96 protein-coding genes (1 of these 96 only partly in view) are annotated in these 112,950 nt (G+C 71.7%); 40 read left to right on the top strand and 56 right to left on the bottom strand.

The features are described from left to right. The 7 genes from ACZ6ZP_RS35405 to ACZ6ZP_RS35375 form a co-directional block, all read right to left on the bottom strand. On the bottom strand, positions 1-311 hold the 5' end (the start) of the coding sequence (locus tag ACZ6ZP_RS35405; RefSeq protein WP_351162756.1) for an APC family permease. 1,249 nt of this gene lie to the left of the window's left edge; the window shows 311 of its 1,560 coding nt (coding positions 1-311); its start codon is at positions 309-311; its stop codon lies beyond the left edge, outside the window. A 281-nt stretch (positions 312-592) separates the two neighbouring features. Continuing rightward, the gene (locus tag ACZ6ZP_RS35400; protein WP_351162754.1) at positions 593-2,071 is read right to left on the bottom strand and encodes an aldehyde dehydrogenase family protein; all 1,479 of its coding nucleotides are present in this window, start codon (positions 2,069-2,071) and stop codon (positions 593-595) included. Further along, positions 2,068-3,807, bottom strand: a complete 1,740-nt coding sequence (locus tag ACZ6ZP_RS35395) for an N-acyl-D-amino-acid deacylase family protein (protein WP_351162752.1) — start codon at positions 3,805-3,807, stop codon at positions 2,068-2,070. Before ACZ6ZP_RS35395 ends, ACZ6ZP_RS35400 begins: the two co-directional genes overlap by 4 nt. 172 nt (positions 3,808-3,979) lie before the next feature. After that, positions 3,980-5,107, bottom strand: coding sequence for an LLM class flavin-dependent oxidoreductase (locus tag ACZ6ZP_RS35390; protein ID WP_351162750.1), 1,128 nt, complete (start codon positions 5,105-5,107; stop codon positions 3,980-3,982). 127 nt (positions 5,108-5,234) lie between these two features. Beyond that, positions 5,235-6,020, bottom strand: coding sequence for an SDR family NAD(P)-dependent oxidoreductase (locus ACZ6ZP_RS35385; RefSeq protein ID WP_383819181.1), 786 nt, complete (start codon positions 6,018-6,020; stop codon positions 5,235-5,237). 29 nt (positions 6,021-6,049) lie between these two features. Beyond that, on the bottom strand, positions 6,050-7,009 hold the full coding sequence (locus ACZ6ZP_RS35380) for an LLM class F420-dependent oxidoreductase (protein ID WP_351162746.1): 960 nt from the start codon (positions 7,007-7,009) through the stop codon (positions 6,050-6,052). Between the two features lie 181 nt (positions 7,010-7,190). Next, positions 7,191-8,417: an amidohydrolase family protein gene (locus ACZ6ZP_RS35375; protein WP_351163253.1), complete on the bottom strand. Its 1,227-nt coding sequence runs from the start codon at positions 8,415-8,417 to the stop codon at positions 7,191-7,193. 319 nt (positions 8,418-8,736) lie between these two features. On the opposite strand from ACZ6ZP_RS35375, the gene afsR reads away from it, so the two are divergent. The 4 genes from afsR (at position 8,737) to ACZ6ZP_RS35355 (ending at position 13,569) form a co-directional block, all read left to right on the top strand. Further along, positions 8,737-11,685: an SARP-family global regulator AfsR gene (afsR, locus tag ACZ6ZP_RS35370; protein ID WP_366462318.1), complete on the top strand. Its 2,949-nt coding sequence runs from the start codon at positions 8,737-8,739 to the stop codon at positions 11,683-11,685. 206 nt (positions 11,686-11,891) lie between these two features. Further along, a complete protein-coding gene (locus ACZ6ZP_RS35365; protein ID WP_351162742.1) occupies positions 11,892-12,071 on the top strand; it encodes a sigma-like protein in 180 nt (59 codons plus the stop codon). Positions 12,072-12,265: 194 nt separating this feature from the next. Then, positions 12,266-12,886, top strand: coding sequence for a DJ-1/PfpI family protein (locus ACZ6ZP_RS35360; protein WP_361466192.1), 621 nt, complete (start codon positions 12,266-12,268; stop codon positions 12,884-12,886). A 53-nt stretch (positions 12,887-12,939) separates the two neighbouring features. Beyond that, positions 12,940-13,569: a hypothetical protein gene (locus tag ACZ6ZP_RS35355; protein WP_361466189.1), complete on the top strand. Its 630-nt coding sequence runs from the start codon at positions 12,940-12,942 to the stop codon at positions 13,567-13,569. A gap of 2 nt (positions 13,570-13,571) precedes the next feature. Here the strand turns inward: ACZ6ZP_RS35355 and ACZ6ZP_RS35350 are convergent, their stop codons facing one another. After that, entirely contained in the window at positions 13,572-14,555 is a 984-nt protein-coding gene (locus ACZ6ZP_RS35350; protein WP_366462316.1) for an alpha/beta fold hydrolase, read from the bottom strand. A 156-nt stretch (positions 14,556-14,711) separates the two neighbouring features. Here ACZ6ZP_RS35350 and ACZ6ZP_RS35345 point away from each other — a divergent pair, with 156 nt between their 5' ends. Then, positions 14,712-15,089: a VOC family protein gene (locus ACZ6ZP_RS35345; RefSeq protein WP_351162734.1), complete on the top strand. Its 378-nt coding sequence runs from the start codon at positions 14,712-14,714 to the stop codon at positions 15,087-15,089. On the opposite strand, the gene ACZ6ZP_RS35340 is transcribed toward ACZ6ZP_RS35345, so the two are convergent. Further along, positions 15,086-16,699 carry a FadD3 family acyl-CoA ligase gene (locus ACZ6ZP_RS35340; protein WP_351163251.1) on the bottom strand — a complete coding sequence of 538 codons (1,614 nt, stop codon included), beginning with the start codon at positions 16,697-16,699 and terminating at the stop codon, positions 15,086-15,088. The two genes, ACZ6ZP_RS35345 and ACZ6ZP_RS35340, sit on opposite strands and share 4 nt — an antisense overlap. 126 nt (positions 16,700-16,825) lie before the next feature. Here ACZ6ZP_RS35340 and ACZ6ZP_RS35335 point away from each other — a divergent pair, with 126 nt between their 5' ends. The 3 genes from ACZ6ZP_RS35335 to ACZ6ZP_RS35325 all read left to right on the top strand — a co-directional run bounded on the left by ACZ6ZP_RS35335 (position 16,826) and on the right by ACZ6ZP_RS35325 (position 19,276). Beyond that, positions 16,826-17,977 carry a lipid-transfer protein gene (locus ACZ6ZP_RS35335; protein WP_351162732.1) on the top strand — a complete coding sequence of 384 codons (1,152 nt, stop codon included), beginning with the start codon at positions 16,826-16,828 and terminating at the stop codon, positions 17,975-17,977. 82 nt (positions 17,978-18,059) lie between these two features. Further along, a complete protein-coding gene (locus ACZ6ZP_RS35330; protein ID WP_351162730.1) occupies positions 18,060-18,509 on the top strand; it encodes a Zn-ribbon domain-containing OB-fold protein in 450 nt (149 codons plus the stop codon). Further along, positions 18,506-19,276 (top strand): enoyl-CoA hydratase/isomerase family protein, encoded by a 771-nt coding sequence (locus tag ACZ6ZP_RS35325; protein ID WP_351162728.1) that lies wholly within the window; start codon positions 18,506-18,508, stop codon positions 19,274-19,276. The genes ACZ6ZP_RS35330 and ACZ6ZP_RS35325 overlap by 4 nt, the downstream gene beginning before the upstream one ends. 151 nt (positions 19,277-19,427) lie before the next feature. On the opposite strand, the gene afsK is transcribed toward ACZ6ZP_RS35325, so the two are convergent. Then, a complete protein-coding gene (gene afsK, locus ACZ6ZP_RS35320) occupies positions 19,428-21,788 on the bottom strand; it encodes a protein serine/threonine kinase AfsK (RefSeq protein WP_351162726.1) in 2,361 nt (786 codons plus the stop codon). Between the two features lie 338 nt (positions 21,789-22,126). On the opposite strand from afsK, the gene ACZ6ZP_RS35315 reads away from it, so the two are divergent. Further along, the gene (locus ACZ6ZP_RS35315; RefSeq protein ID WP_351162724.1) at positions 22,127-22,774 is read left to right on the top strand and encodes a TetR family transcriptional regulator; all 648 of its coding nucleotides are present in this window, start codon (positions 22,127-22,129) and stop codon (positions 22,772-22,774) included. Between the two features lie 144 nt (positions 22,775-22,918). On the opposite strand, the gene ACZ6ZP_RS35310 is transcribed toward ACZ6ZP_RS35315, so the two are convergent. After that, complete coding sequence (locus tag ACZ6ZP_RS35310) at positions 22,919-23,395, bottom strand: nitroreductase family deazaflavin-dependent oxidoreductase (RefSeq protein ID WP_469409876.1); 477 nt, start codon at positions 23,393-23,395, stop codon at positions 22,919-22,921. Continuing rightward, positions 23,395-24,597 (bottom strand): acyl-CoA dehydrogenase family protein, encoded by a 1,203-nt coding sequence (locus ACZ6ZP_RS35305; RefSeq protein ID WP_361466177.1) that lies wholly within the window; start codon positions 24,595-24,597, stop codon positions 23,395-23,397. The genes ACZ6ZP_RS35310 and ACZ6ZP_RS35305 overlap by 1 nt, the downstream gene beginning before the upstream one ends. 148 nt (positions 24,598-24,745) lie before the next feature. Here ACZ6ZP_RS35305 and ACZ6ZP_RS35300 point away from each other — a divergent pair, with 148 nt between their 5' ends. Further along, complete coding sequence (locus ACZ6ZP_RS35300; RefSeq protein WP_351162718.1) at positions 24,746-25,975, top strand: thiolase C-terminal domain-containing protein; 1,230 nt, start codon at positions 24,746-24,748, stop codon at positions 25,973-25,975. An 82-nt stretch (positions 25,976-26,057) separates the two neighbouring features. Then, a complete protein-coding gene (locus ACZ6ZP_RS35295; protein WP_361466174.1) occupies positions 26,058-26,741 on the top strand; it encodes a pyridoxine/pyridoxamine 5'-phosphate oxidase in 684 nt (227 codons plus the stop codon). Between the two features lie 31 nt (positions 26,742-26,772). Here the strand turns inward: ACZ6ZP_RS35295 and ACZ6ZP_RS35290 are convergent, their stop codons facing one another. Together ACZ6ZP_RS35290 and ACZ6ZP_RS35285 are read right to left on the bottom strand one after the other, a co-directional pair. Then, the gene (locus tag ACZ6ZP_RS35290) at positions 26,773-27,651 is read right to left on the bottom strand and encodes a GNAT family N-acetyltransferase (protein WP_469409873.1); all 879 of its coding nucleotides are present in this window, start codon (positions 27,649-27,651) and stop codon (positions 26,773-26,775) included. Between the two features lie 67 nt (positions 27,652-27,718). After that, complete coding sequence (locus ACZ6ZP_RS35285; protein ID WP_383819163.1) at positions 27,719-28,147, bottom strand: Zn-ribbon domain-containing OB-fold protein; 429 nt, start codon at positions 28,145-28,147, stop codon at positions 27,719-27,721. Between the two features lie 227 nt (positions 28,148-28,374). Here ACZ6ZP_RS35285 and ACZ6ZP_RS35280 point away from each other — a divergent pair, with 227 nt between their 5' ends. The 4 genes from ACZ6ZP_RS35280 to ACZ6ZP_RS35265 all read left to right on the top strand — a co-directional run bounded on the left by ACZ6ZP_RS35280 (position 28,375) and on the right by ACZ6ZP_RS35265 (position 33,714). Then, a complete protein-coding gene (locus tag ACZ6ZP_RS35280) occupies positions 28,375-29,550 on the top strand; it encodes a flavin-containing monooxygenase (protein ID WP_469409869.1) in 1,176 nt (391 codons plus the stop codon). 283 nt (positions 29,551-29,833) lie between these two features. Then, positions 29,834-32,059, top strand: coding sequence for an acetate--CoA ligase family protein (locus ACZ6ZP_RS35275; RefSeq protein WP_366462309.1), 2,226 nt, complete (start codon positions 29,834-29,836; stop codon positions 32,057-32,059). Between the two features lie 85 nt (positions 32,060-32,144). Then, the gene (locus ACZ6ZP_RS35270) at positions 32,145-32,999 is read left to right on the top strand and encodes an enoyl-CoA hydratase/isomerase family protein (protein ID WP_399981273.1); all 855 of its coding nucleotides are present in this window, start codon (positions 32,145-32,147) and stop codon (positions 32,997-32,999) included. 97 nt (positions 33,000-33,096) lie between these two features. Further along, positions 33,097-33,714, top strand: a complete 618-nt coding sequence (locus ACZ6ZP_RS35265; protein ID WP_351163248.1) for a flavin reductase family protein — start codon at positions 33,097-33,099, stop codon at positions 33,712-33,714. Here the strand turns inward: ACZ6ZP_RS35265 and ACZ6ZP_RS35260 are convergent. Next, positions 33,707-35,092, bottom strand: coding sequence for an MFS transporter (locus ACZ6ZP_RS35260; RefSeq protein ID WP_383819154.1), 1,386 nt, complete (start codon positions 35,090-35,092; stop codon positions 33,707-33,709). The genes ACZ6ZP_RS35265 and ACZ6ZP_RS35260 overlap by 8 nt on opposite strands. 16 nt (positions 35,093-35,108) lie before the next feature. Here ACZ6ZP_RS35260 and ACZ6ZP_RS35255 point away from each other — a divergent pair, with 16 nt between their 5' ends. Next, a complete protein-coding gene (locus ACZ6ZP_RS35255; protein ID WP_361466156.1) occupies positions 35,109-36,125 on the top strand; it encodes a GlxA family transcriptional regulator in 1,017 nt (338 codons plus the stop codon). A gap of 521 nt (positions 36,126-36,646) precedes the next feature. Here ACZ6ZP_RS35255 and ACZ6ZP_RS35250 read toward each other — a convergent pair. Genes ACZ6ZP_RS35250 through ACZ6ZP_RS35240 form a run of 3 tightly spaced genes read right to left on the bottom strand, consistent with a single transcriptional unit; the run spans position 36,647 to position 39,869 of the window. Beyond that, a complete protein-coding gene (locus ACZ6ZP_RS35250) occupies positions 36,647-37,717 on the bottom strand; it encodes a Zn-dependent alcohol dehydrogenase (protein ID WP_469409865.1) in 1,071 nt (356 codons plus the stop codon). After that, positions 37,714-38,949 (bottom strand): acyl-CoA dehydrogenase family protein, encoded by a 1,236-nt coding sequence (locus tag ACZ6ZP_RS35245; RefSeq protein WP_469409862.1) that lies wholly within the window; start codon positions 38,947-38,949, stop codon positions 37,714-37,716. Before ACZ6ZP_RS35245 ends, ACZ6ZP_RS35250 begins: the two co-directional genes overlap by 4 nt. A gap of 8 nt (positions 38,950-38,957) precedes the next feature. Then, complete coding sequence (locus tag ACZ6ZP_RS35240; protein WP_351162697.1) at positions 38,958-39,869, bottom strand: SDR family oxidoreductase; 912 nt, start codon at positions 39,867-39,869, stop codon at positions 38,958-38,960. A gap of 84 nt (positions 39,870-39,953) precedes the next feature. Here ACZ6ZP_RS35240 and ACZ6ZP_RS35235 point away from each other — a divergent pair, with 84 nt between their 5' ends. Then, positions 39,954-40,880, top strand: a complete 927-nt coding sequence (locus ACZ6ZP_RS35235; RefSeq protein ID WP_351162695.1) for a cyclase family protein — start codon at positions 39,954-39,956, stop codon at positions 40,878-40,880. Between the two features lie 327 nt (positions 40,881-41,207). Here the strand turns inward: ACZ6ZP_RS35235 and ACZ6ZP_RS35230 are convergent, their stop codons facing one another. The 3 genes from ACZ6ZP_RS35230 to ACZ6ZP_RS35220 form a co-directional block, all read right to left on the bottom strand. Further along, entirely contained in the window at positions 41,208-41,708 is a 501-nt protein-coding gene (locus tag ACZ6ZP_RS35230) for an ATP-binding protein (RefSeq protein WP_351162693.1), read from the bottom strand. A gap of 462 nt (positions 41,709-42,170) precedes the next feature. Beyond that, complete coding sequence (locus tag ACZ6ZP_RS35225) at positions 42,171-43,055, bottom strand: acyl-CoA dehydrogenase family protein (protein ID WP_383819149.1); 885 nt, start codon at positions 43,053-43,055, stop codon at positions 42,171-42,173. A gap of 9 nt (positions 43,056-43,064) precedes the next feature. After that, entirely contained in the window at positions 43,065-44,231 is a 1,167-nt protein-coding gene (locus ACZ6ZP_RS35220; RefSeq protein WP_469409858.1) for an acyl-CoA dehydrogenase family protein, read from the bottom strand. A gap of 176 nt (positions 44,232-44,407) precedes the next feature. Here ACZ6ZP_RS35220 and ACZ6ZP_RS35215 point away from each other — a divergent pair, with 176 nt between their 5' ends. Next, a complete protein-coding gene (locus tag ACZ6ZP_RS35215) occupies positions 44,408-45,982 on the top strand; it encodes an AMP-binding protein (protein ID WP_351162687.1) in 1,575 nt (524 codons plus the stop codon). A 25-nt stretch (positions 45,983-46,007) separates the two neighbouring features. Here the strand turns inward: ACZ6ZP_RS35215 and ACZ6ZP_RS35210 are convergent, their stop codons facing one another. Together ACZ6ZP_RS35210 and ACZ6ZP_RS35205 are read right to left on the bottom strand one after the other, a co-directional pair. After that, on the bottom strand, positions 46,008-46,520 hold the full coding sequence (locus ACZ6ZP_RS35210; protein ID WP_351162685.1) for an EF-hand domain-containing protein: 513 nt from the start codon (positions 46,518-46,520) through the stop codon (positions 46,008-46,010). A 214-nt stretch (positions 46,521-46,734) separates the two neighbouring features. Next, positions 46,735-47,109, bottom strand: a complete 375-nt coding sequence (locus ACZ6ZP_RS35205) for an STAS domain-containing protein (protein ID WP_249589292.1) — start codon at positions 47,107-47,109, stop codon at positions 46,735-46,737. Positions 47,110-47,391: 282 nt separating this feature from the next. Here ACZ6ZP_RS35205 and ACZ6ZP_RS35200 point away from each other — a divergent pair, with 282 nt between their 5' ends. Both ACZ6ZP_RS35200 and ACZ6ZP_RS35195 read left to right on the top strand, forming a co-directional pair. Beyond that, positions 47,392-47,991 (top strand): sigma-70 family RNA polymerase sigma factor, encoded by a 600-nt coding sequence (locus ACZ6ZP_RS35200; RefSeq protein ID WP_351162683.1) that lies wholly within the window; start codon positions 47,392-47,394, stop codon positions 47,989-47,991. After that, positions 47,988-49,358, top strand: coding sequence for a maleylpyruvate isomerase mycothiol-dependent enzyme family protein (locus tag ACZ6ZP_RS35195; protein ID WP_361466134.1), 1,371 nt, complete (start codon positions 47,988-47,990; stop codon positions 49,356-49,358). The genes ACZ6ZP_RS35200 and ACZ6ZP_RS35195 overlap by 4 nt, the downstream gene beginning before the upstream one ends. Positions 49,359-49,395: 37 nt before the next feature. Here ACZ6ZP_RS35195 and purU read toward each other — a convergent pair whose 3' ends face one another. Continuing rightward, positions 49,396-50,280 carry a formyltetrahydrofolate deformylase gene (gene purU, locus ACZ6ZP_RS35190; protein ID WP_351162679.1) on the bottom strand — a complete coding sequence of 295 codons (885 nt, stop codon included), beginning with the start codon at positions 50,278-50,280 and terminating at the stop codon, positions 49,396-49,398. 75 nt (positions 50,281-50,355) lie between these two features. After that, the gene (locus ACZ6ZP_RS35185) at positions 50,356-50,853 is read right to left on the bottom strand and encodes an SCO4402 family protein (protein ID WP_351162677.1); all 498 of its coding nucleotides are present in this window, start codon (positions 50,851-50,853) and stop codon (positions 50,356-50,358) included. Positions 50,854-50,970: 117 nt separating this feature from the next. On the opposite strand from ACZ6ZP_RS35185, the gene ACZ6ZP_RS35180 reads away from it, so the two are divergent. Next, the gene (locus tag ACZ6ZP_RS35180; protein WP_383819140.1) at positions 50,971-52,254 is read left to right on the top strand and encodes an ABC transporter substrate-binding protein; all 1,284 of its coding nucleotides are present in this window, start codon (positions 50,971-50,973) and stop codon (positions 52,252-52,254) included. Positions 52,255-52,278: 24 nt separating this feature from the next. Here ACZ6ZP_RS35180 and ACZ6ZP_RS35175 read toward each other — a convergent pair whose 3' ends face one another. Both ACZ6ZP_RS35175 and ACZ6ZP_RS35170 read right to left on the bottom strand, forming a co-directional pair. Beyond that, positions 52,279-54,198: a DNA polymerase III subunit gamma/tau domain-containing protein gene (locus tag ACZ6ZP_RS35175; protein ID WP_469409852.1), complete on the bottom strand. Its 1,920-nt coding sequence runs from the start codon at positions 54,196-54,198 to the stop codon at positions 52,279-52,281. 267 nt (positions 54,199-54,465) lie between these two features. Next, positions 54,466-55,854, bottom strand: coding sequence for a transcriptional regulator (locus ACZ6ZP_RS35170; RefSeq protein ID WP_351162673.1), 1,389 nt, complete (start codon positions 55,852-55,854; stop codon positions 54,466-54,468). Positions 55,855-56,152: 298 nt separating this feature from the next. Between ACZ6ZP_RS35170 and ACZ6ZP_RS35165 the strand changes: the two genes are divergently transcribed. From ACZ6ZP_RS35165 to ACZ6ZP_RS35155, 3 genes are all read left to right on the top strand, one after another. Then, entirely contained in the window at positions 56,153-56,800 is a 648-nt protein-coding gene (locus ACZ6ZP_RS35165) for a bifunctional DNA primase/polymerase (protein WP_351162671.1), read from the top strand. A 105-nt stretch (positions 56,801-56,905) separates the two neighbouring features. Then, positions 56,906-57,700: an ABC transporter ATP-binding protein gene (locus ACZ6ZP_RS35160; RefSeq protein ID WP_351162669.1), complete on the top strand. Its 795-nt coding sequence runs from the start codon at positions 56,906-56,908 to the stop codon at positions 57,698-57,700. Next, a complete protein-coding gene (locus ACZ6ZP_RS35155; protein WP_351162667.1) occupies positions 57,697-59,310 on the top strand; it encodes a transporter in 1,614 nt (537 codons plus the stop codon). The genes ACZ6ZP_RS35160 and ACZ6ZP_RS35155 overlap by 4 nt, the downstream gene beginning before the upstream one ends. A 300-nt stretch (positions 59,311-59,610) precedes the next feature. Here the strand turns inward: ACZ6ZP_RS35155 and ACZ6ZP_RS35150 are convergent, their stop codons facing one another. Together ACZ6ZP_RS35150 and ACZ6ZP_RS35145 are read right to left on the bottom strand one after the other, a co-directional pair. Further along, positions 59,611-60,132 carry a hypothetical protein gene (locus tag ACZ6ZP_RS35150; protein WP_469409846.1) on the bottom strand — a complete coding sequence of 174 codons (522 nt, stop codon included), beginning with the start codon at positions 60,130-60,132 and terminating at the stop codon, positions 59,611-59,613. Continuing rightward, a complete protein-coding gene (locus tag ACZ6ZP_RS35145; protein WP_469409844.1) occupies positions 60,129-60,449 on the bottom strand; it encodes an HNH endonuclease in 321 nt (106 codons plus the stop codon). The genes ACZ6ZP_RS35150 and ACZ6ZP_RS35145 overlap by 4 nt, the downstream gene beginning before the upstream one ends. Before the next feature lie 387 nt (positions 60,450-60,836). Between ACZ6ZP_RS35145 and ACZ6ZP_RS35140 the strand changes: the two genes are divergently transcribed. After that, entirely contained in the window at positions 60,837-62,210 is a 1,374-nt protein-coding gene (locus ACZ6ZP_RS35140; RefSeq protein WP_366462298.1) for a PAS domain-containing protein, read from the top strand. A gap of 723 nt (positions 62,211-62,933) precedes the next feature. Here ACZ6ZP_RS35140 and ACZ6ZP_RS35135 read toward each other — a convergent pair. From ACZ6ZP_RS35135 to ACZ6ZP_RS35120, 4 genes are read right to left on the bottom strand one after another with little or no spacing between them, the layout of a single operon-like run. Continuing rightward, positions 62,934-64,151 (bottom strand): ABC transporter permease, encoded by a 1,218-nt coding sequence (locus ACZ6ZP_RS35135; RefSeq protein ID WP_351162661.1) that lies wholly within the window; start codon positions 64,149-64,151, stop codon positions 62,934-62,936. Next, on the bottom strand, positions 64,148-64,879 hold the full coding sequence (locus ACZ6ZP_RS35130) for an ABC transporter ATP-binding protein (RefSeq protein ID WP_399981305.1): 732 nt from the start codon (positions 64,877-64,879) through the stop codon (positions 64,148-64,150). Before ACZ6ZP_RS35130 ends, ACZ6ZP_RS35135 begins: the two co-directional genes overlap by 4 nt. Further along, on the bottom strand, positions 64,876-65,943 hold the full coding sequence (locus tag ACZ6ZP_RS35125; RefSeq protein WP_469409841.1) for a peptidoglycan-binding protein: 1,068 nt from the start codon (positions 65,941-65,943) through the stop codon (positions 64,876-64,878). Before ACZ6ZP_RS35125 ends, ACZ6ZP_RS35130 begins: the two co-directional genes overlap by 4 nt. Further along, the gene (locus ACZ6ZP_RS35120; RefSeq protein ID WP_361466106.1) at positions 65,940-66,425 is read right to left on the bottom strand and encodes a hypothetical protein; all 486 of its coding nucleotides are present in this window, start codon (positions 66,423-66,425) and stop codon (positions 65,940-65,942) included. Before ACZ6ZP_RS35120 ends, ACZ6ZP_RS35125 begins: the two co-directional genes overlap by 4 nt. Before the next feature lie 140 nt (positions 66,426-66,565). On the opposite strand from ACZ6ZP_RS35120, the gene ACZ6ZP_RS35115 reads away from it, so the two are divergent. Continuing rightward, positions 66,566-67,234: a response regulator transcription factor gene (locus tag ACZ6ZP_RS35115; RefSeq protein WP_351162653.1), complete on the top strand. Its 669-nt coding sequence runs from the start codon at positions 66,566-66,568 to the stop codon at positions 67,232-67,234. A gap of 182 nt (positions 67,235-67,416) precedes the next feature. After that, complete coding sequence (locus tag ACZ6ZP_RS35110) at positions 67,417-68,586, top strand: sensor histidine kinase (protein ID WP_366462335.1); 1,170 nt, start codon at positions 67,417-67,419, stop codon at positions 68,584-68,586. A 50-nt stretch (positions 68,587-68,636) separates the two neighbouring features. Here the strand turns inward: ACZ6ZP_RS35110 and ACZ6ZP_RS35105 are convergent, their stop codons facing one another. Further along, a complete protein-coding gene (locus ACZ6ZP_RS35105; RefSeq protein WP_351162651.1) occupies positions 68,637-69,401 on the bottom strand; it encodes an SIS domain-containing protein in 765 nt (254 codons plus the stop codon). Positions 69,402-69,629: 228 nt separating this feature from the next. Between ACZ6ZP_RS35105 and ACZ6ZP_RS35100 the strand changes: the two genes are divergently transcribed. Both ACZ6ZP_RS35100 and ACZ6ZP_RS35095 read left to right on the top strand, forming a co-directional pair. Further along, the gene (locus ACZ6ZP_RS35100; protein WP_351162649.1) at positions 69,630-70,322 is read left to right on the top strand and encodes a metal-dependent transcriptional regulator; all 693 of its coding nucleotides are present in this window, start codon (positions 69,630-69,632) and stop codon (positions 70,320-70,322) included. A 611-nt stretch (positions 70,323-70,933) separates the two neighbouring features. After that, positions 70,934-71,797, top strand: a complete 864-nt coding sequence (locus ACZ6ZP_RS35095; protein WP_351162647.1) for an alpha/beta fold hydrolase — start codon at positions 70,934-70,936, stop codon at positions 71,795-71,797. 16 nt (positions 71,798-71,813) lie between these two features. Here ACZ6ZP_RS35095 and pdxH read toward each other — a convergent pair whose 3' ends face one another. Further along, a complete protein-coding gene (pdxH, locus tag ACZ6ZP_RS35090) occupies positions 71,814-72,470 on the bottom strand; it encodes a pyridoxamine 5'-phosphate oxidase (RefSeq protein ID WP_351162645.1) in 657 nt (218 codons plus the stop codon). A 378-nt stretch (positions 72,471-72,848) separates the two neighbouring features. On the opposite strand from pdxH, the gene ACZ6ZP_RS35085 reads away from it, so the two are divergent. Continuing rightward, positions 72,849-73,949, top strand: coding sequence for a citrate synthase 2 (locus ACZ6ZP_RS35085; RefSeq protein WP_351162643.1), 1,101 nt, complete (start codon positions 72,849-72,851; stop codon positions 73,947-73,949). A gap of 178 nt (positions 73,950-74,127) precedes the next feature. On the opposite strand, the gene ACZ6ZP_RS35080 is transcribed toward ACZ6ZP_RS35085, so the two are convergent. The 9 genes from ACZ6ZP_RS35080 to ACZ6ZP_RS35040 all read right to left on the bottom strand — a co-directional run bounded on the left by ACZ6ZP_RS35080 (position 74,128) and on the right by ACZ6ZP_RS35040 (position 88,380). Continuing rightward, entirely contained in the window at positions 74,128-74,736 is a 609-nt protein-coding gene (locus tag ACZ6ZP_RS35080) for a TetR/AcrR family transcriptional regulator (RefSeq protein ID WP_351162641.1), read from the bottom strand. Further along, entirely contained in the window at positions 74,724-75,458 is a 735-nt protein-coding gene (locus ACZ6ZP_RS35075; RefSeq protein ID WP_469409835.1) for an enoyl-CoA hydratase family protein, read from the bottom strand. The genes ACZ6ZP_RS35080 and ACZ6ZP_RS35075 overlap by 13 nt, the downstream gene beginning before the upstream one ends. A 27-nt stretch (positions 75,459-75,485) precedes the next feature. Beyond that, positions 75,486-76,652: an acyl-CoA dehydrogenase family protein gene (locus tag ACZ6ZP_RS35070; RefSeq protein ID WP_351162637.1), complete on the bottom strand. Its 1,167-nt coding sequence runs from the start codon at positions 76,650-76,652 to the stop codon at positions 75,486-75,488. Next, a complete protein-coding gene (locus ACZ6ZP_RS35065; protein ID WP_469409831.1) occupies positions 76,649-78,628 on the bottom strand; it encodes an acetyl/propionyl/methylcrotonyl-CoA carboxylase subunit alpha in 1,980 nt (659 codons plus the stop codon). Before ACZ6ZP_RS35065 ends, ACZ6ZP_RS35070 begins: the two co-directional genes overlap by 4 nt. A 7-nt stretch (positions 78,629-78,635) precedes the next feature. Continuing rightward, the gene (locus tag ACZ6ZP_RS35060; protein ID WP_469409829.1) at positions 78,636-80,237 is read right to left on the bottom strand and encodes an acyl-CoA carboxylase subunit beta; all 1,602 of its coding nucleotides are present in this window, start codon (positions 80,235-80,237) and stop codon (positions 78,636-78,638) included. Then, positions 80,234-82,033, bottom strand: a complete 1,800-nt coding sequence (locus ACZ6ZP_RS35055) for an acyclic terpene utilization AtuA family protein (protein ID WP_469409827.1) — start codon at positions 82,031-82,033, stop codon at positions 80,234-80,236. The genes ACZ6ZP_RS35060 and ACZ6ZP_RS35055 overlap by 4 nt, the downstream gene beginning before the upstream one ends. Beyond that, positions 82,030-82,824 carry a TIGR03084 family metal-binding protein gene (locus ACZ6ZP_RS35050; RefSeq protein ID WP_469409825.1) on the bottom strand — a complete coding sequence of 265 codons (795 nt, stop codon included), beginning with the start codon at positions 82,822-82,824 and terminating at the stop codon, positions 82,030-82,032. Before ACZ6ZP_RS35050 ends, ACZ6ZP_RS35055 begins: the two co-directional genes overlap by 4 nt. Positions 82,825-82,900: 76 nt before the next feature. Beyond that, the gene (locus ACZ6ZP_RS35045) at positions 82,901-83,926 is read right to left on the bottom strand and encodes an EamA family transporter (RefSeq protein ID WP_469409823.1); all 1,026 of its coding nucleotides are present in this window, start codon (positions 83,924-83,926) and stop codon (positions 82,901-82,903) included. Between the two features lie 1,622 nt (positions 83,927-85,548). Next, a complete protein-coding gene (locus tag ACZ6ZP_RS35040; RefSeq protein ID WP_469409821.1) occupies positions 85,549-88,380 on the bottom strand; it encodes an FAD-binding and (Fe-S)-binding domain-containing protein in 2,832 nt (943 codons plus the stop codon). A 215-nt stretch (positions 88,381-88,595) separates the two neighbouring features. Between ACZ6ZP_RS35040 and serC the strand changes: the two genes are divergently transcribed. Next, entirely contained in the window at positions 88,596-89,714 is a 1,119-nt protein-coding gene (serC, locus tag ACZ6ZP_RS35035; RefSeq protein ID WP_361466080.1) for a phosphoserine transaminase, read from the top strand. Between the two features lie 78 nt (positions 89,715-89,792). Here the strand turns inward: serC and ACZ6ZP_RS35030 are convergent, their stop codons facing one another. Both ACZ6ZP_RS35030 and ACZ6ZP_RS35025 read right to left on the bottom strand, forming a co-directional pair. Continuing rightward, complete coding sequence (locus ACZ6ZP_RS35030; protein WP_469409819.1) at positions 89,793-90,704, bottom strand: ABC transporter permease; 912 nt, start codon at positions 90,702-90,704, stop codon at positions 89,793-89,795. Further along, positions 90,701-91,717 (bottom strand): ATP-binding cassette domain-containing protein, encoded by a 1,017-nt coding sequence (locus ACZ6ZP_RS35025; protein WP_469409816.1) that lies wholly within the window; start codon positions 91,715-91,717, stop codon positions 90,701-90,703. The genes ACZ6ZP_RS35030 and ACZ6ZP_RS35025 overlap by 4 nt, the downstream gene beginning before the upstream one ends. A gap of 111 nt (positions 91,718-91,828) precedes the next feature. On the opposite strand from ACZ6ZP_RS35025, the gene ACZ6ZP_RS35020 reads away from it, so the two are divergent. After that, the gene (locus ACZ6ZP_RS35020; protein ID WP_366462511.1) at positions 91,829-92,614 is read left to right on the top strand and encodes a TetR/AcrR family transcriptional regulator; all 786 of its coding nucleotides are present in this window, start codon (positions 91,829-91,831) and stop codon (positions 92,612-92,614) included. Positions 92,615-92,877: 263 nt separating this feature from the next. Here the strand turns inward: ACZ6ZP_RS35020 and ACZ6ZP_RS35015 are convergent, their stop codons facing one another. Beyond that, positions 92,878-93,885: a TolB-like translocation protein gene (locus tag ACZ6ZP_RS35015; RefSeq protein ID WP_399974668.1), complete on the bottom strand. Its 1,008-nt coding sequence runs from the start codon at positions 93,883-93,885 to the stop codon at positions 92,878-92,880. 96 nt (positions 93,886-93,981) lie between these two features. Between ACZ6ZP_RS35015 and ACZ6ZP_RS35010 the strand changes: the two genes are divergently transcribed. After that, positions 93,982-94,701, top strand: coding sequence for an SGNH/GDSL hydrolase family protein (locus ACZ6ZP_RS35010; RefSeq protein WP_361467053.1), 720 nt, complete (start codon positions 93,982-93,984; stop codon positions 94,699-94,701). A 158-nt stretch (positions 94,702-94,859) separates the two neighbouring features. After that, entirely contained in the window at positions 94,860-96,134 is a 1,275-nt protein-coding gene (locus tag ACZ6ZP_RS35005; protein WP_469409813.1) for a DUF418 domain-containing protein, read from the top strand. On the opposite strand, the gene ACZ6ZP_RS35000 is transcribed toward ACZ6ZP_RS35005, so the two are convergent. The 3 genes from ACZ6ZP_RS35000 to ACZ6ZP_RS34990 form a co-directional block, all read right to left on the bottom strand. Then, positions 96,118-97,038: a triphosphoribosyl-dephospho-CoA synthase gene (locus tag ACZ6ZP_RS35000; RefSeq protein WP_469409810.1), complete on the bottom strand. Its 921-nt coding sequence runs from the start codon at positions 97,036-97,038 to the stop codon at positions 96,118-96,120. The genes ACZ6ZP_RS35005 and ACZ6ZP_RS35000 overlap by 17 nt on opposite strands. Before the next feature lie 13 nt (positions 97,039-97,051). Next, the gene (locus tag ACZ6ZP_RS34995) at positions 97,052-97,234 is read right to left on the bottom strand and encodes a hypothetical protein (RefSeq protein WP_351162600.1); all 183 of its coding nucleotides are present in this window, start codon (positions 97,232-97,234) and stop codon (positions 97,052-97,054) included. 86 nt (positions 97,235-97,320) lie between these two features. Then, a complete protein-coding gene (locus tag ACZ6ZP_RS34990; protein WP_351162598.1) occupies positions 97,321-97,827 on the bottom strand; it encodes a carboxymuconolactone decarboxylase family protein in 507 nt (168 codons plus the stop codon). A gap of 15 nt (positions 97,828-97,842) precedes the next feature. On the opposite strand from ACZ6ZP_RS34990, the gene ACZ6ZP_RS34985 reads away from it, so the two are divergent. Together ACZ6ZP_RS34985 and ACZ6ZP_RS34980 are read left to right on the top strand one after the other, a co-directional pair. Next, on the top strand, positions 97,843-98,397 hold the full coding sequence (locus ACZ6ZP_RS34985) for a MarR family winged helix-turn-helix transcriptional regulator (RefSeq protein WP_469409808.1): 555 nt from the start codon (positions 97,843-97,845) through the stop codon (positions 98,395-98,397). Between the two features lie 97 nt (positions 98,398-98,494). Next, on the top strand, positions 98,495-99,487 hold the full coding sequence (locus tag ACZ6ZP_RS34980) for an aldo/keto reductase (protein ID WP_351162594.1): 993 nt from the start codon (positions 98,495-98,497) through the stop codon (positions 99,485-99,487). A gap of 166 nt (positions 99,488-99,653) precedes the next feature. Here the strand turns inward: ACZ6ZP_RS34980 and thpR are convergent, their stop codons facing one another. Further along, the gene (gene thpR / locus ACZ6ZP_RS34975) at positions 99,654-100,223 is read right to left on the bottom strand and encodes an RNA 2',3'-cyclic phosphodiesterase (RefSeq protein ID WP_469409804.1); all 570 of its coding nucleotides are present in this window, start codon (positions 100,221-100,223) and stop codon (positions 99,654-99,656) included. Positions 100,224-100,420: 197 nt separating this feature from the next. On the opposite strand from thpR, the gene ACZ6ZP_RS34970 reads away from it, so the two are divergent. Then, the gene (locus ACZ6ZP_RS34970) at positions 100,421-100,927 is read left to right on the top strand and encodes a GNAT family N-acetyltransferase (RefSeq protein WP_351162590.1); all 507 of its coding nucleotides are present in this window, start codon (positions 100,421-100,423) and stop codon (positions 100,925-100,927) included. 13 nt (positions 100,928-100,940) lie between these two features. Here the strand turns inward: ACZ6ZP_RS34970 and ACZ6ZP_RS34965 are convergent, their stop codons facing one another. Both ACZ6ZP_RS34965 and ACZ6ZP_RS34960 read right to left on the bottom strand, forming a co-directional pair. After that, positions 100,941-102,281, bottom strand: coding sequence for an MFS transporter (locus ACZ6ZP_RS34965; protein WP_351162588.1), 1,341 nt, complete (start codon positions 102,279-102,281; stop codon positions 100,941-100,943). A gap of 68 nt (positions 102,282-102,349) precedes the next feature. Then, complete coding sequence (locus tag ACZ6ZP_RS34960; protein ID WP_249589249.1) at positions 102,350-102,787, bottom strand: MarR family winged helix-turn-helix transcriptional regulator; 438 nt, start codon at positions 102,785-102,787, stop codon at positions 102,350-102,352. A 143-nt stretch (positions 102,788-102,930) separates the two neighbouring features. Here ACZ6ZP_RS34960 and ACZ6ZP_RS34955 point away from each other — a divergent pair, with 143 nt between their 5' ends. Further along, positions 102,931-103,113 (top strand): ribbon-helix-helix protein, CopG family, encoded by a 183-nt coding sequence (locus ACZ6ZP_RS34955; RefSeq protein WP_351162586.1) that lies wholly within the window; start codon positions 102,931-102,933, stop codon positions 103,111-103,113. Positions 103,114-103,149: 36 nt separating this feature from the next. Here the strand turns inward: ACZ6ZP_RS34955 and ACZ6ZP_RS34950 are convergent, their stop codons facing one another. Continuing rightward, the gene (locus tag ACZ6ZP_RS34950; protein ID WP_361467067.1) at positions 103,150-104,592 is read right to left on the bottom strand and encodes an NCS2 family permease; all 1,443 of its coding nucleotides are present in this window, start codon (positions 104,590-104,592) and stop codon (positions 103,150-103,152) included. Between the two features lie 224 nt (positions 104,593-104,816). On the opposite strand from ACZ6ZP_RS34950, the gene ACZ6ZP_RS34945 reads away from it, so the two are divergent. Beyond that, positions 104,817-105,086 (top strand): DUF2530 domain-containing protein, encoded by a 270-nt coding sequence (locus tag ACZ6ZP_RS34945; RefSeq protein ID WP_351162582.1) that lies wholly within the window; start codon positions 104,817-104,819, stop codon positions 105,084-105,086. Positions 105,087-105,222: 136 nt separating this feature from the next. Further along, positions 105,223-107,625: an HAD-IC family P-type ATPase gene (locus ACZ6ZP_RS34940; RefSeq protein ID WP_351162580.1), complete on the top strand. Its 2,403-nt coding sequence runs from the start codon at positions 105,223-105,225 to the stop codon at positions 107,623-107,625. Positions 107,626-107,631: 6 nt separating this feature from the next. On the opposite strand, the gene ACZ6ZP_RS34935 is transcribed toward ACZ6ZP_RS34940, so the two are convergent. Both ACZ6ZP_RS34935 and ACZ6ZP_RS34930 read right to left on the bottom strand, forming a co-directional pair. Beyond that, entirely contained in the window at positions 107,632-108,450 is an 819-nt protein-coding gene (locus ACZ6ZP_RS34935; protein ID WP_351162578.1) for a calcium-binding protein, read from the bottom strand. Positions 108,451-108,706: 256 nt separating this feature from the next. Next, positions 108,707-111,844: a sacsin N-terminal ATP-binding-like domain-containing protein gene (locus ACZ6ZP_RS34930; protein ID WP_469409798.1), complete on the bottom strand. Its 3,138-nt coding sequence runs from the start codon at positions 111,842-111,844 to the stop codon at positions 108,707-108,709. Positions 111,845-112,950 lie beyond the last annotated feature (1,106 nt).

Here is a 112,950-nt window from a genome sequence, read left to right as displayed (position 1 = left end):
GCCTTGACCGTCCAGGTGAACGATGTGCCGCAGTCCGGCATGGCCTTGTTGAGCTCGCGGTAGGCGAAGGCCACCAGGAGCATCGGCAGGAAGCCCGCGAGGAAGACCGCGGGCATGGCCAGGCCGACCTCGCCGGCCGTGGAGCCGAGGGTCGACGTCAGGCAGTAGACGGGGGCGACGGTGGAGATGCCGATGACCGCGCTGCCCATGAGGCCGACGGAGTTCCCGCCGAGGCCTTTGGCGCGCACGCCCCCGTCGGGGGAGCCGCTTACCGTGTCTCCGGCCTGGGGCCGTACGTCCAACTGGGTCATGAACAGGACGTTAAGGGCTGCGGTTTCCACATGCGGAGGATGAACATCCGGATCGTTCGGCTTTCAATCTATGGGTCCAGTGGCACGACTGCCATTGATTGACTGGGCAATGCCGGGATATTGGTTTCCGTTGCCAGGCAAAAGCCAGACCGTCCGGTATGCGGGAACCGCAGCACTGTCCGTTTTGCCCTGGTTCTAAATTTTCCCGAGCCATATCCCGCAGCTCACATAGCGGACACTCGCGGCCCCCATCACCCCGGTCACCCAGGTCACCCCCGTCATCAACCCGGCCACACGATTGACTGCAGCTCGCTGTACGCGTGCAGCGCGTACGACCCCACGTCCCGGCCGACACCGCTCCTCTTGAACCCCCCGAAGGGCGCCTCCATGTTCCGGGCGATCGTGTTCACGCCGACCCCGCCCGCCCGCAGCCGCCGCGCGACCCGGAAGGCGCGGGCCACGTCGCCCGACCAGACGTAGTCCAGGAGGCCGTAGTCGCTGTCGTTGGCCAGCGCGATGCCCTCCTCCTCGTCGTCGAAGGGGACCACCACCACGACCGGGCCGAAGATCTCCTCCCGGACCACCCTCATGTCGTTCGTGCACTCCGCCAGCAGCGTCGGGGCGACATAGAAGCCGCGGTCCAGGCCGGGGCCCGCCGGGCGCTCGCCGCCCGCGACGACCCGTGCGCCTTCCTTCCGCCCCAGCTCCACGTACGACTCGATGCGGTCCCGGTGCGCCGCCGAGATCACCGGGCCGACGACCGTTCCCTTCTCGCGCGGGTCGCCGACCTTCATGAAACCGATGTAACCCGTCAGCTTCTCGATCAGGGCGTCGTGGACCGCGCGGTGCGCGATCACCCGTGTCGGTGCCGTGCAGATCTGCCCGCTGTAGAAGGAGTACGTCGTCCCTATCCCCGCCACCGCCGAGTCCAGGTCCGCGTCCTCGAAGACGAGCGCCGCGCCCTTGCCGCCCAGCTCCATCAGCTGCCGCTTCATGTCCCGGCCGCACACCTCGGCGATCCGCTGCCCCACCGACGTCGAGCCGGTGAAGCTCACCATGTCGACGTCCCGGGAGTCCACGGCCGCCTCGCCCACCTCCGGGCGCGCGCCGCTCACCACGTTCACCACGCCCGCCGGCGCCCCGGCCTCCTCGAGGGCCGCCGCCATCCGGTAGACCGACAGCGGGTCCTGCGGCGCGGGCTTGACCACGACCGTGTTGCCCATGGCCAGGGCGGGTGCCACCTTGCCCGCCGGGTTGGCCCAGGGGTTGTTGTACGAGGTGATGCAGGTGACCACGCCCACCGGCTGGCGGACGGTGAGCGCCCCCACTACGCCCGCCCTGCCCATCGGGCCCGCCTCGTTGATCTGCGGCACAAGCGCCGCCTCGACCGGTTCCAGGGCGCCCTTCGCGTACCGCTTGAAGCGCGCCACCGACACCGCGACCTGCATCCCGCGCGCCGTTCCGGTCGTCGCGCCGCTCTCGGCCTGGGCGAGTTCGGCGTACGACGCGAGATCGCGCTGCATGATCGTCGCGGCGCGGTCCAGGACAGCGGCCCGCTCCTCCGGACTCGTGCGCGACCAGGTGGCGAACGCCTCGCGGGCGGCCCCCGCCGCCGCGTGCACCTGCGCGCGGCTCGCCTCGGGGGCCAGGCCCACGACTCCTTCGGTCGCCGGGTTGATCACCTCGTAGTGCCCGCCGTCGGGTTCGATCCACTCGCCGCCGATGAACAGCCGCTGGGTGTCCGGGAGTTGACCGCTCACTTGGTGCTCACCGTCCTGGTGTCCCGGCCCGAACGCAGCACCGTCCCGGGCGTCGCCCCCGTCACCTGGTCCTCGCGGATCGCCTCGACCCCGTTGACCCAGACGGCGTTGACGCCGATCGCCTTGGAGTCGAGGCGCGGGCTGTCGCCGGGCAGGTCGTGCACCAGCGTGGCCTTGCCCGCGTCGATGCGCTCGGGGTCGAAGAGGACGAGGTCGGCGTGGAAGCCCTCCTCGATCCGGCCCCGCTCGCGCAGCCCGAAGAGCTGCGCGGGGTCGTCGGTGAGCATCTTGACCGCCTGTTCCAGGCCGACCAGTTTGCGGCCCCGCAGGCAGTCCCCGATGAACCGCGTCGTGTACGGGGCGCCGCACATGCGGTCCAGGTGCGCGCCCGCGTCGGAGCCGCCCAGCATGACGTCCTCGTGCTGCCAGGTCTCCTGGCGCAGGGCCCACGAGTCGGGGTCGTTGTCGGAGGGCATGGGCCACAGGACCGTACGCAGGTCGTCGTTGGCGCAGATCTCGACGAGGCACTGGAAGGCCTCCTGGCCGCGTTCGGCGGCGATGTCGCCGACGACGCGGCCGGTGAGGCCTTCGTTCTCCTTGGAGTACGTGTCCCCGATGACGTACCGGTCGAAGTTCGAGAGCCGCCGGAAGACCCCGGCCTCCTTGCTGGCGGCGTGGCGCAGCATCTCGCCCCTGACGTCCGGGTCGCGCAGCTTGGCGATCCGCTCGGGGACGGGCAGGCCGAGGACGTCTCCCCAGCCGGGGATCAGGTTCAGGGCGCAGAAGGTGCCGAGCGACATGTTCATGGGGGTGAGGATCGGCATGGTCAGGGCCACGATCCGGCCGCCGGACTTACGGGCGCGCTCGCTGGCGATCAGCTGGCGCGGGACGCGCTCGGGCACGGCGGCGTCGATGGTGAGGACGTTCCAGTTGAGCGGCCGTCCCGCGGCGGCGCTCATCTCGACGAAGAGATCGATCTCGTCGTCGCTGAACTGGTCCAGGCAGCCCGCGACGATGGCTTCGAGCTGTGTGCCCTCGTGCTCGGCGACGGCCCGGCTGAGCGCGAGCAGTTCGTCGGGCTTCGCGTGCCGGGATGCCACCGGCTGTCCGTCGCCGTCCGAGTGGGTGGACGACTGGGTGGTGGACAGGCCCCAGGCGCCGGCGTCCATCGCGTCGTGGAAGAGCCGCAGCATCTCCTCCAGCTGCTCGGGGGTCGGCTGCCCGCCCACGGCGTCCGCGCCCATGACGTACCGCCGCAGGGCACAGTGCCCCACCATGAAACCGGCGTTGACGGCGACGCGCCCCTCCAGGGCGTCCAGATATTCGCCGAACGAGCTCCACGTCCAGGGGGCGCCCTCTTCGAGCGCCACCAGCGACATGCCCTCGACCTTGGACATCATCCGCCGCGTGTAGTCGGCGTCCTCGGGCCGCGCGGGGTTCAACGGGGCGAGTGTGAAGCCGCAGTTGCCGCCCGCGACGGTGGTGACGCCGTGGTTGAGGGAGGGGGTCGCGTAGGGGTCCCAGAAGAGCTGGGCGTCGTAGTGCGTGTGCGGGTCGACGAATCCGGGGGCGAGGATGCGCCCGTGGGCGTCCTCGCTGGTCGTGGCGGTCTCGGTGACGGTGCCGGGCTCGGCGACGACGGCGATGCGCCCGTCCCGGATGCCGACGTCGGCGGTGTACGCGGGGGCGCCGGTTCCGTCGACTACGGTCGCGCCCTTGATCAGGTGGTCGAGCATGGCGAGGTCGTCCCCCTTGAAGGTTTTTTGTGGGTGCGGATTCAGCCCGTCCAGAACGGGTGGGTGGGCGGGAGAAGGCCCGTCCGGCACTTGAGGACAAGCCCGAAGGGCAAAAGGGGTTGCCCCGACCTCCGTCCGGGAGGGGAAGCCGGGGCAGCACAAAGGGGGCGGCTCAACCGCCGGAGGCACCCCGCATGCGCGTGGTGCGGTGAACGGGGTCCGTGTCGATCTTCGGAATCACGTGCTCACCGATCAGCTTGATCGTGTTCTTCGTGTCCTCGGGCGAGATCCCGATCGGCAGGCCGAAGCTGAGCTGATCGGCCCCCGCCTGCTCCCACCGCTTGCACTGCGTGAGCACCTCGTCCGGGTCGCCGCAGATCATCAGCTCCTCGGCGATGAGCAGCTCGATGATCTCCTCGGTGTACTCGGGGAGCAGCTCGGGCCACTCGGGGATGCCCTCGGGGCGCGGGAAGGTGTCGTGGTAGCGGAAGAGCAGCGACTGGAGGTAGTTGAGGCCGCCGCTGACGGCGATCTCCACGGCCTTCTTGTGCGTCTCCGCGCAGATCGCGGTCGAGGTCACCATGACGTTGTCGTTGACGAAGTCGCCGATGGCCTCGGCCTCCTTGACGGCCGTCTTGTACGACTCGACGACCCACTCCATGTCGGAGACCTTCTGCACGCTGAAGCCGAGGACGCCGAGCCCCTTCTTTCCGGCCATCGCGTACGAGGAGGGGGACCCGGCGGCGTACCACATGGCCGGGTGCGACTTCCCGTACGGCTTGGGCAGGATCTTGCGGGGCGGCAGCGACCAGTGTTTGCCCTGGAAGCCGACGTACTCGTCCTGGAGCCACATCTTGGGGAACTCGGCGATGGTCTCTTCCCAGAGTTCCTTGGTGTGGTTCATGTCGGTGATGCCCGGCATGAAGCCCAGTATCTCGTGCGACCCGGCGCCGCGCCCCGTCCCGAACTCGAAGCGTCCTTCGGAGAGATGGTCGAGCATGGCGACCTTCTCGGCGACCTTGACCGGGTGGTTCACCGGGGCGAGCGGGTTGAAGATGCCGGAGCCCAGGTGGATGCGGTCGGTGGCGTGGGCGAGATAGCCGAGGAAGACGTCATTGGCGGAGAGGTGCGAGTACTCCTCCAGGAAGTGGTGCTCGGAGGCCCAGGCGTATTTGAAGCCGGACTTGTCCGCCTGGATGACGTACTCGGTCTCCTCGATGAGCGCCTTGTGCTCGGCTTCGGGGTCGACCTTGGCCCGCTTGGCGGGCACGTATCCCTGTACAAAGAGACCGAATTCCAAGGAGGTTCACCATCCTCGTGAGGTTCTGACGAACGAGTTTCTGACGAACCGTCAGATTGCGATGCGACGACTGTTCCACCGGCGACAGGGACCGTCAATACCCGCGACCCGCCCTACTGACGTTCCGTCAGACAATGCTGACGCCCGCAAGCCACCCCCCGTCGATGACGAACGGCTGCCCGGTGATGTACGCCGAGTCGTCCCCGGTCAGGAAGAGCGCGAGGGCGGCCACTTCCTCCGGCTTCCCGATCCGGCCCAGCGGCACGAGCTTCTTGTAGAGCTCGGCGACGGCCTCCCGCGCCTCATCGGGGTCGGCGGTCGGGTCCAGCTGCGCGGGGTTGGTCATCGGGGTGTCGACGGCCCCCGGGCAGACGGCGTTGACGCGGATGTTCCTGGCCGCCAGCTCCATCGCGGCGACGCGCGTGAGCCCGAGGATGGCGTGCTTGGTCGCGGCGTACGCGCCGACGTACGCCATGCCCGTCATCGCCGTGTACGAGGCGGTGTTCACGATGGTCCCGCCGCCGGCGGCCTCGATCTCGGGCGCGACGGTGCGGATACCGAGGAAGCAGCCGATCTGGTTGACCTGGATGACCTGCTGGAACTCTTCGAGCGGGGTGCTGACGAGTTCGTTGAACCGCAGGATTCCGGCGTTGTTGACCAGGCCGTCCACCTTCCCGAAGGCGTCCTTGGCCGCGACCACGGCGGCCTGCCAGTCGTCCTCCAGGCCGACGTCGAGGTGCACGTACTTGGCCACGTCCCCGCCGAGCTCCTTGGCGAGGGTCTCGCCCTGGTCGTCGAGCACGTCGCCGATGACGACCTTCGCCCCCTCGGCGGCGAAGAGCCGCACCTCCTGCTCGCCCTGCCCGCGCGCCCCGCCGGTGACGATGACGACGCGGCCGTCCAGCTTGCCCATACGAGTCTCCTTGCGTGAGGTCAGGGCTCTCAGTTGAGGTGCGGAGCGACTTCGGCGGCGAACGCCGCCATCTGGTCGGTGAGTTCGGTGCGGCCACGGCTGCGGAACCGCACCTGGATCTGCTGCACGCCCATCGCCCCGTACGCGCGCAGCGACTCGGCGAGGGCGTCCGGCTTCCCGCTGAGCGTCCGCCGCCCCACGGACCAGCCGGGCTCCCCCACGTACAGGGGCTCGGCGATCGCCCCCACGACGATCGGCTCCGCCACCCCCGCCTCCTCGCGAAGGCGCTTGAGCCTGGCGATCTGCGCGGGCAGCTTGTCGCGCGGGTCGCCCTGCGGCAGCCATCCGTCGCCGCGCACGGCGGCCCTGCGGACGGCGGCGGGCGACGAGCCGCCCACCCAGACGGGCACGCGTTCCTGCGCGGGGCGCGGCTGCTGGCCGAGCCCGCTGAAGTCGTAGTGCTCGCCGTGGTGTTCGGGGTACTCCTCGGGCCCGAGGCAGGCCTTGAGAGCGTCGACGGTCTCGTCGAGCACGGACCCGCGCCGCGCGAAGTCGGCGCCCACGGCGTCGAACTCCTCCTGCACGTGCCCGGCGCCCACCCCGAGGATCAGCCGCCCGCCGCTGAGCCGGTCCAGGGTGGCGTACTGCTTGGCGCCGACGAGCGGATGCCGGAGCCCGACGACGGCGACGTGGCTCATCAGCCGTACGTTCTCGGTGATCCCGGCGAGGAAGGAGAGGGTGGCCACCGGGTCGTACCAGACGGTGCTCATGGTGTCGGCGAGCCGGCGCGGAATGGCCACGTGGTCGCAGCTCGCGATGTACGCGAAGCCGCCCCGGTCGGCGGTGCGGGCGATCTCGGCGAGGTCCTCGGTGGTGGCGTCCGCCTCCCACGCCTCCGCGTACATGACGCTCTGGGACTGGATCGGGAGCTGCATCCCGTAGACCAGTCGCCCCTGCGGGAAGATGTGCGCCAGCGCGTTGGCAGCCATGGGAACCCGACCCCTCACCTTGATCTGACGATGTGTCATATACGGCGACGGACTCATCGTCGTAGCTGACGCACCGTCAGGCAAGGGGTCGGAGGCGACTGCCGCGAGCGGCCCCGCGCCGGGCTCCCCCGTCCCGCAGGCCTACGCCCCGTCCCGCAGGCCTACGCCCCGTCCCGCACCCCTACGCCCCGGGCCCCGCCCACAGCCCGTCGCGCGTGAGCCCCAGCAGGTCGATGGCGTTGCCCCGCACGATCCGGTCGATCACGTCCGGCGCCAGGTGCCCCATCTGGGACTCGCCGACCTCCCTGGACTTGGGCCAGGTGGAGTCGGAGTGCGGGTAGTCCGTCTCGTACAGGACGTTCCCGACGCCGATCGCGTCGAGGTTCTTCAGGCCGAAGGCGTCGTCGAAGAAGCATCCGTAGACGTGCTCGGCGAAGAGCTCGGACGGTGGCCGGTGCACCTTGTCGGCGACCCCGCCCCACCCGCGGTTCTCCTCCCAGACCACGTCGGCGCGCTCCAGGATGTACGGAATCCACCCGATCTGCCCCTCGGCGTACATGATCTTCAGGTTCGGGAAGCGCTCGAACTTGCCGCTCATCAGCCAGTCGACCATCGAGAAGCAGCAGTTGGCGAAGGTGATGGTGGACCCGACGGCGGGCGGCGCGTCGGCGGAGGTCGAGGGCATCTTGCTGCTCGACCCGATGTGCATCGCGATGACGGTGCCGGTCTCGTCGCAGGCCCGCAGGAAGGGGTCCCACTCGTCCGTGTGGATGGAGGGCAGGCCCAGGTGGGGCGGTATCTCGGAGAAGGCGACGGCGCGCACGCCGCGGGCGGCGTTGCGGCGGACCTCGGCGGCGGCCAGTTCGGCGTCCCAGAGCGGGATGAGGGTGAGGGGGATGAGACGGCCGTGCGCCTCGGGCCCGCACCACTCGTCCACCATCCAGTCGTTGTACGCCTGCACGCCGAGCAGGCCGAGTTCGCGGTCCTTGGCCTCGGTGAACGTCTGCCCGCAGAAGCGGGGGAAGGTCGGGAAGCAGAGGGCGGACTGGACGTGGTTGACGTCCATGTCGGCGAGGCGGTCGGGCACGCTGAAGGAACCCGGGCGCATCTGCTCGTACGTGATGACCTCGAGCTTGATCTCGTCCCTGTCGTACCCGACGGAGGTGTCGAGGCGGGTCAGGGGCCGGTGCAGGTCCTCGTAGATCCACCAGTCCCCTATGGGGCCGTCGTCCCCCTTCGCCCCCATCACGGGGGCGAACTTCCCGCCCAGGAAGCTCATCGACTTCAGGGGCGCCCGGACGACGCGGGGCCCGCTGTCCCGGTACTTCGACGGGAGCCTGTCCTGCCAGACATGGGCGGGCTCGACGGTGTGGTCGTCCACCGAGATGATCCTCGGGAACGTCGGCAAGGTCTCAGTGGTCTCCATGTGCTCCACGGTAGCGCTGATCTGACGACCCGTCAGCTAGTCGTCGGCGATCCGTCGGCCGCGCACCGGGCGTCCACCGCCCGTTCGCGGGCCGCCCCTTACCGGCCACCGAGTGCGTGGACCCTGTGAGAGCCGTCTCGCACAGCTGACGCATCTGCCATGAACAAGGCAAACTGGCGGGGAGCAAGAACCTGGTAAAGATCTGACCCAGGTGAAGCACGGCAATCGTGGGTAGGGCAGACCCGCGGCGCACGACCAGGCACGGTGACGGACCGGGCACGGCAGGGCAGCAGGGGGAGCGATGGACGGTGTACCGCGAGTACCGGACCAGCGGCGTCCGGCCCCGGGGAACGCCCCCGAGGAACTGAGACCGCACTTCAGCGTGCTCGGCCCCGTACGCGCGTGGCACGGCGCCGAGCACCTCTCCATGGGCTCTCCGCAACAGCGCGCGCTGCTCGCGGCGCTCCTGCTGCGTGACGGCCGCACGGCGACGGCCCACGAACTCATCGACGCCCTCTGGGGCGACGAACCGCCCTCGCAGGCACTGGCCGCGGTCCGCACGTACGCGTCGCGGCTGCGCAAGGTGCTGCCCGCCGGGGTCCTGGTCAGCGAGTCGGGCGGCTACGCGATCGCGGTGGCCGACGGCGCCCTGGACCTCGGGCTCGCGGAGGACCTGTGGGCGGAGGCGGAGAAGGCGCGCGGTGTGGGCGACCTCTGCCAGGCCCGCTCGCTGGTGAACAAGGCGCTGAGCCTCTGGGACGGCGAGCCCCTGGCCAACGTCCCCGGCCCGTACGCGGAGACGGAGCGCACGCGCCTGGAGGAGTGGCGCCTGCAGCTCCTGGAGTCCCGCCTGGACATGGACCTGGAGGTGGGGTGCCACGCGGAGGCGGTGTCGGAGCTGACGGCGCTGACGGCGGCGCACCCCCTGCGGGAGCGGCTGCGCGAACTTCTGATGCTGGCGCTGTACCGCAGCGGGCGCCAGGCGGAGGCCCTCGCGGTCTACGCGGACACGCGCCGCCTGCTCGCCGACGAGCTGGGGGTGGACCCGCGTCCGGGCCTGAAGGAACTCCAGCAGCGGATTCTCCAGGCGGACCCTGCCCTCGCGGAGCCCTCGGCCGCGGCCCCGGAACCAGCGGCGGCGGCCGTCCGCCCGGCCCAGCTCCCGGCGACGGTCCCGGACTTCACGGGCAGGGCGTCCTTCGTGACGGAACTGAGCGAGATCCTGTCGGCGGCGGAGGGCCGGGTGATGGCGGTCTCGGCGCTCGCGGGCATCGGGGGCGTGGGCAAGACGACGCTCGCGGTCCACGTGGCGCACGTGGCGCGGACGTACTTCCCCGACGGGCAGTTGTACGTGGACCTGCAGGGCGCGGGAGCGCGGGCGGCGGAGCCTGAAACGGTCCTCGGCGCCTTCCTGCGCGCCCTGGGCACGGCGGACTCCGCTATCCCGGACTCCCTGGAGGAGCGGGCGGCGCTGTACCGCTCCGTCCTTGACGGGCGTCGGGTCCTGGTGGTCCTGGACAACGCGCGGGACGCGGCTCAAGTCCGCCCCCTGCTCCCCGGCATGGAGGGCTGCGCGGCGCTCGTGACGAGCCGCATCCGGATGGTGGACCTCGCCGGGGCCCACCTGGTGGACCTGGACGTGATGTCTCCCGAGGAGGCGCTCCTCCTCTTCACGCGGATCGTCGGCGAGGAGCGGGTCCAGTCGGAGCGGAAGGCGGCGCTGGACGTGGTCGCGGCGTGCGGCTTCCTGCCGCTGGCGATCCGCATCGCGGCGTCCCGCCTGGCGGCCCGCCGCACCTGGACGGTCTCGACCCTGGCCGCGAAGCTGGCGGACGAGCGGCGGCGCCTGGACGAGCTCCAGGCGGGCGACCTGGCGGTGAAGGCGACGTTCGAGCTGGGCTACGGCCAGCTGGAGCCGGCACAGGCGCGCGCGTTCCGCCTGCTGGGCCTTGCGGACGGCCCGGACCTGTCACTGGCCGCGGCGGCGGCGGTCCTCGACCTCCCGGCCGAGGAGACGGAGGACCTGCTGGAAATGCTGGTCGACACGTCCCTGGTGGAGTCGGCGGCTCCCGGCCGCTACCGCTACCACGACCTTGTACGGCTCTACGCGCGTGCGTGCGCGGAACGGGACGAACCGCCGTCGAGCGGGCGGGACGCGATGTCGCGGCTGCTGGACTTCTACCTGGCCTCGGCGGCCCGGGTGTACGCGATAGAACGGCCGGGCGACCGGACGGTGGACCATCTGGAGGTCACCGAGCACGTGGGCCAGGACTTCAGCGACGACGCGAAGGCACTGGACTGGCTGCACTCGGAGGCGGCCTGCATCCTGGCCTGCGTACAGCAGTCGCTGGGACCCAGGACGCTGCGACGGGCCGTCGATCTGCTGCTGGCCTCCAAGGACTTGGCGGAGTCGGGGGCGAGTGCGCTCCGCTACGAACTGGCCACGTCGGCGGCGCGGGACGCCGCGGCGGCGGTCGGGGACGCCTATGCGGAGGGACGGGCACGGGTCACGCTGGCGCAGGTCCTGAGCAAGGTGGGGCACTTCGACACGGCTTCGGCGGAGTTGGAGCGGGCGTCGGAGCTCGGCGAGAAGTCCGGGGACCCCTGGACCTGCGGGAACGCCCCGAACGAGTTGGGCATCACCGCGTACTGCGTGAACCAGCATGCGGCCAGCGAGGCCTACCTGCTCAAGGCCATCGAGGAGTTCCGTTCCGATGCCAACCGGGCCGGTGAGGCCAGCGCTCTGTGCAACCTGTCTCGCGTACTCGTCTCGATGGGGCGCACGTCCACGGCGATCGACCTCGCCCGACAAGGGATGGCGATCTACGACGATCTCGGCCTCACCTTCCGTCTCGCCAACGCCAAGTGCGCCCTTGCGATCGCTCTGAACCATGTGGGCCGTCACGCAGAAGCTCTGGACCAGCTCACTGACGCCCTGCAGATGTTCGTGGAGAACCGCCAGCGCCTGTGGGAAGGGACAACTCATTTCCGCATTGCCCAGGTTCACCTCTCGGCTCGCCTCTCGGCTCAGGCTGCGCAGCACGCGGAGCAGGCGCTCAGCATCGGCTGCGTCGGTGGCGACTGGATGCGCGCCAACGTCCTGACCCTCCTCGGAAGGTCGCTCAACAGCCTCGGACAGCTCGACCGTGCGCGCGCCTGCTGGCAGGAAGCGCTGGCGATTCACGAAGCCTCAGGAGCCCCGGAAGCCGACGAGGTGCGGGGGCTTCTGGCCCCGATCGCAGCAGCCTGACGACTACGTCCGAGGCGTTCATCGAACGTTTATGGGCTGCTGCCACTCTCTAGGCAATCGATCCGTCGCGTCGGGGGGCAGACGGGTCGCATGGGGCCCCACCGCTAGAGTGATCGGCCCTGAAGCGCCCGTTCGGCAACCCTCGGGGGAGTTTCCGAACGGGCGTTTCGCCCCAGCGCACCGTCAATCCATAGGAGTTCTCAACTATGAGCGACGCCAAGAAGAACGAAGACATCATCACGATGGGCGACGGGCACATCCCCGCCCCGCCGAAGGACGGCCAGATCACCACGCTGGGCGACGGGCACATCCCCGCCCCGCCGAAGGACGGCACAGCCACCACCCAGGGGGACGGGCACATCCCCGCCCCGCCGGCGAAGGACTGAAGACTTACATCCTGACGGGGGGTCGACCGCGGTGGCGCGGAGGGGGAGCCACCGCGGTCGACGCATGTCCGGACGCCTTCCCGCAGCGGCGGGAGCCGGTGGCAGCAAAGGAGGGGTACTCGTCATTGCGGCCGTCGGGCCCCGGCTGAAGACTTGAGCCACGGCACGACACCGCACCCGGGAAAGGGACTCCCATGCAGATCGCGATCCTCCTCTACGACAACTTCACCGTCCTCGACGCGGTAGGCCCCTTCCAGACCCTCGCCGCCCTTCCCGACGCCGAGGTCGTCTTCGTCGCGGAGAACGCGGGCCCGGTCCTGGACGACACCCGCAGCCTCTCCCTCGTGGCGACGAAGTCCCTCGCCGAGGTCGCCAGCCCGGACATCGTCGTCGTACCGGGAAGCCCGGACCCAGCGCTCGACAACCAGGCGATCCTCGAATGGCTGCGCCGCGTCGACGCCACCACCACCTGGACGACCTCCGTCTGCACCGGTTCGCTCATCCTGGCCGCCGCCGGTCTCCTCAAGGGCCGCCGCGCCACGTCCCACTGGCTGGCGCTGGAGCAGATCAAGCAGTTCGGGGTCGAGTCCACGGGAGAGCGCGTCGTCTTCGACGGGAAGTACGTCACCGGCGCGGGCGTCTCCGCCGGCATCGACATGGGCCTCACCCTCGCCGGAAAGATCGCGGGCGACGAGCACGCGCAGACGGTGCAACTGCTCATCGAGTACGACCCCCAGCCCCCGTACGACGCGGGCTCCCCGGACAAGGCCCCGCCCGCCCTGGTGGAGAAGTTCCGGGCACAGGCCACCGCCTAGCCATATCCCCGAGCGGGCCGTGCGCATCGAACAGACGTGGCAGAGTCACCCGCATGGTCCGCATGGTCACCTCAACGCAGCGGCGGCGTCTCGGCGCGGTGTCCGCTCTTCTTGCGGGCGCCGCCCTGCTGTCCGCCTGCGGCGAGAAGCCGCACGACACAGCCGGCGCCCCCGCACCGAGCCAGAGCCCCAGTCCGGCCCCCAGCCCTGCCCCCACCAACTCCCCCTCGCCCGGCGCCTCCCCCTACGTGGAGCCCGGCGTCGTCGACGGCGCGCCTCACAACGGTGAGAACAACGCCTACCGCCGCCCCAGCGACATGTCCCCCGCGAGCGAGGAAGCCGCCGAGGCCGAGGCCGCCCGCATGGAGCCCGTACTCAAGCGGCTCCACGCCAGGAAGAAGTGGGACCCGGACAGCGTGCGGGCCGCGCTCACCGGCGAGCTCGGGTACAAGATCGAGAAGTACGACGGCAAGGGCAAGGTCCTCGGTGGCAGCCTCACGGTCCGCGACATGCGTGAGCGTTACGAGAACGGCGAGTACGTCACCCCCGAGGGCACCATGATCGGCCTCCGCGTACGCGACGACGCCTGCGTCACCGCCTTCGTGCAGCCGACCAATTACGAGGCGAAGGCCAACGGCCCCTTCATGGAGACCGGATGCGTCGAACCGCCCATCGGGCACTGATGTCAGGCCGAGTGCACCCCCCGCACCCACTCCACCAGGAGCCTGTTCACCTCGTACGCCCGCTCCTGCTGCACCCAGTGCCCGCACCCCTCCAGGATGTGCGAGGACACCAGGCCGGGGAGGGTGCGCGGGTATGCCTCGATCGCGTCGGCCAGCCAGGTCGTCGACGCGTCCTGGTCGCCGCCGATGAACAGTGACGGCTGGGTGATCGGGGCTCCGTCCCAGGGGGCCAGGTCCTCCCAGTCGCGGTCGACGTTGCGGTAGCGGTTGAGCGCGCCGGTCAGGCCCGTGCGCTCGAACTCGGCCGCGTAGAAGTCGAGATCGGCCTCCGTCAGCCATGAGGGCAGGCCCGCGGCCGGGGTGAAGCGGTCGGACATGCGGCCGCCCCGGGGCACGAAGTGCGGGCTCGGGGTCTGCGGCGGCGGCATCGTGTCGGCCGACAGGACCGCGTAGAAGCCCGCGAGCCACCCCCGCACATCGGGCTCGATCTCCGCCTCCGCCCTCCCCCGCTCCTGGAAGTAGCTGACGTAGAACTCCTCGCCATCGCCGCCGATCATGGAGAACGCGTCCGTGGGGCGAGGGCCGCCCCGGGGCGCGTACGGAACGCTCAGCAGGCCCACCGCCGTGAAGACGTCCGGCTCCAGCAGCGCCGAGTTCGCCGCGATGCCCGAGCCCCAGTCGTGGCCCACGACCGTCGCGGTCCCGGCCCCCAGCGCGCGTACGACTGCGACGTTGTCGGCGACGTGCGCCAGCATCCGGTACGCGTCCACCTCGCTCGGCTTCGACGAGCGGCCGTATCCGCGTACGTCGATCGCCACCGCCCGGAAGCCCGCCTCGGCGAGGACAGGGAGCTGGTGGCGCCACGAGTACCAGGACTCCGGGAAGCCGTGGACGAGGAGGACGAGCGGGCCCGTGCCCTGCTCCACCAGGTGGATCCGGCCGCCCGGGACGTCCACCAGTCGATGGTGCTGAGTGTGATGCGGCATGTCTTCTCCCGGATCGGTGGATACGCGGTATGTCCTCATGATCCTGGGCTCCCCCCTCCCCCGCCCGCGAGGAACTTTGCCGACTCGGCAAATGGCTCAGGTCGCCGCCCGAAAGTCGTTGGACAGCCGTCGCGGCGCTCGCCGATAGTGCGGCGCATGACCTCTCTTGTGCGCCACCTCACGTTCGACTGTTCCGACGCCTATCGCCAGGGCCTCTTCTGGGCCGAAGTGCTCGGCGGGAAGGTCTCCGACGAGGACGTTCCCGGGGACCCGGAGGCTCTCGTCGAGGCCGATGGCATCACCCTGCTCTTCGTGACCGTGCCCGAAGGCAAGACCGTCAAGAATCGCGTGCACGTCGACCTGCAGCCGCAGGACCGCACCCGTGACGAGGAGGTCGAGCGGCTCATCGCACTGGGGGCCACGCTCGTGGGCGATCATCGGGTGCCCGACGGGCGCGGCTGGGTCACGCTCGGCGACCTGGAGGGCAATGAGTTCTGCGTCGAGCGCAGTGCCGCCGAGCGGGCGGCCAACTAGGCCCTGCGGCCGCGCAGTTCGCGCAGTTCGCGCTTGAGGACCTTGCCGCTCGCGTTCCTCGGCAGCTCCGTCACGAACTCGATCTCCCTGGGGACCTTGTAGTTCGCCATCTCGCGGCGCGACCAGGCGATCAGGTCGTCGGAGGTGAGGACCGCTCCTGGCCGCCGCACCACGTACGCCTTGCCCACCTCGCCGAGCCGCGGATCGGGGACGCCGATCACCGCCACGTCCGCCACCTGCGGATGCACGCCGATGAGCTGCTCTATCTCCGCGGGGTAGGCGTTGAATCCGCCGACGATGAACATGTCCTTGATGCGGTCCGTGATGCGGAGGTTGCCCACCTCGTCGAGGACACCGACGTCGCCCGTCCGCAGCCAGCCGTCGGGCGTGACCGCCTTCTTGGTCTCCGCCGGGTCCTCGAAGTAGCCCTGCATGACGTTGTGTCCGCGGACGAGGATCTCGCCGGGGTGGCCCGGTGAGAGCGCCTCGCCGCCGGGGCTCACCACCCGCACCTCCGTGCCCGGAATCGCCTGGCCCGAGGTCGAGGCGATGACCCGGGCCGCGTCTCCCTGGCGGCACATCGTGACGATGCCGCTCGCCTCCGAGAGGCCGTACGCCGTCAGGACCGTGGCGATGTGCAGCTCGGCGCGCAGGCGCTCGACCAGTTGCAGGGGGACCACCGCCGCGCCCGTCACCACCAGGCGCAGGGCGGACAGGTCGTGCTGGTCGCGGGCCGGGTGGTCGAGGAGGGACTGGTGGAGCGTCGGCGGGCCCGGCAGGACCGAGATCCGCTCCGCCGCCACGTTCGCGAGGACCGTGTCCACGTTGAAGACCGGCTGCGGGATCATCGTCGCGCCGCGCATCAGGCAGGCGATGATCCCCGCCTTGTAGCCGAAGGTGTGGAAGAAGGGGTTGACGATCAGATAGCGGTCGCCTTCCCGCAGGCCCGCGAGCTCGCTCCATATGCCGTAGCAGCGCAGGGTCTGGGCGTGGGTGATGACCGCGCCCTTGGGGCGGCCCGTCGTGCCCGAGGTGTAGATGATGTCGGAGGGCGCCGCTCCGTCGACGCCGTCCGCGCGGCCCCGTACGTCCCGACCGCTCACCCCGTCGCCGCTGGCCAGGAAGTCCTTCCAGGCGCGGAAGTCCTCCGGGGCGTCGTCGGAGAGGACCACCACCTGCTCCAGGTGCGGGAGGCCCGGCAGCGGCCCTTCGCCCTTCCCCTCCGTGGCCGCGCGCCGCAGCGACGCGACGTACGACGTGCCGAGGAAGGTGCCCGTCACGAAGAGCAGTTTGGCGCGGCTGCGTTGCAGCACGTAGGCCGCCTCGGCGCCCTTGAAGCGGGTGTTCAGGGGCACGAGGACCGCGCCCGCCGTCACCGCGCCGAGCGCCGAGACGATCCAGTCCAGGGTGTTGGGGGCCCAGACGGCCACCCGGTCACCGGAGTTGACGCCGTTGGCCATGCACGCGGCGGCGGCCCGCTCCACGCGCCGGCCGAGCTCCCCGTACGAGATACGGGTGCGGCCGTCGACGACCGCCTCCCGGTCGCCGTACCGCTCGGCCGCCGCCCGGACCAGTCCCGGGATGCTGCCCCACTCCAGGTCGCCGCGCATCGCAAGCCCCTCCGCCGCAGTAGCTGACACTCCGTCAGATTAGCTGTAACCTGACGCGCTGTCAGCAGTCGGGACGACGTATGGCGAAGCCCTGGAGCCTCGCCACTCGCGGAGGTGTCGTTGCCCATGGCTTCACTCAAAGACGCTACAGCGATAGTCGGGATCGGGCAGACCGCCTTCGCGAAACAACTGCCCGAGGACGAGAAGACGTTGGCCTGCCGGGCGATCGTCGCCGCGCTCGACGACGCGGGCATCGCCCCGTCCGAGGTCGACGCGTTCGCCTCGTACACGATGGAGGAGACGGACGAGGTCGAGATCGCCAAGGCGATCGGCGCGGGCGACGTGACCTTCTTCAGCAAAGTGGGCTACGGGGGCGGCGGTTCCTGCGCGACCATCGCGCACCTCGCCGCCGCCGTCGCCACCGGCCAGGCGAGCGTCGGCATCGCCTGGCGCTCACGCAAGCGGGGCAGCGGGCCGCGCCCCTGGAAGAACACGGCCGTCCAACTCCCCACCCCCGCCCAGTGGACGCGCCCCTTCGGGCTGCTGCGCCCGGCGGACGAGATCGGGATGCTGGCGCGCCGCTACATGCACGAGTACGGGGCGACCCGCGACCACCTGTTCAACGTGGCCCTCGCGTGCAGGAACCGGGCCAACCAGAACCCGGCCGCGATGATGTACGAACGCCCGCTGACCCGCGAGATGTACATGTCCTCGCGCTGGATCAGCGAGCCGCTCTGCCTCTTCGACAACTGCCTGGAGACGGACGGCGCGTTGGCGTGCGTGATCGTCTCCGCCGAGCGGGCCCGGGACTGCCGCCGGAAGCCGGTGTACGTCCACTCCGTCGCCCAGGGCCTGCCCGCGCAGCACCACGGGATGGTCAACTACTGGAACGACGACCCGCTGACGGGCCCGGCGTGGACGGCGGCCCGCCAGCTCTGGAAGCAGGCGGACTTCGCCCCCGAGGACGTGGACGTGGCGCAGATCTACGACGCGTTCACCCCGCTGATCCCGCTGTCCCTGGAGGGCTACGGCTTCTGCGGCCGGGGCGAGGGCGGCGCGTTCACGGAGGGCGGCGCGCTGGAGAGCGGGGGCCGGCTGCCGATCAACACCGGGGGCGGCGGCCTGAGCGAGGCGTATGTGCACGGCTTCAACCTCATCAACGAGGGCGTGAAGCAGCTGAGGGGGACGAGCACGGCTCAAGTCCCCGATGCGGCCACGTGTTTGGTGACGGCGGGCGAGGGTGTCCCGACATCCGCGGTACTCCTGCGGGCCCCGTAAGGGGCGCGGGGCTGTGACATTTGCGGCTCCGCCGCGTGAGCGCGAGCAACCACGACGGCCCGTACCCGGAAGAGGCGAGAACATGGCAGACGCGAGCACCGAGCCCCTGCTGTCCCCCACCATTGATACAGACGGCGCCCCCTTCTGGGAGTACGCGGCCCAGGGCGAACTCCGCATACAAGCCTGCACCGCCTGCGACGAGCTGAGGTTCCCGCCCAGACCCTGCTGCCCCCACTGCCAGTCCTTCGACAGCGAGTGGCGCCGCATGAGCGGAAGGGGCCGCATCTGGTCCTACGTCCGCCCGCACCCGCCCCTGCTCCCCGCCTACGCGGCTCACGCCCCGTACAACGCGATCATCGTCGAGCTGGCCGACGCCCCCCGCATCCGCCTGGTCGGCAACCTCGTCGCCGCCCCGGACGCCCCGCTGGACTCCGTCGACCCCGACCGCCTCCGCATCGGCGCGAAGGTGCAGGTCGCGTTCACCGAGGTGGGCGGGATCGCGATGCCCCGCTGGCTCCTGGAGCGGCCATGAGCCTGCGGACGGCCTTCGACAAGGAGGCGGGCGTCGCGGTCGTCACCCTCGACCGCCCCGCCCGCCACAACGCCATCGACCTCGATACGGCTGCTCAACTCGCCGCCACGTGGCGCGAGTTCCGGTTCGACGACACCGTGCGGGCGATCGTCCTCACCGGAGCCGGGGAGAAAGCGTTCTGCACGGGGATCGACCGCGACACGGACGTGCCGCAGCCCGGCTCCCCCTACTCGATGGACGATCCGCTCCTCTCCGTCGGCCCCAAGGCCAACGACCTGTGGAAACCGGTGATCGCGGCGGTCAACGGGATGGCGTGCGGCGGCGCCTTCTACCTCCTGGGCGAGGCGGAGTTCGTGATCGCCGCCGAGCACGCCACGTTCTTCGACCCGCACACCACCTACGGGATGGTCAGCGCGTACGAGGCGATCCTCATGGCGCAGCGCATGCCGCTGGGCGAGGTCGCGAGGATGTCGCTGATGGGGACGGCCGAGCGGGTCTCCGCGCGCCGGGCGTACGAGACGGGCCTGGTCTCGGAACTCACGTCGGCCGGGGATCTGCTGACGGCGGCCACCCGCGCGGCCGAGGTCATCGCCTCCTGCCCGACCGAGCCGGTCCAGGGCACGGTACGCGCGCTCTGGTCGGCGAAGGAGGCGGCCCGCACCCAGGCCCTGGCCCAGGCGCCCCATCTCATCGCCCTCGGCAACCTGCCGCCGGAGCGCCAGGCGGGACTGTTCACGGGGCGCGGGACCGGCTTCCGGACCAGGTAGGAGGCTTCCGTACCAGGTGAGCGGCTCAGGCCGTCGCCTGGCAGGGTTCACGCACTCGGCGTAACGTCACGAGTGGACGGCCGCCGTCCGGAGCCCCTTCCAACGCTGGTGCGACGGCCGTCACGACGCGCGGCCCTCGCCCCGGCGGCACCTAGGAGCGAGCGGTGCCGGTCCCCCGCTCCGCGTCCAGCGCGTACACGCAGCGGTCCTTGCTGCACGCGTACACCACGCCGTCCCGCACCACCGGCGCCCCGGTGATCTCGCCGCCCGTGGCCAGCTTCCAGCGCAGCCGGCCGTCGTCCGCCTTCAGCGTGTACAGCAGGTGGTCCGTCGATCCGAAGTGGATGCGCCGGTCGGCGACGACGGGCGTGCCGACGACCTCGCCGCCGGCCTGGAAGCGCCACTTCGGCGTCCCCGTCACCGCGTCCAGCGTGTAGAGCCCCTTGCCGCTGCCCACGTGGACGTGGCCGTCGGCGACCAGGACCGGCTCGATCGACGCCCGGGACTCCGTGGCGATGCGCCAGCGGTCACGGCCGTCCGTGGCGTCCAGGGCGTACACGGTGCCCAGGTAGTCCGCCAGGTACACGCCACCGCCGGTGACGGCGGGCCCCGGCGCGAACGCGGGCGGACACAGGAACGCGGCGGGGGCCTCGAAGTGCCACCTGACGTGGCCCGCGGCCACGTCGATGGCAAGGACCCGGCTGCCCGCGGACACGTACACGTACCCGTCCTGCGCGGGCGCGAGCCGCACCGGCACGCCGCCGCAGGAGGCCGCGTCGCCGATGGGGTACGACCAGCGCTCGTCGCCCGTGCGGGCCTCCAGGGCGCGCAGCCGTGCGTCCTTCCAGACGTAGACCGTGCCGTCGTGGACGACGGGGCCCGCCTCGGGGGTCTCGAAGTCGGTCTGGGCCCCGGTGATCTCCCAGAGCTTCGCGCCGTTCGCGGCCTCCCAGGCCTGTACGCCGCCGCCGCGCGTCCCGGTGACGACGGTGCCGCGGTCGGCCTGCAGGGAGTACACCCAGGCGTCGGTGTTCAGGCGCCACAGGTCGGTGCCGTCGGCGCCGTCCAGGGCGTAGAGCGTGGGGCCGTCCGACGCGTGGATACGTCCGTCGGCGACCGCCATGGACCAGGCGACGTCCCGCGTCTTGAAGCTGCGGCGGCCCGTGCCGACGTCCAGGGCGTGGACCTCGAAGGACGTGACGTACACGAGGTTCCCCGCGACGGCGGGTGTACCCCACACGTCGTTCGACATCCGGAACCGCCACGGCCGCCACGCGGCGCCCGCCTCCGGCGCGACGGTGGGCGCGGGCACCACGGGGTCCACGCCGTTCGCCGCGGCCTTGGCCCGCGACCACGAGGCGGCGAGCCCGCCGTCGGTGGGCGGCAGGCTCACGGCAGCGGCGCGCGCGTCGGCCACCCGCGGGCCGGGACCGATCGGCACCTTCGCCCCGGCGAGGTGCACGGGACCGGCGTCCGGCACGCCACCGAAGGGCGGCGGCTGCGTCGGCGGCACCGGCGGCGCGTGCTGCGGAGGCGGCGGGGCCACGGCGGGGGCGCCGCCGCGGCCGCCGCTCCTGCCCGACCCCGCGAGCGCGGCCCGCGCGGGCGGACGGCCGCCGCGGCGGGCCTCGATCAGCGCGACGGCGCGCTCCGGCAGCCACGCGGACGCCGTGCCGCTGTCGCCGTCCTCGCTCTCGGAGGCGAAGAGGTGCGGGGCGAGCTGCGCCTGGAGGTCGGCGGGGCTCGGCCGCAGCGGCGCCTCCATCTGCATGCAGGTCTCGATGAGCGGACGCAGCTCGTCCGGGAGTCCCTCCAGGTCAGGACCCTCGCGCAGGAGCATGAAGACGGTCTCGACGGGGTTCGCGCCGTGGAAGGGCGCGTGCCCGGTGGCGGCGAAGACGAGCATCGAGCCGAGCGAGAAGACGTCACTCGCGCCGGTGACGCTGCGCGAGTCCTTGGCCTGCTCGGGCGACATGTACGCGGGCGTGCCCACGGCGACGTTCGTCATGGTCAGCCGGGTGTTGGAGACGCCGGACGCGATGCCGAAGTCGATCACGCGGGGCCCGTCCTCCACCACGAGGACGTTCGACGGCTTGAGGTCACGGTGGACGAGGCCCGCGCCGTGGATGGACTCCAGGGCCTCGGCGACGCCGGCCGCCAGCCAGCGCACGGCCTGGGTGGGCAGCGGCCCGTGTTCATTCACTATTTCTTCGAGCGAGGGGGCCGGTACGTACGCGGTGGCCAGCCACGGCACCGCCGCGCGCGGGTCGGCGTCCACGACAGCGGCCGTATAGAAACCGGACACGGCCCGTGCCGCCTCGACCTCGCGCGTGAAGCGGACGCGGAACAGCTGGTCCTCGGCGAGCTCGGTCCGCACCGTCTTGATCGCCACGCGCCGCCCTGACGCGGAGCGCGCGAGGTAGACAAGGCCCATGCCACCGGCTCCGAGCCGGCCGAGCACCTCGAACGGGCCGATCCGCCTCGGATCGTGCTGCGTCAGCTGATCCACCACTTGCCCTGCCACCTCCCCGTACGCGGGCGCCGTATGAGCGGCCCCGAGCAGCGTCTCACCACCGAGCCGCTCCGGCGGCACGCACCCTGATTCTTCCTGTACGGGGCGGTCGTTGCGAACCCGGGGCGGGATCGGGGTGTTGTGGGACAAAGGAGACGCGAGAAGGGGGAGATATGTGAGCGAAAGTCGATTCGAACACATGAACCATTCGCCGGTGGCCCCGGAGCGAGGGGCGGAATCGAGCGGAATACGTCCTTCAAGGCGGCCCCAGGAGGGCGGCGAACCCCATTTGCACTCGGCCGAATCGCGCTCCGATCACCCCTCGGTAAGCTGACGGCATGACAGGACAGGTACGTACCGTCGACGGCCGCGTGGCCGGTCGGCGCGGTCAGGCGACGCGTCAGAAGCTGCTCGACTGCCTCAGCGAGATGCTCAGCTCCTCGCCCTACCGGGACGTCAAAGTCATCGACGTCGCCCGGAAGGCGGGGACTTCACCCGCGACCTTCTATCAGTACTTCCCGGACGTCGAGGGCGCCGTCCTGGAGATCGCCGAGCAAATGGCGGCCGAGGGAGCCGAGTTGACCCAGCTCCTCGACGGCCGCTCCTGGGTCGGCAAGGCGGGTTGGCAGACCGCACAGGAGCTGGTCGAGGGCTTTCTCGACTTCTGGCGCAAGAACGACGCGATCCTCCGGGTCGTCGATCTGGGCGCCGCGGAAGGTGACAAACGCTTCTACAAGATCCGCATGAAGATCCTGAACTCGGTCAACAACTCCCTTACGGACACGGTCAAGGAGCTCCAGGCCAAGGGCAAGGTCGACAAGGACGTGAGCCCGGCGGCGATGGCCGGCTCCCTGGTGGCGATGCTCGCCGCGGTCGCCTCGCACCAGCGCGGTTTCCAGACGTGGGGCGTCAAGCAGGCCGAACTCAAGCCAAATCTGGCACTGTTGGTGCATTTGGGCGTAACAGGTAAGAAGCCGACGAAGTAGGGCATCCCACACGTCTCTCGGACGTGTCTTCTGACGCTTTCTCAAGTCCTGTCACCGCAGCGGCGGATCACGGTGTTCCAGTGATCCGCCGCTGTTCTGCCCAGGTGGTCACTCGTGCAGTCACTTGTGCGGCCACCCGTGCGGTCACTCCGCCCGCCGCTCCAGGCGGAACAGGCGGATCTCCCGCTCCACGCGGGACTGGTACGTCGCGTACGGCGGCCAGAACTTGAGCGCCGCCTGCCACGCCTGCGCCCGCTCGTCCCCCGTCAACAGCCGCGCCCTGACCGGAATGTCCGCGCCCTGCCAGTTGACGTCGGCATCCGGATGGGCGATGAGGTTGCCGGTCCAGGCGGGGTGTCCCGGGCGCCCGAAGTTGGAGCCGACCAGAATCCAACTCCCCTTCACCTCCGGCATACAGGCCAAGGGAGTGCGCCGCGCGATGCCGCTCTTGGCGCCGCGCACCGTGAGGATCACCCCCGGCAGCATCGTCGCGCTGAGCAGCACCTTGCCGCGCGTGAGGCGGTGCACCGCGCGGTCCATCGCGGGGATGAAGTGCGGGGCGATCTTCGCGAAGGCCCGGGTGGACGACACCTTCTGCATCAGGCGCACACCGGGCGGCATCAGACGGCCACCGTCGGCTCGGCCCCGGTGGGGGTGAACAGCTCGGCCCGTTCCGCCGCGCGCGCCCGCAGCCGGTGCACGGGGCCGAACAGCAGCTCGTCGCTCGACGCCCGCTTGAAGTACAGGTGCGCCTCGTGCTCCCAGGTGAAGCCGATGCCGCCGTGCAGTTGCACGGCCTCCGACGCGGCGGTCCGCAGCGCGTCCAGGGCCTGCGCCAGGGCCAGCCCTCCCACCTGCTCGGATTCCGCCCCGGCCGCCCACGCCGCGTAGTACGCCGCGGAGCGCGCGGCCTGCACCTGTACGTACACGTCAGCGAGCCGGTGCTTCACCGCCTGGAAGGACCCGATCGCCCGCCCGAACTGCTCGCGCTGCTTCACGTACTCGACCGTCCGCTCAAGGGCCCGGTCCGCCGCGCCCACGGCTTCCGCGGCGAGCACGGCGGCGGCGGTGTCGCCGACCGCGGCGAGCGCGCCCGGCACATCGGCGTCGTCGGCGGCGCCGAGCAACTCCGCCTCCACGTCGCGCAGTTCGACGCGGGCCTGCGGACGCGTCTCGTCGAGGGAGGTCTGCCGGGTCCGCACGAGTCCCGCGACGCCCTCCCGGACGAGATAGAGGAGCGTACGGGAACGGGCGAAGCCCCCCGTGTGCGCGGCCACGACGAGCAGCCCCGCGCTGTGCCCGTCGAGGACCTGCTCGGCCTGGCCGTAGAGCCGCCAGACGCCGTCCGAGAGCTTGGCCTGCACGCCGCCCGCACGGCCGCCGCCCGACCAGTCGCCGAGGTTGTCGCCGACGAGGCCGAGCGCGGTGGCGAGCCCGGTGCCGGGCACGGCGAGCGCGGCGGTCAGGCCGCCCTCCGCGATGCGGGGCAGCAGCGCCGCCCGCTGCTCCTCGGTGCCCAGGCGCTCGACGAGCGGGGCGGCGAGCGCGGCGGTGGCGAAGAGGGGCGACGGGGCGAGGGCGCGGCCCAGCTCCTCGCCGCTGAGGGCGAGCTCCGCCGAGCCGCACCCCACGCCGCCGTACCTCTCGGGCAGGGCGATGCCGGGCAGGCCGAGCTGTTCGGCGAGGGCGGACCAGAGGGCGGCGTCGTATCCGGCGGGGGTGCGGACCGCGGTCTTCACCTCGTCCGGGCCGCAGCGTTTGGTGACGAGCTCACGAAGGGTGCGGCGGATTTCTTCCTGCTCCGCGGTGAAGGCGGCGTCCATCGGCGGGCTCCTCCCCCGGGTCGCGGCGGTGTCCGCCGACCCAGATCTGACGGGCCGTCATGCTAAATCGGCACCCGCCAGATGCACAGGGCCGCGACGAGAAGTAACACCTCTCTGGCCGGGCGTGATCTGATGTACCGTCAGATTCATGCCAACTCCCCTTCCCCTCAGCCCCCGTGAGGCGTCGGCCGGTGCGGGCGCGGCGTCGGCGTCCCGCCCCCGCAAGGTGGCCGTCGTCGGCATATCCCTCTCCGACTGCGGCCGCGTCGACGAGGCCACTCCCTACGCCCTGCACGCCCAGGCGGCCCGCCGCGCCCTGGCCGACTCGGGCCTCGGCCGCGAGGTCGTCGACGGGATCGCGTCCGCGGGCCTGGGCACGCTCGCCCCGGTCGAGGTCGCCGAGTACCTCGGCCTGAAGCCGCGCTGGGTCGACTCCACCTCCGTCGGCGGCGCCACGTGGGAGGTCATGGCGGCGCACGCGGCGGACGCGATCGCGACGGGCCGGGCCAACGCCGTACTCCTTGTCTACGGCTCGACGGCGAGGGCGGACATCAAGGCGAGACGCCGCACGTCGAACCTCTCCTTTGGCGCGCGCGGCCCCCTCCAGTTCGAGGTCCCCTACGGCCACTCCCTGATCTCCAAGTACGCGATGGCCGCGCGCCGCCACATGCACGAGTACGGCACGACGCTCGAACAGCTCGCCTCCGTGGCGGTACAGGCGCGGGCGAACGCGGCGACCAACCCCGACGCGATGTACCGCGACCCGATCACGGTCGACGAGGTCCTGGGCGGCCCGATGATCGCGGACCCGTTCACCAAACTGCACTGCTGCATTCGTTCCGACGGCGGATGCGCGGTGCTCCTCGCGGCGGAGGAGTACGTGGCCGACTGCGCGTCGACCCCGGTCTGGGTGCTCGGCACCGGCGAGCACGTCTCGCACACGACGATGTCGGAGTGGGAGGACTTCACGGTCTCCCCGGCGGCGGTGAGCGGTCGCCTCGCGTTCGAACGGGCGGGGGTACGCCCCGAGGACGTGGACGTGGCGCAGATCTACGACGCCTTCACCTACATGACCCTGGTGACACTCGAGGACCTCGGATTCTGCGCGAAGGGCGAGGGCGGCGCGTTCGTGGAGAAGGGCCGCCTGCTGCGGGACGGCGAACTCCCGACGAACACGGACGGCGGCGGCCTGTCGGCCCAACACCCGGGAATGCGCGGCCTGTTCCTGCTGGTGGAGGCGGTACGACAGCTGCGCGGCGAGGCAGGCGAAGGCCGCCAGGTCCGGAGACCGGGCAACCGCCTGCCGGAGGTGGCGGTGGCATCGGGAACGGGCGGCTGGTTCTGCTCGTCGGGGACGGTGGTGCTCGGCAGGGGGTGAGGGGCCTTCGCGGGGCGGACGGGCGGACGGGCGGTGGGGCGGGGTGAGCCGGCCTCGGTGGCCGCTCCCGTAGATTCGCCGGATGGACGACACCGACAGGCCCGATGACATCACCCACGGCCGCGCCCTCCTGCGCTCCCTGCGCGTCTGGGACACCGAGCTGCCCGTCTTCGACCCGGCGACGGCCCCCGCCGCCCCGCTGCCCCTCTTCTGGCAGTGGTTCGTGGACGTGGCCGAGGCGGGGCAGGTGGAGCCGCACACGATGACGCTGGCCACGGCGGACGCGTCGGGGCGCCCCGACGTACGGACGTTGATGCTGCACGACGCCGACGACGCCGGCTGGCACTTCGGCTCGCACGCGGGCAGCGCGAAGGGCCGCCAGCTCGCGGCGCGACCGGACGCCGCGCTCGGGTTCTACTGGCCCGTGCAGGGGCGTCAGGTCCGGGTGCGGGGCCGGGTCACGGCGGCGGGCGCCGCCGAGAGCCGCGCCGATCTCGCACGCCGTTCGCCCGGGGCGCTGGCTTCGGCGCTGGTCGGCAGGCAGAGCGAAGTACTGCCTGCGTACGGGGATCTGGTGGCAGCGAGCCAGGCCGCCTGGGAGCACGCGCAGGCGGAGCCGGACGCCCCGGCACCGAGCTGGACGCTGTACGTACTCGAACCGGCGGAGGTCGAGTTCTTCCAGGGCGACGCCCGGCGCCGTCACGTGCGGCTGCGCTACCGCAGGGAGACGGACGGCGACTGGGTCAAGGAGCTGCTGTGGCCGTGAGGACCAGGGCCTGAAAATCATCGCGTGAACGTCACCGGGTGAAGCCGTACTGCGCGAAGTCCCGCACCGGGCGGAAGCCGAGCCGCTGGTAGAGCCCGGTGCTCGTGGCGTTGCCGAGGTCGGCCAAGAGCAGCACGTCGTCCGCGCCGTCGGCGAGCGCGGCGCGGCTGACCTCGGCGGTCGCGGCTCCCGCGTAGCCACGGCCGCGCAGTGCCTCGGGGGTGTACACGGGGGCCACCCGGGCCTGGCCCGCGACGCGGCGCGTGCGGCCCGCCATGGCGGCGGGGGTGCCGTCGGGGGTCTCCCAGAGAGTGATGCCTCCGTAGGCGATGCGGGTGTCGGCCCACGTGCCGGACTCCATCGCCCGGCTCTCCCCCAGGGCCTCACCGAACTCCCGGTGCCAGCGCATCAGCAGCTCCCTGTCGCCCTCGGCGGCGACGCGCGCGCCGCCCTCCGGGAGGGACGCGGGCGGGGTGAGCGTGCCCAGGCGGTAGAGCCGGTCGCGGTAGGCGACGTCGGCGGTGGCTCCCGTGTGCCGCTGCCAGGCCCGCGCGAACGCCTCGGCGGTGTCCCGCGGACCGCCGACGCCGGACAGCTTCTCGCCCGCGTCGGAGAGCAGCGCGGCGAGATCGTCGGTGGCCGCCTCGTCCACGAGCGGGCTCAGCGCGAGCCGGTGCGGCGGGGTCCACATGAAGACGCCCTCCACGGCGCCGCCGACTCCGGCGCGGATGCCGAAGCGGGGTGCGTCGTCCCCGTACACATGCGGCCCGCGCCTGCGCAACGTGTCGCATGTGGTGAGGAAAATGGTGTGCGTGGCCGGGTCGGAGTGCAGGAAATGCTCGGCCCCGGCGAGGAAATGGTCGAGGTCGGAGGTCAACTGCCAGGAGCCGTGGGGGTTCGAGGAGTCCATGGGCCATGATCCCTCGCGGCCCACCACGAACAGAAGCGGATTACGGCCCCGCTCGTCGCCCGGCTCGTCACCGCTCCGGCCGGAACACCGGCACCGTCACGCTTCCCCCCTCGCCCGCCGCACGGAACGCCACTTCCAGCGCCATCCCGATCCGCAGCTCGCCCTCCTCGCAGTCGACGATCTCCGTCATCATGCGCGGGCCCTCGGCGAGGTCGACGACCGCGGCGACGTACGGGACGCGGGAGCCGAACGGCGGCAGGTCGTTCCGGTGCACCACGGACCAGGTGTAGAGCGTGGCCCGGCCGCTCGCCCGTTCCCAGCCGGCCTCCTCGCTCCAGCAGTGCGGGCAGAACTCGCGGGGGTAATGGTGCGCCTTGCCGCAGGCGCCGCAGCGGCGGATCAGGAGACCGCCGTCGGCCGCCGCGTCCCAGTAGGGGCGGGTGAAGGCGTCGGGCTCGGGGAGGTCGTAGCGCGGGCTCGCGGTGCTCACGTCCATGCGGCAGTCTCTCCAGACCCGGATACGTTTCTGATGGTACGTCAGTTCAACGCATCCCCGACGCGCGCGCAAGAGGCGTACGCAAGAGGGCGTACGAGGCGTGGCCCGTCGGCCGGTCGCGGAACCCCACCGGCGGAGGACCTCTCGCACACACCCGTGATCAATTCGCAACCGGTTTGGGGCTTGACCGTCCCCCATCAAGTGACCACGTGATTACTCTCAGATTCATGGCCGACACCACTCCCCCACAAACGCCACACCAAGACCGCCCCGTATACGTCGTCGGCGGCGGACCCGGCGGGCTCTCCGTGGCGGCCGCCCTGCGTGCGCGCGGCGTCCGCGCGGTCGTGCTCGAGAAGTCCGACCGGGTCGGCGCCTCCTGGCGCACGCACTACGACCGCCTGCGCCTGCACACGACGCGACGCCTCTCCGCACTGCCGGGGCTCGCGATACCCCGCGGCTTCGGACGGTGGGTGTCACGTGACAACGTCCTGCGCTACCTGGAGAAGTACGCCGAGTTCCACCAGCTGGAGATCGTCACCGGCGTCGAGGTCTCCCGCCTTCAGCGCACGGCCGACGGCACCGGCTGGCTGCTGCACGCCACCGGCGGCCGCGAGCTGACCGGCAGCGCGGTGGTGATCGCCACCGGGTACAACCACACCCCCCACCTGCCGGACTGGCCGGGCCGCGACACGTACACGGGTGAGCTCCTGCACGCGAGCGCCTACCGCGAGCCCCGCCCCTACGCGGGCAAGGACGTCCTGGTCGTCGGCGTCGGCAACACCGGCGCCGAGATCGCCGTGGACCTCGCCGCCGGGGGCGCCGCCCGCGTCCGCATCGCGGTGCGCACCGCGCCGCACATCGTCCGCCGTTCCACGGCGGGGTGGCCCGCGCAGCGCACGGGCATCCTCTGCCGCCGACTGCCGGTCTCGCTCGTGGACCGGCTCGCGGGCCCGATCGCCAAGGTGAGCGTCCCCGACCTGTCCGCGAAGGGACTGCCCCGCCCCACAACCGGCCTGTACTCCCGGGTCAAGGAGGGTGCGATCCCGGTGCAGGACGTGGGCCTGATCGACGCGGTGCGCAAGGGCCGGGTCGAACCGGTCGCGGCCGTCGAGTCCTTCGAGGACGGCAAGGTCGTCCTGGCCGACGGCAGCGTGATCGCCCCCGACACGGTCGTCGCCGCCACGGGCTACCGCCGCGCCCTGGAGCCGATCCTCGGCGAACTCGGCGTACTCGACGAGAAGGGCACCCCGCTCGTCCGCGGCGCCCGCACCCCGAAGTCGGCCCCCGGCCTCTACTTCACCGGCTTCACGAACCCCATCAGCGGAATGCTGCGCGAGATGGCGATGGACGCGGAGAAGATCGCGAAGGCGGTGGCGAGAACGCGGGGCGGGGGCCGCTGACAGGGCCCGGAGGGGGCGCCCCAAAGGGGCGCGGGGAACTGCGCGACCAGCCACAACGACGCCGCAGTCGACCGACGACCCCCTCACGGCACCCCCCGATGGCCGGTACTACCCCCTCCCGGCGGCGCAGCCACCGAGAGGGGAGTAGCCCCCCAGGGCACCTGGGTACTGCTAGAAGGGCCGCCCCAATCCGCCGGTGCAGCACTGTTCCTGACACAGCGTCAGTTCAGTAATCTGACTATGCGTCAGTTGAGTTGCTGTCACACAGGAGCGGGGCGGACCGATGCTTGGATCGACATACGGCACCTTCACCACCGACCCCCGCCGCGCGCGTGTTGTGGCCTGCGGCGAGACCCCGGCACCGGCCGTCCACGGCCATGCCCCCACGGCGGACGATCTGGACGTCAGCGGCCGCCCGCTGCACGCCGACGTACCGGACCTGGACCGGTTCTTCCGCCCCGAGGCCGTCGCCGTCATCGGCGCGTCGGACGCCGAGGGGCGGCCGAACACCGGCATCACGCGTCAGCTCATGGACTGGGCCGAGCGGTGCGGCGCCCGGCTGCACCCCGTGCACCCCACCCGGCAAACCGTCTTCGGCACACCCTGCTTCCCCTCCGTCGCCGACCTGCCGGAACCGGTCGATCTGGCCGTACTCCTCGTCAGTGACCCCCTTCCCGTGATCGAGGAACTCGCCGAGTCCAAGGTGAAGTTCGCCGTCGCCTTCGCCTCCGGGTTCGCCGAGACCGGCGAGGAGGGCGCGCTCGCGCAGGCCCGCCTCACCGCCGCCGTCGAGCGCTCGGGGCTGCGGCTGCTCGGGCCCAACACCAACCTCAACGCCTTCGAGAAGTTCCGCGACGACCTCGAAGGACCGGCGATCGCCCTGATCACCCAGTCCGGCCACCAGGGGCGCCCCGTCTTCACGATGCAGGAGATCGGCGTACGCCTCTCGCACTGGGCGCCCACCGGCAACGAAGCCGACCTGGAGACCTCCGACTTCATCTCCTACTTCGCCGAGCGCCCCGAGGTCGGCGCCATCGCCTGCTACGTCGAGGGCCTCAAGGACGGCCGCGCCTTCCTGCTCGCCGCCGACCGCGCCGCCCAGCGCGGCGTGCCCGTCGTCGCGGTCAAGGTCGGCCGCACCGAGACCGGCGCCCGCACGGCCGCCTCACACACCGGCAAACTCACCGGCGCCGACACGGTCGTCGACGCGGCGATGCGGCAGTTCGGCGTGATCCGCGTGGACGGGCTCGACGAACTCCAGGACACCTCCGCCCTGTTGGCGCGGGCGCGGCCCCCGAAGGCCGAGGGCGTCGTCGTGTATTCGATCTCGGGCGGCACGGGCGCGCACTTCTCGGACCTGGCGACCGAGGCGGGGCTGCGGCTTCCCGCCCTCTCCGACGCCAAGCAGGCGGAGCTGCACCAGTGGATACCGGACTATCTCAACGTCGCCAACCCCGTCGACAACGGCGGGCACCCGGTGGGCGACTGGCGCGGCCGGAAGATCATCGACGCGATCCTGGACGATCCGGAGGTGGGGGTACTGATCTGTCCCATCACCGGCCCCTTTCCGCCCATGAGCGACAAGCTGGCCCAGGACCTGGCGGACGCGGCGGAGCAGACGGACAAGCTGGTGTGCGTGGTGTGGGGCTCGCCCGTCGGCACCGAGGAGGCCTACCGCACGACGCTGCTCGGCTCGTCGCGCGTCGCCACCTTCCGCACCTTCGCCAACTGCATCACGGCGGTGCGCTCCTATCTGGACCACCACCGGTTCACCACCCGCTACCGCTCCCCCTTCGCCGACGCGCCGCGCACGGCATCGCCCTCCTTCCGCAAGGCCCAGGCCCTGATGCGGTCCGGTCAGCAGCTGAGCGAGCACGCGGCGAAGCAGCTGCTGCGCGCGTACGGGATTCGCGTACCGCGCGAGCAGTTGGTGACCAGTGCGGCGGCGGCCGTGCGGGCGGCGGGGCTCGTCGGCTACCCGGTGGTGATGAAGGCGTCCGGTGCGCGGCTCGCCCACAAGAGCGACCTTGGCCTGGTGAAGGTCGGCCTGACCTCGGCCAGCCAGGTGCGCGACGCCTATCGGGAGCTGACCGACATCGCCCGGTACGAAGGGATCGCGCTGGACGGCGTGCTGGTCTGCCAGATGGTGGAGCGGGGCGTCGAGATGGTCGTGGGCGTGACCCAGGACGAGCTGTTCGGGCCGACGGTGACGGTCGGGCTCGGGGGCGTCCTTGTCGAGGTCCTGCGGGACGTGGCCGTCCGGGTGCCGCCCTTCGGTGAGGACCAGGCGCTCGCGATGCTCTCGGAGCTGCGGGGTCGTCCCCTGCTGGACGGGGTGCGCGGGGCGCCGCCCGCCGACATCGACGCGCTCGTCGAAGTCGTGCTGCGGGTGCAGAGGATGGCGCTCGAACTGGGCGACGAGCTGGCCGAGCTGGACATCAACCCCCTGATGGTGCTGCCCCGGGGGCAGGGGGCTGTCGCGCTCGATGCTCTTGCCGTCTGTCGGTGAGCGGGTTTCCAGGCCGCCGCTGCGCGGCGAGTGTCTCCCGCCCACCCACCCGAATACCCCGCAGCGAAATGGAGCACGCAACCCCATGACACCCTCCCCCGAAGCCGGAACTGATCCCCTCGACTCATTGGTACTCCACGCCACTGACAACGCCGTCTCGTGGATCACCCTCAACCGGCCCGAAGCCATGAACGCCGTCACCTGGGACCAGCGCGAACGCGTCATCTCACTGCTCGCCGACGCCTCCGCCGACCCCGCCGTCCGCGCCGTCGTGATCACCGCGACCGGCAAGGGATTCTGCGCGGGCGCCGATCTGCGCGGTGCGCCCGGTGGGGGTGCGCCTGGCGGCAGTGCGCCCGGCGGCGGTGCCGAGAGCGTGCCCGGCGACGTGGCCCGCACCATCAAGCAGGGCGCCCAGCGCCTCATCGCCGCCGTCCTGGACTGCGAGAAGCCGGTGATCGCCGCGGTGAACGGGACCGCGGCCGGGATCGGCGCGCACCTCGCGTTCGCCTGCGACCTGGTCATCGCCGCCGAACAGGCCAAGTTCATCGAGGTGTTCGTGCGCCGCGGCCTGGTGCCGGACGGCGGCGGCGCCTATCTGCTGCCCCGCCTCATCGGGCCGCAGCGGGCCAAGGAGCTGATGTTCTTCGGGGACTCCGTGCCGGCCGCGGACGCCGAACGGCTGGGGCTCGTCAACCGCGTCGTACCGGCCGACGAACTGGAGAAGACGGCCCGCGCCTGGGCGGAGCGGCTGGCGACGGGCCCGACCCGCGCCATCGCCCTGACCAAGCAACTGGTCAACGCGGCCCTGGAATCGGACCGCGCGACGGCCTTCGCGGCGGAGGCGGCGGCGCAGGAGATCAACATGACGACGGCGGACGCGAACGAGGGCGTGGCCAGCTTCGTGGAGCGCCGTTCGCCTTCGTACGAAGGCCGTTGACGACCGCCGGAGGGCGCGTACGGCACCTGGTGCCTCCCCGCCCTTCCCATCTGACGACCCGTCAGCTTCAATGGTTCACGTGATGGGACATGCAGGGATGGCGGCCACTGCCGTCCGATACCTCAGGTCGGTCGGCGCACCGACCACCACCGGCCCGGTCGAAGCCCTTCCGCGCCCGCAGCTGCGGGCGGTCGGCGACGACGAGCGGGCGCCGCTCGACGCGGGCGAGTTCCGGCGCGTGCTGGGGAACTTCGCGACCGGCGTGACCGTTGTCACGGCACCGGCATCCGAAGGCGATCCGGGCCCCGCCGGGTTCGCCTGTCAGTCCTTCTCCTCGCTCTCCCTCGACCCGCCCCTGGTCTCGTTCATGGTCGCGCGTACGTCGACGACGTGGCCGCGCATCGCCCGCGCGGGCGTCTTCTGCGTGAACGTCCTGGGCGCCGACCAGGGCGCCCTCTGCCGCGGCTTCGCGGTGAGCGGCGCCGACAAGTTCGCCGGCGTCGTGTACGACTCCGCGCCCGTCACCGGCTCGCCCCGCCTGACCGGCGTACCGGCCTGGATCGACTGCACGATCCAGGCGGTGCACACCGGCGGCGACCACCTGATCGTGATCGGCCGGGTGGAGGCGCTCGGCGCCACCGACGACGGCGAACCGCTCCTGTTCCACCGGGGCAAGTTCGGCAAGTTCGGCAGATTCGACGCGCCCGCTACGTGAGCGCGCCCTCCACCACCTTCTCGTCGCCCGGCTTCTCCGCACCGACGCGCCGGATGACCAGCGCCATCAGTGCCGCCGCCGCGCACAGCGCCCCGGAGGCGATCCACATCACGTCGTACGACCCGAAGGTGTCCCGCACGACTCCGCCGATGACGGCCACGAGCGCGGCTCCCACCTGGTGCGACGCGAGCACCCAGCCGAAGACGATGGCACTGTCCTCGCCGTACTGCTCGCGGCAGAGGGCCAGGGTCGGCGGCACGGTCGCCACCCAGTCGAGGCCGTAGAAGACGATGAAGAAGATCATCGGCGGGTTCACGGTCGCGTCGAGGAGCAGCGGCAGGAAGAGCAGCGAGATGCCGCGCAGCGCGTAGTAGACGGCGAGCAGCCGCCGGGCGTCGAAGCGGTCCGTGAACCAGCCGGACGCGATCGTGCCCACGACGTCGAAGATCCCGATGACGGCGAGGAGCGAGGCGGCCGCCGTGATCGGCATGCCGTGGTCGTGCGCGGCGGGCACGAAGTGCGTCTGGATCAGGCCGTTCGTCGAGGCACCGCAGATGGCGAAGGTGCCGGCGAGCAGCCAGAACGGCCCGGTGCGGGCCGCCTTGAAGAGGACCGTGACCGCACGCCGCGCGGCCCCCGTGGCGGGCGGGGGCTTCTCCACGAACTCCTCGGAGCCGTACGGCTTCAGGCCCACGTCCGCCGGATGGTCGCGCAGCAGCAGCCACACGAACGGGACGACGACGAGCGCCGCCAGAGCAACAGTCACCGCGGCGGGCCGCCACTTGTACGTCTCCACCATCCAGGAGAGCACCGGCAGGAAGATCAACTGTCCCGAGGCGGAGGCGGCGGTCAGGATGCCGGTGACGAGGCCGCGCCGCGTGGTGAACCACCGGTTGGTGACGGTGGCGGCGAAGGCCAGCGCCATGGACCCCGAGCCGAGCCCGACGAGCAGCCCCCAGCACAGCAGGAGCTGCCAGGCGGACTCCATCCACACGGTCAGCCCGGAGCCGAGCGCGATCACGACGAGCGCGACCGCGACCACCCTCCGGATGCCGAAGCGGTCCATCAGCGCGGCGGCGAAGGGTGCGGTGAGCCCGTACAGCGCGAGATTGATCGAGACCGCGAGGCCGATCGTGCCGCGCGACCAGTCGAACTCCTCGTGCAGCGGATCGATGAGCAGGCCCGGCAGGGACCGGAACGCCGCGGCACCGATGATCGTCACGAAGGTCACGGCGGCGACGAACCACGCGCGGTGGATGCGGGGCCGCCGCCCCGGCGCCCGCGGGAGCGCCTCGACCGGCTGATTCACGTCTGTCTGGGTCACGACAACAGCATCTGGGCCCTTAGCTGCCCGAACGAGTGGCCCAAAGGACAGCATTAGCTAGAATCGGGCCATGGCTTCAGCGAGCGGACATCCGACCGGCGCACGTCACCGAGTGGTGGTCCTGGCCATGGACGGCGTCATCCCGTTCGAGTTCGGCATCCCGCAGCGGATCTTCGGCCGCGCGAGGAACGCCGACGGCGAGCATCTGTACGAGGTCGTGACCGCCTCCGTCCGCCCGCCGGGCCCGGTGCGCACGGACGCCGACTTCTCGATCCTCGTGGAGAACGGGCCGGAGTGCCTGGCCGGCGCGGACACCGTGGTGATCCCGGCTTCGTACGAGCTGGGTCCGGTCTACGAGGAGGGCCGCCTGACCGAGGAACTGTCCGCGGCCCTCGCCCACATCGAGCCGGGCACGCGCCTGATCTCCATCTGCACGGGCGGCTACGTCCTCGCCGCCGCGGGCTACCTCGACGGCCGCACCGCCACGACGCACTGGTCGTCGGCGGAGCACTTCCAGCGGCTCTTCCCCCGGATCACGGTGGACGCGGAGGTGCTGTTCATCGACGACGGGGACGTCCTCACGTCGGCGGGTGTGGCGGCGGGGCTCGACCTCTGCCTCCATGTCGTACGCAGCGACCACGGATCGGCGGTCGCCAACGACGTCGCGCGCCGTACGGTGGTGCCTCCGCACCGGGACGGCGGGCAGGCCCAGTACATCCAACGCCCCGTTCCGGAGCCGCAGTTCGCGACGACGACTTCCGCTCGGGCGTGGGCGCTCGCCCGCCTCCACGAGCCGATCCAGCTCCGCGACATGGCGGATCAGGAGTCCATGTCCGTACGCACCTTCACGCGCCGTTTCCGCGAGGAGGTGGGGATCAGCCCCGGCCAGTGGCTTGCGCAGCAGCGGGTCGAGCGGGCCCGCCACCTCCTGGAGTCCAGCGACCTCTCCGTCGACCAGGTCGCCCGGGACGCGGGCTTCGGCACGCCCCAGTCCATGCGGCAGCACCTGCAGGCTGCGCTGGGCGTCACGCCGACGGCCTACCGCCGCACGTTCCGCGAAGGCGTACCCGCCGGGCCCCCGCGGTAACCCCGGCCCCCCGCACCCGCCTCCCACCGAACAAGCCTCTCCCACCCACCCGCCCGATCACCCCGCACCCAACCCCTGAACGAACAAGCCTTCCCGCACGATTGCCCCGCGGCGCCAAGGGGTGAATGGGCGGGTGGGTGGGCGGTCCGCGTGACGGGGGTGGGCGGGGAACGTACGGGCCGGGGCGGGTAGTGGGATTGGCCGCGGCATCCGCAGGCGGCAGCGCGCGGGAGGGGACGTGCCGGTATGTCCGCCCGGAGCACGGCTCGCGGCGCTCCGGTGCCGAAGCACCCTCGCGGCCACCGGACGATAGCGAGGACGGACATACCGGCGCGGCACCGCACCCACAGCCGGACCAGACCCGCAACACCACCCGCAGACGCCCCACCCACGGACCAGACCCGCAACACCCACCCACAGACACCCCACCCACGAACCAGACCCGCAACACCCACCCACAGACACCCCACCCACGAACCAGACCCGCAACACCCACCCACAGACACACCCGCAAATGCCCCCTAGAAAGTCAGCACCCCCCGCGCCACCCTCCCCGCCTCCGCGTCCCCCACCGCTTTGGCGAAGTCCTCCACCGGGTACGTCTCCGTCACCAACTCGTCCAGCAGCAGTCGGCCCTCCCGGTACAGCTCCGCGTACAGCGCGAAGTCCCGTTGCGGGCGTGCCGAGCCGTAGCGGCAGCCCAGGATCGACTTGTCCAGGAACAGGGACGACACCACGAACGACGCCTCGGCCGTGGCCGGCGGCACCCCCAGCAGGATCGCCTGACCGTGCCGGTCCAGGAGATCGATCGCCTGCCGGATCAGCTCGACCCGCCCCACGCACTCGAAGACGTGGTCGGCCCCCGTCGGCAGCAGCTCCCTCACCCCCTCCGCCTCCGCCGACCCGAAGAAGTGCGTCGCGCCGAACTGCCGCGCCACCCCCTCCTTCTCGGGGTTCGCGTCCACCGCCACGATCCGCGTCGCCCCGGCGATCCTCGCCCCCTGGAGCACGTTGAGACCGATGCCCCCGGTCCCGATCACCACCACGCTGTCCCCGCGGTCCACCTTCGCGCGGTTCAGGACGGCGCCGACCCCCGTCACCACCCCGCATCCGATCAACGCCGCCGACGTCAGCGGAATGTCCTCCGGGATCTTCACGGCCTGCACGGCCTTCACCACCGTGCGTTCCGCGAACGCGGAGTTCGCCGCGAACTGATGGATCGGCTTCCCGCCACGCGAGAACGGCTGCTCCGGCATCCCGATGGCCCGCCGGCACATCGTCGGCCGCCCCCGGTTGCACTCCCCGCAGGCCCCGCAGCTGGCGATGGTCGAGAGGGCAACGTGATCGCCCGCCCCGACATGCGTCACCCCCGCACCGACGGCCTCCACCACCCCCGCCCCTTCATGCCCGAGCACCACCGGCGAAGGAAAGGGAATGGTCCCGTCGATCACCGACAGGTCGCTGTGGCACAGCCCCGCGGCCTTGATCGCGACCAGCACCTCCCCCGGCCCCGGCTCCCGTATCTCCAGGTCGTCGACGACCTCGACCCTGCTCCCCTCGGCCCTGCTCCTGTCGAAAACGACACCCCTCATCGCGCCTTCGCCTCCCTCGGCAGGCCGAGCACGCGCTCGGCGATGATGTTCCGCTGAATCTCGTCCGAGCCGCCGTAGATGGTGTCGGCCCGCGTGAAGAGGAAGAGCCGCTGCAGGGCGTCGAGTTCGTACGGAGCGCTCTCGCTCCAGTCCCCGGGGCCGACGGCAGCCCCGGCCCCCCGCACCTCCATGGCCAGCTCCCCCAGCCGCTGATGCCACCCGCCCCACAGCAGCTTGGCCACACTGGGCGCCCCCGCGTCCCCACCCGAGCCACCAACCCTGCCCACACTCCCCGAACTCCCCGAACTCCCCAACGTACGCAGCGCGTTCCACCGCATGACCCGCAGCTCCGCCCACTGCCGCACAAGCCGGTCCCGCAGCACGGGATCATCGACGGCCCCGCTGTCGACCGCCTCCCTGACCACGCCCCCGAGCTCCTCCGCGAACCCGATCTGCTGCACGAGCGTGGACACCCCCCGCTCGAACCCGAGCAGGCCCATGGCGACGCGCCACCCGTCACCCGCACCGCCCACCACGTGCGAGGCACGCGCCACCGCCCCGTCGAAGAAGACCTCGTTGAACTCGCTCGTCCCCGTCAGCTGCCGGATGGGCCGCACCTCGATACGCCCTGGCTGGTCCATCGGCACCAGCAGGAACGAGATCCCCCGGTGCCCACGGGACCCCGCCTCCGTCCGTGCGAGGACGAAGCACCAGTCCGCCTCGTGCGCGAGTGACGTCCAGATCTTCTGCCCGGTGATGCGGTACGCGTCACCGTCCCGCACCGCCACCGTCCGCAGCCCCGCCAGGTCCGATCCGGCCCCGGGTTCGCTGTACCCCTGGCACCACAGCGCCTCGCCGCGCGCGATGGGCGGCAGGAACTCGTCCCGCTGCTCCTGGCTGCCGTAGGCCAGGAGCGTCGGCGCCAGCAGGTTCTCGCCGATGTGCCCGTGGCGTCCGGGCGCCCGTGCCCGCGCGTACTCCTCGGCCCACACGACCTGCTGGGTCAGCGTGGCCTGCCGGTTCCCGTACGCTCCCGAGCCCCACCCGAGACCGATCCAGCCGCCCCGGCCCAACTCCCGCTCCCAGGCCCGGCGTTCCTCCGTCCCCTCGTGCTCGCTGCCGGGACCGCCCCGGCCCACCGCCCCGGCGAACACCCCTGTCAGATGCTCGCCGAGCCACGCCCGCGCCTGTGCGCGGAACTCCTCGTCCGCCGCGTCGAACCCGAACTCCACCGCCCCGCCTACGCGTTCGGCCGGTCTTTGGCGGCGGCGGCCTTCGCCATCGCCTCCAGCTGCGCCAGCATCGGCATCGGGTCGACCCCCACCGTCCCCGGCAGGAAGTCGGCGATCTTCTCGGGCGTCCAGCCGCCCTCCACGTATCCCGCCCGCAGCTCACGCGGCTGCGCCCATACGGCGATCTTCGGCCCCGCGACCGTGTAGACCTGCCCGGTGATCTTCTCCTCCCGGGCGCGGTCGCTCAGCAGATACGTGACGAGCGCGGCCACGTCCTCCGGCTCCCCGATCTCCTTCAGCTCCATGGGCACGTTGGCCGACATCCGCGTCCGCGCGACGGGCGCCACCGCGTTCGCCGTCACCCCGTACTTGTTCAGGCCCAGCGCCGCGCTCCGCACCAGCGAGATGATCCCGCCCTTGGCCGCGCTGTAGTTGGCCTGCGCGACCGACCCCTGGTGGTTGCCGCTGGTGAAGCCGATCAGCGTGCCCGTGCCCTGCTTGCGCATGACCGCCGACGCGGCCCTGAAGACGGTGAACGTGCCCTTCAGGTGGGTGGCGACCACCGGGTCCCACTCCTGCTCGGACATGTTGAAGAGCATCCGCTCGCGCAGGATGCCGGCGACGCACACCACTCCGTCGATGCGCCCGAACTCGGCGAGCGCGACGTCCACGATCCGCTGCCCGCCCGCCATGGTCGAGATGTCGTCGGCGACGGCGACGGCCTCACCGCCCGCCGCCTGGATCTCCTTGACCACGCCGTCGGCTATCTCACTGGTCGGCTCGGCACCCTCCATGGAGACGCCGTAGTCGTTCACGACGACCTTCGCGCCCTCGGCTGCGGCGGCGAGCGCGACGGCCTTGCCGATGCCGCGCCCGGCACCGGTCACGGCCACCACCTTGCCTGCCAAGAAGTTCCCCACGTCCGGCCCCTTCCCGCGGTTTCTGACGGTCCGTTAGATTCTATGACCCGTCAGATACCCGAAGACAAGCCCCAGGGAGGACTCATGTCGCTGCCACCCGAGTTCCACGACATCGCCAAACGTGTGAACAACTGGGGCCGTTGGGGCTCCGACGACGAGATCGGCACACTCAACCTGATCACCGACGAGGTCGTCCGCGAGGCCGCCGCCACCGTCCGCACCGGCCGTCGCATCCCGCTCGCACTGGCCCTCAAGGAGGACGGCGTCCAGACCGGCCTGATACCCGGCCGGATCAATCCCCTCCACACGATGGTGCAGATCAACCAGGAGCTCTTCGGCCCCGGCACCATCGCCACCAGCGACGACGCCGTCACGATGGGCCTGCAGGCGGCCACCCACTGGGACGCCCTGACCCACGCCTCACACTCGGGAAAGATCTACAACGGCCGCCCCGCGGACACCATCACCGCCCACACCGGCGCCCGGTTCAGCGGCATCGACAAGGTGGCGCACGTGGTCTCGCGCGGGGTCCTGCTCGACGTGGCCCGCGCCAAGGGCGTCGACCGGCTGCCCGGCGACCACGCGGTGACGCCCGAAGACCTCGCGGAGGCGGAGGAGTTCGCGGGGCTCACCGTCCGCGCCGGCGACATCGTCCTCGTGCGCACCGGACAGATCCAGACCTACCTGGCGGGCGACAAGCACGCGTACGGCTATCCGTCCCCCGGCCTGTCGGTCCGCACCCCGGAGTGGTTCCACGCGCGCGATGTCGCGGCTGTCGCCAACGACACCCTGACCTTCGAGATCTTCCCGCCCGAGATCGAGAACCTCTGGCTGCCCGTACACGCGCTCGACCTGGTGGAGATGGGGATGCTGCAGGGCCAGAACTGGAATCTCGAAAAGTTGTCCACAGCCTGTGCAGAACTTTCCCGCTACGGCTTCCTGCTCTCCGCGATGCCCGAGCCGTTCACCGGCGGCACGGGAACGCCGGTGGCCCCGGTCGCGGTGCTGTGAGTTCGGATGGCGGCGCCCCGGCTCCCGCCCCGAGCGCGCTGCCGCACGCGCCGCCATCCGGCTCCGGCGCACAAGTCCTGCCCTTTCGGCCACGAAGGGACCGACGCCGTCGGCGACCCACATCTCGCCGAGGACCGGACCCACAGGCCACCGTCCCTCGACGTCCCCTCGCGGCGAATCGCTGCACACAAGCGTGATCAATCGGACACGGTACGTCAACACCCGTCCGGTGATTAATGAATTATGCCGCTTTTGTTCGGACCGCGCACGGCCGCGCACCGTGGCACGTGACGGCGCATACGGGCGCCCGGTGCCGGCGTGCGGGGTTCAGACCGCCTCGTACGCGACGTCTTCGTACGTCGTCCCGTCGAACGCGACCGCCTCGACCCCCGGCTCGCACCGGTCCACCTCGCACCAGATGCTCTTGCCCGTACCTTCGGCCTGCCAGCCCCAGCGGTCGGCGAGGCCGTCGACGAGTTCGAGGCCGCGGCCGTTGGTGTCGTCGCCCTCCGCGTGCCGCGGCCTCGGCGGCCGCGCACTGGTGTCGGCGACTTCGACGCGGACCGTGCCGGGACCCGCTCCCGCGGCACCGGCCTCCTCCTCGGCGGCGTCCAGGACGTCCGGCAGCCGCATGCGCAGCACGGCCGGACAGCCGGTGTGCACCACCGCGTTGGTGACCAGTTCCGAGATCAGCAGGATCAGCGTCTCGGCCAGTGGCTCATCGACCTCTATGCCGGAGCAGGCGAGCCGTGAACGCGCCCACCTCCGGGCCCGCCCCACCTCTGCGGGGTCGGGCCTGACCTCCAGCTGAACTTGAAGCACCTGCACCGCTCACACCATCCGAACCGGCGGACACATCGCCTCGCGACTCCACAGGGTCACGGAACGTGATCCCCTTGAGAGACAGCATGGTTGACGTTCAGTCACCCCAACAAGCGCTTCAGGCATATTCCAGCGCGAAGGAGTACGCGTGCGGCATACTGTGCGACGCGCGCTGCGGGGGGTCGAACAGGCGGGCATACAGCCCCTTCCTGCACTGCGAACGGTACGCATCGCCGGGCCCGGCGCCGCCTCAGGGGCAACACCGGCATGGCTCGACCTCAGAACCACTCGCATCTCACACAAGGTACCGGAGCGGAAGCCCGACTCCGTGCCGTGACGAGTCACGCCTAGGACACAACCCGGTATCGACGCTCAGTAGCCTCCCCCCACTTCGGGAACCCGGCAAGTCGATCACTCTCCGCACATCCGCCCCAGGGCGGTTCCGCCGCACCAAGGACCCCACGGGCCTCACAGGGCCGCCGCCAGCTCCTCCTCCGCACGCGGCGCCGACTGCCCGAGCACCGCCCGCACCCAGGCCCGCTTCAGGTGCAGGTGCACGTCGGCCTCCCAGGTGAACCCCATCCCGCCGTGCACCTGAAGGCAGTCCCGCGCGCCCCGCACCGCCGCGTCGTCGGCGAGCAGCTTGGCCCCCGCGATCTCCTGTGCGTCACCGGTGACGGACGCGGCGTACACGGCGGCGCGGGCGACCTCGGTGCGGACGAGCATCTGCGCGCAGAGGTGCTTGACGGCCTGGAAGGCTCCGATGGCCTGCCCGAATTGCGTACGTTCACGGGCATACCGGACGGCCATGTCGCAGGTCCTGCCGGCGCTGCCGAGCTGCTCGGCGGCGTACAGCAGGTCCGCCTCCGCTGCCGCCCCGCCGCCCTCGCCACCCTCACCGCCGTCGCCGGACACCCGGTGCAGTGGCGTCAGCGGGTCGACGGACCGCAGGGCAACGGCCCCGGAGACATCCCCCCGGACCACGTCCGCCTCCTCCAGCCAGGGGACGAGCCCTCCGGAGACGGCCGTCACCACGGTCGCCCCCTGGGCCGCGCCCTCGACGTCGCGCGCCGCGAGGAACGTGGCCACCAGCGGCCCGGGAAGCAGCGCCCGCCCCGCCTCCTCGAAGACCAACACGGCCTCCTCAAGCCCGAGTCCGACCCCGCCCTCCGCCTCCGGCACCCCCAGCGAGAAGAACCCGACGTCCCCCAGCTCCCGCCACAGGGCCCGGTCGAGGGCGGGGGCCTTGGAGTCCGCCGCCCCCCGCAGCGCGGCCGCGTCGAACCGCCCCTCCAGGAGCTCCCGCACCCCGCCCCTCAACGCCCGCTGATCCTCCGTGAGTTGGAAGTCCATTGCGACCCCTCACCGCCCCTTCGGGAGGCCGAGTATCCGCTCGGCCACGATGTTCTGCTGGATCTGCGAGGTCCCGGCGGCGATCGTGTACGAGAGGGAGGAGAGCCGGTCCAGGGTCCACTCGTGGCCCAGGTCGAGGGCGCCCGCGCCGAGAACCTCGCCCGCCGCCTCGTAGAGCTCCTGGCGGGCGTGCGAGTACCGCAGCTTGAAGACGGACCCGCCGACCCCCGGCACCCCGCCCCCCGCCCGCTGCGACTCGCTCACGTTCCACTGCGTGAGGCGCCACAGCGCCCCGAACTCCGCGCTCAGCCTGCCGAGCCTGCGCCGCAGCACCGCGTCGTCCCAGCGCCCGTTCTTGCGGGCCTCGCGGGCCAGCTCGCCCAGGACCCGGCGGCAGGCGACGACCTCCCCCACGAAGGCCGTCCCGCGCTCGTAGGACAGCGTCACCATCGTCACGCGCCAGCCGTCGTCCTCCGCGCCCACGCGGTTGGCGACCGGCACCCGCACCTCGTCGAGGAACACCTCGGCGAACTCGGTCGATCCGGCGAGCGTGCGCAGCGGGCGGACGGTGACCCCGGGGGCGTCCATGGGCATCGCGAGCCAGGTGATGCCGCGGTGCTTGGGCACGTCCTGGCTCACGGGCGTCGTCCGCACGAGGAGTTCGCACCAGTCGGCGACCTCCGCGTGCGAGGTCCAGATCTTGGACCCGCTCACCACGTAGTCGTCGCCGTCCCGCCACGCGCGCGTGCGCAGCGACGCGAGGTCGGAGCCCGCGTCCGGCTCACTGAACCCCTGGCACCACACCTCGTCGCCGCGCAGCACCGGCGGCAGCCACCGGGCGCGCTGCCCGGCCGTCCCCTCGGAGGCGATGGTGGGGCCCGCGTGCAGCAGCCCGACGAAGTTCGCCCCCACGTAGGGCGCGCCCGCCTTCTCCGTCTCCTCCAGGAAGATGAGGTGCTGGGTGGGGGTCGCCCCCCGTCCGCCCGCGTCGACGGGCCAGTGCAGGCCCGCGTACCCGGCGTCGTACAGCCTGCGCTGCCACCCCATGTCGTAGGCGCGGCGCCCCGGCCAGTCCAACGGGTCGGGGCGGGGCGGGAGTTGGGGCAGTGTCCGGGCCAGCCACGTGCGCAGCCCGGCCCGGAAGGACTCCTCCTCCTCCGTGTACGTGAGGTCCACGTCAGGCCCTTCCCTCCGGTCGTCTCTCCAACTCCTCCGGGTCAGCTGATGGTCCGTCAGATGGCCCGCCGGTTGGCAGGCTAGCCCCGCACCCCTGGACCGACAAGCCGGTGAGCCTTACGCTCTCGGCACGATCTGACTGCCCGTCAGTTCAGGGCCGGCCATGAGGGGATCGCATGAGGACCTCGGAGCACGAGACCGCCTACGACCTGGGAGCGTCCCGCACCCTCTGGGAGCTCGTCGAGCGCCGCGCCGCGCTCACGCCCGACGCCCCCGTCCTCCTCCAGGCCGCGGCCGATCCGGCCGACGACCGGGCGCTGACCTTCGGTGAACTGCGCGACCGCTGCGAGCGCGTGGCCGCCGGGCTGTACGAGATGGGCGTGCGCCCCGGCACCGTCGTGGCCTGGCAGCTGCCGACCCGCGTCGAGACCGCCCTGCTCTCCTTCGCGCTCGCCCGCATCGGCGCGGTCCAGTCGCCGGTCATCCCCTTCTACCGCGACCGCGAAGTCGGCTTCGCCCTGCGGGAGTCGAAGGCCGAGTACTTCTTCGTGCCGGGGGTGTGGCGCGGCTTCGACCACACCGAGATGGCGCGACGGCTCGGCGCACGGGGCGTCTTCCAGGCGTACGCGTACGAGGACCTGCCGGACGCCGATCCGTCCGTGCTGCCCGCGCCGCCCTCCGACGGCACGTCCGTGCGCTGGATCTACTGGACCTCGGGCACGACGTCCGATCCCAAGGGCGTGCTCCACACGGACCGTTCACTGATCGCGGGCGGCTCGTGCCTCGCGCACGCGCTGCACCTCTCGGCGGACGACGTCGGCTCGATGGCGTTCCCCTTCGCGCACATCGCGGGCCCCGACTACACGGTGATGCTGCTCCTGTACGGCTTCCCCGCGGTCATGTTCGAGCACTTCGCGCTGCCGGACGCGCTGGCGGGCTACCGGCGGCACGGCGTGACGGTGGCGGGCGGGTCGACCGCGTTCTACTCGATGTTCCTGGCCGAGCAGCGCAAGCTGCCGCCGGGCGAGAAGCTCATCCCGACCCTGCGTCTCCTGGCGGGCGGCGGGGCGCCGAAGCCGCCGGAGATCTATCACGCGGTCGTACGCGAGATGGGCTGCCGTCTCACCCACGGGTACGGCATGACCGAGGTGCCGATGATCACCATGGGCGCGCCGGACGACACCGCCGAGAACCTGGCGACGACGGAAGGGATGCCGCCGCCGGGGATGGAGATCCGGATCACGGACGCCGAGGGCAAGGAGGTGCCCGCCGGGGTCGACGGCGAGGTGCGGCTGCGCGGGGAGGCCGTCTGCCAGGGGTACTTGGACCCCGTGCAGAGCGCCGGGGTCTTCGACGCGGACGGCTTCCTGATCACGGGCGACCTGGGGCACGTGCGCGCGTCCGGCCACCTGGTCCTGACCGGCCGGGCCAAGGACATCATCATCCGCAAGGGCGAGAACATCTCCGCCAAGGAGATCGAGGACCTGCTCCACCGGCACCCGGCCGTGGGGGACGCGGCGGTGATCGGCCTCCCGGACCCCGAACGGGGCGAGCGGGTCTGCGCGGTGATCGAGCAGCGGCCCGGGGCGGGGCACCTGACGCTGGAGTCGGTGACCGCGTATCTGCGCGGGGAAGGACTCTCCACGTACAAGCTGCCGGAGCAACTGGAGGTGGTGGAGGCCCTTCCCCGCAACGAGACACTGCGCAAGGTGCTCAAGTACAAGCTGCGGGAGCGGTTCACGCGGGGCTAGTTCACCCGGCCGCTCCCGCGAGTCGTCACTCGGGAACGGTGAAGTACGCCGCGAACGCCGCGACGATCTCCGCCTCCGTCACCCGCCCGTCCCCGTCGGTGTCGAGCGAACCGCCCGCGGCGCTCGCGATGTCCTCGGGGACACCGAGGGCCTTCAGGACGCGCCCGACCTCCTCGGGGCTGACCGAACCGTCGCCGTCGCCGTCCGCCACGGCGATCACGGCGTCCAGGAACGGCCGCGCGATCTCGGCGAACCGGTCCGTGTTGTCCCGCAGGCGCTTCACCGCGCCGCCCACGAACTCCGGCTTGGTGATCCGCTGGTCGCCGTCACGGTCGGCGATCCCCGCCATGCCCTGCCAGAAGGCCTCGGCCCCGATGTAGAGGGCCTGTCCCTTCTCGGAGCGTGCCGTGGCGCCGAACTCGGTGAGCAGGGCGGCGGCCGCCGTGCTGAAGTCCTCACGGGAGATGTAGCCGTTGCCGTCCTGGTCGAAGGTGGCGAAACGGGCCGCGATCTTACGCTCGTACTCGGCACTGTCCATGGTGTTCGGGCCGCCTCACTTCTGCGGTTGGGTGCGTGTGCACAGGGGGTTCCCTGGTGTCTCTGCCAGCGAGCGTACGTGTTCGGCGACCGCCCGGAGGCGGGAAGCCGACGCTTGTGCCAAGACCGGAACAAGAGAGGTTGTACCAGGAGTCCGCCCTTGGTGATCTTCCGGGTCTCCAGAGTGCCGGGCGTCATGCGTCACGCTTCGTGCCTCACGCCGAGAGCGGCACGGCTTCGTCGTCCACCGCCGCCGCCACGTCCGGGAAGACCTCGAAGAGCCTGCGTACGCCGAGGGCCGCGAGGACGCGGTTCACGTGGGAGCCGTCCTCGGCGCCCTTGGCGGGCAGTATCAGGCGCAACCGGCCCTGACAGGAACGGAACAGACGGCGTGTGGCGATCAGCACGCCGACGCCGCTGGAGTCGCAGAAGAGGACGTCGGAGAGGTCGAGGACGAGGCTGTGGCGGCCGTCGGCCACCGCGTCGTGCACGCGCTGGCGCACGACGGGCGAGGTCACGAGGTCCATTTCGCCGGACACCCGCAGCACGGCCCAGCCGTCCTGCTCGTCCACGGCCACCTGCAGCGTCACTCGCACGCCTCTCGCTCGCTGAAACCGCTCGCTCGTAGCTCGCCCCGCCTATGCGGAAGCCTTCCTTACGCTTCCTGCGTACATCGCGGCTGCCCCACCTCCTGTCCATGAAACACCAGGAACGCAGTTCCCTATCACCCGAGGCCGGACGGAGGCGCACTTTGCCTCAAAGGCAATGCATTGTCGGTGGTGGCGACTACATTCGATGGAGGGTTCCGATCGGGGGCGGGCTTCGCCCGGCGATCGGGACGGGCAAGGAACGGCACGCGCAGAGGGGGCCGCATGGCGAAGGAAGCGCCGCGCCGCTGGGACCGCCGCATGCAGCAGCGACTGGCGCACGGGGAGGCGGCCGCGCTCGGGGAGCTGTACGACCGCTTCGCCTCGCTCGTGCACGGCCTCGCCCACCGCGTGCTCGGCGACGAGGACGCCGCCGACCGGATCACCCGCGAGGTCTTCGCCCACATCTGGGAGAACCCCGACGCGTACGACCCCAAGCAGGGCCCCCTGCGCTCCTGGGTCGCCACGCTCACCCACCAGCGGGCCGTCCGGCGCCTTCGCCAGACCGAGTCCGCCGCCCTGGCCCGCGGCGGCGAGGGCACCACGGAGGACCTGGAGCGCAAGGTGCGCCGCGCGTCGGCCGCCGCCCGCGCGGACTACATCGTCACGGCCATGCCCGCTCCCCTGCGCGCCGCCCTCGAACTCGCCTACTTCCAGCGGCGTGACTACCGCCAGACGGCCGCCGACCTCGGCGTGACGGAGGACGAGGCGCGCCGCCGCCTCCGCCTGGGCCTCCAGCTGCTCTCCACCGCGAACGACGCGGCGGGCCCCGTCGAGCCGCACCCCTCGTCGGGCCCGCCCCGTGGTTACGGGAGAGTGCTGTGACGGGGCCCGACCGGCACGAACCGTTCGAGGAACCGGACCGCCCGGAGAACGGCGACGGTCCGGGGCCCGGCGACGGCGCCCAGGGCCGGGGCGAGCGGGATGCCCGGGACGGTCGAGACGACCGTGATGCCCGGGGCGAGCAGCAGCATGCCCGGCGGCCGCCTCGCATACCGCTGCCCCGCACCTCCATAGAGGACACCGGCAACCCCTTGCCCGACCCTCCCCTCGCCCTCGACCACCGCGTCCTGAAGTCCCTCCTAGGGGCCTGGGCGCTCGCCGCCTGCTCGGTCGAGGAGGCCATCGCCGTCGAGGAGCACCTGGGCCACTGCGGCCCCTGCGCGGAAGAGGCCCTGCGGCTGCGCGACGCGGTGGGCCTGCTGCACCAGGAGGAGAGCCTCGACCTCGACCCGGGCCTGCGCAACCGCGTCATCGAGAACTGCCTCGGGCGACGCCCGCCGCGTATCCCCGTGCCCGAGTGGGCCGTTCCGTACGACGCGGAGACCGCACGGCTCGACGCGCTCCTGCGGGACATCGGCGAATCGGAGTGGCACGCCCCGGTGCGCCTGCGGTGGTTCGACGAGGACAGCCCCGTCAGCCGCAAGACGACGGTGGCCGGCGTGATCGCCCATCTCCTCGCCGTGGACGGCCTGGTCGCGATCGCCCTCGGCCTCGACGACCCGCTGGGCAGGGAGGCACCGCCGCAGTCCGACCCGGGCCGCCGCACCGAGGCGTACTGGCGCGCTTCGTACTTCCCGCCCACGCGCGCGGTGCGCGGCCCCTGGCGCGAGCAGACCCACGAGCTGATCCGCACGGTGTCCTTCACCGCGGGCGGCGCGCACGGCTCCGGCTCCGGCGGCCTCACCGTCCCGTACGGCGCCCCGGACGAGCAGGGCCGCCGCGTCGAACTGCCGCTGCGGGACTCGATGCTCGACCGCGCCTTCGAGTGCTGGATCCACGCGGGCGACATCGCGGAGGCGGTGGACTATCCGTACGAGCCGCCGTCCCCGCGCCATCTGCACCGCATGATCGACCTCGCCGCCCGGCTGCTGCCCGGCACGCTCGCCGAGCGCCGCCGCTCGGGGCTCGCGGCGCCGTCGCGCGGCCTGGTGGCGGCGGGCGCTCCGGGCCGGAGCCTGCGCCTCGAGGTCGAGGGCATGGGCGGCGGCGAATGGTTCATCCCGCTCGACTCCCCCGGCGCCAGCGCGTCGGCGGACCGTGAGGTGGCCCATGTCGCGCTGGACGGCGTCGAGTTCTGCCGCCTGGCCGCTGGCCACGTTTCGCCGGAGGAGGCGGCGGCGGGGCAGAAGGGAGACCGCGAGGCGATCAGGGACGTGCTGTTCGCGGCGGCGTCACTGAGCCGGATGTAGCCCCGGCCCGGTCAGCGATCCGGGTCCGGGCCCTCGGTCAGGCGAAGACGACCGTCCGGCGCCCGTTCAGCAGAATCCTGCGCTCCGCGTGCCACTTCACGGCCCGTGCGAGCGCCTGGCATTCCACGTCGCGGCCGATCGCGACCAGTTGGTTCGGCGTGACGTCGTGGGCGACTCGCTCGACCTCCTGCTCGATGATCGGGCCCTCGTCGAGGTCCGCCGTCACATAGTGCGCGGTCGCGCCGATCAGCTTCACACCGCGCGCGTGCGCCTGGTGGTACGGCTTCGCGCCCTTGAAGCTCGGCAGGAAGGAGTGGTGGATGTTGATGATCCGGCCGCTGAGCTGCTTGCAGAGGTCGTCCGAGAGCACCTGCATGTAGCGGGCGAGGACGACGAGCTCCACGTTCTCCGCGCGCACGAGCTCCAGGAACTGCGCCTCGGCCTGCGCCTTGTTGTCCTTGGTCACCGGGATGTGGTGGAAGGGCACGTCGTACGAGGCGACCAGCTCGGCGAAGTCCGTGTGGTTGGAGACGACCGCCGCGATCTCGACCGGCAGCGCGCCGATCCGCGAGCGGAACAGCAGGTCGTTCAGGCAGTGCCCGAACTTCGACACGAGCAGGACGACCCGCATCTTGTCGTCGGCGCGGTTCAGCTGCCAGTCCATGTGGAAGGAGTCGCCGATCGCCGCGAAGCTCGCCCGCAGCTTCTCCACCGTCACCGGCGGCTCCGCCGAGAAGTGGACGCGCATGAAGAAGAGTCCGGTGTCGTGGTCGCCGAACTGCTGGCTGTCCTCGATGTTGCACCCGGTCATGAAGAGATAACTCGACACGGCGTGCACGATGCCCTGCTTGTCCGGGCACGAGAGGGTGAGGACGTACTGCTCAGCGGGGTCGGCGGACGCGGCGACGGACGGCTCGTTCATGCACACAAGGTTCCCACAACCGGCACCCGCCGCGGTCCGCCGTTCCGCAGGGCGGACCGGCCGGCGCGAGGGGCGCTAGGCCCGCGTCATGATCCGCAGCACCTCGAGCGTCCGCGGCTGCACGTCGGGCTCCTCGCCGTCGCTGACGGAGAGCCGCACATGCGCTTCCCGCGCCGCGAGGACCGCCTCCGGCCACCCGGGGTGGTCGAGATAGGCGGACACCAGAGCGTCCGGCCCCACCTCGTGCATGATCCGCAGGACCCGCAGCACGGCAGCGTCGACCAGGGCCGCCTCCTCCGCATCGCGGAAGATCGTCCCCACGTACTTCTCGGCGGACCAGTTGTCGAGCCACGTGTCCTCGACCAGTCGGTAGACGGCGTCGGTCACGTCCCCGTACTCGTCGCGCCCGGAGAGCCAGCACTCACGCTGGAACCCCGGGTCGGAGAGCATGTGCAGCGCCGAGCGCACATTGCTGCGCCAGCGCCACCACGGCATGTCGTTCGTCGGCATGCCGCCCATGGTGCTTGAGCGACGACCACGACGGGAAGAGTTCTCCGAACCTTGCACGGTCATCGATCGTACGTTCCCCCTTCAGGCGGCTGAATCGGCCCCTGCCATTCACCTTCTTGTCACCATGCGTTGAGAACGCGTCACTCCTTGGTTGGCACTGCGCCGGAATCGTGCATGACCATGCCCGTCTCGCGACGCACCTTGCTTCCCCGCCTCCCCCGCCCCTCCAAGACCGCAACGCTCGGCGCGGCCGCCCTGGTGGCGGTGTGTGCGTCCCTGGCCACCGCGTGCGGGGTCGTCCCTGGATCCACGGGGGGATCCAGGGAGGACCCCGTGACCGTCATGACCTGGGCCCCCGAGAAGACCAAGGCGACCAACAAGCCCGGCATCCCCGCGATGGCGCAGGCCTACGCGCGCTGGGTCAACGCGAACGGCGGGCTCGACGGCCGCAAGCTCAAGGTCGTCACCTGCAACGACCACAACGACCCGGTGGGCGCCGCCGACTGCGCCCGCAAGGCGGTCGACCTGGAGGTCGCGGCCGTCGTCGGCTCCTACAGCCAGCACGGCCAGTCCTTCCTCTCCCCGCTCCAGGTCGCCGGCATCCCCTACATAGGCGGCTACGGCGTCACCGACGAGGAGTTCAGCAGCCCCCTGTCGTACCCCGTCAACGGCGGCGAGCCCTCGCTGATGGCGGGCATCGGCCGCCAGCTCGCCGCCCGCTGCGAGCGCGTCTCCCTCGTACGCCCCGACACCATCGCCGGCGACGACCTCCCCAAGCTCCTGGACGCGGGCCTCGCCGAGGGCCACAGCAAGCCCTCCTCCGACATCCGGGCGCCCGAGGACGGCACCGACTTCACCAGGCAGGCCGAGCAGGCGCTGGAACGCGCGGGCACCGGCGGCTGTGTGACGGCGGCGCTCGGCGAGCGCACGGACACGTTCTACGACTCCTACCGGCGGACCGAGGACGCGTACCCGACCGCGAAGATCTCCTCGGTGCTCGGCAGCGTCGACCAGTCCCTCATCGACCGCACGGGCGGCGGCAACGGACCGTACGAAGGCGCCTACGTCACCGGCTGGTACCCGGCGGCCAGCGACGCCCGCTGGCGCGAGATGCGCGAGGCCATCCGCCAGCAGGCCTTCGGCGACAACCGGGTCGACCCCACGGACGCGGGCGTGCAGACGACGTGGATCGCCTACACCGTCCTGAAGCAGGCCGTCGAGTCGCTCGACGGCGGCGAGGTCTCCGCGCGGACGCTGCGGCGGGCCCTCGACGACGGGCTCGAGGTCGAGACGGGCGGGCTCACGCCCACCCTGAGCTGGCGCTTCAAGGACATGCTCGCGGCGAGCGACTTCCCGCGCCTGGTCAACGCCGACGTCACGTTCCAGGAGGTGCGGGACGGCCGCCTGGTACCGGCGCGCAAGGGGTTCGTGAACGTCTCCAGGACCCTGGAGCGGGTGAGATGACCCCGCTCCAGGCGCGCTCCCGTCCTACAGCTGCGACTTGTCGCGGGTGGTGAGCCCGTACCGGGTGGCGATGGTGTTCCACAGCCCGGCCGCTTCCTGCTTGGCCGTGGTCGCCTCGCCGCTCGCCTTGTTCGCGGCGACCGCGTGCGACGTCGTGCGGGCGTGGCCCTTCTTGCAGCCCTTCTTGCCCGCTACCTGGCCGGCCCACGCGGCGTAGTGGTTGTCGGCCGATGCCGACGCCTTCCAGGCCTTGGTGAGCGACGCGGTCAGCTCGGCGTTGGCCGGGAGCTTGTCCACGGAGAGGGTCGAGAGGCGCGTGACCAGGCCGTTGCGCTGCTTGGCCGCGTTGCGCAGATCGGTGGCCGACTTACCGAGGTCGGCGCACTTTCCTACGTTGCGTACGGCGACGATCACCGAGGCACGGCTGTTGTTGCTGTCCGCGAGGAGCTTGTCCAGGGCGACGGCCTGCTCCTTGGCGGGGTCGACGGAGGGCGAGGGTTTCTCGTCGGACGGCGCGGAGTCGGAGACGGTCTTGGGACTGTCCTTCTCCTCGTCACCGCCGCCGCCGAGCAGGGCACCCGCGCCGACGCCGATCAGCGCGATGGCGACACCGACGGCCGCGAAGAGCGGCACCTTCGACCCGGTGCGGCCGCCCCCGCCACGCTGCGGAGCGGCGGCCGCGGCGCGGCGCGCGGCCCGGCCCCCGCCGTCGCCCTGGCCGTGCCCCGCGGGCTGCGGCGGCTCGAAGCGGGGCATCTGCTGCGTCGATGCGGGGCCTTCGGGCTCCGACTGCTCGGTACGGAAGAGGCTGTCGAACTCGGCGGGCGGCTGCCGGTCGCCGGGGGCGCCGGGCCGAATCCCGAAGGGTGCCTTGCCGGGCTCGGCGGGCACGGGGGCGATGAACTGCGTGGGCTCGTTGTCGGAACCGGCCTCGGGGGGCATGGGCGCGCCCGGCATGGGCGTGCGCCCCAGGAACTGCGTGGACTCCCCCGCGGGCGCCTCGGGCGGCAGGGCGCCGGGGGCCACGGGAGGTATGTACTGCGTGGCGCCTTCGTCGACGCCTGCTCCGGCGCCGGGCGTCGCGGGTATGTACTGCGTCGCGTCCGCGTCACCCGCGGCGGCGGGCGGCAGCGGCGCCAGACCCCCCGCGACGGGCGGCAGCGGCGCGGCGGCACCGGAGCCGCCGGGGGGAAGCTGGCCGGCCTGGGCGGCGGGCGGAAGCTGCCCGGCACCCCCGGCCTGACCGGCCTGACCGGTCTGCGGGAGCGGCTGCCCCTGCTGAGCCGGATACCCGGAGTCGGCGGGCTGCCCCGCGTGGGCGCCGCCCGCCTGCTGTCTCGCGTGCGCGCCACCAGAGGGCTGGCCCGCATGGGCGCCGCCCGGTCCCGCGTAGGGCCCGTCGGCGGCGGGCTGCCCCGCGTGCTGGCCGCCCTGCGCGTGGCCCGCGTACGGCCCGCCCTGGGGCTGTCCCGCGTACGGCGCACCCGCGCCCTGCGTGCCGTAGAAGGGGTCCTGCGCCGCCTGGCCGCCGTACGCGGCGCCGGGAGCCTGCTGGCCGTACGGGGCGCCCGATGGCTGCCCGCCGTACGAGGCGTCCGAAGGCTGTGCCCCATAGGAGGCGCCGTACGAAGCACCGTACGAGGGGTCCTGCGCATAGCCCTGCTGCGGTGCGCCCTCGGCGGGCAGCGGGGTGCCAGCGCCGTGCGCCTGCTGCTGTCCCGCCGCGGGGTCCCACGGCTGGCCGGAGCCGGGCGGCGGCTCCGTCGGGGCCGGGCCCCACGGCTGGCCCCAGGGGCTGCCGCCCGCGGGGGCCACCTGGTCGCCGGTGGTGCCGGGCATCAAGGGCTCGCTTCCGTCGGCAGGCAGCACGATGCCTTCGTGCGCGTGCCGGTCCGCGGGATGCGGATCGGAGGAAGCGGGGCCCTGCCCGCTCTGCTGCGTCACCGGGACTCCTACGAATGGGGGACCTACGGAACCGTCGGCTCACGCTACCGGGTCGCCACAGTCGTCTGCCACGCAGCTCAAACCTCCGACACCGCTTCAATCGCGGAAGTAACAAAAGCTCTCCGCGAAACGCTGTTTACGTCACCGGGAAGGACCGGACGCGTACGGGAGTTGGCCGTTCACGGTGCGGACAGGGCCGGGACGGGCCACGTTCACCGGTGCGCGACACACATCACAAACCCTTCACGCACCCGATCCCGCGCCCCTTCACGCCGCCTGGACGTCCATCCGCGCCCCGAACTCCCTTACCACCGGCTCCTCGCGGTACGGCTCGAGGCGCTGCTGGAAGTCCTCCAGATACTCGGCTCCGCGGTTCGAGCGCAGCGTTCCGAGCAGTTCGACCGCCTTCAGACCCGTGTGGCACGCCTGCTCGACGTCCCGCCGCTGCACCTGCGCCGTGGCGAGCAGGACCAGGCCGATCGCCCGGCGCCGCGCCCGCGTCTCCGGGTGCCCCGCGAGGGACTCCTGCGCGCTGCGCGCCGCCGCGTCGGCCTGCCCCAAGTCACGGTGACAATGAGCCAGTTCATCGGCCAGATACGCATGGTCGAAGTGCCGGATCCACACCGGATCGTCGCCGGAACCCGCTTCCCCGGACGCCCGGTCCATCGCCTCGACCGCACGGCCCGCCACGACCTGCGTCGAACGGCCGTCCCCGAGCAGCGCGTGCCCCCTCGCCTCGGCGGCGTAGAACATGGCCTCCGCGCGCGGGGTGACCCGCCCGCGCGTCCCCTCCTGGGCCGCCCGCGCCAACTGCGCGATCTCCCGCGGATTTCCCAGCTGGGCCGCGAGGTGGCTCATGGACGCGGCCAGGACATAGCCGCCGTACCCCCGGTCGCCCGCCGCCTGCGCGAGCCGCAGCGCCTGGATGTAGTAGCGCTGGGCCAGGCCCGGCTGGCCCGTGTCCACCGCCATGTACCCGGCGAGCTCCGTCAACCGCGCGACGGCGGCGAACAGTTCGCGCCCCACCGCCTCGCGGTACGACCCGGCGAGCAGCCCCGACACCACGCTGTTCAGGTAGTGCACGACGACCGGCCGCACGTGCCCGCTGCCGTACTGGTGGTCCAGCTGCGTCAGCGCCTCCGTCATGGCCCGCACCGCCGCCACGTCGGAGAGCCCCACCCGCGGCCCGGCCATCCGGCCGACCTGCGCGTCCGGGGACGAGATCAGCCAGTCGCGGCTCGGCTCGACGAGCGCCGACGAGGCGACGGACGAGCCGGAGAGGAAGTCCCGCCGCCCCACGTCGCTGCGCCACAGCTCGCAGACCTGCTCGATGGCGCCCAGCACGGTGGGCGAGAACTGAAGTCCGACACCGGAGGCGAGGTTCTTGCCGTTCGCCATGCCGATCTCGTCGATCGTGACGGTCCGGCCCAGCTTGCGGCCGAGGGCCTCGGCGATGATGCCGGGCGCCCTGCCGCGCGGCTGCTGACCGCGCAGCCACCGGGCGACCGATGTCTTGTCGTAGCGCAGATCGAGACCGTGCTCCGCGCCGCACATGTTGACCCGGCGGGCCAGGCCCGCGTTCGAGCAACCCGCTTCCTGAATGAGTGCCTGCAGCCTTTCATTGGGCTGCCGCGCGACGAGCGGCCTTGCGGCCATGGCGTACCCCCTGATGTGCACCGTGGTTCATCTGGACGGAGGGGCCGGAATCAGCCACCCCAGATGATCAATGCCCTTGGAACAAACGGAAGATGCACCACAAACGGACGATAAGTCAGTAACTGGGCTTCTTCGGAGTGCCTCACACTTGGCTACCCGCACATGGAACCCATTCCCCATGCGCGCCCCCGCCCGTGCACCCATGCGCCCCACATGCAGGATCGATGCTCCGCCCCCGCGCACGCGACAGCCGTAACCGTAGGTGTCGGGCGGAGTTGAGAAGTCCGTGGAAGAGACCATGGGAGTCACGTCAGCCGCGCACATCCCGAAGCAGCGCGGAGAATCCTTGCTGGACACGGCCGTGCGATACGCGGAAGAGCGCCACTGGGACGTGTTCCCGGGGACGTGGCTCGAGTCCGTCGAGGGGGCCGAAATCTGCTCGTGCGGTGACACCGCGTGCACGACGCCCGGTTCGCACCCGGCGCGCGAGGACTGGGCGACACAGGCGACGGGGAGCGCGACCGTCGCACGGCGGCTGTGGAACAAGCAGCCGAAGTCGTCGATCCTGCTGCCCACGGGCCGCACGTTCGACGCCATCGACGTGCCCGAGACGGCCGGGTTCCTCGCCCTCGCCCGCATGGAACGGATGGAGCTGACGCTCGGTCCCGTCACCTGCACGCCCGACCGCCGCATGCAGTTCTTCGTCCTGCCCGGCGCCACCGCGAAGGTCCCCGACCTCGTCCGCAAGCTGGGCTGGCCGCCGGCCGCGATCGACCTCCTGACCCTGGGCGAGGGGGCGTACGTGGCGGCCCCGCCGACCCGCTTCGGCGCGTCCGGCGCGGTGCAGTGGGCGTGCCGCCCCACCGCGGCCAACCGGTGGCTCCCGGACGCCGAGGAGATCATCTCGCCGCTGGCGTACGCCTGCGGTCGCGAGGCGCGGAGGTAGACATCACGGGGGCGCAGACACCGGACGGGCTGGAAATCCAGCCCGTCCGACTTCTGTCCCCCTCGCCGACGTATCGTGCGGAAACGGCGACGAAAGGCGGGCACCGTGACCGAGGCAGCACCGGCGGAAGCACCCGCCGCGGTACGGGTGCAGGGGCTGTGGAAGGCCTTCGGCCAGCAGATCGCCGTCGCCGGGATCGATCTCACCCTCCCCGCGGGCAAGTTCATCGGCCTCGTCGGCCCGAACGGCGCCGGGAAGACCACCACCCTCTCCATGGTCACCGGCCTCCTCCGCCCCGACCGGGGCACGGTCGAGGTCGTCGGCCACGACGTCTGGTCCGACCCCGTCCAGGTCAAGGCCCGCATCGGCGTCCTGCCCGAAGGACTGCGCCTCTTCGAGCGCCTCTCCGGGCGCGAACTCCTCGCCTACACCGGGCGGCTGCGCGGCCTGCCCGGCGACGAGGTCGACAAGAGGGCCACCCAGCTCATGGACGTACTCGACCTCGCGGGCTCCCAGCACAAACTGGTCGTCGACTACTCGACCGGCATGCGCAAGAAGATCGGCCTCGCCGCGGCCCTGCTCCACAACCCCGAAGTCCTCTTCCTCGACGAGCCCTTCGAAGGCGTCGACCCGGTCTCCGCGCAGACCATCCGCGGCGTCCTGGAGCGCTACACCGCCTCCGGCGCGACCGTCGTCTTCTCCTCCCACGTCATGGAACTCGTCGAATCGCTCTGCGACTGGGTCGCCGTGATGGCCGCGGGACGCATCCGCGCCCAGGGCACCCTCGCCGAAGTGCGCGGCGACGCGCCCTCGCTCCAGCAGGCGTTCCTCGAACTGGTCGGCGCGGGCGGCCGCGACACCGGATCGCACCTCGACTGGCTGGGCGGCGGCACCCGATGAGCACGGCACCCACGGCCGTGCCCGCACCCGCCCCCTCCATCACCCCCGTCTTCGTACGCCTGAAGCTCTCCCTCCTGCGCAACGGCCTGCACCAGTCGACCGGCCGCCGCGCCGCCTACATCGCCTCCGTCGTCGCCGCGCTCCTCGTCGCCGCCCTCCAGCTCCTCGGTCTGATCGCGCTGCGCGGCAACGAACACGCCGCCACCGTCTCCGTCCTGCTCACTGCGGTGCTCGCGCTCGGCTGGGCGGTGATGCCGCTGTTCTTCCCCAGCGGCGACGAGACCCTCGACCCCACCCGCCTGGTGATGCTGCCACTGCGACCACGCCCCCTGGTGCGCGCCCTGCTCGTGGCGTCCCTGGTCGGCATCGGGCCGCTCTTCACCCTCTGCCTCGCCCTCGGCTCGGTCATCTCCCTCGCCCACGGCGCGGCGGCGGCCGTCACCGGAGTCCTGGCCATCGCCCTGACCCTGCTCGTCTGCGTGGCCCTGGCGCGCACCGTCGCCGCCGCCAATATCCGGCTGCTGACCAGCCGCAAGGGGCGCGATCTGGCCGTTCTGAGCGGCCTGGTCATCGCGGTCGGCGCGCAGGTCGTCAACTTCGGTGCGCAGCGGCTCGGTTCGTCGGGCCTCTCCCGGCTCGACCCGGCGGCGGACGTCGTCGGCTGGCTCCCGCCCGCCTCCGCCATCGCCGCCGTCGACGCGGTGAGCGAGGGCTCGTACGCCACCGGGATCGCCCGACTCGCCCTGAGCGCCGCCGCCCTCTTCGCCCTGCTCGCCCTCTGGCAGCGCAGCCTCACCCACCTGATGACGACCCCCGACGGCTCGACGCTCGCGGCGGCGGAACCCACCAGGGCCCGCTCCACGCGCGGCCTGGGCGCGCTGCTGCCCGGCGGACGCACCGGCACGGTCATGGAGCGCAGCCTGCGCTACGTGTGGCGCGACCCGAAGACGAAGGCCGCCTGGGTCACGTCCCTGGCCATCGGCCTCATCGTGCCGCTCTTCAACGCCCTGCAGGGCACCGGGTCGATCTACTTCGCGTGCTTCGCGGCGGGGATGCTCGGCGTCCTGATGTACAACCAGTTCGGCCAGGACACGTCGGCGTTCTGGATGGTCGCGATGACCATCTCCTCGACGTACGACGCCTACATCGAACTCCGCGCCCGCGCCCTGGCACTCCTGGTGATCACCCTCCCGTACGCGACGCTGGTGACGGTCGTCACGGCGGCGGTGCTCGGCGACTGGACCGGCCTGCCGGAGGGGCTCGGCCTCTCCTTCGCCCTGCTCGGCGCGATGCTGGCGACGGGCGCCTGGTCGTCGGCGCGCTTCCCCTACTCGATCCCGCAGGAGGGCTACAAGAACGTGGCCCCCGGGCAGGCGGGCCTGGCCTGGATCTCGATCTTCGGCGGAATGGTCGCCGCGGCCCTGCTCTGCGCCCCGGTGCTCGCCTTCACCATCTGGCTGCACGTCTCGGGGTCGAGCTCATGGTCCTGGGTGCTGCTGCCGCTCGGCGGGGCGTACGGAGCGGTGATCACCTACGGCGGCCTGCGGCTCGCGGCGCCGAGGGTGGCGAGGCGGCTGCCGGAGATCCTGACGGCGGTCAGCAAGGGCTGACGGATACGGATACGGGCCCGGCGGGTCTGGTCCCGGGGGAACGCAGACGACCCGCGAGCCGTGGTTCCCGCCGTACGAGACGGCGGGAAGCCGGCCGGACTCACCGGCGGCTCGCGGGTCGGGTGACTGCTTGGGATTGGGCCGGTCGCACGCACATCACACGTGCTGGTCCGGCGCCGAAATCGAGTTGCGACGACGGGCCACTAGCCCGCAGTCACCTCACGCGTCCGGTTTCCATACATCTGCCGAACCACCTCCTCTCCGTGATGCCTCACAGCCTAGGAACCGGATCGGTTCGGCTCAACCGGTTTTTCGAGAAGCCGGCGATACGGGCTCCGGCCGTGTCTCGTAGGCGTATCCGTCGCCACGCTGAATCAGCCGCAGATTCCGGTGAGAGACGTTGATCCGCCCCATCGGCGTGGTGAGACTGTGCTGCCCCCTGGCCCGTACGGAGATGCGTCCGTGCCAGGTGCCCGCCCATTTTCCCGTGGTCACGGAAGCCCGTACGAGATCCCCGGTGACGTATCCGAAATGCCGCTTGGCCCGCGGCCGTCGAAGCCTGGGAAAGCCGAATCGGTCGGGAGTGGTCCGGGCGTAGGAGCCTCGCCCGGTGGCCTTCACGACCAGAACGCGAGCAGGCACCCGGACGATCCTGCCGCCGTGCTCGCGATCCAGGTCACCGACGGCGAGGGCATCGATGGTGTGGGTCTTGCCGAGCCCCGTCGCCATGCGGTTCCGATGCGTGCGGCCGCCCGGCCAGGCATGCACGGGCGGGCCGATGACGCCCAGTGCCGCGATGAGCTGTCGACGGGTCGAGTTCATGACGGCGGCGTCATGCAGAGGCGTCCGGGCCTGCGCGAGGATCTCCGCCAGACGGTCCGGCCTGTGGGCAAGGAAGACGTCGACGGGTGTGCTGCCCTGGCCTGGTTGCAGGGGGCGCATGCCGGCACCAGGTGGGAGATCCTGCTGGAGCCGCCGCGGCTGATGGGGTGGACGTGGTCGATGTTCAGGGGCACGCCGGTTGCTCCGCAGTAGGCACAGGCTCTGCCCCAGGTGGCGAGCAAGTGTGCGCGAGCGTCGGTTCCGGCGAGTGTGCCGTGTTGATACTCGGCCCCTCTGAGCTGCTTGCCCGTGCTCATGGAGTGGGAGGCGAAGGGCGCCTTCCTTTGACCTGGTGGTCTTGATGACTCGGGCTGATCACTCGGCCTGCTCGTACGACGAGACAGGTTCGGGCCGTGGCCGAGGAGCGAGTGCTCTCCCTCGTGTGTAGCGTCGCCGACGCCAGCGATCACTCGTCTCCCGGGCAGCTGGATCTCTTGCCGCCATCCATTTGTGCGAATCTTTGGACGTGCGTCTGATTCTGGGCACCGTGCCCCGCTCCTCGCATTTGGGGGCAACGATTTCGTCCAACTTCCGGGAAGTACCTGTGGGCTGCGTCACGTTCGAGTTCAATGATCTGACGTGCGGTACACGCGGAACTCGCAGAAGTTGCAGCTCATGAGGACACGGCCTGCAGGGGGTGCCAGGTGAGTGCTTCCCGGCGTAGCGGAACCACCGATGAGCTCGGGCCTGAAGAGCCCGAGCCCGGTGGGGCCGAATTGCTCGCGGCATTGCTGGACGGGATGGACGCCGCCCTGTGCGCGTTCGACGCCGATGGGGTGGTGACGCACTGGAATCGTGAGGCCGAGCGGATTCTCGGGTGGTCGGCGGCGGAGGCCGTCGGGCGGCGGGGGTTCGCGGGGTGGGCGGTGCGGACGGCCGACGCCGAGGAGGTCGAGGCGCGGCTCCTGTCGGCCATGGAGGCGCACGGGCGGCAGGTGCACGAGTTCGCGCTCCTGACGAAGGACGGCGGGCGGGTGCTCGTGCGGACCCAGTCCGCGGCCGTGCGGGGCGGGGACGGGAAGCCTTCCGGGGTGTACTGCGCGTTCAGCGAGGTGCACGCCCAGATCGACCTGGAGCGGTCCATCGCGCTGAGCGAGGCCCTGTTCGAGAACGCGTCGTGGGGTGTGGTGCTCGTCGACGCCGATCTCCGTCCCGCCGTGGCGAACGAACATGCGGCGCGGGCCCTGGGGATGGGGCGTACGGCCTTGCTGGGGCGCCCTCTCGGGGAGTTGCTCGGGCAGGGCGTGGAGGAGCTGGAGAGCGCGCTGAGCCATGTGCTCGCCGAGGGTGCGCCGCCCGCGCCCGCCGAGATGTGGGTGTCCGTGCGGGCCACGGAGAGCGGTGAGCCGGAGCGGCGTTGCTGGCGCAGCGGCTTTCTGCGGCTCGCGTCGCCGCTGGCGGAGGAGCCGGTGCCGCTGGGGGTCGGCTGGCTCTTCCTGGACGTCACGGAGGCCAAGCAGACCGAGCAGGACGCGGCGCAACTGCGCTTCCGCTCGCAGCAGTTGCACCGGGCGGCGCGGGCCGCGGGCGAGTGCGAGGACCCGACGGAGGCGGCCACGGTCCAGCTGGACTTCGCGCTCGCCGGGTTCGCCGACCATGCGCTGATCGACTTGGTGGCGGGTGACGAGGACCCGGTGCGGCTCGTACGCGCCGCCGCCACGCCCGCGGGGGCGCCGGGGCCGTGCCTGCCGGTGGCCAAGGCGGGGCTTCCCGTTCGCTATCTGGAGGGCCACCCGGCCCCGCAGTGCGTGGAGCGGGTGGGTTCCGTACGGGCCAGCGCGGGGACGGCGCCGCCCGAGCGCGCCCGGGAGTGGGCGGCGGCCCGGCAGTGGCCGGAGGACTCCGTGCACGCGTTGTGCGCGGTGCTGCGGAGCAGGGGGCGGACGTTGGGGGTGGTGACGTTCCTGCGGGGGGCGAGCCGTACGCAGTTCGAGCGGGCGGATGCGACGTACGCGGAGAGCGTCGCAGCGAGGGTTGCGGCCTCGCTTGACCTGGCGAAAGCCCTGGACGCCGGCTGACGCCCCTGCGGGGGGCGGGGTGACGCCCCCCCTGCCGGGGGGGGTGCGGGGTGACGCCCCTGCCGGGGGGTGCGGGCTACGCCGTTGCCGGGGGTGGGTGCGGGCTGGCGCCCCTGCGGGGGCGCCTTTGCGGGGGCGCCTTGCGGGGGTGCCGTTGCGGGGGCGCCATTGCGGGGGTGCCATTGCGGGGGTGCTTTCAAGGCCGCCGCTTCGCGGCGGATCTTTCCCGCCCACCCACCCGATTGCCCCGCGGCGCATCGGGTGGGCAACGATCTGCCGCCGGGTGAACGGGTGGGCGGGCGGGGAGAATCCGCCGCGAAGCGGCGGGCCAGGACCCGCCGGCCGAACCGGCCAGGCCACACAGAGACCCCAGGACCATCCGCCCACCAGCCAGGCCACGCAGAGGCCCAAGGACCGTCCGCCCACCCGGCAAGGAGGCCGCGCAGAGGCCCAGGGATCGTTCGCCCACCCGTCAGGGGCCACGCAGCGGCCAAGGCACCGTCCGCCCACCCGGCAAGGGCCACGCAGCGGCCAAGGCACCGTCCGCCCACCCGGCAAGGAGGCCGCGCAGAGGCCCAGGGATCGTTCGCCCACCCGGCAGGGGCCACGCAGCGGCCAAGGCACCGTCCGCCCACCCGGCAAGGGCCACGCAGCGGCCAAGGCACCGTCCGCCCACCCGGCAAGGGGGCCACGCAGGGCCCCAAACACCGCCAGCCCGGCCGGCTAGGCCGCGTGCAGTGCCAGTGTTGGGGAGAGCCTCGCCGCCCGTACCGCCGGGTACAGGCCCGCCACCGTACCGATCACCAGCGTCGCGCCGAAGCCCCCGCTCACCGCCCACAGCGGGACGACCCAGGGGAGCCCGCCCGAGACCGCGTACGCGCCCGTCGCCGCCGCGCCGAGCGCGATCCCGGCCAGGCCGCCGAGCCCGGACAGCATCAGGGACTCCGTCACGAACTGGATCCGGATCTGCCCCTTCGTCGCGCCCATCGAGCGCCGCAGGCCTATCTCGTACCGCCTCTCCAGGACCGAGATGATCATGGTGTTGGCTACTCCGACCCCTCCCACCAGCAGCGCGATCCCGCCGAGGCCGAGCAGCAGCGTGGAGAACGCCCCCTCCGTCGCCGCCTTCGCCTTGAGCGCCGACGACGGGTCCGTCACCTGGACGTTGCGCGGGTTCTCCGGGTCGATCGAGGCCGCGAGCAGGTCCCGGACCTCGTGCACCGAGGCGTCGGTCGACCGCTCGTACACCGACGTCGGACGGCCGTCGAAGCCCAGCTCGCTCTGCGCCGCCTCCCAGCCCACCAGGGCCGAGCGCTCCACGTCGGGCGAGAGCGGCAGCGGGTCGAGGATGCCGACGACCGTGAAGTACCGGTCGTCCACCCAGACCTGCTGGCCCGGCTCCGTGATGCCGAGGCGGTCGGCGGCGACATGGCCGAGGACGATCGACGGGTAGCGGCTGTTGGCCGCGTTGAACCACGTGCCGTGCCCCATCTCGCCGCGCAGCACCTTCAGGAGGCCCTCGGTCGTGGCCTTGACGGAGATGCCGCCGGTCTCGTCCTCGGGGATCTTCTCGCTGCGCCGCACGCTGCGTTCGAGGTCGCCGGTCGCGCCGACGTCCTGGACGCCCTTCACCCGGGAGACCCGGCCCGCCGCGTCGCGCGGGAGCACCACCTTCTCGCCGGAGAACATGGGCTCCCCCGGCGATGCCACCAGCATGTTCGTGCCCAGTTCATCCAACTCCCGCATGAGTTGGGCCTTGCTCGACGACGAGATGCCTACCACCGCGATCATCGTGGCGATGCCTATCGCGATCCCGAGCGCGGACAGCACGACCCGCACGGGACGGCTGCGCAGCCCCGCCGAGCCGACGTGCAGGACGTCCCGCGGCCCGAGCCGCGCCGCCTTCAGCCGCGTACTCCTGATCTTCTTCGTACGGATCATCCGGCGAGCACCCCCGAACCGGCACCGGTTCCGGCGCCGGAGCCGGAGCCGGCCGCGGCGCGGACGTCCGCCACCACCCGCCCGTCCCGGATCCGCACCTGCCGCGGCAGCCGCTCCGCGATCTCCGCGTCGTGCGTGATGACGGCGATGGTCGCGCCCTCCGCGTTGAGATCGTGGAGCAGCTCCATCACCGCCTCGCCGGACGCCGAGTCCAACGCCCCGGTCGGTTCGTCCGCCAGGAGCAGGTCCGGCGCCCCGACCACCGCGCGCGCGATGGCCACGCGCTGCTTCTGGCCGCCGGAGAGTTCGTGCGGGCGGTGCCTCATGCGGTCCGCGAGGCCGACCCGGTCGAGGGCTTCGGCGGCCCGCGCGCGACGCTCGCCCCGCGAGAGGCCCGAGTACAGGAGCCCCTCCGCCACGTTGTCCCGCGCGCTGATCCCCGGCACCAGGTGGAACGCCTGGAAGACGAAGCCGATGTGCCGTGCGCGCAGCGCGGAGAGGCTGCGGTCGGCGAGCGTGGCGACATCGTGTCCGGCGATCGCCACCGAGCCCTCCGATGGGCGGTCCAGGGTGCCGATGATGTGCAGCAGCGTCGACTTGCCGGACCCGGACGGGCCGACGATGGCGAGGAGTTCGCCCTCCTCCACCCTCAGGTCCACGCCGCGCAGGGCGGCGACCCCGCCCGGGTACTCCTTGGTGACCCCGCCCAACTCCACGACGGCGCTCATATCTTGGGCACCCCGACCTTCATGCCGTCCCGCAAGCCGCCCCCGGTGACCTCGACGCGCCCCTGCCCGAACATGCCGAGCTGGACCTTCACCTGGCGGGCGCGGCCGTTCTCCACGACCTGGACGCCGTAGCCGCCGCCGGGCAGCGCGAGCAGCGCGTTGACGGGGACGGAGAGGACGTCCTCGCGGGTCTCTCCGGTGAGGTTGACCGTGACCGGGGACTGGTCGAAGCCGTCGACCTTGCCGGGGTCGTCGAAGGACACCGTCACCGGGATCTTGGGGGTCTTGTCGGCCGGGTCGTCGCCCGGCTTGGCGGTCCTGCCGACGGAGGCGACCTCGCCCTTGGCCGTCGTGCCGTCCGGCAGGTCCACGGTGACCTTGGTGCCCACCTTGGCGAGCTTCCCCTCGGCGACGTCGAGCCGGAAACGTACGACGCGTTCGGAACCGGTCGTGCCGAGCACCGGTCTGCCCGGTGCCACCTGGTCGCCGACGGCCGAGTCGGTGGACTTCACGCGGACGCCGCCCGGCGAGAAGGCGATCTGGCCGGGCCCGACGCGGCCCGTCTGCTTCTCGTCGTGCGCCTTCTGCCACTGCTTGACGGCGGCGGCCGTACCCGCCGTGTACGCCTCGTCGACGGCGAGCCCGGCCCCGTACCCGAGCGCCTGGAGGTTCTCTTCCAGCTGCCGTACGTCGTTGCCCTCGTCGCCCGTCTTGAGCGTGCGGTACATGGGTTCGGTGCCGTACATGAGACGCACCGGGACGCCGTTGACCTCGTACAGGCGTCCGTCGCGTGTGACGGTCGAACCACTGCCCGTGGACCACGTCAGGGTTCCGGTGGTGCCCGCGTTGATCTTGCGTTCCTTGGCGTAGCCGAGGGTGCCGTCGGTCTGGGTGCCGCTGCTGAGGTCGCCGCGTTCGACGGGGGCGGTGGCGGGCGGGAGTCCCGTGTCCTGGCTCACCGACGTGTCCTTGCCGTTGTCGGCGAGCGCGGTGACGGCGACGCCGCCGCCGGTGACGGCGAGCAGGGCCACGACGGTGGCGACGACGGCGGTGCGGCGCCTCACGCGACGATGTCCTTGCACGCCTCGGCGGCCTTCTCCATCTTCTTCGCCTCGGCGCCCTTGGGAATCTTCTGTGCCTCCATCGCGCCGCCGTCGAACTTCGGGTCGGGCATGTCGAAGCCGTTCTCGCGCATGCAGCGGGCGTACTTGAGCATCTTGTCCTTGTCGGCCTGCGAGACCGATCCGCCGCCCGACCTGCCGTTCTTGCCGGTGCACTCCTTCATGGCGGCCTCCATCTTCTCCTTGCTCAGGTCGCCGCCGATGGTGATCCCTCGGGTGTCCTCGCCCGCCTTGGGCTCGGGCACCTTGAGGCCGTGCTTGCGCAGGCACTCGCGCTCCTTGAAGGCGGCGTCGGCCTGCTTGCCCTTGCCTCCGTCGGCCTTGTCCTGGCTGCTGTCGCCGCCGCCGGACGAGCAGGCCCCGGCGAACAGGGCGAGTGCGGCGAACCCCGATGCGATGGCTCCTGAGCGCGTACGAGTCCTCATGACGTCCCCTTCACTGGTCGCGTGGTCGCGTGGTCGCGTTGTCACGTCGTCGCGCACAGGCTCGCGGGAAGGGGGGTTTCGTTTCTCTCAACGGAGACGCTTACACCGACGAAAGGTGCACTTCAGGTACACAGGGCCGCATGCGCGTACTGCTGGTGGAGGACGAGGAATTCCTGGCCGAGATGATCGCCGACGGGCTGCGCCGCGACGCGCTCGCGGTCGACGTCGCGGCCGACGGTCTGACGGCGCTGCGCAAGCTCCAGCTCGGCGAGTACGACGTCGTGGTCCTGGACCGGGACCTGCCGGGCCTGCACGGCGACGAGGTGTGCCGCAGGGTGGTGGGCCAACGCCTGCTCACCCGCGTCCTGATGCTGACGGCGTCGGCCACGGTCCGCGACCGGGTGGCGGGCCTGGGTCTGGGCGCCGACGACTACCTGACCAAGCCCTTCGCGTACGACGAACTCCTCGCCCGCGTCCTGGCCCTCGGCCGCCGCACGCGCCCCGCGCTGCCGCCGGTGATCGAACGCGCGGGTCTGGTCCTGGACACGGCCCGCCGCCAGGCCAGCCGCGACGGCCGCCATCTGGCGCTCTCCCGCAAGGAGTTCGCGGTCCTGGAGGCGCTGCTGCGGGCGGAGGGCGCGGTGGTCAGCGGCGACGACCTGATCGAACAGGTCTGGGAGGAGGACACCAGCTACCGCACGAACGCGGTCCGCGTCACCCTCTCCAAACTCCGCACCAAGCTGGGCGACCCGCCGGTGGTGGAGACGGTCCCGGGCGCGGGCTACCGGATCACGGGCTGGTCGGCGTGAGGCGCCTCGGAAAGGGGCGCCTCGGAAAGGGGCGCTCCGGAAAGGGGCGCTTCGACGAGGAGCACTCCGGCACGGGGCGCGCCGGTAAGGGGCACTCCGGCAAGGGGCGCTCCGGAGGCCGTGGCTTCCGCTTCGGCGGCCTCGGCAGCGAGCGGGCCCGTCTCACCGCCCTCTACGGCGGCATGCTCGTCCTCGCGGGCGGGCTGCTCACCGGGCTCGTCTACTTCCTCGTACGGCAGGGTCTGTACTCCTCGATCAGCACCGCCGTCACCACCGCCGTCCCCGCCCGGCGGCTGAGCCCGCCCTGGCGGATGCCCACCCCGGCCCCGTCGGCTTCGGTCGCCAGGGCGTTGCCCGCCGACGGCGTCACGGCCACCGACATCACGCAGGGGCTCGCCGTCACGAAGATCAGCGATGTCGCCGAGCAGGCGGCCCTGAGCCGGCTGCTCACCGTCTCCGTCATCGTGCTGTTCGCGTACGCGGCGCTCTCCATCCTGCTGGCCTGGTGGATGGCGGGCCGCGTCCTGCACCCGGTGTCCGTGATCACCGGCACCGCGCGGCGCCTGTCCGGCGAGAACCTGCACGAGCGGATCGCGCTCGACGCCCCGCCCGGCGAGCTGAAGCAGCTGGCCGACACCTTCGACGAGATGCTCGGGCGGATAGAACAACTGGTCAGCGCGCAGCAGCGGTTCGCCGCCAACGCCGCGCACGAGCTGCGCACCCCGCTCGCGGTCCAGCGGGCCGCCGCCGAGATCGGTCTCGCCGGTGAGCCCGACGCGCGGCAGGTGGCCCGCATCCGTACGAAACTGATCTCCGTGGCCGACGACAGCGAGCGGCTGATCGAGGGGCTGCTGCTCCTGGCCACGTCGGAGCGGGGGCTGGAGCGGCGTGAGCCCATCGCCGTGGACGTCGTCGCCGACGCGGTGGCGGAAGGGCTCGCGGGCCTGGCCGCCGAGCGGGACGTCACGCTCCACCTGCGCGCCGAGCCGCTCACCGTGCACGGCGACGGGGTGCTCCTGGACCGCCTGGTGCACAACCTGGTGGCGAACGCCGTGCACTACAACGTCAAGGGCGGCCGGGTGGAGGTGCGCACGGGGCCGGACGGCATCGAGGTCACCAACACCGGGCCCGTCGTCCCGCCGGACACCGTCCCGCACCTCTTCGAGCCCTTCCGGCGCCTTCGGGAACGTACCCACGCGCGCGGGGAGGGCGCGGGCCTCGGCCTGTCCATCGTCGACGCGATCGCCCGCGCACACGGGGCGCAGACGACCGCGGAGGCGAACGGGGAGGGGGGAGGGCTCAGCGTGCGGGTGCGCTTCCCCACGGGGCCACAGGGACCTCAGGGGCGGTAGAGCTCAGGGCGGTAGAACTCAGGAGCGGCAGAGCTCAGCGGCGGCAGAGCTCATCGGCGGTAGAAGATCCGGTCTCCGTACTCCTCGAACACCTTGCCGTTCCAGTCGTGCCCGCCGTCCACGTTCCCCGACCGCAGCAGCGGGGGCTGGATCCCCCGCCCCGCCAGAGCCTCGACGGCCGTCGCCATCATCGCCTGCATGATCGCGTTCGTGACGACGCTGGAGGCGGGCCCGAAGGGCGCGTCCACCGAGTCGAGGCTGAGCTCCGCGTCACCGAGGGCGATCTTGGAGTCGATCACGACGTCGCAGTGGTCCTTCAGGAAGGTGCCGGACACGTGCCGCGACTTCGTCTCCGTCGCGTACGCCACCGACGTCACGCCGATGACCTTCAGGCCGAGCGCGCGGGCGTTCATCGCCATCTCCACGGGCAGCGAGTTGCGCCCGGAGAGCGAGATGATCACCAGTACGTCACCGGGGCGGGCCGGCGAGGAGTCCAGGACGGCGCCCGCGAGGCCGTCGACGCGCTCCAGGGCCGAGCCGAGCGTGGCGGGCATGACGTCGATGCCGACGACCCCGGGGACGGCGAGGAGGTTCATCAGGGCGAGGCCGCCCGCGCGGTAGACGACGTCCTGGGCGGCGAGCGAGGAGTGCCCGGCGCCGAATGCGAAGAGCCTGCCGCCCGCCTCGACCGCGTCGGCGAGCAGCGTGCCCGCCGCGTCGACGTTCCCGCCCTCCTCGTCGCGCACCCGCCCGAGCAGGCCGATCGCGGCGTCGATGTACTGACCGGCCAGCTTGCTCTCGCTCTTCGAGCCCATGCGCCGAGGAACCTTTCCGGGTACGTATGTCGTGTACGTATTTCCTGCACGTATTTCCCGTGTGCCGCGGATCACGGTGCGGTCTGGACCAGTGCCCTGTCAATACGGCCCGAGCACCCCGTCGAGGCCGCCATGGCCGGGATTTTCCACGGCGCGATCCGGTTGTCAGTGGTATGCGTCAGAATTGACGTCAGGGCCGGCCGCACGAGAGAAATCTGAGGGGCACCCATGTCGGGGCTTATTGACACCACTGAGATGTATTTGCGCACCATCCTCGAGCTGGAGGAGGAAGGTGTGGTCCCCATGCGCGCCCGGATCGCCGAGCGTCTCGACCAGAGCGGGCCGACGGTGAGCCAGACGGTCGCGCGCATGGAGCGCGACGGCCTGGTGGCGGTCGCGAGCGACCGGCACCTGGAGCTGACCGAGGAGGGCCGCAGGCTCGCCACCCGCGTGATGCGCAAGCACCGCCTCGCGGAGTGTCTCCTGGTCGACGTGATCGGCCTGGAGTGGGAGCAGGTCCACGCGGAGGCGTGTCGCTGGGAGCACGTGATGAGCGAGGCGGTGGAGCGCCGCGTCCTGGAGCTCCTGCGCCACCCCACCGAGTCTCCGTACGGCAACCCGATCCCGGGCCTGGAGGAGCTGGGCGAGAAGGACGGGGCCGACCCGTTCCTGGACGAGGGCATGGTCTCCCTCGCCGATCTCGACCCCGGCGCGGAGGGCAAGACCGTCGTGGTGCGCCGCATCGGCGAGCCGATCCAGACGGACGCCCAGCTGATGTACACGCTGCGGCGCGCGGGCGTGCAGCCCGGCTCCGTGGTGAGCGTGACGGAGTCCGCGGGCGGCGTGCTCGTGGGCAGCAGCGGTGAGGCCGCGGAGCTGGACACGGACGTCGCTTCGCACGTCTTCGTCGCCAAGCGCTGAGGTCGCAGGACCGGGCGCCGGCGCCCGCACCCCCGGGCAACGGCGGAATCCGGCTCCCGTTACCGGGAGTTCGCGTCAACTAGCGGTGCCTGCTGGACAGTTGTGAAGACTCCGGGATCGAATGGGGTCCAAGATTCAGTGTGCGGAATCGCAGCGCCCGGACGTTTTGCGTGCCAGGCTGTCGCGAGAGGCATATGACCTGAGGGCTCTTGACCATGTCGGCGCCGGGTCTGGCCGCCACGGCCGTGGGAGGGGGCAGGAGGATGTGCCCATCTGGTGAGCGGGAGCGTGTGCGCGAGCGGTGCGCGTCGGCATGTCCGGTGCGTGCGGAGGGCCCCGGCGCCCTTGAGCGCCGGGGCCTGTCCTCCCCTGTTCTGACCCGGAGCCCCGAGCTCCCAGGGTCATCCCCCTCGGACCGTCATCCCCGAGCGGCCCGCCTCCCGATGAAGATCTCCCCTCGGCAGCGACGGCCAATCCTTGAGCGTGGTCACTCGAACGAGGGGTGTTGCCGGCGATCTGGCCGCTTTCGAAAAAGAGTTCGATAGCGTGCGGGGGTGCGTGACAGAACCAGGCGTTCAGCCCGAGCGGATTCAAGGGGGGTGCCAGGAATCATGGTGCGGCGCATTGACGTGACGGGCGCGGGCGGCGTACGCCTCGCGGCCTGGGAGTTCGCCGATCCTCCCAAGTCCAGGGAGACCGACGGCCCGCCGGGAGGCGTGCTCTTACTGCACGGCTTGATGGGCCGGGCATCGCACTGGGCGGGCACCGCCCGCTGGCTCGCCGAGCGACATCGCGCGGTCGCACTCGACCAGCGCGCGCACGGGCAGAGCGACAAGCCCCCCGAGGGCCCCTTCACCCGCGATGCCTACGTGGACGACGCCGAGGCCGCGCTCGTCCAGCTCGGCCTCGCCCCCGCCGTCCTCATCGGCCACTCCATGGGAGCGCTCACCGCCTGGCAGCTCGCCGCGAAGCGCCCCGACCTCGTCCGCGCCCTGATCATCTGCGACATGCGGGCCTCCGCACTCGGCGCGGCCTCGCAGCGCGAGTGGGAGGACTGGTTCAAGGCCTGGCCCGTGCCCTTCGCCACGCTCGCCGACGTACGGAAGTGGTTCGGCGAGGACGATCCCTGGGTCGAGCGGCCCAATCCGTCGCGCGGCGAGTTCTTCGCCGAGGTGATGACCGAGGGCCCCGACGGCTGGCGCCCCGTCTTCGACCGCGACCAGATGCTGAAGTCCCGCGAGACGTGGGTGTACGACGCCCACTGGGAGGACCTGACCCAGGTCCAGTGCCCCGCCCTGGTCGTCCGCGGCCTGGACGGCGAGCTGGGCCGTGCCGAGTCCCAGGAAATGGTCCGGGTGCTGCCCCGCGGGGCGTACGCGGAGGTGGCCGACGCGGGCCACCTGGTGCACTACGACCAGCCGGAGGCCTGGCGCGAGGCGATCCAGCCGTTTCTGGACGGAGTCCTGACGGGCTAGGGCCGCCCGGCAGCGGTCACGGGCTGAGGCGCTCCACGGTCCAGCTCTCCCGCTCGCCGTGTGCGTAGCGCAGCCGGTCGTGCAGGCGGTTCGCCCTGCCCTGCCAGAACTCCACGCTCCGCGGCTCGACCCGGAAGCCGCCCCAGTGCGGCGGCGCGGGCACCTGCTCACCCTCCGGATAGCGCGCCGCCAAGTCGGCGTACGCGCGGTCCAGTTCGTCGCGCGTGGCGATGACCGACGACTGGGCGCTGGCCCAGGCGCCGAGCTGGGAGCCGTGCGGGCGGGTGCGGAAGTACGCCACGGTCTCCTCGCGGGCCACGCGCCGCGCCGTGCCCGTGACGATGACCTGGCGGGCCATCGGGTGCCAGGGGAAGAGCAGCGCGATGTTCGGGTTCCCGGCCAGTTCACGGGCCTTGCGGGACTCGTAGTTGGTGAAGAAGACGAAGCCGCGTTCGTCGTAGCCCTTGAGCAGGACCGTGCGCGAGCTGGGGCGGCCCTCGGCGTCCACCGTCGAGACGACCATGGCGTTCGGCTCGTGGAGCACGCCCGCGTCGGCCGCGGCCAGCGCCTGCGTGAACCAGAGCGAGAAGAGCTCGACGGGCGTGGCGGGCAGCTCCGACTCGACGAGCCCGTCCACGCCGTACTGCGCGCGTATGGCGGCAGGGTCGGACACGGGAGCGGCGGATGAGGAGGCTGGTGCGGAGGCTGATGCAGAGGCGGCGGCTCGATCGGTCACGCGGTCATCTTGCCGTATACGAAGGGGCGTCCGGCGGGCCGTCCCGCACCACGGAGAGGTGACGTGTGGCACTGAGTGCCGCATACCATCGCCAAGGGTGGCACCAAGGGATATCGTTCCGCTGCCGTATCGGTTGGGTGACCACCAGCCGCACGGGGCATCACCGGGATGACCGATCCGGACCGCGAGTCGAAGACCGGCAGCCGTCAGCGCACCGGCAGACCGCGGAACCGGACCGGACATGCCCACTTCTGACACATGGTCACGAGCTGTCTGTCACCACCATCTGTCGTACACATCACGAGGAGCCGCCTGATGTCCGACTTCGTACCCGGACTTGAGGGAGTCATCGCGTTCGAGACGGAGATCGCCGAACCGGATAAGGAAGGCGGCGCGCTTCGCTATCGCGGCGTCGACATCGAGGATCTGGTCGGCCACGTCTCCTTCGGCAACGTCTGGGGCCTGCTGGTCGACGGCGCCTTCAACCCCGGCCTGCCGCCCGCCGAGCCGTTCCCGATCCCGGTGCACTCCGGTGACATCCGCGTCGACGTGCAGTCCGCGCTCGCGATGCTCGCCCCCGTGTGGGGCCTGAAGCCGCTCCTGGACATCAGCGAGCAGGAAGCCCGCGACGACCTCGCACGGGCCGCCGTCATGGCCCTCTCGTACGTCGCCCAGTCCGCCCGCGGCCAGGGCCTGCCGATGGTGCCGCAGCGCGAGATCGACAAGGCCGACACGGTCGTCGAGCGCTTCATGAAGCGCTGGCGCGGCGAGCCCGACCCCAAGCACGTCCAGGCCGTCGACGCGTACTGGACGTCGGCCGCCGAGCACGGCATGAACGCGTCCACGTTCACGGCGCGGGTCATCGCGTCCACGGGCGCGGACGTCGCGGCGGCGCTTTCGGGCGCGGTCGGCGCGATGTCCGGCCCGCTGCACGGCGGCGCCCCCTCCCGGGTCCTCGGCATGATCGAGGAGATCGAGCGGACGGGGGACGCGGTCGCGTACGTGAAGCAGGCGCTGGACAAGGGCGAGCGGCTGATGGGCTTCGGTCACCGGGTCTACCGGGCCGAGGACCCGCGCGCGCGGGTCCTGCGCCGTACGGCGCGTGAGCTGGGCGCCCCTCGCTTCGAGGTGGCCGAGGCGCTGGAGAAGGCGGCCCTCGACGAGCTGCACGCCCGCCGGCCCGACCGCGTCCTGGCCACCAACGTGGAGTTCTGGGCGGCGATCGTCCTCGACTTCGCCGAGGTGCCGGCGCACATGTTCACGTCGATGTTCACCTGCGCGCGGACGGCGGGCTGGTCGGCGCACATCCTCGAGCAGAAGCGGACGGGCCGCCTGGTCCGCCCCTCGGCCCGCTACGTGGGCCCCGGCACGCGGGACCCCCGGGATGTCGAGGGGTACGGGGACATCGCGCGCTGAGGGATTTCCCCACCCCGTACAAGATGGCCTCAAACGCCGGCCGGGCTAACATAGCCCGGCCGGCGTTTGAGGACGAACTCGGCGAAGCCGGTGATGACGGCCACCAAGGCCCCCGCGCCGAGCGGCCCGCGGCGGAGCCGCACATGTCACAGCCGGGAAGCGGCGGGGTTGGGGAAATTCAGCGCAGCGCGCCCTCCACCAGCACCGTCCACTGCGCCACCACCCGCTCCCTGCGCCCTCCGTCGTCCGTCAGGAGATTGGCCAGGCCCAGGCCGCGGGCCATGTCCAGGAGGCCCTGGATGGTCTCCCGGACACCGGGGACGGACTCGTCGGCGTCCAGGAGTTCCACCGCTATCCGGTGCGTCTCACGCCCCACCCGCGCCTCGAGCTCCGTCACCCGCGTCCCCAGCTGGGGCTCGTTGGACGCCGCCACCCACAGGTGCAGCGCCGCCCGGAAGAGCGGACCCGTGTAGAGGTCGACCAGGGCGGCGACCACCGAGGCGCGGTCCTGCGCCGGGAGTTCCCGCAGGGCCGTGGACCGCTGCTCGGCCACGTACTCCACCGCCGCCGTGAAGAGGTCCTCCCGGGTGGGGAAGTGGTGCTGGGCCGCGCCCCGCGAGACACCGGCCCGCTCGGCGACCACGGACACCGTGGACCCCGCCCAGCCGCTCTCGGCGAGACACGCCACCGCGGCCTCCAGGAGCCGCTGCCGCGTCGCACGGCTGCGGTCCTGCTTGGGCGAGCGATCGGCGCGGTCGGCGCGATCAGCCGAGGTCACAGCACCCATGGGCACTCCCGTCGGTCGAGGAACGCCCCCATCCCCTCCCGCGCCTCCGCCGAGGCGAAGAGCCGCGCGGACAGGGCGATGAGGGAGTCCGTGTGGTGGTCGAATGCGTCGAGCACCCTAGCCGTGAGCAGCTTCTTCGTCTCGGCCAGGGCCTGCGGCGCCCCCTTCCGCAGCCCTTCGAGGAGAGGCGCGAGCTCCGCGTCCACGTCGTCCCCCGCCGCCGTCACCAGTCCGATCCGCGCCGCCTCCGCCCCGCCGAACCGCTCCCCGGTGAGGAAGTAGCGGGATGCCGCGCTCGGATCGAGGCGGGCAAGCAACGGCATGGAGATCACCGCGGGCGCCACCCCGATCCGTACCTCCGTCAGCGCGAACGACGCCCCCGGCCCCGCGACCGCCAGGTCGCACACGCCGAGCAGGCCGAGCCCGCCCGCCCGCACATGCCCGTCCACCCGCGCCACCACCGGCTTCGGCAGCTCCACGATCTGCCGGAGCAGCCCCACGAAGACGGCCGGGTCCGGCGGCTCCCGCAGATCGGCGCCCGAGCAGAACGTCGAGCCGGCGTGCGTGAGGACGACCGCGCGCACGTCGGGGTCCTTGCCGCAGTCCTCCAGCGCCTCCGCCACCCCTCGCAGCAGCCCCGCCGAGAGGGCGTTGCGGTTGGCGGGGTTGTCCAGGGTGAGCGTCACGATGCCGCGCTCCGGGGGCGCGTACACAAGTCCCATGCGAACTCCGTAGGTCGACGGCGTGGGTCAGTACGACTTGGGCAGGCCCAGCGTCTGGTGCGACACGTAGTTGAGGATCATCTCCCGGCTCACGGGCGCGATCCGCGCCACCCGTGACGCCACGATCAGCGACGCGAGACCGAACTCCTTCGTCAGGCCGTTGCCGCCCAGCGTGTGCACCGACTGGTCGACGGCCTTCACGCACGCGTCGGCCGCCGCGAGCTTGGCCATGTTGGCGGCCTCGCCCGCGCCCATGTCGTCGCCCTCGTCGTAGAGCCGGGCGGCCTTCTGCATCATCAGGCGGGCCAGTTCGATGTCGATGTGGGACTGCGCGAGAGGGTGCGCGATGGCCTGGTGGGCGCCGATCGGGCTCTTCCACACGCTGCGTTCCTTGGCGTAGCCGACGGCCCGGGAGAGGGCGTAACGCGCCATGCCGAGCGAGAACGCCGCCGTCATGATCCGCTCGGGGTTGAGCCCGGCGAAGAGCTGGAGCAGTCCGGCGTCCTCGTCGCCCACCAGGGCTTCGGGGGGCAGCCGTACGTCGTCCAGGGTCAGCTCGAACTGCTTCTCCGCCGACTGGAGTTCCATCTCGATCCGCCGCCGCTGGAAGCCCTCGGTCTCGCGCGGGACGATGAAGAGGCAGGGCTTGAGGTTGCCGGTCCGTGCGTCCTCCGTACGGCCCACGATGAGGGTCGCGTCGGCGATGTCGACGCCCGAGATGAACACCTTGCGACCGGTCAGGAGCCAGTCGCCGCTCGCACTGTCCTTGCGTGCGGTCGTGGTGATCCGGTGGGAGTTGGAGCCCGCGTCGGGCTCGGTGATGCCGAACGCCATGGTGCGGGTGCCGTCGGCGAGGCCGGGCAGCCAGGCCCGCTTCTGCTCCTCGGTGCCGAAGCGGGCGATGACGGTGCCGCAGATCGCGGGGGAAACCACCATCATCAGGAGCGGGCAGCCCGCCGCACCCAACTCCTCCAGGACGATGGACAGTTCGGCTATGCCGCCGCCTCCGCCGCCGTACTCCTCGGGCAGGTTCACGCCCAGGTAGCCGAGCTTGGCCGCGTCGGCCCACAGTTCGTCGGGGTGGCCCTCCTCCTGGACGACGCGGGTGAGGTAGTCGCGGCCATAGCGCTTGCCGAGTGCGGCGACGGCCGCGCGCAGGGCCTGGTGCTCTTCGGTTTCGAGGACGGTGCTCATACGGATTGCTCCTCCTGTACGGCGTCTACGACGTCTACGACTGCGAGCAGCGCGCCGACCTCGACCTGGCGGCCGGGAGCGGCGTGCAGGGCGGTGAGCGTGCCGGAGGCGGGAGCGGAGATGCGGTGCTCCATCTTCATGGCCTCCAGCCAGATGAGGGGCTGCCCGGCGGTGACCCGCGCCCCCTCGGCGAGCCCTTCGGCCAGGCGCACGACGGTGCCGGGCATCGGGGCGAGCAGGGAGCCCGGCGACTGCCTGGTGACGGGCTCGGGGAGCAGCGGGAGCGGGGTGAGGGCGGTGTTGCCGACGTACACGCGATCGTCGCCGTAGCGCCGCACGGCGAACTGCCGCCGCACGCCGTCGACTTCGAGCACGACCAGCTCGCCGGACACGGAGAGCACCCGCACCCCTTCGGCGGTCAGTCCCTCGCGCGTGTGCCGGTAGCGCACCTCGTGCTCGACGCCGTCCGGCTCGCTCCGCAAGAGCTTGACCTGCGGCTGCGAGGCGAGGTTGCGGAAGCCGCCGAACCGCGAGCGCCCGTGCGCGTCGGCGAGCGCGGCGGCCAGCGGGGCGTGCGGGTCGGGCGCGGGGGCGGCGAGTCCGGTGAGGTACCGGCCGTAGAAGCCCGTGTCCATGCGGGCCTCGACGAACTCCGGGTGCCGCAGGGACCGTACGAGCAACTCCCGGTTGGTGACGGGCCCGTGGACCACCGCACGCTCAAGCGCGCCCGCGAGGCCGCGCAGGGCCTGCGTGCGCGTGGGTGCGTACGCGATGGCCTTGGCCAGCATCGGGTCGTAGTGCACGCCGATCGTGTCGCCGTCCCCGTACCCCGTGTCGAGCCGCACGCCCGGCACGGAGAGCCGGTGCAGGGTGCCGGTCTGCGGGGCCCACTGTGCTGCCGGGTCCTCGGCGTAGAGACGGGCCTCGACGGCGTGGCCGCTCGCGGCGGGCGGCTCCTCCGGGAGCCGTGCGCCCTCCGCGACCTGGATCTGCAGCGCCACGAGGTCGATCCCGAACACGGCCTCCGTGACGGGGTGTTCGACCTGTAGCCGGGTGTTCATCTCCAGGAAGTGCGCCCGGTCGCCCGCGACCAGGAACTCCACCGTGCCCGCCCCGCGATAGGCGGTCACGCGCGCCGCCCGCACGGCCTGCGTGTGCAGTTCCTCGACAAGATCCGGGGCGAGGCCCGGCGCCGGGGACTCCTCGATGACCTTCTGGTGCCTGCGCTGGAGCGTGCAGTCCCGCGTGCCGAGCGCCCAGACGGTGCCGTAGGCGTCGGCCATGATCTGCACCTCGACGTGCCGCCCGCCCTCCAGATAGGGCTCGACGAAGACTTCGCCGTCCCCGAAGGCACTGGCGGCCTCCGCGCGCGCGGCGGCCAACTCACCGTTCAGGGCGTCCAGTTCACGTACGACACGCATGCCGCGCCCGCCGCCACCGGCCGCCGCCTTCACCAGGACCGGCAGATCGCCTTCGGTGACGTCGTCCAGGCCCATCGGCGCGATGCCCATGAGCTCCTTGGCGCGCGTCTTGGAGGCCATGGACTCGATCGCCTCGGGCGGCGGCCCGATCCACACGAGCCCCGCGTCCAGGACGGCGCGCGCGAAGTCGGCGTTCTCGGAGAGGAAGCCGTAGCCGGGGTGGACGGCGTCCGCGCCGGCCGCCTGCGCGGCCTTCACGATGAGCTCGCCGCGCAGGTAGGTGTCGGCGGGGGCGGACCCGGGAAGCCGCACGGCGGAGTCCGCCTCGCGGACGTGCAGGGCGTCCGCGTCGGCGTCGGAGTACACCGCCACGGTGGCGATGCCGAGGTCGCGGCAGGTGCGGAAGACGCGGCAGGCGATCTCGCCGCGGTTGGCGACGAGGAGCGTACTGATGGTCACGGGACCGGCCGTGGGCCCGGCCGCGGGGTTCGCCGGGGAACTCGTCAGGGAGCTGGTCAGGGGATTGGTCATGGGGGTCGTCAGGGGATTCGTCATGGGGTCCTCACATCCGAAAGACGCCGAAGCCACCGCGCGCGCCCTCGTAGGGGGCGGTGTGGATCGCGGACAGGCACAGGCCGAGGACCGTGCGGGTGTCGCGGGGGTCGATGACCCCGTCGTCGTAGAGCCGGCCCGAGAGGAACATCGGCAGCGACTCCGACTCGATCTGCTGCTCCACCATGGCGCGCAGACCGGCGTCGGCATCGTCGTCGTAGGGCTGCCCCTTGGCGGCGGCCGAGGCGCGGGCCACGATCGACAGGACCCCCGCAAGCTGCTGCGGGCCCATGACGGCGGACTTGGAGCTGGGCCAGGCGAAGAGGAAGCGCGGATCGAAGGCGCGCCCGCACATGCCGTAGTGCCCCGCTCCGTACGAGGCGCCCATCAGGACGCTCAGATGCGGAACCCGCGAGTTCGACACGGCGTTGATCATCATCGCGCCGTGCTTGATGATGCCGCCCTGCTCGTACTCCTTGCCGACCATGTAGCCGGTGGTGTTGTGCAGGAAGAGCAGCGGGATGTCGCGCTGATTGGCCAACTGGATGAACTGGGCGGCCTTCTGGGACTCCTCGCTGAAGAGCACACCCTGCGCGTTGGCGAGGATGCCGATGGGATAGCCGTGCAGCGAGGCCCACCCGGTCGTCAGGCTCGACCCGTACAGCGGCTTGAACTCGTCGAAGTCCGAGCCGTCGACGATGCGGGCGATGACCTCGCGCGGGTCGAAGGGCACCTTCAGGTCGCCCGGCACGATGCCGAGCAGCTCGTCCTCGTCGTACTTCGGCGGCTCGACGACCACGGCCGGATCGGCGTACGCCTTGCGCCAGTTGAGCCGCTTGACGACCCGCCGGGCCTGGCGCAGCGCGTCGCGCTCGTCCTCGGCGAGGTAGTCCGCGAGGCCGGAGGTGCGGGCGTGCATCTCGGCGCCGCCGAGCGACTCGTCGTCGCTCTCCTCGCCGGTGGCCATCTTCACCAGCGGCGGACCGCCGAGGAAGACCTTGGCGCGCTCCTTGACCATGATCACGTGGTCGCTCATGCCGGGTACGTAGGCGCCACCCGCAGTCGAATTGCCGAAGACGACGGCGACGGTCGGAATCCCGGCGGCCGACGACTGGGTGAGGTGCTTGAAGAGCGCACCGCCCGGAATGAAGATCTCCTTCTGGGACGGGAGATCGGCGCCCCCGGACTCCACGAGGTGGAGGGACGGCAGCCGGTTCGCGTGCCCGATCTCGTGGGCGCGGAAGGCCTTCTTCAGGGTCCACGGGTTGCTGGCCCCGCCGCGCACGGTCGGGTCGTTGGCGGTGATCAGGCACTCGACGCCCTCGACGACACCGATGCCGGTGACCATCGATCCGCCGACGGGGTAGTCGCTCCCCCAGGCGGCGAGCGGCGACAGCTCCAGGAACGGCGTATCGGGGTCGAGGAGCAGCTCGATCCGCTCCCGGGCGAGCAGCTTGCCGCGCCCCCGGTGCCGGGCGACGTACTTCTCGCCGCCGCCCTCCAGGGCCTTGGCCTGCTCGGTGTCCAGCTCGGCGAGCTTGCCGAGCATGGCCTCGCGGTGCTCGGCGTACTCGGCGCTCGCGGGGTCGAGCGCGGACGCGAGGACGGTCACGGGTGTACCTCCGTCGTCGGATCGGTCACTTCGGCTCCAGTCGGTGCGACCGCTTCAGCCGCTTCGAGGAGCGCGGCGGGCATGTCGAGGTGGCGGGCGCGCAGCCACTCGCCGAGCCCTTTGGCCTGCGGGTCGAAGCGGGCCTGGGACGCGACGCCGGCGCCAAGAATCCCCACGACGACGAAGTTCAGGGCCCGCAGGTTCGGCAGGACATGGCGTACGACGGTCAACTCCGCCGCCTCCGGGATGAGTTCGCGGAACCGCTCGACGGTCAGCTCATGGGCGAGCCACCGCCAGGCGTCGTCCGTGCACACCCAGACGCCGACGTTCGCGTCCCCGCCCTTGTCGCCGCTGCGGGCCCCGGCGACGAGGCCGAGGGGCGCGCGGCGGGTGGGGCCTGGCGGGAGGGGCGCGGGCAGGGCCTCTCCGGGTGCTTCGAGCGCTTCGAGAGGTTCGAGTGCGCGGGTGTCGCGGGGCTCCTGGACCGTGAGCCGCTCGCCGCCGGGCAGTACGGCGATGTGCTCGACGGTGCCGCGATCGACGTACGCGGCTTCGAAGACTCCGTAGGGCGCGCCCTTGCCCGGGGGCGCCGTCACGTGGAAGCCCGGGTAGCTGCCGAGGGCCAGCTCGATCGCGGCGCCGCTCAGGGCGCGGCCGACGGGTTCCTGCTGCGGGTCGCGCACGACGAGCCGCAGCAGGGCGGAGGCGCCTTCCTCGCTCGCGGCATCGGCCCGGTCGGCGCGAACAAGCTCCCACCGCACCTCCTGCGGCCGCGACTTCGACCGCCCCAGCGCGTCCTCGACCTGGTCCCGCACCAGCTCGGCCTTGGCCTCCACGTCGAGCCCGGTGAGGACGAAGACGACTTCGTTGCGGAAGCCGCCGAGCCGGTTCAGCCCCACCTTGAGGGTCGGCGGCGGGGCCTCGCCCCGCACCCCGGACACGCGGACCCGGTCGGGCCCCTCCTGCGTGAGGGTGACGGTGTCGAGCCGGGCGGTGACGTCGGGCCCGGCGTACCGGGCGCCGGAGGTCTCGTACAGCAGCTGCGCGGTGACCGTGCCGACGTCGACGAAGCCGCCGGTGCCGTCGTGCTTGGTGATGACGCTGGACCCGTCCGCGTGGATCTCGGCGAGCGGAAAGCCGGGCCGCCGCAGCTCACGCCGCTCGTGCCGGGCGAAGAAGGCGTAGTTGCCGCCGGTGGCCTGCGTCCCGCATTCGAGGATGTGCCCGGCGACGACGGCACCGGCGAGCCGGTCGTGGTCACCGTCCCCCCACCCGAAGTGCGCGGCGGCGGGCCCGCCGACGAGGGCGGCGTCGGTCACGCGCCCGGTGACGACGACGTCGGCACCGGCGCGCAGACAGGCGGCGATCCCGGAGCCGCCGAGATAGGCGTTGGCGGTGAGCGCATCAGGAAAACGCCCCCCGAGGTCATCACCCTCCACATGGGCGACCCGCACCCCGAGCCCCAACCGGTCGGCCAACTCCCGCACGACATCGGCGAGTCCACCGGGATTGAGCCCACCGGCGTTGGCGACGAGCTTGACGCCCCGCTCCAGGGCGAGCCCCAGGCACTCCTCCAGCTGTCGCAGGTAGGTCTTCGCATAGCCGCGCGCGGGGTCCTTGAGCCGGTCGCGCCCGAGGATCAGCATGGTCAGCTCGGCGAGGTAGTCGCCGGTGAGGACGTCGAGCGGGCCGCCGGTGAGCATGTCGCGCATGGCGTCGAAGCGGTCGCCGTAGAACCCGGAGGCATTGCCGATCCGCAGCGGCGGAACCCCCGCCGCCCCTCCCCGGCCGGTCATCGGCCGCTCCCCTTGGCGGGCCGCCCCGCCCCCGGCGGCCCCGCGAAGGCCTGCGCGATGCCCAGCCACCGCTCGGCGTCGGGGCCTTCCGCGCGCAGGGCGAGGTCGTCGCGGTGGGCGCGCTGCGTGACGAGAAGACAGAAGTCGAGCGCGTCCCCGGTGACGCGCTGCTCGGCATCGTCGGGCCCGCTGACCCACGACTCCCCCGAGGGCAACACCAGCTCAACCCGAAATACCCCTGCCGGCGCACTCAATCCCCGTACACCGAACGAGAAGTCCCGGGCCCGCACCCCGATATGGGCGACGTGCCGCAACCGATCCGTGGGCACCCGCACGACACCCAGGGCATCGGCGACGTCCTGGCCGTGGGCCCAGGTCTCCATCAGCCGGGCGGTGGCCATGGAGGTGGCGGACATGGGCGGCCCGTACCAGGGGAAGCGGGTGCCGCGCGGGGCGGCGGTCAGGGCTTTCAACAAGCCCTCGCGGCCTTCGCGCCACCGGGTGAGCAGCTCACCGGGCGGCAGCGCGGCCCCCTCATCGGCCCCGTCGTCGACGAACGACTCGGGAGCCGCGAGAGCCTCTTCGACCAGCCGCCCGAAGGCGTCGGCGTCGGTGACGGCGATCAGGGCGGCCCGGTCGGTCCAGGCGAGATGGGCGATCTGATGGGCGATGGTCCACCCGGCGGCGGGGGTGGGCCACGCCCACTCCTGATCACCCAACCCCTCTACCAGCTGGTCGAGTTCCTCGCTCTCACGGCGCAGATCGTCGAGTACGGGCACAGCTTCGGACACGGAGCGCTCCCCTCGGGGCACGGCGGTGTGCCCCGGAGCATGGCAGCGCTCGAGGAAACAAGCAAGCGTGCTTGCATTACTTTCCGGACGTCTCCGGGACGGGCCGCTCGGCGCCCTCGGCGCCCTCGGCGTCCTCGGCGTCCTCGGCGTCCTCGGCCGGGGCCAGCACGGCATCCGGGGTGGCCCCCGAGACGACATCCCCGGACTTACGGGCCCGACCGCGCCCGACCTGGGTCCGCACGGCGCCCATGCTGGCGGCGATGACCAGCGAGATGGCCAGGGCCTCGTTCACGGAAAGGGCTTGATTCAGTACGAGGAACCCGGCGACGGCCGCGATGGCGGGCTCCAGGCTCATCATGATCGCGAAGGTGGAGGCGGGCAGGCGCCGCAGGGCGAGCAGTTCGAGGGTGTACGGCAGCACGGAGGACATCACGGCGACGGCCGCGCCGAGCGCGAGCACCTCGGGCCGGACGAGCTTCTCGCCGGACTCGATGAGCCCGAGCGGCAGGAAGAGGACGGCGGCGACGACCATCGCGAGGGCGAGCCCGTCGGCCTGCGGGAAGCGGCGTCCCGTGCGGGCGCTGAAGAGGATGTACGTGGCCCACATGACACCGGCGCCGAGGGCGTAGGCGACACCGACGGGATCGAGCCCGCTGAACCCGCCCCCGCCGCCCAGCAGGAAGACGCCGCAGAGGGCGAGCCCGGCCCAGACGAGATTCACGGCACGCCGCGAGGCGAAAACGGACAGGGCAAGCGGCCCGAGCACCTCAAGGGTGACGGCGGGCCCCATGGGAATCCGAGCGACGGACTGATAAAAAAGCCCATTCATCCCAGCCATGGCCACCCCAAAAGCGACCACGGTCCCCCAGTCGGCCCGCGAGTACCCCCGCACCTTCGGCCGGCACACGATCATCAACACCAGCGCGGCGAAGGCGAGCCGCAGGGTCACGATGCCGAGGGCTCCGGCCTTGGGCATCACGCTCACGGCGATGGCCCCGCCGAACTGGACGGAGACCCCGCCCGCGAGCACCAGCCCGACGGGCCCGAGGGCACCCCAGCGCCCGCCGGGTGCCGCCTCCTGAGCACTCTTCGACGCGTCCACAGCCAACCCTTCCACTACTCCAGCCTCGACTAGTCCACTCACCTGAACTACCCCGTCCAAGGTAGTAGACCACGTCAGGATTGTGGAGCCATTTCACTGCTGTACGCAAACGGCGTCCGCATGCCGGGGCCGTCAAGGCCGCCTCCGGTCCGACCCGGATCCGACACCCACCGCCTGACCTGCCCGAACGCCACTCCTCAGGACGGCCACCCGATTACCCCCAGCCACACTGCACGAACAAGCTTTCCCGCCCACCCAGCCGATTGCCCTGCTACGTCGAACCTGGACCGGACCATGCCGCGACGAGGGAAGCCAGCCGCCGGGGCCCGGCACCTAATTCCGAGAAGGCGCATCCAGCAACACGTGCGCCCCCTCCCTGCCAGAACACAACTTTCCAAAGTAGGTGCGCCACACCACGCGGACTGCACGACCGGCCGCATGCATGCCCGGCGGTGAAGGACCCGTCCGGTGACCGAGCAGGTCCGGTGGTCAGCCGCTTGACGAGACCGGCACCGATCCCCGGGGCGACCGCGCACCACACACCCTTGCGGCCACCCCAGAAGATCCGGTCCGCACCCGGCAGTGAGACCCCACGGCCCTGCGGGAGTGGTCGAGAGTCCCGCCCCTCGGGCCGTCCGGTCGTCTTCCCTCGCGCGGTGGAGGGACGGGTGTCAAGGGTGGAGCGCAGCGGAATCGGCGCAGCCGACGCGACGCAGGAGCGCCCTTGACTCCCGTCCCGGAACCGCCAACCTAGGGACAACCGGGCGGCCCCGGCACCCAACGCACCAAAGCAAAGGTCCGGGGCGCCATCACACCCCAGGGACACCAACCTGCCGCTACCGAACCCCAACTGCCCCAGCCACAGCCCCAACCGGCTGCCCTACCGGGCGGGTGGAGCCGGGGTCCAGGCACCCGGCCAGGAGGGGGCGGGTGGGTGGAGGCGAGGCGCCGCCGCAGGATGCCGGGACACCGCTGCCACGGGTCAGCACCCCGAGTCCGGGCCCGGCACGCCGGACGCCTGACAGCAGGGCGCACCAGTGCCACGTCCGGCCCCACGGCCGGGGAGACACCCAGCTAGGAGGGGGCGGGTGGGTGGGGACCAGGCAGCACCGCAGGCTGCCGGGGCACCGCTGCCGCAGGCCCGGGAGGCGCAAACCATGGCCGGAGCCGATGACCGGGCGCGGGTGCCCAGCTCGGTGAGGGCAGGTGGGTGGGCCGAGGCGGCACGGCACCGGGGCACTGCTGCCACAGCAACGCCCCGAGCCCCGATCGACCACACCACTCCCCCGGAAGGCTCGACACCCGGCTAGGAGGGGGCGGGCGGGCGGGGACCAGGCGGCGCCGCAGGCTGCCGGGGCACCGCTGCCGTGGGCCGGGGGCGTGAGCCGTGGCCGGAGCCGGTATCCCGGGCTTGGTGCCCAGCGGGGTGAGGGCAAGCGGTTGGCACGAGGCGGCGCCGCAGGCTGCCGTGGGCCGGGGGCGTGAGCCGTGGCCGGAGCCGGTATCCCGGGCTTGGTGCCCAGCGGGGGAGGGCAAGTGGTTGGGACGAGGCGGCGTCGCAGGCTGCCGAGCCGCCGAAGCCGCGGGGCAGGGAAGTCACCACCGCCCCAGCCCAGCGCAGCTCAGCGCTCTCCCAACCCCTCCGCCAACACCTCCGCCAAATGCCGCCCCCGAACCCCCTCCCCCAACTGCTCCAGCTGCGTCCGGCAGGAGAAGCCGTCCGCAAGGACCACGGCGTCGGACGGCGCCGACCTGACCGCCGGCAGCAACTGCTCCTCCGCGCACGCCACCGACACCTCGTAATGCCCCGCCTCGAAGCCGAAGTTCCCCGCGAGCCCGCAGCAGCCCCCGCTCAACTCGCCCACCAGGCCCGCCTTCTCCCGAAGGCGGCGCTCGGCCCCGTCGCCGAGGACCGCGTGCTGGTGGCAGTGGGTCTGGCCCACCACCGCCCGCCCGATCCGCGGCGGCGACCACTCCGGGGCCAGTTCCTCCAGCGCCTGCGCGAACGTCCGTACGCGACCGGCAAGTTCAGCCGCACGCCCGTCACCCCCGTCGCCCCCGCCGCCCTCCCCCATCAGCTCCACCAGATCCGTCTTCAACGCCGCCGCACAGCTCGGTTCGAGCACCACGAGCAGCGCCCCCGAATCCAGCAGCGGCCCCATCCGCTCCAGCGTGCGCCGCATCACCGCGCGGGCCCGGTCCAACTGCCCCGTGGACACGTACGTCAGACCGCAGCACACGTCCCCCGGCGGTACGACCGGCCGCAGCCCCGCGTCCTCAAGCACCCGCACCGCCGCCCGCCCCACCCCCGGCGACAGATGATCCGTGAAGGTATCGGGCCACAGCACCACCGCCGGACCCCCCGAAGCAGCCCCCGCAGCCCCCCTCCCCCCGAACCACCGCCGGAACGACTCCCCCGCCAGCCGCGGAATCTCCCTCTCCCGCGCGATCCCGCCCCACCGCTTCGCCAGCGACGCCAGCACCCCCACCCTCGCCAGCGCATTGGCGATGCCCGCCGTCCGCGTCCGGTCCGCCAGCCGCAGCCACAGCGGCAGCCAGCCCATCGCGTAGTGCGCCGCGGGACGCCTGCGGCCCTCGTAGTGGTGGTGCAGGAACTCCGCCTTGTACGTGGCCATGTCCACGCCCACCGGACAGTCCGACCGGCACCCCTTGCAGGACAGGCACAGGTCGAGCGCGTCCCGTACCTCCTCCGAGCGCCACCCGTCCGTCACCACCTCCCCCGCGAGCATCTCGTGCAGCATCCGCGCCCGCCCCCGCGTGGAGTGCTCCTCCTCGCCCGTCGCCCGGAAGGAGGGACACATGACGCCCCCGCCCGAACCGGGCGACGTCGTACGGCACTTCGCCACGCCCACGCACCTGCGCACCGCCGCCGAGAAGTCCCCGCCGTCATGGGGGTAGCCGAAGGCCACGTCCACCGGCTTGCGCGGCAGCGGGTCGAACCGCAGGTTCGCGTCCAGCGGCGCGGGCCGCACCAGCATCCCCGGGTTCAGCAGGTCCGCCGGGTCCCACACCCCCTTCACCCGCTCGAACAGCCGGACGAGTTCAGCCCCGTACATCTTCGGCAGCAGCTCGGCCCGCGCCTGGCCGTCCCCGTGCTCGCCCGAGAGCGAACCCCCGTGCGCGACCACGACCTCCGCCAGATCCTCCGAGAAGCGCCGGAAGCGCCGCACTCCCACGTCGCTCATCAGGTCGAAGTCGATGCGTACGTGGATGCAGCCGTCCCCGAAGTGGCCGTACGGCGTGCCGCGCAGGCCGTGGTCGGCCAGCAGCCCCCTGAAGTCCCGCAGATACGCGCCGAGCCGGGCCGGCGGCACCGCGCAGTCCTCCCAGCCCGGCCACGCCTCACTGCCGTCCGGCATCCGCGTCGCCGTCCCGCTGGCGTCCTCGCGCACCCGCCACAGCGCGCGCTGCCCCGCCGGGTCCGTCACGACCACCGAGTCCACCGTGTCCCCGGAGACCGCCCGCGCGATCGCCTCCGCACGCGCGCGTGCCTCGCCCTCGCTCGCGCCGCCCGTCTCCACGAACAGCCAGGCGCCGCCCTTGGGCAGCCCGCGCGCTCCCTTGACGAGATCGGCCGCCATCCCCTCCACCGTCAGCGGGCCGTGCGGCAGCAGTCCGGCCGCGGCCTCCGCCGCCGCGCTCTCGTCGGCGTACCCGAGGACCGCGAGCGCACGCGCGCGCGGCGCGTCGACGAGGCGTACGACCGCCTCCGTCACCACGCCCAGCGTGCCTTCCGACCCGCAGAACGCGCGGGCCAGGTCCACGTCGCGCTCGGGGAGCAGGGCGTCCAGGGCATAGCCGGAGATGCGGCGCGGAAGGTCCGGGAAGCCGGTGCGCAAGAGCTCCAACTCGCCGTCGACCACAGCACGCAGGCCCTCCGGCGCGCCGGACCAGCCCCGCCCCAGGGCGAGCCGCGCGCCCGCGCCGCTGACGACCGAAAGGGACGAGACGTTGTCGGCGGTGGTCCCCCAGGCGACCGAGTGCGATCCGCAGGAGTTGTTGCCGATCATTCCGCCGAGGGTGCAGCGGTTGTGGGTGGACGGGTCGGGGCCGAAGGTCAGGCCGTGCGCGGACGCCGCGCCCCGCAAGTCGTCGCAGATCACCCCCGGCTGGACGACGGCGGTCCGCGATTCCGCGTCGAGGGACACGATCCGGTTCATGTGCCGGGTGAAGTCGAGGACGAGCCCCGTGCCGGTCGCCTGCCCGGCGATGGACGTACCGGCGCCGCGCGCGACGACGGGCACCCCCCGTTCTCGGCACACCGCGAGCGCCGCCGCCACGTCGTCCGCGTCGCGCGGGGCGAGGACGCCGAGCGGCACGCGCCGGTAGTTGGACGCGTCCATGGTGTTCAGGGCCCGCGCGGTGACGGAGAAGTCGACCTCCCCCCGCACAGCGTCTCGCAGGGTGCGCTCCAGGTCTCCGTGATCGCTCATGCCGTTCCTTTCCCCGGTCCCACCCCTACCCGAATCCCCCTGGCCACCTGCATCCCCTCCGGCTTCGCCGGAAATCCGGCCGCTCCGGCTATCGAGGAGCGGGGTCCGGGGCGGGGCCCTGGGCGGGGCCCCGCGCCGTCCACGGCGGGTGACGTGGCGGTCTCACCGGACGGACACCCCGAAGACGGCCCGCCCCGAGCCGCTAGGCTCACCTCGTGGCTGAGATCCAGATTCCCGCTGACATCAAGCCCGCCGACGGACGTTTCGGCGCGGGCCCCTCCAAGGTGCGCACGGAGGCGCTGGACGCGCTCGCCGCCACCGGTACCTCTCTGCTCGGCACCTCCCACCGCCAGGCCCCGGTCAAGAACCTGGTCGGCAAGGTGCGCGAGGGTGTGCGCGACCTCTTCTCCCTTCCCGAGGGGTACGAGGTGATCCTGGGCAACGGCGGCTCCACCGCCTTCTGGGACGTCGCGACGCACGGCCTCATCGAGAACAAGTCGCAGCACCTCAGCTTCGGCGAGTTCTCCTCCAAGTTCGCCAAGGCCTCGAAGCTGGCCCCGTGGCTGGCCGAGCCCACCGTGATCCAGAGCGAGCCGGGCACGCACCCGGAGCCGCGGGCCGAGGCGGGTGTGGACGTCTACGCGTTCACGCACAACGAGACCTCGACCGGCGTCGCGGCCCCCATCAAGCGGGTGGCCGGCGCGGACGCGGGTTCCCTCGTCCTGGTGGACGCCACCTCCGGCGCGGGCGGCCTGCCGGTCGACATCGCCGAGACGGACGTCTACTACTTCGCCCCGCAGAAGTCCTTCGCGTCGGACGGCGGCCTCTGGCTCGCCGCGTTCTCCCCGGCGGCGATCGAGCGTGCCGAGCGCGTCCACGCGAGCGGCCGGCATGTCCCGGAGTTCTTCAGCCTGCCCACGGCGATCGACAACTCCCGCAAGAACCAGACGTACAACACCCCGGCGCTCGCCACGCTCTTCCTGCTCGCCGAGCAGCTGGAGTGGATGAACAGCCAGGGCGGCCTGGAGTTCACGACCGGCCGCACGGCCGCGTCGTCGCAGGCGCTGTACGGGTGGGCCGACGAGTCCAAGTACGCGACGCCGTTCGTCACGGACCCGGCCAAGCGGTCGCAGGTCATCGGCACGATCGACTTCGCGGACGAGATCGACGCTGCGGCGGTGGCGAAGGCGCTGCGGGCCAACGGCATCGTGGACACCGAGCCGTACCGCAAGCTGGGCCGCAATCAGCTGCGGGTGGCGATGTTCCCGGCGATCGATCCGGCTGACGTCGAGGCGCTCACCCAGTGCATCGACTACGTGATCGAGAAGCTCTGACACTCGGCGGTTCTTCCGCAGTGGGGGGCGCCCGGCATCTGCCGGGCGCCCCCCACTGCGTAGACGAAGCTCAGCACCTCACCTGCTCAGCTGCTTGAACTTCCGTACCGCCAGCGGCAGGAACAGCAGCGAGATCGCCAGGGGCCACACCACCGCCATCAGCACCGCGTTCTGCTCGACCCAGCTCGCGCCGCCCGCACCGGGGTTGCCGAACAGTTCGCGCGCCGCCGTGCCCGTGGAGGACACCGGGTTCCAGGCGGCGATCGGTGCGAGCCAGTCCGGCATCAGGGACGGCGCGACGAAGACGCTGGAGATCATGGTGAGCGGGAAGGCGACCGCGTAGAGGCCGCCCGCCGCCTCGGGAGTGGGCACCACCAGGCCCAGGAACACCCCGACCCAGATCAGGCTGAACCGCAGCAACAGCAGCAGTCCGAAGGCGGCAAGCGTCTCCGGAAGGCCCTCGCTGGAGCGCCAGCCGATCGCCAGCGCGGTGAGCGCGAGGATCGTCAGCTCGGCGCACGCCACGATCAGGTCGGCCAGGCCGCGCCCGGCAGCCACCGCCGAAGGCGCCATCGGCATCGAGCGGAAGCGGTCGATGACGCCCTTGGTGGAGTCCGTGACGACCGCCATCGCGGTGTTCATGAAGCCGAAGGCCATGGTCATCACGAACATGCCGGGCATCAGGAACTGCTTGTAGTCGCCGTCATCGCCGCCGCCCGGCACCTTCATCGCCTCGCCGAAGACGAAGCCGTACAGGAGCACGGAGATGATCGGGAAGCCCAGCTGCCAGGCGATGTTGACGGGCTGGCGCTGGAACTGGGTGAGGTAGCGGCGGGTGACGTTCCAGGTGTCGGCGAGCGCCCAGTAGAAGCGTCCGTGCGAGGTGTCGGCGGTCAACGCGACCGACAGCTTCTCCGAGTTTCCCGAGTTTCCCGAGTTCTGCGAGTCCCCCGACTTCTGCGAGTTCTGCGAGTTCAGTACGGCGCTCATGCCGCGGCTCCCGTCTTAGTGTCGATCCCGGATACGTCGACGGGGGCGGCAACGCCCTCCTCGCACTCCGTCCGATGCCCCGTGAGCCGCAGGAACACGTCGTCCAGGCTCGGCCTGCGCAGTCCGATGTCCTCCACCGCGACCCCCTGGTCCTGAAGGGTGCGGGCCACGTCCGTCAGCGCGCCCACGCGGTCGGTCACCGCCGCCTGGACGCGCCGCTCCAGGTCGACGGCCTCGGGCACGCCCTGCGCGACCCGGGCGACGGCCTTCATGGCCGCCGGCAGATCGGCGGCCTCGCGCACCACGACCTCCAGGTAGCTGCCGCCCACCGTGTTCTTCAGGCCGTCGGGGGTGTCGTCGGCGATGGCGCGCCCCTGGTCGATGACGGTGATCCGGGAGGCCAGCTTGTCGGCCTCCTCCAGATACTGGGTGGTGAGCAGGACGGTCGTGCCCTCCGCGACCAGCTTCCGTACGGTGTCCCAGACTTCGAGGCGCCCGCGCGGGTCGAGCCCGGTGGTCGGCTCGTCCAGGAAGAGGACGGCGGGCGCGAGGATCATCGACGCGGCGAGGTCGAGCCTGCGCCGCATGCCGCCGCTGTACTGGCCCGCGCCCTTGCCCGCCGCGTCCACCAGGTCGAACTGCTCCAGGAGTTCCTGGGCGCGCCGCGCGGCCCGCTTGCCGCCCAGGTGGAAGAGGCGGCCGAACATCTCCAGGTTCTGCCGACCGGTGAGGACCTCGTCGACGGCCGCGTACTGGCCGGTGAGGCCGATGCGGCCGCGGACGACATGGGGCTGACGCACCACGTCGGCGCCCGCGACCTCGGCCCGGCCGCCGTCGAGGCGCACCAGCGTCGAGAGGATGCGTACGGCGGTGGTCTTGCCCGCGCCGTTCGGGCCGAGCAGGCCGTGCACCGTGCCGCGCTCGACGTGCAGGTCGAAGGCGTCCAGGGCCCGCTTCTCCCCGTATCGCTTGTCGAGCCCATCGGCCCGCACCGCGTAATCGTTCTCGCTCACTGCCCCTCCAGATCTTGCTCTGAGTACGCCGTACCCAATAGAGAGTACACCGTACTCAGTTCCTTGGGTACGGTGTACCCAATTAACGGTCCGGCGATTAGGCTGAGCGCCATGACGAGCACGAACGGCGGCGACACCCAGCGCACCGGCAGCGACATCTCCCGCAGCCTGGAACTGCTCTGGGGCGAGGGCGAGCGCCCCACGCGGGGCCCCAAACCCGGACTCACCCTGGACCGGATCATCACCGAGGCCGTGCGCCTGGCGGACACCGAAGGGCTCACGGCGGTCTCGATGCGCCGCCTGTCCACCGAGCTCGGCACCGGCACGATGTCCCTGTACCGGTACGTCCCCGGCAAGGGCGAACTGCTCGACCTGATGCTGGACCGCGTGTACACCCCGTCCGGCGACGCCGAGCCCCCGCCCGGCACCTGGCGCGAGGCCGTCGAGGCGTACGCCCGCGAGACGCTCGTCCTCTACCGCGAACACCCCTGGCTGCTCCAGGTCAACCAGGCCCGCCCGGTGCTCGGCCCCGGCTCGGTCGGCGGGCTCGAACGGACCCTGTCCGGCATCAAGTCGATGGGCCTGACCGACCCCGAGCTGATCGGCGTGATCGTCATGGTCGAGGGGTACGTCACCGGGGTCGCCCGCACCCAGGTGCACGAGATGGAGGCCGTGAAGAAGAGCGGCCTGACGGACGAGGCGTTCTGGGAGGCGCAGTCCCCGACCCTCGAACGGATCATGAAGAGCGGCCGCTACCCCCATCTCGCGGGCCTCTCCTCCGACGCGTTCGGCTCGCAGTTCGACCATTTCGAGTTCGGACTGCAGCGCGTGCTCGACGGCCTGGACGTTCTGGTGGCCGGGCGCGAGGCGGCGGGAAGCAGCGCACGGAAGGCATGACGCCGACTCCTGCGAGCCCCGCGGAACCCGGGGCGAGCGCCGCGGTCGCCCGTTCGGCCTGGAAGCCCAAGCGCATGCGGCGCAAACACCCGTCCCTGCACGGGGTGTTCGTCCCTCTCGCGCACAAGGTGAAGCGGGACAGGACGCTGCACTACGAGGTGCGGGTCCTGGGCGAGCAGCGCCGCCGGACCCGGCTACCAGCGCCGCCGGACCCTGGCTACCAGCGCTGCCGATCCCCGGCTACCAGCGCCCCCGGTCCCCGGCTACCTCCGCCGGAACAGCCGCCTCAGCCCGAAGAAGGCGGCGAGCACGACGGCGATGGTCAGCGCCCCCACCTTGAGGTCGCCGTCGATCCCGGAGCCCCCGCCGTCACCCGCGTCGCCGGAACTCCCGCCGCCGGACCCCGCGTTGTCGCCGCCCGCCCCCTCCGCCTCGACGGGTTCGACCTGGCTCTGCTCGCCCTCGCTGCCGTACATGAGGGTCGTCCCGTCCAGGGTGTACGTCACGGACTCGCCCTGCCGCTGGAGCGGCACGCTCAGCCGCCCCTGGCGCTCGGGCTTCTTCCCCTCGCCCTTCCAGGTGTACGAGACTCCGCCGAGGTAGCCGCGCAGCGCGAGCTGCTTGCCGTCGGGCGAGAAGGCGCCGTCCGTGGTCCAGAGGTCGGTGTCGCCGAGCCGCTTGAAGACGTTGACGCCGGAGGCGGACATCTGCGCGGGCCCTTCGTAGAGGCTGCCGCCCTCCTCCTTCTTGTCGGCGATATAGATCCGGCCGGTCTTGGGGTGCACCATCAGCGCTTCGGCGTCGCGCGCCCCGTCCGCGTACTTCACCGTGTACTGGGTGGCGCGGACGGTCCGGTCGCCCAGCTTCTTCGGCTCGGGCAGCTTGTAGATCCACACGTGGGACCAGGTGCCGCCGAGGTTGTCGCCGATGTCGCCGACATAGATGTTGCCGTCGGCGCCGACCGAGACGGCCTCGACGTCGCGGGGCTTGCCCACCCCGGTCATGGTGATCGTGGCGACGGTCTCGCCGGTCTTGCCGTCCACGGCGTAGAGCAGCGCGCCGTTCTTGTCCTGGTCGTTGTGCGTCCAGTAGACGCCGGGGTGGGCGCGGGACGCGGCGAGGCCGCTGGACTCGATGATGCGGGGGTCCTTGATGGTGAACCCGTCGTGGCCGTCGTCGGCGGCGGCGGGGCCGGTGGCGCCGGCGAGGACGAGCAGGGCTCCGGCACCGACGACACTCAGGGCACCCATCGAAGAACGCAGTGAACGCATGGGCCAAGCCTGCCACCCCGGCGCCGGAGGGCGGACGTCCGGCGGGTGTTCAGCCTCACATCGCAGGCCGGGTCCTTGATCCGGGATGATGAGCGGATGCTCAGGTTCATGTTCGTCGGTGACTCGATGACGATCGGCAGCGCGGGTGAACACACCTGGCGCTACCGCATGTGGCAGCACCTGCTGGCCTCGCTCGGTGACACGGACTTCGCCGTGGTCGGCCCGCGCACGGCGCTGCACGACAAGGTCTCCGGCGAGCCGGTCTCGTACGCCTACGCCGGCAGCGACCCGGACTTCCCGCGCCACCACTTCGCGGGCTGGGGCGAGGGCTGGCTGCACATGGCGCCGCGGATGGCGGACGCGGTGCGGCAGGACTCCCCCGACGTCCTGCTGATCTCGCTCGGCCTGATCGACCTGGGCTTCTACACGAACGCGGAACAGACCGCGGAGAACGCGCGCCGCTTCGTGGCCGAGGCGCGCTCGGCGAACCCCCACATCCGCCTGGTCCTGCTCCCCGTGATCCCGAACGTCCGGGCCAGGACCGACGCCCCGTTCGCGGCGGAGGTCGCGCGCTTCAACACGCTGCTCGCGAAGGCGGTGGCGGACCTGGACACGGGCGCGTCCCCGCTGATCCTGGCCTCGACGCCGACGTCGTACGACATCGACCTGGACACGTACGACGGGACGCACCCGAACGAGAGCGGCGAGCACAAGCTGGCGGCGGCGTTCGCGGACGCGATGCACCAGGCGTGGGGCCTGGGCGCGCCGTACGAGAGGGCGCCCCTGCCCCTGAGCGAGTTGTCGCCCACCGGCTGAAGTCGGCCACCGGCTGAAGTCGCCCACCGGCTGAAGTCGCCCACCGGCTGAGGTCGGCCCGGGCCCCATCCCTTCGGCCCTTCTCGCTAGACCGAAGGCGCCTTCTCGCTAGACCGATGGCGGATGTCCGTCCGTGGGTGGCTTCCTAGCGTTCAGGCATGACGGTTGAGAGCACTGACGAGGCCATACCCAGGACCACGAAGACCGCGCCCCGCCGCGCGGGCGTGCTCCCCGGCGAGCGGGCCCTCGCGCCCGATCTCGCGCGTGGGCTCATGCTGTTGTTCATCGTGCTGTCCAACACCGCGTTCCATCTGACGGCGGCCCGGCGCGGGGCATCGGGGTGGCAGCCCGTGGACGGCGGGTGGGTCGACCATGCCGTGCAGTTCGCCATGATCACCACGCTCGACCTGCGCATCTACCCGCTCTTCGCGTTCCTCTTCGGGTACGGGATGATGCAGCTGTTCCTGCGGCAGACGGCCGCGGGGACCCCGGAGCGCGACGCCGTGCGGCTGCTGCGCCGGCGCAGTCTCTGCCTGCTCGTCATCGGGCTGCTGCACTCCACCCTCCTGATGGCCGGGGACATCGTCGGCTACTACGGACTCATCAGCCTCGTCCTCGGCTGGCTCTTCCTGCGGCGCGGCGACCGCGCGCTGAAGTGGTGGATCTGGATCGCCACCGCCCAGTTCGTGCTGCTCGCCGCCGAGCCCGTCGTATCGGCCGCGCTGGCGGGCGAGTTGGGCTCGATGGGCGAAGTGGGCGCGGCACCGGGGGCCCAGGCGTACGCCGCGGGCGAGGGGAGCTGGCCGACGGCGGCGGGGACCCGCTTCATGACCGGCCTGTTCGTCACCTACGCGGCGGCCCCGCTGTCGCTGGTGGGCGGCGCGTACGTCGTCTTCCTGCTCGGCTTCTGGGCGGCGCGCAAGGGCGTGCTGGAAGAGCCGGGGCGCCACCTGCCCCTGCTGCGGTGGACCGCCGTGATCGGCATCGCGGTGGGATGGCTGGGCGCGCTGCCCGCCGCGCTGGCCCACGTCGGCGCGATCACCGTCCCGGACGACGCGCAGAGCGAGAGCGGGGTGCTGACCCTGCTGCGGGACGCCACGGGGAACGCGGCCGGTCTCGGGTACGTGGCGGCCGTGGCGCTGTTCGTCCACTGGTGGACGCGGCGCCCAGGCCGCCGGGGAGCCACGGCCGTGACCGCCGTCTCCGCCGTCGGCAAGCGCTCCCTCTCCAGCTACCTCGCCCACTCCCTGATCTTCGCCCCGATCCTCGCCGCCTGGGGCCTCGGCCTCGGCGAGCATCTGACGAGCGCGACCATGGCGCTCTTCGCGCTGGGGGTGTGGCTGGTGACGGTCGCCGGGGCGTACGCCATGGAGCGGGCCGGGCGGCGGGGGCCGGTGGAGGTGGTGCTGCGCCGGGTCATGTACCGGAGGTGAGGGTGGCGCGACCGTCACCACGGCCCGAACTCGCGTCTGTGGGCCGCGTCTTGGCGGGCCACGTCGATGCCACGTCGTCGAGGAAGATGCCGCAGGCCAGCAGCGCGGCACTTCCCCGCGGGCGCAGATCCCCGCCGCGCAACTCGGCGTCGAACGACACGAGCGCGGCGGCGCCTTCGGGGGTCGTGGTGCCGCCCGCGTCGAGGATCTCGCGGGCGCCTGCCTGGACCGCCCGGAGGCCGCGTGGTCCCGCCGCGTACAGGATTCCGGTGTCCTGAAGCGTGCTCATGGTGGAGAGCAGGACATCGGGCCGCCCCGTACCCGCCCGCAGCGCCGCCAACGCCCGCCGCACGTGCGGGAATCCGGCCCGCGCCTCACCCCGCGCCCCCGCCGCCCCGTACCGCGCGGAGACCGTCGAACCCGGCGAGGGAAGGCGCGGCGCCGAGCGGTCCCGCAGGGCGGCCAGGGCCTTGGCCGTGTCCGTCAACTCACCTATGGATGCACCGAGTATGGATGCACCGTGTATGGACGCACCGTGTTGGAGCGGCGACCCGGGCTGCGGGGACGCCCCGGCCTTGAGTGCCGTCGCGGCCACCAGCAGGCCCATGGACCAGATGCAGCCCCGGTGCGTGTTCACCCCTCCCGTGGCCCGCAGCATCGACCGCTCCGTCGCGCGGCCGATGAAGCCGAGCTCCTCGCGCAACGCCCGCGTGGGCCCCGCGTTCCTGCGGGCGGCGGCCGCCATCGCGGCGAAACCGGGCTTCAGCGCCCGCGCCGCCCACCGCACCGCGGTGACGTCCTCCCGGACCGCTCCGGCCCTCGGCGCCAACTCGGCTTCGGCGACGAGCGCCCGGACGGCCGCACTCGCCAGCCGTTCGTCGTCGTACGCTCCGACAAGACCCACGACGTCACGCCCCCTACGACTCCGACGGAGCGCCGCTGGGAGCGCCACTGGGCGGAGCCCCGGTGGGTGCGGCCGCGGACCCGGAGTCCGTGCCCGATGAGCTGCCGCAGCCGGCCGGCGCGAGCCCGGCCGTCCCGGCGGCGGCGCCGCCGAGCGCCAGGACCTTGCGCCTGTTGAGATCGCTTTCCGTTGCCATGGGCCCGACGCTAGGCCTGCTTCCGGTGCGTTCCCTCAGGACTCGCTGTGAACGGCCTGTGCGTCAGCCCCGCCCCCCGGGGCCCCTCAGGTGGCGCGCGTCAGCCGGTTCGCCAGCGTCGACATCGTGTACGTACCGATGCCCATGACGACCTCCAGGGCATTGCGCTCGGTGTGGCCCGCCGCGAGGAACCGCTTCAGCTCCTCGTCCCCGACGCCACCGGCGGTCGCGAGGACCTCCAGCGTGAACTGCCGTACCGCCTCCAGGCGTTCGTCGGCCGGCGCCCGGCCATCGCGCAGCGCGGCGATCACCTCCGTGCCCGCGCCCAGTTTCCGCAGCTTGGCGGTGTGCATGGTCACGCAGATGTGGCAGTCGTTGCGTACGGCCACGGTCATGATGACGACTTCACGGGCCACGGGCTCCAGCGTCGTGCGCTCGAAGGAGGCGCTCAACTCCAGGAAGCCGTTGAGCAGTTCGGGCGACTCGGCGAGCCGCGCCACCGCGCTCGGCGTCTTCCCGAAGGCGGCGGCGGTGCGCTCCATCGCGGCGCGGGAATCGGCGGGTGCGGTTTCCACGGTGTGCTCGGCGAACAAGAGGTACCCCCTACGATGGACAACGTGGTTGACGATAAGAAGGTAAACCAGGTTGTCGATACCCGCAAGGGCCAGGCGCGCAGTGAACCGTCCGGGGAGGAGGAGAGCGACGGGCGCGGCTTCGAGCTGCCGCTGCTCCTCTTCGCCGGGTTCCGCACGCTGATCGACCGGCTGCACGCCGAGCTGTCCCGCCAGGGCCACCCCGACGCGCGCCCGGCCCACGGCTTCGCGATGCAGGCGATCGGCGTGCGGGGCGCGAGCGCCAGCGACGTGGGCCGCCGTCTCGGCGTCTCCAAGCAGGCCGCGGGCAAGACGATCGACCGCCTCATCGCCCTCGGCTACGCGGAACGCACCGACGACCCGGCCGACGCCCGCCGCAAGCTGGTCCGCCTCACCCCGCACGGCATCGACGCGCTGCGCCGCTCGGCGGCGATCTTCGAGGAGCTGCACGCGGAGTGGGCGAAGCAGCTGGGAGGGCAGCGGCTGCGCGCGATGGAGGACGACCTGCGCTCGGTCGTGCCGCCGGACGCGTTCCGCCTGGACGCGGCGGGCTGGCTCGGCGGCCCGTGACCTCGCCCGCTCGCCGCCCCCTTGCCGCCCGCCCCGCCGCCCCTCCCCTCGCCGCCCTCTTGCATAGAGCGCACTCCAAGTCGTTGGCTGAGTACCCATGAAGTACACGCAGCTGGGACGCACAGGACTCAAGGTCAGCCGACTCGCGCTCGGAACCATGAACTTCGGGCCGCTGACCAACGAGCCGGACAGTCACACGATCATGGACGCCGCGCTCGACGCGGGCATCAACTACTTCGACACGGCCAATGTCTACGGGTGGGACGAGAACAAGGGCCGCACCGAGGAGATCATCGGCACCTGGTTCACGCAGGGCGGCGAGCGGCGCGACAAGGTCGTGCTCGCCACCAAGATGTACGGGAACATGGCCCTCGACGGGAAGCCGGCCTGGCCCAACCACGATCTGCTCTCGGCGGTCAACATCCGCCGCTCCGTGGAGGCTTCGCTCAAGCGGCTGCAGACCGACTACATAGACATCTACCAGTTCCACCACATCGACCGCCGCACTCCCTTCGAGGAGATCTGGCAGGCCATCGACACCCTCATCACCCAGGGCAAAATCCTTTACGCGGGTTCATCGAACTTCCCCGGATACAAGATCGCCCAGGCGAACGAGATCGCCTCGCGGCGCGGCAGCTACGGCCTCGTCAGCGAGCAGTGCCTCTACAACCTCGCCGAACGCAGCGCCGAGATGGAGGTGATCCCGGCCGCCCAGGACTACGGCCTGGGCGTCATCCCGTGGTCGCCGCTGCACAGCGGCCTGCTCGGCGGCGTGCTCAAGAAGGAGGGCGAGGGCTCGCGGCGCACCAGCGGGCGGGCCGCGTCGGAGCTCGCGAAGCCGGAGGTCCGCGCGCAGGTCCAGGCGTACGAGGACCTGCTCGACAAGCACGGGCTCGCGCCGGGTGAGGTGGCGCTCGCCTGGCTGCTCACCCGTCCCGGCGTGACCGGGCCGATCGTCGGGCCGCGCACGGCGGAGCAGCTCACCAGCGCTCTGCGCGCGGTCGAGCTCGAGCTGTCGGACGAGCTGCTCGACGCCCTGGACGAGATCTTCCCGGGGCCGGGGCCCTCGCCGGAGTCCTTCGCCTGGTAGCAGGTGCCGTCAGGCCGCGGTCATCGCCTCTGAGCCTTGCCGAGTCTCACTGAGCCCTGCCGAGTCTCACTGGCCGACCGCGGCCGCCACCGCTACGACGACGAACATCAGCACGAGCACACCGGCCATGATCCGGTTCCTGGTTTTCGGGTCCACGTAGTCGAGGTTAACCGGCTCCGCCCAGTGGCCATCGACCGACCACCTCATAGCGGGGCCGCTCCCCCGCTACGCCGCTCTTGGGCAGATTGCTTCGTACGAGGGTCAGCTCGCCCACGGTCCACTCCCCGCCCCCGAAGTCCGCGAGGCCCTCGACGTACGGCCGCAGGGGCGGCTCCCCCTGGCCGCGGGCCAGCGTCAGGTGCGGGCGGTAGTGGCGGTGCTCCTCCATGGTGATGCCGGACTTGCGGGCCGCGGCGTCCGCCCGCCGGGCGAGGAGGCGCAGGGTGTCCAGGTCCCCCTTGGCGCCGGCCCAGAGCGCGCGCTCGCCGAAGTGGCCTCCCCCGTGCAGGGCCAGCGGGAAAGGGGCCGTGCGGTGCGCCGCTCGGGACAGCCGCTCGGACAGCTCCGGGACGGTGTCGTCCTCGACCTCGGCCATGAAGGCGAGCGTGAAGTGCCAGCTCTCGCGGAGCGTCCAGCGGAGGGCTTCGGCACCCGGCAGGGTCTTCAACCTGTCCACCGCGTGGGCCAGTTCGTCCGCCGCCGCGGGGGGCGGCAGCACGGCCGCGAAGAGTCTCATGGGGGTGAGTCTCGCCTCCGGCGGTTCTTTTCCCCAACCCCGCCCCTTCCCGGCCGTGACATGTGCGGCTCCGCCGCGGGCCGCTCTGGCGCGGGGGCCTTGGTGGCCGTCCTCACCGGCTCCGCCGAGTTCGTCCTCAAGGGCCGGACGGGCTGAAACCCCGGCCCACGCCACCGGAAGTGGGATAGGAAGATCGCATGGACCACATAACCATCCGCCCCGCAGGCCCCGACGACACCGCCACCGTCCTCGCCCTCTTCGACGGCGCCGTCGCCTGGCTCGTCTCGCAGGGCCGCACCGGGCAGTGGGGCGACAAGCCCTGGTCGGCCAATCCGAAGACCATCGCCCTGGTCGAGAAGTATCTGACCACCGGCTCCGCCTGGATCGCGGAGATCGGCGGGGAGGCGGTCGGCACGGTCACGCTGACCGACGGGCCGGGGGACTACATCGCTGCGGTGGACGAACCGGAGCAGTACGTCCACCTGCTGGCCTCCCGGCACGGCTCGGGCGCGGGCGCCGCCCTCCTCGCGCACGCGGCGCAAGAAACCCGGAGACAGGGAGTCTCCCTGCTCCGGGTCGACTGCTACGCGGGCGACGACGGCAAGCTCGTCGCGTTCTACGAACGCAACGGCTTCACGCGCACCGATGCCTTCCTCGCCCAGGACGGCACCTGGCCGGGCCAGGTCCTGGCCCGGCGCGTCTAGTCACGACAGCGGCCTACGCCGCCGTCGCCAGCTGCTCGCGCGGCACGAACTGCACGTGCTGCTGCCCGCGCCGCAGATCCACCTTCAGCCGCAGATTCGCGGCGCGGGCCAGCATCAGGCCGACGCCGACCGCGGCCACGGCGCAGATGAGGCCGCCCGCGGCCATGCTGAGGCGCACGCCGTACGCGTCGGCGAGCCAGCCGAAGAGCGGGCCGCCCAGCGGCGTGCCGCCGGTGAAGACCATCATGAACAGCGACATGACCCGGCCCCGCATCTCGGGGTCCGTGGCCATCTGGACCGAGGAGTTGGCGGTGACGTTCACCGTCAGGCCCAGGATGCCGATCGGGACGATCAGGGCGACGAACATCCACAGCTCGGGCGCGAACGCGGCCACGATCTGCAGCACGCCGAAGGCGATCGCGGCCCCGGCGAGCAGCCGCAGGCGTGAGGTGCCGCGCCGGGCCGCGAGCAGTGCTCCCGCCAGGGAGCCGATCGCCATCAGGGTGTTGAAGAGCCCGTACATCCCCACGCCGCCGTGGAAGATGTCGTCCGCGAACGCGCTCAGCCAGATCGGGAAGTTGAACCCGAAGGTGCCGATGAAGCCGACGAGGACGATCGGCCAGATCAGCTCGGGGTGCTTGGAGACGTAGTTCAGGCCTTCCTTCAGCTGCCCCTTGCCGCGCGGCTTGCGCGGGGTGTGGTGCAGCTCGCTCGTACGCATCAGCATCAGGCCGGTGAGCGGCGCGAGGAAGGACAGGCCGTTGGCGAGGAACGCCCAGCCGGGGCCGACGGCCGCGGTGAGACCACTGGCCACGGCCGGGCCGATGAGGCGCGCGGACTGGAAGTTCGCCGAGTTCAGCGAGACGGCGTTGCGGACCTGGTCGGGTCCGACCATCTCGGAGACGAAGGACTGCCGGGTCGGGTTGTCGACGACCGTGACGAGGCCGGTGAAGAAGGCCGCGAGGTAGACGTGCCAGACCTGGACGTTGCCGCTCAGGGTGAGGGTGGCGAGGAACAGGCCGCTGATGCTCATCGCGCCCTGGGTGCAGAAGAGCAGCTTGCGCTTGGCGAAGCGGTCGGCGATGACGCCGCCGTACAGGCCGAACAGGAGCATCGGCAGGAACTGCATCGCGGTGGTGATGCCGACCGCGGCCGAGGAGCCGGTGAGGCTCAGGACCAGCCAGTCCTGGGTGATGCGCGCCATCCAGGTGCCGGTGTTGGAGACAACGGCGCCGGAGGCGAAGAGCCGGTAGTTGCGGATCTTCAGCGAGCTGAACATCGACGACTTGGCGGCAGGGGTTTTGTCGAGGGCGGTTGGTGCGGGGGCGGAGTCTGCTCCGGATCCCGTACTCAAAGGCGGTTCGCCTCCTTGGCGTCGTGCGGTCGTACGGCACACGGCGGGTGGCCCGCCGGGTGCGCTGCTTACAGGTGCGCGAGCTTCTCCAGGACGGGAGCGGCGGCGCGCAGCCGCGCCCACTCGTCCTCGTCGAGGTGCTCGGCCAGACCGGCCAGCCAGGCGTTCCGCTTGCGGCGGCTCTCCTCGAGCATGGCCTCGGCCGTCTCCGTCTGGGTCACCACCTTCTGGCGGCGGTCCTCGGGATGCGGCTCGAGCCGGACGAGACCCTTGGCTTCGAGCAGCGCGACGATGCGGGTCATCGACGGCGGCTGCACGTGTTCCTTGCGGGCCAGCTCACCGGGGGTGGCGTGGCCGCAGCGGGCGAGGGTGCCGAGCACCGACATCTCGGTGGGGCTCAGCGACTCGTCGACCCGCTGGTGCTTGAGTCGACGGGACAGGCGCATCACGGCGGAGCGCAGGGAGTTCACGGCGGCGGCGTCGTCACCATGGGAGAGGTCCGGCATGTTCGTTAGAGTAACTCATTACTCTAGCTAAAGACCACTCGATTCCCTCTTCCCACGCCACGGAACCTTTTCGTCACCCATATGAGTGAGGCGGCTTCGGAAAGTGAGACACGGCGCGTGGGACGGCGGCGACCCTGTCACGCATGGGATCGACAGTGCTCAGCCTGCGAATAGACGGTGAGCTGCTCGACCGGCTCAAGCAGCACGCCGCCAAGAGGGGAATGAGCGTCCAGGACTATGTGGTCGGGACGCTCATCAGAAACGACTTCGACGAACGCTTCCAGAGCGCCGTCGAGGAGACGGAAAAGTTCTACGGGGCGGCCTGAAGGCCGCCCCGCATGTACTGACACCAGTCCTGCCGCCTACGTCAGGCCCAGCGCCGGCATCAGGTAGTAGAAGCCGAAGACGGCCGCCACGACGTACATCGCGACCGGCACCTCGCGGCCGCGGCCCGAGGCGAGGCGCAGCACGGTGAAGCTGATGAAGCCGATGCCGATGCCGTTCGTGATCGAGTATGTGAACGGCATCATCAGCATCGTCAGGAACGCCGGGATCGCGATGGTGAAGTCGGCCCAGTCGATCTGGGTGATCGACCCGGACAGGATCAGGAAGCCCACCGCGAGCAGCGCGGGCGTGGCCGCCTGGGACGGGACCATCGTCGCGATGGGCGTGAGGAACAGCGCCACGGCGAAGAGACCGCCGGTGACGATGTTGGCGAAGCCCGTACGCGCGCCTTCGCCGACGCCCGCCGTGGACTCCACGAAGCAGGTGGTGGCCGACGAAGACGAGGCGCCGCCCGCCGCGACCGCGATGCCGTCGACGAACAGGACCTTGTTCATGCCCGGCATGTTGCCGCTCGCGTCGGTCAGCTTGGCCTCGTCGCCGATGCCCATGATCGTGCCCATGGCGTCGAAGAAACAGGACAGCAGCACGGTGAAGACGAAGAGGATGCCGGTGAGCAGGCCGACCTTGTCGAAACCGCCGAACAGGCTGACCTGTCCGACGAGGCCGAAGTCCGGCGTCGCGACGGGGTTGCCGGGCCACTCGGGCGTCGTCAGACCCCAGGACGGCACGGTCGCGACCGCGTTGATGATCATCGCGACGATCGTCATGACGACGATGCTGATCAGGATCGCGCCGGGCACCTTGCGCACGAGCAGGCAGAGCGTGAGCAGCGCGCCGAGCACGAAGACGAGGACCGGCCAGCCGTTGAGGTGCCCGTCGCCGCCCAGCTGGAGCGGGACCGTGGTGTGCGCGGCGTCCGGGATGCGCGAGACGAAGCCGGCGTCCACGAGGCCGATCAGCATGATGAAGAGGCCGATGCCGATCGCGATGCCCTTGCGCAGGCCGAGCGGCACGGCGTTCATCACGCGCTCCCGTAGGCCGGTGGCCACGAGCAGCATCACGACGAAGCCCGCGAGGACGACCATGCCCATCGCGTCGGGCCACGACATGCGCGGCGCGAGCTGGAGGGCGACCACGGTGTTCACGCCGAGTCCGGCGGCGAGCGCGATCGGGACGTTGCCGATGACGCCCATGAGCAGCGTGGTGAAGGCGGCGACCAGGGCGGTCGCGGTCACCAGCTGGCCGTTGTCGAGCTGGTTGCCGTACATGTCCTTCGCGCTGCCCAGGATGATCGGGTTCAGCACGATGATGTAGGCCATCGCGAAGAAGGTGGCGAAGCCGCCGCGGACCTCACGAGCGAGGGTCGAGCCCCGCTCGCTGATCTTGAAGAAGCCGTCGATGCCGCCCTGCGGGGGCGTCGGCGGCTTGGCGTCGACCGGGGCTGTGGCCGAGGAAGGCATGCGGGACCTCGTGGACTCAGGGAAACGCAGAGAAAGGGGGAAGATCGTTAAGTGGTGGGCCAGTGATCGATTTGTTTGTTCTTACGAAAACAACCAGCCATTAACGAGCGGTTTCAGTATGAATACATGAAGGAGAATTCGCTATCTCCGCGCGTAGACCCTTGTGGCGTCAGGGCCCAGCGACCCCCGCGGGGCCCCGCCCCGGCTGCTCGTAAACTGTGCGCATGGAGAAGTGGACACCCAAGCACGACGCGCCGGAGCCCCTGGAGGGCCCCGTCGTCGCCACCATCACGGGCGGCACGATCCTCTGGTTCGTCCTCTTCCTGGTGCAGCTGCCGTTCTACGGCTGGTTCGACGACCGCGACGCCACCTGGTGGGTGTGGACCTGCCTGGCCGGCGCGGGCCTCGGCCTGATCGGCATCTGGTACGTGCGGGGCCGCGACGCCGCGCTCAAGCGGGAAGCGGAGCGCAAGGCGGCCGCCTCCGCCGAGTGAGGCCCGGCCCGCCCCGCGGTAGTCCCTCCCTCGGGGTAGCGCCCGTACAACCACGGGAGTGTCCGTGTCCTACCGTGGTCGGATCTTTGGGCCACTCAAGGGGTGAAGGCCCCGCACCGCCCGTACCGTCGATGCCATGACGCATATCGACGCGGGCGCCGAGCTCGACCCGGTCCACCCGGTGGCGCCGCCGACCGGACGCGCGACGGGTCTGACCGCCGCCGAGGTGGCCGAGCGGGTCGCACGCGGCGAGGTCAACGACGTACCCATCCGCAGTTCGCGCTCGACCACCGAGATCGTCCGGGCGAACGTCTTCACGCGGTTCAACGCGATCATCGGCGTGCTCTGGGTGATCATGCTCTTCGTCGCGCCGATCCAGGACAGCCTCTTCGGCTTCGTGATCATCGCCAACACGGGCATCGGCATCATCCAGGAGCTGCGCGCCAAGAAGACGCTGGACGGACTCGCGGTCATCGGCGAGGCCAAACCGACCGTGCGGCGCGACGGCAGCGCGGCCGAGATCTCCACCTCCGAGATCGTCCTCGGCGACCTGGTGGAGCTGGGCCCCGGCGACAAGATCGTCGTGGACGGCGAGGCGGTCGAGACCGACAGCCTGGAGGTCGACGAGTCGCTCCTGACCGGTGAGGCCGACCCGGTCATCAAGAAGCCCGGCGACAGGATGATGTCGGGCTCCTTCGTGGTCGCGGGCGGCGGCGCGTTCACCGCCACGAAGGTCGGCCGCGAGGCGTACGCGGCGCAGCTCGCCGAGGAGGCGAGCCGCTTCACGCTCGTCCACTCCGAGCTGCGCACCGGCATCTCCACGATCCTCAAGTACGTGACGTGGCTGATGGTCCCGACCTCGATCGGCCTCATCATCAGCCAGCTCGTCGTCAAGGACGACAACTTCAAGGAGTCCATCGCCTACACCGTGGGCGGCATCGTCCCGATGATCCCCGAGGGTCTCGTCCTCCTGACCTCGGTCGCCTTCGCGATCGGCGTGATCCGCCTGGGCCGCCAGCAGTGCCTCGTCCAGGAGCTCCCCGCGATCGAGGGCCTGGCCCGCGTCGACACGGTCTGCCTGGACAAGACCGGCACCCTCACCGAGGGCGGCATGGACGTCACCGAGCTGCGTCCGCTGAACGGCTCCGACAAGACGTACGTACGCAAGGTCCTGGGCGCCCTCGGCGAGTCCGACCCGCGGCCGAACGCGTCGCTCCAGGCGATCATCGACTCCTACCCCGACAGCGAGGAGTGGCGCTGCACGGAGTCGCTGCCCTTCTCCTCGGCCCGCAAGTACAGCGGCGCCTCCTTCAGCGAGGGCGACGGCAACAACTCGACGTGGCTGCTGGGCGCCCCCGATGTGCTGCTGCCCGACGGCGACCCGTCCCTGGCCGAGATCGAGGACCTCAACCAGCAGGGCCTGCGCGTGCTGCTCCTGGCCCGCGCCGCCGGTGAACTGGACGCCCCGGACGTCGCGTCGGGGGCCCGCGCCACCGCCCTGGTCGTCCTGGAGCAGCGGCTGCGCCCGGACGCCGCCGACACCCTGCGGTACTTCGAGGAGCAGGACGTCAGCGCCAAGGTCATCTCCGGCGACAACGCGGTCTCGGTGAGCGCGGTCGCCGGAAAGCTGGGTCTTCCGGGCGCGGAGAACACCGTGGACGCCCGCAGGCTGCCCACGGAACAGGGCGAGATGGCCGAGGCCCTGGACGCCAACTCCGTCTTCGGCCGGGTCACCCCGCAGCAGAAGCGCGACATGGTGGGCGCCCTCCAGTCACGCGGCCACACGGTCGCGATGACGGGCGACGGCGTGAACGACGTACTGGCCCTGAAGGACGCCGACATCGGCGTCTCGATGGGCTCGGGCTCGGAGGCGACGCGGGCCGTGGCCCAGATCGTGCTCCTGAACAACAGCTTCGCGACGCTGCCCTCGGTGGTCGCCGAGGGCCGCCGGGTCATCGGCAACATCACGCGGGTGGCGACGCTGTTCCTGGTGAAGACCGTCTACTCGGTCGTCATCGCGCTGCTGGTGGTCTGCTCGCAGGTCGAGTACTTGTTCCTGCCACGCCACCTGACACTGCTCTCGACCCTGACGATCGGCGTCCCGGCCTTCTTCCTCGCCCTCGCGCCCAACAAGGAGCGGGCCAAGCCCCACTTCGTACGAAGGGTCATGCGGTACGCGATCCCGGGCGGCGTCGTCGCGGGCGTCGCCACCTTCTGTACGTACCTCCTGGCGCGCCACCACTACGCGGGGGCGGGCGCACGGGAAGCCGAGACCAGCGCGGCCACGCTGGCGCTGTTCCTGATCGCCATGTGGGTCCTCGCGATCATCGCCCGCCCCTACACGTGGTGGCGGCTCGGCCTGATCGGCGCGATGGGTCTCGGCTTCCTGCTGGTGCTGACCGTGCCGTGGCTCCAGGACTTCTTCCAGCTGAAGCTGGTCGGCACGACGATGCCGTGGGCGGCGGTCGCGATCGCGGCGGTGGCCTCACTGATCATCGAGGTCATCTTCCGCTGGGTCGGCCGCCGCTTTCCGGCCTAGTCGCTACTAGTTGACGTCCACGAAGTCGGCGGTCGAGGTGACCGCGGGGGTCGTGGACGTACCCGCGAAGACGTAACGGTAGTAGCCGTCCGCGGAGGCCGTCACGGTCGTCTTCAGGTTGCCCTTGGTGTCGGACGTGACCGTCTTCAGGGTGGAGTAGGAGGTCGCACCCTTCTTCTTGTACTGGAGCTTCACGGACTGCTTGGTGTAGCCCGCGTACTTCGAGGTGTCCCAGTTGGCGCGGGTGAGGGCGCCGGTGACCGTGAGGGTCTTGCCCTTCTTGATGGGCTCCGGGGAGGCGTTGGTGGTGAGGCGGGCGTTGCGCTGGATGTTGGCGTCGGACTTGTACGTCTCGCCCTCGGCCGAGTCGCCGTCGTTCGCGCCCGCGGCCGCGTAGACCTTCCAGCCCGAGCCGGCCAGGTTGTTGTAGAGGTCGATCGTCGGGTCGGCGACGACCGTGACGGAGCAGGTCGACGTGGTGGCGTTGACGACCTTGCACGTGCCGTCGAAGTCGTCCGGGGTCAGGACGCCGTCGGCCGTGTCTATGCTGCCGCCGTGGTACAGGAACGCGCTGCCGCCCGCGATGCCCTCGGGGTCGGTGGCGGTGACGGCGACGGTGAACTTCACCTTGTTGGTGGTGCCGACGACGACGTTCTTGCCGCCGTTGACGGAGACCTTCGTGATCTTGGTGTCGCCGACGTTCGCACCCTGCGCGGCGAGGCGCGGGGCGGACGTCGGGCCGTCGGCGGCCTGGGCGGCCGGAACGACGAGTGCGGAAAGGGCCAGGGTGCCGGTCAGTGCGGCCACGGTGGCACGAATGCGCATGTGTTTCCCCAAGTGGGAAGGGGGCTCCACGGTGCGCTGGCTGCTGTCACGCGGAGCCCAGTGATCTAGGAGTCTGTTGACTCGGAAGATCAGACTCGCGACATGGGCCACTGGTTGTACGGGAAGTGAAGATTTAGTGACCGAGAAAGTTGACCGCTAAAGGGAACGCGGGCTTCCGGCGGGATGCGCCGGAAGCCGGTCACGGGAAGCCGGTCACAGGAAGCCCGTCACAGGAAGCCCGTCACAGGAGCGGCCCTCAGTCGAACCAGCGGTCCCGCTCCAGCTCGTCGGTGCGGGAGGGGTCCTCCAGCAGGGCGGCGACCTCGAAGCGGCGCGGCCACTGGCCCGCCGCCCAGGCGAGACCGGCGGCGACGCCCTCCAGCGTGGCGGCGTGGATGGTGCCGTCCGGCGTCCGGCGCCAGTCCAGCTCCACTCCCCCGGCGACCAGTTCCTCGTGCTCGACGTACGTCTCCGGGGTGGCCGGACCGAGCAGCGTACGGACCGGCTCCGGCACCGGATGCTCTTCGCCCTCCCCCGCGGGCTCCACGGCCGCCGTCTCGCTCAGCCTGCGCACCTGGAACAGCTCGGCCAGATCGCCCGCCTTGCGCGGCTGCACGGGCAGCAGCGCCACGCCCCCGGTCAGCGGCAGCAGGTCAGGGGCGTCGGCGACGACCGCGTCCGCCACGTCGACCACCACGACCTCGCCGTCCACGACGGCCCGCACCTCGTCCGGCAGCGTCACCTGCTCCGGGTCCAGATCGGCCAGGGCGCCGTACAGCGCGTGCAGTTGGGCCGCCGAAACGGTCCTCTCCGGGTCCGCGAGCCGGTCGAGCAGCTCGGCGGCGCCGCCGGGCTCCTCCAGGAGAGCGGCGACCGACGTGCGGACGCCGAGCGCGCGCAGCACCTGCTCGTCGTCGAACCCGGAGGCGTCGGCAGCGTCGTAGAGCCCTTCGAGCAGTGGGTCGCCGCCCGAGGCACGCAGACCGGCGGGCCGCCGGCCGCCGAGCACCGGATTCCCGCGCAGCCACCACGCGGTGTACGACCGGACGGTCTCCGTCGTGCCGTCCGGGAGCAGAATCCGCAGCGGCTGCGTCAGCGCGTCCCGCAGCGGCGGGCGCGAGAGCATCGCCAGGGCCTGCGGCCAGCAGTCGTCGTCGACCAGGTCCAGATCCCGTACGGCGATGATCTCGGTCGCGACGGGCGGCACCGGAGTGTCGGGCAGCCGGTCGAGGACGTCCTCGCACCACACGTCGACCGCGTCGAGCAGACCGGGGTCGTCGGGCTCGGCGAAGTCGCTCTCGCGCGGCTCCATCTCGTCGGGGTCGAGTACGACGTCCGTGGCGCGGACCAGCGCGAAGTTGGCGAGGACACCGCACCCGGCGAGGGGCTGCTCGCCCCAGCGCTCGGCGAGCTCGGCGTCCACGGTGGCGAGTTCGTCCTCGCGCATGATCTGGGCGAAGGGGCTGCCGGGAAAGACCAGTTCACCGGCGGGAGCGAGTTCGCCGTCCTCGTCGTCGGGCAGGGCGAGCGCGCCGAGCCAGGGCTCGTCGCCGGGCGAGAGGTTCGCGTCGCGGACGAGCGAGAGCACGATGTCCGCGAGCTCCTCGGCGTCCACGGCGTCCTCGTCCCACGTGTCGTCGTCGAGCGACGCGGCGACGGCGGCGCGGACCTGCGGGGTCGTCAGGACGGCGCGGGGCGTGGCGGGCAGGGCGCCGAGCTTCTCCAGGAGAGGGTGCACGGCGTCGGGGTGCGCGACCTTCAGGCCGAGCCGGACGAGGGCCGCGGGGTCGCTGTCGTCGCCGATGACGGGAAGGAGGACCTGGCGGGGCCCGATGGTGGTGCGCCCGTCGGCCAGCGGCACGGGCAGCCCGGTCAGCCGGTCGGGATCGACACCGGCGAGGGCGTCGTACAGCCGCCGCCACCAGTCCGGCTCCCGCTCGAGACCCGTGAGGCGGTCGATGGCCTCGGTCAGCGGTACGCGGGCGACACCGAGGGTGCGCAGCTCGGCACGGCGCTCAAGTCCCGCGGGCAGCAGGCTCGGCAGGACGTCGGCGAGCACGCGTACGGTCTCGGCGCCCGCGCCCTCCACGACCTCCGCGTCACGGGGCCGCAGCGCGACGGGAACCTGCCACTCGGGTACGTCGGGGTCGTCCTGGGGAACGGCCTCCACCGCGGGCGGCAGGAAGGCGGTGCGCGGCAGCCGGTCGAGGATGGCCTGGCGCAGGGCGCCGTCGAGCTCGCTCTTGCCGAGGGGGCCGGGGACGAGGCCGATGATGCCTTCGCCGACGGGCCGCCAGTCGGCGAGGAGTTCGGCGTACGCGTCGGCCGCGCGCTGCACGAGGAAGTCGGTGAGGGGCCCGGGGGCCGCGTGCCGCCGGGTGGTGTCCAGCGGGAACGAGGCGATCAGCAGGGCGGGCACGCCGAGCGGCTCGTCGCTGGGGGTCGGCGCGTGCAGGACGGGGGCGCTGCGGGGGGCTTGCGGGGCGCCTTCGCGGTCGGTGGGTACGGCCCAGGTGACGGACCAGTGGGGCCTCAGCCGCTCCTCGACGGGCCGGTCGGCGAGGAGGCCGGGCTCCAGGGGGCCCTGGTGGCTGACGGTGCGCCAGCGGGTGTTGCCGTCACGGGTGTCGGAGACGTCGACGTAGCCGGGCTCGGCGGTGCGACGGAGGGTACGGACGGGGGAATCCCCGACCTGGACGACAACTTCCTCAAGCCCCGGAAGGGCAAGAAGAAGAGCGTCGTCGATCCCGTCCAGGAGCCGTACGACAAGGTCCTCGGCGGCGGCGTCGCGCAGCGGCAGGATGACGACGGTGTCGTACCCCTGCGGGGCGGTCCCTTCGGCGGCGAAGGGCAGCCGCAGGAGGGGTACGTGGCCGTCGCGGCGGCGGACTTCGTCCCCGAGCCCGGGGCTGAACCGGGCGGTGTCGGCGGCGAGTTCGCGGGCCTCGCTCAGGGACCAGCGGACTCCGCCGGTACGCCCGACGAGCGCGGGCTCGTCCGAGACGGCGAGCACGGCGGCGAAGCCGACGCCGAACCGGCCGACGGCGCCGTTGGTCTGCTCCTCGCGCTTGGCGGAGGCGCGGAGGGTGGAGAGGGATTCGACGCCGGTGGCGTCGAGGGGTGCGCCGTTGTTGGCGGCGGCGAGTACGCCGTCCCGGAGGGTGAGGGCGAGCCGTCCCGGAGCACCGGCCCTCGCCGCCGCGTCGGCGGCGTTCTGGGCGAGCTCGACGATCAGCCGGTCGCGGTAGCCGCCGAGGGCGAGGTCCTCCTCGGCGTTGGCGTCCTCCCGGAACCGGGCCGGGCTCGCCGCCCAGGCGTCGAGGACTCCCCGCCGGAGCCGTGCCGTGCCGAACGGGTCAGTACCCTCGGCCGCCGGCCGCACGGTCTTGCTCACGGTGTCGTCTCCCTCGCTTGGTTCGCGGGCCGAACGGTACCGCGTCCCGCCCTCCCCCCGACGAGCGGTCCACCCCCACGTGGCCGGGTGTCTCCTACGGCCCCGGCCACTCCTGGCCGGGGGCCGCCTGGACGCACGTGGCCTGGGGCCACCTGCGGGCCCACCCGTACCCGGGTGCCACCTGCGGGCCCGCCCGTGCCCGGTTGCCACCTGCGGGGCCCGCCCGCTTCCGGCCGGGGCCGTCCGTGCCCGGGTGCCACCTGCGGGCCCGGCTACTTCCGGCCGGGGGCCGCCTGGACCGCGCTCCGCGCGGGTCTCTCCCACCCACCCGCCCGTTTACCCGCATCACGCCGCGCGCGTAAAGGCGGACCGCAGTACGCCACCCGCGGCCCGGCGACCACCTACCCGCGCTCCGCGCGGAGCGTCTCCCACCCACCCACCCGATTACCCCGCAGCACGCCGCGCGCGTAAAGGCGGACCGCAGTACGCCACCTGCGGCCCGGCGACCACCTACCTGCGCTCCGCGCGGAGTGCCTCCCACCCACCCGCCCGATTGCCCCGCAGCACGCCGCGCGCGTAAAGGCTGTGCGCGTCGTGGTGGACGGATGTACGTCGTCTGCGGCCCGGCGTTCGCCTACCCGCGCTCCGCGCGGAGTCCCCCACCCACCCGCCCGTTTACCCCGCAGGGCAATCGGGTGGGCGGGCGGGAGAGACCCGCGCAAAGCGCGGAAGGCCGACCCACGACGCTCAGCCGAAACGACAAGCCCCCGCCCCCACAACACCCCGGGGCAAACGGGCGGGTGGGCGGGAAAGATCCGCACGGAGCGCGGGAAGCCGACACACGGCGCATAGCCGAAGAGACGAGCCCGCGCCCCCCCCACAGCACCCGCACCGCGGGGCAATCGGGTGGGCGGGTGGGAAAGATCCGCGCGAAGCGCGGGAAGCCGACACACGGCGCTTAGCCGAAGAGACGAGCCCCCACCCCCCACAGCACCCGCACCCCGGGGCAAACGGGTGGGCGGGTGGGAAAGATCCGCGCGAAGCGCGGGAAGCCGACACACGGCGCTTAGCCGAAGAGACGAGCCCCCACCCCCCACAGCACCCGC

This window comes from Streptomyces sp. NPDC054047, assembly GCF_055585065.1.
This window is presented reverse-complemented; position numbering and strand designations above follow the sequence as displayed.

Bases quoted from the DNA above. Each gene is read 5' to 3' on its own strand.
- ACZ6ZP_RS34985 (WP_469409808.1), top strand. From the start codon at position 97,843: ATGGACAACGTGGTTGACGATAAGAAGGTAAACCAGGTTGTCGATACC.
- ACZ6ZP_RS35110 (WP_366462335.1), top strand. From the start codon at position 67,417: ATGCTCGTCCTCGCGGGCGGGCTGCTCACCGGGCTCGTCTACTTCCTC.
- ACZ6ZP_RS35005 (WP_469409813.1), top strand. From the start codon at position 94,860: ATGACGGTTGAGAGCACTGACGAGGCCATACCCAGGACCACGAAGACC.
- ACZ6ZP_RS35385 (WP_383819181.1), bottom strand. From the start codon at position 6,020: ATGGGCAAGCTGGACGGCCGCGTCGTCATCGTCACCGGCGGGGCGCGC.
- ACZ6ZP_RS35315 (WP_351162724.1), top strand. From the start codon at position 22,127: ATGACAGGACAGGTACGTACCGTCGACGGCCGCGTGGCCGGTCGGCGC.
- ACZ6ZP_RS35280 (WP_469409869.1), top strand. From the start codon at position 28,375: ATGGCCGACACCACTCCCCCACAAACGCCACACCAAGACCGCCCCGTA.
- ACZ6ZP_RS35165 (WP_351162671.1), top strand. From the start codon at position 56,153: ATGGGAGTCACGTCAGCCGCGCACATCCCGAAGCAGCGCGGAGAATCC.
- ACZ6ZP_RS35295 (WP_361466174.1), top strand. From the start codon at position 26,058: ATGGACGACACCGACAGGCCCGATGACATCACCCACGGCCGCGCCCTC.
- ACZ6ZP_RS34945 (WP_351162582.1), top strand. From the start codon at position 104,817: ATGGAGAAGTGGACACCCAAGCACGACGCGCCGGAGCCCCTGGAGGGC.
- ACZ6ZP_RS35075 (WP_469409835.1), bottom strand. From the start codon at position 75,458: ATGGGACTTGTGTACGCGCCCCCGGAGCGCGGCATCGTGACGCTCACC.
- ACZ6ZP_RS35290 (WP_469409873.1), bottom strand. From the start codon at position 27,651: ATGGACTCCTCGAACCCCCACGGCTCCTGGCAGTTGACCTCCGACCTC.
- ACZ6ZP_RS35335 (WP_351162732.1), top strand. From the start codon at position 16,826: ATGGCTTCACTCAAAGACGCTACAGCGATAGTCGGGATCGGGCAGACC.
- ACZ6ZP_RS35070 (WP_351162637.1), bottom strand. From the start codon at position 76,652: ATGAGCACCGTCCTCGAAACCGAAGAGCACCAGGCCCTGCGCGCGGCC.
- ACZ6ZP_RS35065 (WP_469409831.1), bottom strand. From the start codon at position 78,628: ATGACGAATCCCCTGACGACCCCCATGACCAATCCCCTGACCAGCTCC.
- ACZ6ZP_RS35015 (WP_399974668.1), bottom strand. From the start codon at position 93,885: ATGCGTTCACTGCGTTCTTCGATGGGTGCCCTGAGTGTCGTCGGTGCC.
- ACZ6ZP_RS35350 (WP_366462316.1), bottom strand. From the start codon at position 14,555: ATGCCGCATCACACTCAGCACCATCGACTGGTGGACGTCCCGGGCGGC.
- ACZ6ZP_RS35285 (WP_383819163.1), bottom strand. From the start codon at position 28,147: ATGGACGTGAGCACCGCGAGCCCGCGCTACGACCTCCCCGAGCCCGAC.
- ACZ6ZP_RS35255 (WP_361466156.1), top strand. From the start codon at position 35,109: ATGGCTTCAGCGAGCGGACATCCGACCGGCGCACGTCACCGAGTGGTG.
- ACZ6ZP_RS35155 (WP_351162667.1), top strand. From the start codon at position 57,697: ATGAGCACGGCACCCACGGCCGTGCCCGCACCCGCCCCCTCCATCACC.
- ACZ6ZP_RS35355 (WP_361466189.1), top strand. From the start codon at position 12,940: ATGGTCCGCATGGTCACCTCAACGCAGCGGCGGCGTCTCGGCGCGGTG.
- ACZ6ZP_RS35225 (WP_383819149.1), bottom strand. From the start codon at position 43,055: ATGGACTTCCAACTCACGGAGGATCAGCGGGCGTTGAGGGGCGGGGTG.
- purU (WP_351162679.1), bottom strand. From the start codon at position 50,280: ATGAACGAGCCGTCCGTCGCCGCGTCCGCCGACCCCGCTGAGCAGTAC.
- ACZ6ZP_RS35235 (WP_351162695.1), top strand. From the start codon at position 39,954: ATGTCGCTGCCACCCGAGTTCCACGACATCGCCAAACGTGTGAACAAC.
- ACZ6ZP_RS35185 (WP_351162677.1), bottom strand. From the start codon at position 50,853: ATGACCGTGCAAGGTTCGGAGAACTCTTCCCGTCGTGGTCGTCGCTCA.
- ACZ6ZP_RS35250 (WP_469409865.1), bottom strand. From the start codon at position 37,717: ATGAGGGGTGTCGTTTTCGACAGGAGCAGGGCCGAGGGGAGCAGGGTC.
- ACZ6ZP_RS35100 (WP_351162649.1), top strand. From the start codon at position 69,630: ATGTCGGGGCTTATTGACACCACTGAGATGTATTTGCGCACCATCCTC.
- ACZ6ZP_RS35040 (WP_469409821.1), bottom strand. From the start codon at position 88,380: ATGAGCGATCACGGAGACCTGGAGCGCACCCTGCGAGACGCTGTGCGG.
- ACZ6ZP_RS35105 (WP_351162651.1), bottom strand. From the start codon at position 69,401: ATGGGCTCGAAGAGCGAGAGCAAGCTGGCCGGTCAGTACATCGACGCC.
- ACZ6ZP_RS35030 (WP_469409819.1), bottom strand. From the start codon at position 90,704: ATGAGCGCCGTACTGAACTCGCAGAACTCGCAGAAGTCGGGGGACTCG.
- ACZ6ZP_RS34950 (WP_361467067.1), bottom strand. From the start codon at position 104,592: ATGCCTTCCTCGGCCACAGCCCCGGTCGACGCCAAGCCGCCGACGCCC.
- ACZ6ZP_RS35080 (WP_351162641.1), bottom strand. From the start codon at position 74,736: ATGGGTGCTGTGACCTCGGCTGATCGCGCCGACCGCGCCGATCGCTCG.
- ACZ6ZP_RS34995 (WP_351162600.1), bottom strand. From the start codon at position 97,234: ATGGCAACGGAAAGCGATCTCAACAGGCGCAAGGTCCTGGCGCTCGGC.
- ACZ6ZP_RS35360 (WP_361466192.1), top strand. From the start codon at position 12,266: ATGCAGATCGCGATCCTCCTCTACGACAACTTCACCGTCCTCGACGCG.
- ACZ6ZP_RS35365 (WP_351162742.1), top strand. From the start codon at position 11,892: ATGAGCGACGCCAAGAAGAACGAAGACATCATCACGATGGGCGACGGG.
- ACZ6ZP_RS35130 (WP_399981305.1), bottom strand. From the start codon at position 64,879: ATGAGCGCCGTCGTGGAGTTGGGCGGGGTCACCAAGGAGTACCCGGGC.
- ACZ6ZP_RS35120 (WP_361466106.1), bottom strand. From the start codon at position 66,425: ATGAGGACTCGTACGCGCTCAGGAGCCATCGCATCGGGGTTCGCCGCA.
- ACZ6ZP_RS35305 (WP_361466177.1), bottom strand. From the start codon at position 24,597: ATGGACGCCGCCTTCACCGCGGAGCAGGAAGAAATCCGCCGCACCCTT.
- ACZ6ZP_RS35115 (WP_351162653.1), top strand. From the start codon at position 66,566: ATGCGCGTACTGCTGGTGGAGGACGAGGAATTCCTGGCCGAGATGATC.
- ACZ6ZP_RS35215 (WP_351162687.1), top strand. From the start codon at position 44,408: ATGAGGACCTCGGAGCACGAGACCGCCTACGACCTGGGAGCGTCCCGC.
- thpR (WP_469409804.1), bottom strand. From the start codon at position 100,223: ATGAGACTCTTCGCGGCCGTGCTGCCGCCCCCCGCGGCGGCGGACGAA.
- ACZ6ZP_RS35270 (WP_399981273.1), top strand. From the start codon at position 32,145: ATGACACCCTCCCCCGAAGCCGGAACTGATCCCCTCGACTCATTGGTA.
- ACZ6ZP_RS35345 (WP_351162734.1), top strand. From the start codon at position 14,712: ATGACCTCTCTTGTGCGCCACCTCACGTTCGACTGTTCCGACGCCTAT.
- afsR (WP_366462318.1), top strand. From the start codon at position 8,737: ATGGACGGTGTACCGCGAGTACCGGACCAGCGGCGTCCGGCCCCGGGG.
- ACZ6ZP_RS34980 (WP_351162594.1), top strand. From the start codon at position 98,495: ATGAAGTACACGCAGCTGGGACGCACAGGACTCAAGGTCAGCCGACTC.
- ACZ6ZP_RS35180 (WP_383819140.1), top strand. From the start codon at position 50,971: ATGCCCGTCTCGCGACGCACCTTGCTTCCCCGCCTCCCCCGCCCCTCC.
- ACZ6ZP_RS35330 (WP_351162730.1), top strand. From the start codon at position 18,060: ATGGCAGACGCGAGCACCGAGCCCCTGCTGTCCCCCACCATTGATACA.
- ACZ6ZP_RS35170 (WP_351162673.1), bottom strand. From the start codon at position 55,854: ATGGCCGCAAGGCCGCTCGTCGCGCGGCAGCCCAATGAAAGGCTGCAG.
- ACZ6ZP_RS35380 (WP_351162746.1), bottom strand. From the start codon at position 7,009: ATGGCTGCCAACGCGCTGGCGCACATCTTCCCGCAGGGGCGACTGGTC.
- ACZ6ZP_RS35200 (WP_351162683.1), top strand. From the start codon at position 47,392: ATGGCGAAGGAAGCGCCGCGCCGCTGGGACCGCCGCATGCAGCAGCGA.
- ACZ6ZP_RS35340 (WP_351163251.1), bottom strand. From the start codon at position 16,699: ATGCGCGGCGACCTGGAGTGGGGCAGCATCCCGGGACTGGTCCGGGCG.
- ACZ6ZP_RS35210 (WP_351162685.1), bottom strand. From the start codon at position 46,520: ATGGACAGTGCCGAGTACGAGCGTAAGATCGCGGCCCGTTTCGCCACC.
- ACZ6ZP_RS35150 (WP_469409846.1), bottom strand. From the start codon at position 60,132: ATGAACTCGACCCGTCGACAGCTCATCGCGGCACTGGGCGTCATCGGC.
- ACZ6ZP_RS35275 (WP_366462309.1), top strand. From the start codon at position 29,834: ATGCTTGGATCGACATACGGCACCTTCACCACCGACCCCCGCCGCGCG.
- ACZ6ZP_RS34960 (WP_249589249.1), bottom strand. From the start codon at position 102,787: ATGCCGGACCTCTCCCATGGTGACGACGCCGCCGCCGTGAACTCCCTG.
- ACZ6ZP_RS35260 (WP_383819154.1), bottom strand. From the start codon at position 35,092: ATGCTGTCCTTTGGGCCACTCGTTCGGGCAGCTAAGGGCCCAGATGCT.
- ACZ6ZP_RS35310 (WP_469409876.1), bottom strand. From the start codon at position 23,395: ATGCCGCCCGGTGTGCGCCTGATGCAGAAGGTGTCGTCCACCCGGGCC.
- ACZ6ZP_RS35325 (WP_351162728.1), top strand. From the start codon at position 18,506: ATGAGCCTGCGGACGGCCTTCGACAAGGAGGCGGGCGTCGCGGTCGTC.
- ACZ6ZP_RS35020 (WP_366462511.1), top strand. From the start codon at position 91,829: ATGACGAGCACGAACGGCGGCGACACCCAGCGCACCGGCAGCGACATC.
- ACZ6ZP_RS35095 (WP_351162647.1), top strand. From the start codon at position 70,934: ATGGTGCGGCGCATTGACGTGACGGGCGCGGGCGGCGTACGCCTCGCG.
- ACZ6ZP_RS35395 (WP_351162752.1), bottom strand. From the start codon at position 3,807: ATGCTCGACCACCTGATCAAGGGCGCGACCGTAGTCGACGGAACCGGC.
- ACZ6ZP_RS34970 (WP_351162590.1), top strand. From the start codon at position 100,421: ATGGACCACATAACCATCCGCCCCGCAGGCCCCGACGACACCGCCACC.
- ACZ6ZP_RS35145 (WP_469409844.1), bottom strand. From the start codon at position 60,449: ATGAGCACGGGCAAGCAGCTCAGAGGGGCCGAGTATCAACACGGCACA.
- ACZ6ZP_RS35085 (WP_351162643.1), top strand. From the start codon at position 72,849: ATGTCCGACTTCGTACCCGGACTTGAGGGAGTCATCGCGTTCGAGACG.
- ACZ6ZP_RS34940 (WP_351162580.1), top strand. From the start codon at position 105,223: ATGACGCATATCGACGCGGGCGCCGAGCTCGACCCGGTCCACCCGGTG.
- ACZ6ZP_RS35055 (WP_469409827.1), bottom strand. From the start codon at position 82,033: ATGACCGGCCGGGGAGGGGCGGCGGGGGTTCCGCCGCTGCGGATCGGC.
- ACZ6ZP_RS35265 (WP_351163248.1), top strand. From the start codon at position 33,097: ATGGCGGCCACTGCCGTCCGATACCTCAGGTCGGTCGGCGCACCGACC.
- ACZ6ZP_RS34935 (WP_351162578.1), bottom strand. From the start codon at position 108,450: ATGCGCATTCGTGCCACCGTGGCCGCACTGACCGGCACCCTGGCCCTT.
- ACZ6ZP_RS35010 (WP_361467053.1), top strand. From the start codon at position 93,982: ATGCTCAGGTTCATGTTCGTCGGTGACTCGATGACGATCGGCAGCGCG.
- ACZ6ZP_RS35300 (WP_351162718.1), top strand. From the start codon at position 24,746: ATGCCAACTCCCCTTCCCCTCAGCCCCCGTGAGGCGTCGGCCGGTGCG.
- ACZ6ZP_RS35135 (WP_351162661.1), bottom strand. From the start codon at position 64,151: ATGATCCGTACGAAGAAGATCAGGAGTACGCGGCTGAAGGCGGCGCGG.
- ACZ6ZP_RS34955 (WP_351162586.1), top strand. From the start codon at position 102,931: ATGGGATCGACAGTGCTCAGCCTGCGAATAGACGGTGAGCTGCTCGAC.